Origin of the sequence: Clostridium autoethanogenum DSM 10061 (assembly GCF_001484725.1) — a bacterium.
In the GTDB taxonomy this organism is placed as follows: domain Bacteria; phylum Bacillota; class Clostridia; order Clostridiales; family Clostridiaceae; genus Clostridium_B; species Clostridium_B ljungdahlii.
The window spans coordinates 2,883,572-2,998,914 of the sequence record NZ_CP012395.1; the positions used below are offsets into that span (position 1 = coordinate 2,883,572).

A 115,343-nucleotide genomic window follows, 5' to 3' on the forward strand; every position below is an offset into this window, starting at 1 on the left:
CAAGGAACTTTCCGCGCTTGAGAGACATAATGTAAAGGTGATATTGATAGCAGAAGGCCGTGGAAAATATGTATCACCTGGATATGATGCAGATTATTATCAATGAATCTTACTTAGTGGGAGTTTTGTTTCTCCCACTAAGTTTAGATGAATTATCTAGGGGCGTAGCTACTGTTAGCTCCCACTTTGATAGAAGCGGGAGTGTTACAGTAGGTAGCCATCAGATAAAAAATAGGCTAGCACATTGGCTGCTATTTCTTTGAAAATGCATAGGGTATAAAAAGTAGAATTTGATATAAAATAGGAGAAATGATATACTTATTCTATAATTTAATATTGAATTTTAGGTACTTGATTTTTAAGTTTAAAAGGGAAATAAGTGAAGAGCTTATGCGGTCCCGCCACTGTAATGAGGAGTATATTTATGAAATTGCCACTTGGAAACAGGGAAGGTGTAAATATGCAATGAATCAGAGCCAGGAGACCTGCCTAAAATTTACGGATAGCTTACGTGGATAGGCTTTAGAGTAAATTAATTTACTTAAAAACTGTTATCTATGGGTAATAGTTTTTTTAGTTTATTGAATTAATTGGAGGGAGTAACTAATGTTTAAGAGTAGCAAAAAATTTGTTTTACTAATTATGATTACGATTACGGTATTTTTGGCGGGATGTGGAGCATCTAATACAAGCAATTCTACTACAGACAGCAGCAGCAAAAGTGAATCTACTAAAAATACCGCTTATCCTTTAAAATTAAAAGATTCAACTAATACGGAAATTACAATTCAAAGTGAGCCTAAAAAGGTGGTATCCTTATCACCTAATGTTACAGAAACAATTTATGCATTAAACAAACAAAATATTTTGGTAGGTAGAACTGATTTTTGCACGTACCCTACACAAGCTTCTAAAATACCATCTGTGGGTACTATAACTGACCCAAGTGCTGAAAAAATTGTTGAACTTAAACCTGATGTTGTAATAGCGTCTAATTTAACTAAACCGGACATTTTAAAAAAGCTGCAGCAGCTTAATATAAAGGTTTTAACTATTTCAAAAAATGAAAGCTTTGAAAATACTTATAATAATATAGAAAATATAGGAAAAATAGTGAATGCTAATAAAAAGGCATATAGTATAGTTTCAAATATGAAAGAAAAAGTTAAAGTTGTACAGGAAAAGGTAAAAGGAAAGAGCACCCCTACAGTATATTATGTAGTAAGCTATGGTACAAGCGGCGATTTTACTGCGGGAAAAGACACTTTTGTAGGCAAGATGATTGAAATGGCAGGAGGCAAAAATGCTGCTTCTGATGTTACAGGTTGGAATTACAGTCTCGAAAAACTTGTTGAAAAAAATCCTGATATACTTATATGTTCCAATAAATTTAATAGCAAAAATGGCATTAAGTCTACAAAGGGTTATAAAGATTTGGATGCTGTAAAGAAAAATAAACTTTTCGAAATTGATGAAGATATTATAAGCAGACAGGGACCTAGACTTGCAGATGGGTTAGAAGCTCTGGCAAAGATAATTCATCCTGAAGCATTTTAAGTATATATAAGAGAGGAATATGCTTATGAAATTTTCCCGAAAAAAACATTTTAAGTTGTTTTTTTGCATTTGCATAGTAATATTATTTTTTTCGGCAGTAATATCAGCTATGCTGGGTTCTGCAGATATATCCTTCAAGGAAACACTATATGTGATACTAAGTAAAATACCTATTGTGGGAGGTTTAGTTTCTACAGCAAGTATGTCACAAAATCACATGCTCATAATATTACAGATACGTTTACCAAGGATAATAACTTCAGCATTAGTTGGAATGGGATTATCAGTAGTAGGTGCATCCTTTCAGGCAATATTTAAAAATCCAATGGCAGATCCTTACGTACTTGGAGTATCTTCAGGAGCTGCTCTTGGAGCTGCAATTGGATTTATGTTGCAGCTGGATACTTTGCTTTTAGGATCTACAGCTATTACTATGATGGCTTTTGTAGGATCTATTGCAACTACTGTTTTGGTTTATAACATAGCCAGGGTAAAAAACAAGATACCACCAACTACACTGCTTCTGGCAGGTGTTTCTGTGAGCTTTCTTCTATCTTCAATAATATCTATAATAATGGTATTCAACAGGCAGCAGGTTGAAAAAATTGTTTTTTGGACAATGGGAAGTGTTTCTGCAGCAACCTATAATCAAATATTGATGCTGATGCCTTTCATATTCTTGGGTGTAATTATAATACTTTTATTTTCAAGAGATCTAAATATAATGCTTACAGGGGATGATACTGCTAAAAGTTTAGGCATAGAAGTTGAAAATGTAAAAAAAATAGTACTTGCTGTTTCCTCGATAATTGTTGCAGCTTGTGTGTCTATAAGTGGTGTAATAGGGTTTGTAGGACTAATAATTCCCCATGCAGTACGTATGGTATTTGGACCTGACCATAGGGTGCTATTGCCTTTCTCATTGATAATTGGAGCTGTGTTTATGATTATTTGCGATACAGTGGCAAGAACTGTAGCTGCTCCTTCTGAAATACCTGTGGGTGCTGTAACTGCTTTATTTGGATCTCCATACTTTATTTATCTTTTAATAAAATCTAAAAAGAGAGTGATATAATGAATAATTCAAATTTGTGTGCAATTGAAGTTAAAAATTTAAATTACAGTTTTGATGAAGTTAATATACTTCATGATATAAACATAGATTTTAAAAAAAATAAATTTTATTCGATTATAGGGCCTAATGGTTCTGGTAAAACTACTTTACTAAAAAATATTGCTAAAACCTTGAAGCCTTATAAGAGCACAGTTTTTATAAAAGATAAGGATATACTGGATTTAAAAAGTAAGGCACTGGCAAGAAAACTTGCGGTAGTTCCCCAAAATAGCAACTTGGATATGGATTTTTCCGTACAGGATATAGTTTTGATGGGAAGGGCGCCTTATTTTTCGAAACTTCAAAGTGAATCAGAAAGTGATTATAATATTGCTAAACAGGCTATGGAGGTTACTAATACCTGGAGATTCCGTGACAAATTTATAAATCAGTTAAGCGGTGGTGAAAAACAAAGAGTTCTTATAGCACGGGCACTTACCCAAGATACGGATATAATACTACTGGATGAACCCATATCTAATCTTGACATATACCATCAGATTGAAATTTTGGATAATGTTAAATCACTTAGCAAAAAGATAACAGTTATAATGGTACTTCACGATTTAAATTTTGCAGCACAGTACAGTGACCATGTGATACTTGTAAATAGTGGAAGAGTTGTAATGCAGGGAACTCCTCGGGAAGTACTCACAGAAAAAAACATAAAAAAGGTGTATAAAATAAATGTATGCATAATAAAAAATCCAGTTACCGGCAAGCCATATATAATACCTATAGGACAGGAAAGGGACTGCCCCAATATGAAAAACGGAAATTTAGATGATTAGTTCATAGATACCTAAAATTATAATACTAATGCCAGATACAAAAGGAGCATATTTACCGAAAAATTTAGACAAACAGCTGCTGCCTATAACACATCCTGCAACTAGGCCTGTTGTACTGAGAATGAAGGTAAATATAGTGGCAAGTAATATATTGATACCAGTTATACTTGCGCCTATACCTACTCCAACATTATTTATTGTGAGAGCGAAGGCTAGAAATATAGATTCTTTAACATCTATATAGCCTGAATTATCAGCGTCGGCTATTTCTGGATTGTCCAAAAGATTTTTATAGGGTAAAAGATTATTTTCAGCATTACACAGTTTTTTATTTTCATTACAGTGATTTTTTATAACAGCGTCAATTATAAACCATATGCCCATTAATATCAAAAAACCGCTTCCAATGATATTGGCTATATTTTCAGACATAAACTTAATTAGAAATTTACCTAGAACCATAGATAGAAATGTTCCTGCAGTAGCAATTAAAGCTATTAGAATAGTACTTAATGGACTAATTTTCATTTTTTTAATACCATAGGATATTCCTACAGTGAAACTGTCTATATTTGCGGATAAGGCAAATAAAAATGAAGGCAATAAGTGCATTATGTTCCTCCTATAGTATGGTTACTTCTATAGTATATTCATAATAAGATACAATGCTACCACTATTTACTTTTGCTTTGAAGATGTATCTAATTATGTATTTGTAAAGATAATATGGAACAGATGGAATAATGTACATCGCCCACCTATTGTTGATTTTGGGGAGATAATATGGTAATATACTGGTATATTAAAAGTCAATAGAAATTTGCAAAAAATAGAAAATATTTTTTAGCTTATATGAAGGGAGAGAAAAAATTGATTAAAAATTTAAAGAATCTTTTAATGTTTGCATCAATTGTTGTAATGTATCAGCTAAATCCGTGTAATATTGTATTAGCGAGTGATGTTTCTACTAATACAACCAAACCCCAGACTCAAGTAGTATCAACTCAAGACAATTCAAAGTCCCAAACATTACAAGACACATCCAAAATTTTAGCATCACAAGAGGAATCTAAATACATATCGGAAAGTAATTCTAGTTCTTCAGTAAGTGAAAGCAGTGGTAATCTCTTGCCAGCAAATGCAGATAATGTGGACAACGTTCCTGTGGATAAAAGCTGGATAATTCACTTTAACCAACCTATAGATTTGTCTTCAGCTAAAGAAAATGTAAAAATTATAAACAAAAAAACTAATGCAGAAGTGCCGATAAATATATCTTTAAGTAATTACGATAGCTATATGACTGTATCTACAGTTTCAGCTTATGATCCTGAAAGTTATTATATATTGAAAATTGATAATAACCTAATGGGTAGATATAATAAAGTTTTAAAAACTGCTCTTACCATGAATTTTAAAACTGGGGCAAAAATAGAGAATATAGATGATATCAGTGTGTCAATAAACCAAGGTGATAGTTATAAGCTGCCTGATGAGGTAACAGCAGTTATGTCTGATGGAGGAAAAGTGCAGGTAGGAGTTGAATGGAATGAGAAAGTAAATACTTTAGCTTCACCAGGAAAGTATGTTTATCAAGGACAGGTAAAAGGATATAGTAAGGAAGTTGATTTGTCCTTAACTATAAACCCTTCCACTAAAGATGTGGATAGTATAGCTTCTACTTCCATGTGGATATGGGAACTTCAAAATCAAGTGGATGCTTATGGAGGCATAGATAATTTAATAGCAAAATTAAAATCTATGGGGATAAACAATGTGTGTATTAAATACAACGAAGGTTCCAGTCCTTCAGGTGGAGGCACCAATTTTAGAGATGATTTTTTAAAGTATGTTGGATATTTCAAAGAGGCAGGATTTAAAGTAGGAACATGGGGTTACAATCATTTTGATGATGTTCAAGGTGAGGGTAATTTAATTATAGAAGCATTAAATAACAGTGATTACTATGTATTTGATGCAGAAGATGCTGTAGAAAATAAAGCTGAGCAGACAGAGGAGATATGTGAGCTTATAAGAAGCCAGTGCCCTAATGCAATAATTGGGTATACATCTTTTCCAATAGCCAGTTATCACCAGGATATAGCTTATTCAGTTTTTAACAAATACTGTGACTTTTCAGCACCTCAATGTTATTGGGGAGAAATGCAGTGGTCCGTAAATAGATGTTTGGATCAAATGGCTGCAGATTATAAAGCATATGGATTGGACAAGCCAATATATCCTATAATACAAACTTACAGTATAAATTATGAAGATTATACTGCATATAGTAAATATGGCTATAAAGCTACAGGTCTTTGGTCTTTGGATGATATAGGACAAACCTTTGTCCAATATATAAATGATATGGGAAGCAAGTTTAATAATTAACTTATAGAGTTTCTAAGTAGAAAGTTTACTTATACCAGCCATATACTAACAAAATTCATCACACTAAAAACTTTTTATAAATCTAAAGCTTGGTATTTTGAAAATCTAAAGAAGCTTATATAAACAGAGTTCTAAGCGTCAGATGGAGTTTTGACTCCATCTGACGCTTAGAAATCGTTATCCAGGGACGTAGCTGCTCTAATACTCCCACTTGGAGAAAAGCAGATATCCCAAATCTTTGATTTGGTGATAGTCGCTTTCACAGAGTGCGTGGGAGTATTAGAGCAGGTAGTCATCGGATAAACTCGTACCTCAGACATATATAAGTTTCTAAGATCTTCTAAAATACCTCGCTAAGACTTATGAAAAAAGTTTTTAAGTGTAATTTCAATTTTGTTAGTATATTTTATGTATAAGTCTTAGTAAAAAATTTTTAGAAAATCTAGAACTTTTGAATTGTTTGAGGTACGAGTTTTCAAAAGTTCTCAGTATTTTTTAAAATTTTTTGCTTAGCCTTATCAAAATATTTAACGAACTGAAGGTTGTAAAAAATATCCGGAGTATAAGTTGATTTTTCGATTAGAAACCCAATAAAGCCAGAAAGTGAAATTATGCTTTCTGGTTTTATTTTGGTAAAAATATAGAAAATTGAAAAAATAAGAATTATAATATAATTAGGTTAACTAAAACTAAGAAGGTGAAAATATGCTTGTTACTTGTGATAAATTATTGAAGGAGTATGATAATAAAAAAGCAAAAAAAATAGCCAAGAGAGTTAAATTTATAGGAATATTTAACAAGGATGTTTATAATATAACAGCTCCTTTTTTAAGCAATGGTAGAACAGTAATAGCTGGTAGAGTTGAATCAAAGAGAAGTAACGATTCCATGGTTCTTTTTTTTGAAAAATATGAAGATGCATGGTGTCATATAATAGAATCACCTATTATGAATTTGGAAGACCCATTTTTCACAAAGATAGGTAATGAAATGGTAGTAGGCGGAGTTGAAGTGTTTAATGATATAAATGATCCTAATAATCTTATATGGAGAACTATGATATATAAAGGTAAGGACATTTTTCATCTTAAGCTTTTTTTTGTAGGACCTGAGGGAATGAAGGATTTACGCATAACTGAGCTAAAAGATGGTACCATAGGTGTATTAACCCGTCCTCAAGGAGCTAAAGGTGGAAGAGGAAAGATAGGATTTGCAAAGATTAAAAGATTAAATGATTTGAGCATGGGAGTTATTGAAGATGCTCCTATTTTAAATGATTTTTTTAATGATGATGAATGGGGAGGAATCAACAGCATATATCCTATTGATCAAAATAATATAGGACTTTTAGGGCATATAGCAAAAGTAGACGAGAAGGGAATGAAGCACTATTATTCCATGACTTTTGTACTTGATATAAATTCTATGGCATATAAAGACGTACAGATAATTGCAAGCAGAAATGATTTCTTGCCGGGACCTAGTAAAAATGAAACGCTTTATGATGTAGTCTTTAGTGGAGGACTCACATTTAAGGGTAAGAAAGCCATTTTGTATGCAGGAATAAGTGACATTGAAGCACAAACACTCGAAATAGATAATCCATTTTATGATTATATGAATAAAAATCCAGAATTATACTTCGATAATTTATAGGAGGAAAAATGGATATAAGAAGATATAAAGGTAATCCAATTATAACATGCAGTGATATAACTCCCTCTAGTAAAGACTTTCAGGTTATAGGGGTGTTTAATCCAGGGGCAGCAGAGTGTAATGGAGAAGTGGTTTTAGCTTTGAGAATAGCTGAAAGAGTTGAGCAGGAAACGGAAGATTATATGAGAGTCTCCCTTTTAGATGAAAATAATAAGCTTAAATTTGTGACAATAAATAAAAAAGATGAAAACTATGATTTTAGTGATTCAAGAGTTATAAAAAAGGTAGGTAGCAATGTTGATTTTGACTATCTTACTTCTATGTCACATATAAGAATTGCAAGAAGCTGCGATGGTGTAAACTTTAAAATAGACGAGGTTCCTTTTATTTTCCCGGAAAATAAATATGAAAGTTTTGGAGTTGAAGATCCAAGAATAACTAAAATAGACGATAATTATTATATGACTTATAGCGCAGTATCCAAGTATGGTATTGTAGTGGAGTTAGCTGTAACTAATGATTTTAAAAGCTATAAAAAATTAGGTAATATTTTTAATACTGAAAATAAAGACGCAGTGATTTTTCCAGAAAAAATAGGTGAAAAGTATTTTGCACTAAATAGGCCGGTATCAAAGAGTACCGGCAATCCTGTAATATGGATATCTGAATCGGATAACTTGATCAACTGGGGGAATCATAAAATATTGGCATGTACTAGAGAAAGCTCCTGGGACTCTTCTAAAGTAGGGGCAGGTATACCTCCTATAAAAACAGATGAAGGATGGCTTGAATTATACCATGGGGTAGATGATATGGAACATTATTCTATGGGAGCACTTTTACTTGATACAAATTGCCCGGAAAAAGTTATTGGACGAAGTAAAGAGCCCATTCTTAGACCTGAAGAAAATTATGAAAAATCGGGGTTCTTTTCAGATGTTATTTTCCCTTGTGGATCTGTTTTGCGGGAAGATGAATTATATATATATTATGGAATATGTGATAATTCTATTGGACTTGCGATAGTAAAAATAAAGGATATTTTGAATACACTGGATTAAAAATATTTTTACAGAAGAGAAACTTATCTGGGGGAAAGTTATGATCCATAAAATTTCTAAAAAAAGCTTAAAATTAATTTACAATGTTTTTATAGGAATACTGTCTTTAAGCATTATAATTATACTTATATTTGAAGATGCAGGGAATCTTACAGCTAGAGACCTGGATACAGTTCACAAAATAGATAATATAATATGGATGATTTTTGTAGTCGACTATTTTACACGACTTATAATTTCAGACAATAAAAAGACTTTCATAAAGAAAAATATTATAGACTTAATTGCCATAATACCATTTAATATGATATTTCAAAGTTTAAGGATAGTTGAAAGTACAAAATTATTTAAAACTTTAAAATTAATAAATTTTTTAAGATCTTTACGGGCTCTGGCATTCTTCTTTAAGTTTCAAAAATGTTTAAATGAATTTATAAAAACTAATAAATTTAATTATATACTTCAACTTACCATAGTCACTATACTTATGGGAGGAGTGGGGATGCATTTTGCAGAAGGCAGGACACTTGGAGATTCAATTTGGCTGAGTTTTGTAACTACAACTACAGTGGGATACGGTGATATTTCTCCCTCAACCACAGCAGGAAGGATAATAGCATCCATTTTAATGCTTACGGGTATAGGATTTATAGGAACGCTTACAAGTACCATTTCTGCATACTTTATAGATAGGAAGGCTAAAAAGGTACGTAAAAATTTTAAATACAAGGTTTTGGATACCATTAAGGAAGAGTTAGATGACTTTGATAGTTTGTCTAATGAAGATATAAACAACATCTGCAAAACATTGATAGGCTTGAAAAATAAATAGCATAATATAAAGAAGGTTATACATGATTAATGCAATATGTATAACCTTTTGCATATGCAATTAATGTAGATATTATACATAAAATTGATAAAATCTATATAAAAAATACGCCAAAAGGAGTATATGCAAAAAAAAATTACCTGCTACAATCGGAGTTGTATGGAGAATTTCTTCATAGTTTTGTAAAATATTTGGATTAAAAATGAAATGAAAGGAGGAACATCAGGTGAGCAGTATAGTAAATGTGATTCTAAATAATGATTACACACTTCTCATAGAATTGGAACACGGCAATAAAATTCTGTTTAATATGCAGAGGATAATAAAAACAATGCTTTACTCAAGTCTAAAAGATATTGAACGCTTTAAAAATATAAAAGTGGAGGACAAAATAATTTTATGCCAGCCTGTATATTAATTATCACGCAGCCTATAATGATTTTTGCTACAGTTTCTCCATCGGAAAATTTCTAAACAAACTCAATAAAGGGGAGGAAAAATGAATAAAATAAAGAATTTGATTTTTGGTATGCTATGTATTTTAGTTATAATGTGGATAAGAAGTTCATCACTAGTTTATGCAGCTGATGTAAGTGTAACTTTACGATTTAATAGTGATGGTATTTTAACACAACCTCAACAAGTAATGATTTCAAACAGTGGAGATTTTTTTAACAATGAAACAGGCATTCAGAATAGGGGAAATAGCAATGATGGAAAGTGGATAAATTATACATTAGTATCAGGACATAACTATATGGAAGTTGATAATTGGAAGTTAGCTGATGGCAATTGGATAAGTGATAATAACTGGGATCATAGTAGTAATCTAAGACGTGTATATATTAAATTTAAAGATTCGTCAGGAAAGGAATCTGGCGGTGTTTCCCAGACAATAGATAGTACTGGTACAGAAATTATTGACTATACAAAGATAAATGGGGGAGATATGTATACCAATAGTCAAAATGTAACAGTTAATTTTAAAGGAGATAGCATGTATGGATATAATATCGATGGAATAGAAAATGTTAAATGTGGACCTGTTAGTCTTTCTACTGATGGCGGACAAACATGGGGTCAGCAAGAAAATTACAGTGCATCAGACTGGAGTACTCCATGTACTTTACCCATAGGTGATGGAATCAAATATATAAATATATATGGATCTATCTCTACTGTTAGTGCAGGAGATCTAATAATAGCTACAACAATATCCATAATATTGGACAAAACTCCCCCGAGTATTAAAAATGTAAGTGTTACGCCGCAAGCATGGACTAATCAGGCTATAGTAACAGCTAATTTCTCAGATGCAACTAGCGGTGTAGCAAAAAAGCTTTATGCCCCGGGAATGAAGGATATAAGCTATTTTAAAACTGCAGGAGCTGCAGTGCAAACTATTAATGGAAATAGTTTTTCTGTGAATGCAAATGGAGAATATTCAATTTATGCTGAGGATGGAGCAGGAAATGGAACGGTTCAGGTTGTTGATGTAAATGGTATAGGTATGGCTATGGTGAAGTTTTTAGGGGGAAATGGAAGCGAAAATGTAAATGTTAATAATTTAGTTATAAACTCATATGGGTCAAGTGGATACGAGTTTAAACTTCCCAATACAGTAAAAGACAATATAGTAAAAGCAGTAAATGATACAAAAGCTAGTGAGGCAGTCATAAGTGTAGAAAGTAAAAGCATTGATGTAACATTTCCTGAAATCTCAAGTATAACTGATGCAGATCTGGAAAATGGGATAACAGTTTTAGTCACTGTGGGAGCAAATAACAATATCAGCCCAGGACAATATATAGCAATTTTAAAAATGACACCAGGCAGTACAGACAGTAATTTTGATTTAACCTTTTCAAACATAAATCCAACAGTTGCAAGTTTTGACAAATATACTAGTTCATCAAATTACAAGGACATTCCAGTAACCATGACACTAAATGGAGGTACATTGAGCAGTATATATAATGGGTTAGCAAAGCTTACTTCAGGGACAGACTATACAGTAAGCGGGGATACAGTAACCATAAGCAAAGCTTATCTTGCAAAACAAACAGCAGGAACAACAGTATTAACCTTTAACTTCAGTGCAGGAAATTCACAGACGCTGTCCATAACAGTGGAAGATACGACTCCGGTAGAAACAAAGGGGACAGGTACTGTAGTAGATGAAACAGGGAAAGCAGTTAAGACGATAGATACTGAAATAACTACTGAAGCTGATAAAACCAGGATGCTTTCTGTGAAAGCACAGGATATTTTACTTGTAAAGGAACCTGATGGAACAGAAAGTCCGATAAGTGATTTATCAAAGATTGGCTTTTCTTCTGAAGGAAATGCAAGGGTTTCAATTTCTCAAGATGGAACCATTAAAATAACAAATTTGAAAGACAGCACGGATTCAAAAATTGATGTAACCTTTGACATGGGCAATGGCCAGAAAATAATAATTGGAACCATTGATATTAAGGTTTCTCAAAATGGAGATGTAAGTCTTGCAAGCAGTCTTATTGATCCTTATGGAATTATAACAGATGTTTCTACGGGAAAAGTTATTTCAGGTGCAAATGTAACTTTGTATTATGCTGACACTGCAAGAAACAAGGCTTCTGGAAAAACTCCTGGTACTGCAGTAAAACTTCCAGTTATAGCTGGATTTAAGCCTGCAGATAACAGCAATCCACAGACAAGTGATTCAAATGGTGCCTATGGATTTATGGTGTATCCTGATACAGATTACTATATAGAAGCAGACAAAAGTGGATATGACAAATATACAAGTACTACCATATCTGTAGATAAGACAATTGTAAAATACAGCTTTAGAATGAATGCAGCTTCATCCAGCTCAAGCGGCGGCTCTGGAGGCAGTGGCGGTGGAACACCATCCCCTGCAAAGGAAGACATAGAAAGGCTGTGGGGACAGAGCAGAATAGATACTTCTCTTGCAATTGCAAAGGCAGCCTACAAGGATAAAGTATCAAAAGTTATAATAGCATCAGGAGACAACTATCCAGATGCACTTTCAGGAAGTATACTTTCTTATAAATTCAAGGGTCCAGTAGTCCTTGTCAGAAATAATGAAGACGATGAAGATAAAGTACTTCAGTACATGAAGTCAAATATGAATCAAGATGGAACTGTATATATTCTCGGGGGAAGTTCTTCTGTAGAGGATGGCATGGAAGAAAAGATAGTTAATGCAGGTTTTAAAAATATAAACAGGCTAAAGGGCAGTGACAGATATGAAACAGCAGCAAAAATAGTAGATGAAGCTGGAGTAAAAGAAGGAACTCCGGTAATCATAGCATCAGGTGAAAATTATGCAGATGCACTTTCTATAAGCAGTGCAGCAGCAATTAAGCAGTATCCTGTACTTATGGTAAAGAAAGATGAAATACCGGATGCTATAAAGAATGAAATCTCAACAATAAAACCTACTAAGGTATTTATAATGGGAATGGAAGGAGCTGTAAGTGAAAAAGTTCAGGATGATATTTCAAAGCTAGCTAAAATAGACAGCAAAGATATTGTACGAATAGGCGGGCAGAATAGATTTGATACATCCCTTAAAGCAGCACAGTATTTTAACTCCCAGGGAAACAAGGTATGTATAGCATCGGGAAATGACTTTGCAGATGCACTTTCAGGAAGCAGTTATGCAGCAAATATGGGCGAACCTATAATACTTGTAAATAACAGTTTAACAGATGATGAAAAATCATTTTTACAGGGTATGAAACTAAATGGTGCCTCTATTTTAGGAGGAACAGGTGCTGTAAGCAGTGAAATTGAAGATGAAGTTTCCAAACTTATAAGTAAATAAAGAAAAGAGAAATTCTCCATATGTTGCATGGAGAATTTCTTGGTTTATTTGGAAATGTATATAGATTTATTCCATAATTCTTAATCTACTATAGTACCTGGATTTAAAATTCCATTAGGATCAAATGCTTTCTTAATGCCTTCCATAATTTGAATTTCTCTTTTGGTAAATTGAAGAGGCATATATTCTTTTCTGGTTTTTCCAGTTCCATGTTCTGCAGTTATTGTTCCACCATATTTCAATGCAATTTTGTACATTTCCTGTTTAAATTCTTCATAGTAAGAAGGCAATTTACCATTGTCACTTAGTATGAAATTATGAATATTCCCATCGCCTATATGGCCAACTGCTGGGATTTCAGTATGGTATTTTTCAGATAAAGCAGATATATCGTCAAAGAAATCAGGCACTGCGGATGGTGGAACTGCCATGTCAAGTCCATCAGCTACATGGTCTTTAAAAGGAGTGTAGGCATTGCTCCTTATGGCTAAGATTTCCTTCTGATCCTTTGAAGTTTCAGCTATAATGCTGTCTACTGCATTATGTTCCTCACATATTCCTACGATTTGTTCACTAGTATCATAAAGTTCATCTTCAGTTTTAGCGTCCAGCATGAGCATTAAATCCACAGAGCCTTTGGTTGCAGGCCATTTAGTACCAAGGTGCTCTGCAGCTTTTTCTGAAATAGGTCTGTCCATGTATTCAATAGCTAAAGGTGTAATTCCTTCTTGAAGTATTTTAGGAACGCAGTCGCAGGCATCCCTTCTTGAATCAAAGGAAACTATGAGTGTACCTGTGTATTTATTTTTTGCATACAATTTTAAAGTTACTTTTGTAATCACACCAAGAGTCCCTTCGCTCCCAATCATCATCTGAAGCAAATCATAACCCATGTTGTTTTTTATTAATTTTCCACCTAAAGTGGCTATTTCTCCTGTAGGAAGAACTACTTCTAAAGCTTTAACATGATTTCGCATAATTCCATGTTTTACAGCCTTTGTACCTCCTGCATTTACAGCTACCATTCCTCCAATTTGTGCCCCTTCATCGCCGGGATGTATTGGGAAGAATAACTTATCCTGTTTATTTAATTCTTCAAGTAAATTTGCTAAAGTTACGCCAGACTCCACTGTAATCATTAGATTCTTTTTATCAAATTCCACGATCTTATTTAATCTTTCCAGAGATAAGATTATACTTGGTTTTATGGGAACTGCTGCACCACATACACCTGTACCACCGCCCCTAGCAATTACAGGTATCATGATTTCATTTGCATATGTTAGTATTTTGGATATTTCTTCTGGTGAACTGGGTTTAACTACTACACAATCTTTTGAGGATTCAACGCGAATTAAAGCTTCTGTTTCATCCTGCAAGTAACTTTGCATCTGAGATAGATCATCCGTAACCCAGTCTGCTCCGGTAATTTTTTTTAGATTTTCAACTATTTGTGAATTCAAAAATATTGCCCCCTTTTTAATAATTTACAATTATACTACTTTAGTTACATAGTCACTAGCTTTTATGCTAAAGTAGTCACATATGTCGTATATTTCTTTAAGAGTAGTGTCGTTTACTGGAATTCCATTTTTCATTTTATCCTTATAGGATTCTACTTCTTTCTCACCATGAGTATATATTCTTGTGGCGCCTTTTGCTTTCTTTGAATTTCTAAGTTCATTTAGGTAGCTGGAAAAGTTCTCTTCAATGGATTGTTTATCCCCAAATATACCATAATCCACTGCAAAGAAATAATGACATGTTCCAGATCCATTTTCCCTATCTAAGCTAACTTTATTTGCAGTAAATCCTCCAGATAAAATTGCTGTAAACATTTCAACTGCAAGTGCAAATCCATAACCTTTATGTCCTCCAGTTGATTCTTTTGATCCTCCAAGAGGAAGCAGTCCTCCTCCAGAATTTTTTCGTACATTAAGAAGTACATCTAAGGGATCTGTAGTATCTTCACCATCACTATTTAAAGCTAGACCAAGGGGAAGAGGTTCATGCCTTTTGTTATAAACTTCAATTTTTCCCCTAGTAACTACGCTAGTAGCCATATCCATTAAAAATGGGTAGGGTTTAGCTGGAAAAGATATGGCAATAGGATTTGTGCCAAGCATAGCATCTTTTCCAAAGGTTGGTACCATTACAGCTGGAGAGTTGGTCATTGAAATTCCAAGAAGTCCTTCCTCCTCAGCCATTTTGGCATAGTAGCCTGCAATACCATAGTGATTTGAATTTCTAACCACTACCATACTCATTCCTGAAGTTTTAGCTTTTTTAATTGCCAGATTCATAGCTTTTTTACCAATTAGCTGTCCCATACCGCCCATGCCATCTATTGTTGCAGATACAGGTGTTTCCTTTACTATTTTTATTTTAGAATTGATATTTATAAGACCACTTTTTATTTCACTGTAGTACTTTACCAGCCTTTGAATACCATGGGATTCAATTCCATATAGATCTGATAAAAGCAAAACGCTAGTTATGGTTTCACTATCTTCCCGGTTGAATCCAAATTTCTCAAAGACCAAATTACACAGCTTTTTTATATCTTCATATTTAACTTTGGTGTATGACATATTATTCCTCCATTTAGCAAATTTACTTTAATACATAATAGTGTTACTATAGCAAATTATACCTCATTTAAATATAAAATAGAAGGTGCTTGTTACCTAAATTTGAGGTATAATAATTGCATTAAAACAAAGAAGGTGACAAGTATTAAAAAGATAATTTTGATTATTTTATGTATTCTTTGGATGGGATTTATATTTTATAACTCATCAAATAATGGTGATATCTCTAACCAAAGAAGTTATAACATATTAGACAATTTAAGAAAAGAGTACAGACAAATCAAGGAAAACAAAATTGTAAGTAAGGATGTAAATGGCAATGTTCAAATTAAAATTCAAAAAGGGCAAGTTAAAAGTACATATGTGAATCCTACAGGAAATAGAGAAGAGAAACTGAATTTAATTATAAGGAAAAATGCTCATGCATTTGAGTACTTTATACTTGCTATTTTAGTCAGTGGAGTGTTATTTGAATTTAATGTAAAAGGGGCAAAAGCTTTAATATACATAATGTTTGTATGTCTTTTTTATGCTGTTACGGATGAATTTCACCAAGCGTTTGTGCCTGGTAGAAGTTCTCTTGTAAGTGATGTACTCATAGATTTTTTGGGAAGCTTGATTGGAATTTTTATTTTTTACACAATTTATTACTTGGTTCATAAAATAAAATCAAGACAAAAAGGAAGCCTAATTTCATTTAAGTAGGTATTTTTTTGATTTTTCAAGGAAAATGTTATAGGTTTTTTCGTCGAAATTGCACATTACAACTTTATTTAAACTCGTATCTTTATTTGTGAAAAACTTTATGGTAGTTTCAAGAAGTATTTCTGCACATTTATCTTTTGGAAAGCCGAATATACCGGAACTTATGGCGGGCATGGATATAGAATGTAAATTATAGCACTCTGCCAGATTGAGCACACTTGTTACAGCTTTTTTAAGCTTCTCATTTTCATTGCCTTCACCCATTACAGGGCCTACAGTGTGTATAACAAATTTAGCAGGTAACTTATGTCCATATGTTATGACTGCTTTTCCAGTAGGAACACTTCCAATTATTGACATAAGTTTATTGCTATCATTTTGTATTTCAAATCCACCAGCAGAGACTATGGCTAGAGCTGCCCCGCCTCCATGTTGTAATTTGCTGTTTGCAGGATTTACAATGGCATCACTGTGTTCTTTTGTTATATCTCCTTTTTTGATTTCAATTGTGTTATTACCTATTTTAATCATATACTAATCCCCTTTCAGAAATTTTTTGAGTAGTATATATGAAATTGTATAGTTCTGTTGATACAATTATATACCTTACTCTACAATTAGCAATTTAACGAGCTGAAGGTTGTAAAAACATTCGAAGTATAAGTTGATTTTTTACTTAGAAACCCTCATATAAATAAAGTTGAAGATTTTCTGGATATTGGAGGAAATGCTTACTAAATTTATTTTAAAGTTTTAGACTAAAGTCCTTTATTTTAAACAACATTAAGCTTATAATAAAAATGTTAAAAAGTTATTTTACAGTGCCTACATAAGAGGAGGATGGAAATGAAAAAAATTATTTTAGTTTGTTTAGTAGTTATGGGAGTGTTTTTAGGTGGCTGTAGTTATAATAAAAATTCAGCTCCTACCAAGACGATTACAAATTCCAATGAGCAGAATGATAAAGGTTCATTTATAATGGGAGGAAAGATTGCAACAAATGAAGATACTCAAATAACTTCAAACATTTCAGCAAGGGTTTCAGAAGTATCTGTAGACATAGGGACAAAAGTAACAGATGGACAAGTTGTTATAAAATTGGATACCCAAGATCTTCAGAATCAAGTTGATCAAGCACAAAATGCATTAAATGCTGCAAATTCAAATTTAACTAGTGCACAAAGTAGTACGTATAATAGTACAAGCTTAACAGGTAGTTCTACATCGTCCAATATAAGTACTTATCAAAGTCAGGTAAATCAGGCACAGGCTGCATTAAAATCTGCTCAAAATTCGCTTAATAATGCTACTATTACATCGCCTATTGCAGGAACAGTTAGTGCTAAAAATGTAAATGTTGGAGATATGGCTTATCCAGGTAAACCGCTTATCTCAATAGTTAATTCTGATAAATTATATGTAAATGCATATGCACCATCTTACATTTTAAATAAGATTAACGTTGGTCAAAATGTAATTATTAGAGTACCTGACCTTCCAGATCAGGATTTTCAAGGAAAAGTAACTGTCATAAATTCTAAGGTAGAGCCGCAAAGTTCAGATATTTTAGTACAGGTTAGTATAAATGGTAAAAATCCATCTTTGAAACCAGGTATGTTTGCGGAAATAGGATTAGAGTAGTGAAAAGGGGGGATACAGCGTGGTTAATAAAATAGTTAGTATAATCAAGAAATATAAAATAGCAGCTATTGGAATATTAGTAGGAATTGCAGTAATATTGTGCGGTATAATATCTTATTTCTGGTATGAAAACACTTATTATATTTCAACAAATGATGCAGTAGTGGGTGCAGATGTAGTTAATGTAAATACTCAAATTCAAGGTAAATTACTAGAGTTTGATATAAATGAGGGCGATGAAGTTAATAAAGATGAGATATTGGCCAGACAGGAAGTTACAAATACCCCGGATTCAAGTATAGATTCATCTTTAGTGAGAGCTCCTATAAGTGGTATAGTTGTGAAAAAGCAGAGTACTCAGGGAGAATTTAAATTAGCTGGTCAAACTATAGCTACTGTAGCAGATGAAGATAATGTTTATGTAACTGCAAATATAGATGAAAAAGAAATTCAAAATGTGAAAGTTGGTCAAGCTGTTACTGTTAAGTTGGATGAATTTAATGGTAAAAAGTTTAATGGAAAAGTAAAATCCATTGGATTAGTATCACAAAATGGTTTAAATCAATCTTCTAAAGATAAAAATGGTGAGTTTAAAAAAGTAAATCAAAAAGTGCCAGTTAAAATTCAGTTCAATAAGACTAAGGGATTGGTTTTAGGAACTAATGCAAGTGTCAAGATTCGTGTAAAATAAAAAAGTTTGTGAGAATTTTAAACGAAAAATAAACTTATGCTCCGAATATTTCTACGCATAAGTTTATTTTTTAGTTAGAAATTCTATTTAGAAATTATATAATGCACAATTCACAATTAAGGATGATTTTCTGATGTCACAGAAAATCTAAAAGTTTAACTACTTATTTATCATAATCATGTTAAATTGGGTATTATAGCTGCAATTAAAACCTGCTTTAGATAAAGCATCTAAACTCACATTTTTACTAGGAGAAAGATCTTTGGCATTGAAACTATAGGTTTGCTTATCTATAGTCAATTTCATTGAAGCTGAATCATAGCTTCCACCTAAGTACATAGTTATATAATTTGGATTTACATAAGCTTTACCTTTTATGATTTCAGCTTGATTACTTCCAAATGCAATTGGTGTTCCATATATAACTAACCTTGGATCAGCACCTATGGCTGCTAATTCATCATTATTTGAAGATTCTTCATCTTCCTGGCTATCTAACATAACGAAATGAACATTTCCGTAATCGTAAGAATATACTTGCCCTTTGAAACCATCAGGACCGTTCATCGGAACTTTAAATTGATTTGTAAAATATTTAGGTTTAGTTGAATCCCAGCCAACTGCATTGTAGGTTTCGTGATTGCCTTGAACTGGCATTTCAGGTAAATTGTCAATAACTCCTTTAGCAGCATTAAACCAGTTGTTCCAATGCCTATAATCTTGGCCCTTTTCAACTAAATCACCAACATTTATCATGAAATCTGCATCTTTATTTTTAGAATAGGCATTTTGAACAGTCTTATTCCAAGGAGCATAATTTGGAACATCAGCATTTCCACTTTGAGAATCCCCAAAAACAATAAATTTATACATCCAGTATTTATATCAGTGCTTGATGTAGAAAAATCTTGTTTAGTAGCATTAAAAGTTTTTGTTTCTCCAGTAGTCAAGTTTTTATATTGAACTAATCCTTTAGTTACATTTGTACTAGTTCTCCAGGTGATTGTTTGTGTAGTTTTAGGGTCTTTAGTCCAGGTTAAAGTAATGTGATCAGGTTTTACAGTAGAATTTAAATTAGTATTAATAGTTGTATTATCGTAAGCTGCATGAACTGAGTATATTGGAGCTATTGTTGATGTGGCAGCAATAAGTGCAGCTATTATCATGGATAAGTATTTTTTCTTCATAATATCCCCGACTAACTTAATTTTCCATTTGACAATCTTATTATATATTTTCCAAATTAAATGGATATTATATAAAGTTAACTGTATGTTAATTTATATTATGCTATAATAAATGTTAATTATAATTTTTGTAATATTGAAGGAGAGTATGATAAATGGAACATAAGGGAGTTTTAAAGAATATAGGCGGATATGTATTTTATATTATATTAGCAGTTGTGTTTGCATTGACATTTAGGACCTATGTTTTTGCAAGAACAACTGTGATAGGACCTTCTATGCAGCCTACATTTCATGATAAGGATTCTGTATTTTTAGAAAAAGTAAGTACTGAAACCGGTCATATAAGTAGAGGAGAAATTGTTACTTTTTATTCTAAAGACGAAAATAATGATGATTACATAAAAAGAGTTATAGGAATAGCTGGAGATAAGGTTGAAATAAAAGATGGAAAGGTATATTTAAATGGACAACTTCTTTCAGAAGATTATCTTCCTAAGGGAACAATTACTGAACCTAATTCTCTTATTACACAATATGTAATCCCTAAAGGATATGTTTTTGTACTTGGAGACAATAGGGGAAATAGTACTGACAGCAGAATACTTGGACCAATAAATTTGAAAGACATAAGAGGACATGTTATCTTGAGAGTATACCCTTTTAATAATATCAGGGCATTTTAAAACTGGTAATATGCATAAATTTAAGTGTAAATAGGTAAATATATAACTTAATTTTTGCAGTTTAAGAAAATTTGCTAAGCAACATTTTTAATTCTTAACTTGTGAAGGTTGAGTATGTAAAGTTAAATTATTTGTGGGGAGTAAAAAATGAACATTAGAGAAAAATATTTAAAGGATGCTAAAAAAGTTGTAGTTAAGGTAGGCACTTCTACTCTTATAACCGAAGATGGATCTTTGGATTTGTATAGAATAGAGGAAATAGTAAGGCAAATTTGTTATTTGCAAAATCAAGGTAAAAGTGTAGTTTTAGTAACTTCTGGAGCTATTGGTGTTGGATTTTTGAAATTGGGACTTAAAACAAAGCCAAAAGACATATGTGAAAAGCAAGCTGCTGCGGCTATTGGCCAGGGAATACTTTTGAATATATATGAAAAGATGTTTTCAGAACATGGCAAAATAGTTGCTCAAATTTTACTTACAAAAAATGATCTGGATATTGTGGACAATTATACTCATGCCCAAAATACCTTCACAGCACTTTTAAAACGTGGAGTAATACCCATAGTTAATGAAAATGATGCAGTTGCAGTAGAGGAAATAAAATTTGGTGATAACGATACTCTTTCAGCTTTGATTGCAAAGACCATTCATGCAGATCTTCTCATACTGCTCTCAGATATTGATGGACTTTATAGTTCTGATCCTCAATCAGATAAAGATGCCAAATTAATAAGCTGTGTTCCTAAAATAACTAAGGAAATTGAAGATTGCAGTAAGGGATCTCACAGCAATGTTGGAACAGGTGGTATGTATACTAAAATTAAGGCGGCAAAAATAGCAGTATCATCGGGGATATCTATGATAATAGCAAATGGATCCCAAGATTCTGTTATAGAAGATATAGTTTCAAATAAAGAAATTGGAACTTTATTTGAAGCAGAAAAATAAAAGGAGGCTTATAGAGATGGATGTAGGTAGTTATGTTGTAGAAAAAGCTAAAACTGCAAGTAGGGCTGCAAGAATATTATCTAATATGGGTCCGAATTTAAAAAATAGAGCTTTAGATGATATGGCAGAGGCACTTCAAAACAACAAAGAACTTATTTTACAAGCTAATAAGTTAGATCTGGATAATGCTAAAAAATCAGGTAAAGGTAAAGCTTTTATCGACAGACTTGAACTAAACCAAAAGAGAATAGATTCTATGGCAGGTGGACTTATTAAAGTTGCATCACTTCCAGATCCTATTGGTGAAGTGTCTAAAATGTGGAAAAGGCCTAATGGACTGCGTATTGGAAAAGTGAGAGTACCTCTTGGAACAATAGGAATAATATATGAAGCTAGGCCAAATGTAACTGTGGATGCTGCTGCACTTTGCCTTAAAAGTGGAAATTCAGTTATTTTAAGAGGAGGGAAGGAGGCAATAAACTCCAATGTAGCTATATACAATACAATAAATAAAGCTGCTGTTAGTGCCGGACTTCCAGAAGGGGCTATTGAATTTATAGATATAACTGAAAGAGAAGCAGTGGAAACTTTGATGAAACTTAACGAATATGTAGATGTACTGATACCAAGAGGGGGCAGGGGACTTATCAATTCCATAGTAAAGAATTCTACAGTGCCTGTAATCCAAACTGGTATAGGAAATTGTCACGTTTATGTGGATGAAAGTGCAGATTTAAGCATGGCAGAAAATATAGTGTTAAATGCAAAAACTCAAAGACCAGCAGTTTGCAATGCTATGGAGACATTGCTTGTACACAAAAACGCTGCTGAAAATTTCCTGCCTCATTTGGGAAAAACCTTAAAAAGTTTGGGAGTTGAAATAAGAGGATGTAGTGAAACGAAAAAATTGATTCCCTATGCAAAATTGGCAACGGAAGAGGACTATGATACAGAATTTCTAGATTTGATATTGGCTGTAAAAGTAGTGAATTCGCTGGATGAAGCAATGGATCATATTTATAAATATGGAACAAAACATTCTGAAGCTATAATAACAAATGATTATAACGCATCTCAAAGATTTTTAAATGAAGTTGATGCTGCGGCAGTTTATGTAAATGCTTCTACTAGATTTACTGATGGTGAGCAGTTTGGATTTGGTGCCGAAATAGGTATAAGTACCCAGAAGCTTCATGCGAGAGGGCCTATGGGATTAAACGAACTTACTACTTCAAAGTATGTAGTCTATGGAGAAGGACAGATACGAAAATAGGGATTTCTATCTGAACTTAGTTGGAGAAACAAATTCCCACTAAGTAAGATTCATTGATTGAATTTAAATTAAACTTCTGAGGATTTGACACTCAGAAGTTTAATTTTTTATTGAAATTCTTAAATAGATGGTATTCTGTAATTATGGTATAATATAGAAAATAAATTTTTGATTTTGAGAGGTGTATAAAATGGCAGGTATAAAATATGAAATAAAAGAAAATAAAGGAGTATTATCAGAATCCCCTAAAGGATGGAAGAAAGAATTAAATTTAGTTAGCTGGAATGATAGAACTGCTAAATATGATATAAGAGATTGGTCACAAGAACATGATAAAATGGGAAAGGGAGTTACCCTAACTGTAGATGAACTGAGGGAGTTAAAAAACATATTAAATAATATGGATTTGTCTTAGAGGTATGATTTTATGAAATGTAAATTTTTATGGTGTATTTTCATAGCATTATCTATATTTACAGTCACTGCGTGCAGCAGCAAAAGTAATATGGTAAAAAATAGCTTAAATGGTTACATAGATGCATGGACAAAATGCAACTATGATTTAATGTACAATAAGATGGATAAAGATAGTAAATCTAGGATTGCTAAAAAAGATTTTGTGAGTCGTTACAATAATATTTACAGTGGAATAGAAGCAAAGAATATAAATGTAAAGATTGACAGCAGCAGTGACATAAAATATGAAGATGGAGCTGCAAAAGTTCCAATAAAGGTAAGTATGGATACTGCAGCAGGTAAATTAGATTTTTCAAACAGTATAAGTTTAAAAAAAGAAAAGGATAATGACAAAACAGATTGGAAAGTAGTGTGGAGTCCTTCTAATATATTTCCGGATTTAAAAGAAGGGGATAAAATAAGAATAGATACTGTACAGGGAAAAAGGGGTACGATTTATGATAGAAATGGCAATCCTATAGCAGAGGATGGTAGGGCAGCACAAATTGGGATTGTACCTGAAACTTTAGAACAAAATGGTGAAAAATCTAAGGAAAATATAGCTGCCCTATTAAACATTTCAAAAGAAGATATAAATAAGAAACTCTCTGCATCTTATGTAAAAAAGGATATGTTTGTACCTATAAAGATAATACAGGAAGACGACAGTAATCTAGCTGTACTTCAAAGAATTTCTGGAGTAAAAGTGCAGTATATAAAGGAAAGAGTGTATCCGTTAAAAAATGCAGCTGCGCATTTAACAGGGTATGTACATAAAGTTACTGCAGAAGAATTAAAAACAAATAAAAATTATGGACCTGATGATATAATAGGTAAATCAGGATTAGAACAAATATATGAAAGTACTTTAAGAGCTCAAAACGGATATGAAATTTATATTGTAGATAAAAATAATAAGAAAAAAAAGACTCTCATAAAGAGAAAAGTACATAATGGAAAAGATATAAAACTTACTATAGATTCTAAAATTCAAAGTTTACTATATAATGAATTGCAGCAAGATGCTGGCATGGGTGTTAGCATGAATCCTAAAACGGGGGAGGTTCTAGCCCTTGTAAGTACTCCTTCTTTTGATCCTAATGATTTTGTAATGGGTATGTCAAGTGATACTTGGAAAACTTTAAATGAAGATAAGAGAAGACCTTTATACAATAGATTTCAGAGCAATGTAGTTCCCGGATCTGTTTTCAAGCCTATTACAGCAGCAATAGGTTTAAAGGATGGTAAATTAAATCCACAAGTGTCTAAAAATATTTCTGGACTTAAATGGCAAAAAGACAGTAGTTGGGGAAAGTATTATGTTACACGAGTAGAGGATTATGGCGAGCCTAGCAATCTTTTGAATGCTCTTGTTTATTCAGATAATATATATTTTGCAAAAACTGCACTGGATATTGGAAAAGACACTATGGAGACAGAACTTAAAAATTGGGGGCTAGGTGAGGGAATGCCTTTTGAGTATGGACTCTCTAGATCACAATTAGCTTCAAAAGGAAATATAAAAACAGAGGTGCAGCTGGCAGACAGCGGATATGGCCAGGGAGAAATTCTATTAAACCCAGTTCACTTAATGGCAATGTATGATTCTTTTGTGAATGAAGGGAATATTATAAAACCATACCTTATATATAAAGATAATGCCAAGGCACAGATATGGAAAAAAGATGTATATCCTAAAGAAGATGCAAATATTATTTTAAATGACCTAGAACAGGTAGTTTCAAACCCTAAAGGGACAGGACATGAAGCATATATACCTGGAATGGCTTTGGCAGGAAAGACAGGTACTGCAGAGATAAAGGCTTCACAGGAGGATACTAGTGGAACGGAAGTTGGATGGTTTGCTGCAGTTAATGTAGATAATCCAAAGCTTTTAGTAATAGCCATGGTGGAAAATGCTAAAGAAAAGGGAGGAAGCCATTATGTGGTCCCTATAGTCAAAAGTGTTTTTGAGCAAGTAAGATAGGGCTATATCTTGTTTGATGATTACCTACTATAACATTTCTATGAATTTTGTGAAAGCTACTAAATAATATTCACTGATAAGTTTAATTGCAATGTAGAATATAATTTAAATTTTTGATATAATAGTATATAAAGGAAATGAATAAATTTTTAATTTATTTAAGATTAAAGAAATTAAAAACAGGACAAAAAGTCGGAAGCAGTGCTCTGACTTTTTTTAAATAAATTATATAAACGTTTTCATCAATGAATCTTACTTAGTGGAAAAAGTAGATATCCCCAATCTTTGATTTGATGACAGTCGCTTTCTCTTTAGAGTTTTGCTTCTCCCACTAAGTTTAGATGAATTATCTAGGGCGTAGCTATGGTTAGCTCCCACTTTGATAAAAGTGGGAGTGTTACAGTAGGTAGCCATCAGATAAAGTTATATTATATTTTCAGGGGGAGTGTAAATGAAAAATCTAAAAGTTAGGGGTAAAATAAATCTTTTAATAGTATGTATCATTTTGATTTTAAGTGCTTCAGTTCTTATATTAGTACATCATAATTTGAGTAATATAACAGATGAAAGCTATTCCAATCAATTGAAATCAAATTCTGGTATGGCTTTAAAGTTATTAGATGAAAAATATAGTGGAGCATGGAAAGAAAAGGGTGGCAAATTATACAAGGGGAGTAAACTCATAAGTGGAGATACTAAATTTGTAGACTCTATAAAAGCGGAGACAGGTGAAGAAGTTACTATATTCTTAAAAGATACAAGGATTTCTACGACGGTAATGAACAAAGGAAATAGAGCTGTAAATACAAAAGCTTTATCTGAGGTTTCAAATAAAGTGTTGAAATCTGGAGAAGACTTTAGGGGAGAAACAAAAATATTGAATGTACCCTATGAGGTAATATATAAACCAATCAGGGATAATGAAGGAAATGTACTGGGAATGTTTTTTATAGGTATTAGTAAAAGTGTAATAAATAATCAGATATTTCAAGTTTTTAAAAGCATAGGTATTATTGTGTTACTAATAGCTATATTGTCTGTTATAGCAGCAAATATTTTTGTATCTAAGATAACTAAAGTATTACTTTATTCTGCAGAGTATATGAATACTTTATCAAAAGGAGATTTTACTAAAGAAGTTCCTAGAGAATACTTGAATTATAAAGATGAAGGAGGAGTTTTAGCCAAAGGTATAGAAGGTATGAGAAAATCTGTGAATAATTTGTTGTATACTATTAGAAATGATTTTAAAACTATAGTTGATGAATCAAATAGCTTGGTTCTGATTTCTAAAGAATTATCTGGATCTTCAAGTGATGTATCCCAGACTATAAATCAGGTGGCAGGAGCAAATACAAATCAGGCACAAGAATTAGTTGCTGTAAATGGGGTTATAGATTCCTTTAGCAATGAATTGTCTAAGATAGTAGAGGATATAAATGAAATAGATAGGAGCTCTAATGAGATAGACAGTATGGCAAAAGAAAATAGTGAAAAACTGCCTAATATAGAAAGGTCTATCGCAAAGGTAAATGATTCTTTTAAAATGTTTAAGGGAGATATAACGGAGTTTAGCAGTAATGTGCTGAAAATAAATGACATAACTAATATTATAAACAGTGTTTCAGATCAAACTAACCTGCTAGCTTTAAATGCAGCTATAGAAGCAGCTAGGGCTGGAGAAGCTGGAAAAGGTTTTGCAGTTGTGGCAGAGGAAGTAAGAAAATTAGCTTCACAAACTAAGGAGTCTTCTACAAGTATAGATAGCTTAATTAAATTGCTTTCTAATAAAATAGGAGCCATAGTAAAGGAAACTTCAGAGATGGACAATGAAATTGTAAATCAAACTAAGTCTATAAATGAATCTATAGAAGCTTTTACTAATATAACTTATGCAGTTAATAATATAATACCTAAAATTCAAAAAGTGAATGTATCTGTAGACAACCTTGAAAAAAGCAAAGATAAAATAGTGAGTAGTGTAGAAGAAACCTCAGCTACTGCAGAAGAGATGGCTGCATCTACTGAGGAAATAGCTGCTTCCAGTGCTGAAATGAGTAAGTCTGCAAATAAAGTATACGAAGTTGCAGAAAACCTTGAAAGTATGACAGAAAATCTTAAGGGCAATATAACTAAATTTAGGATAAATAATTAATATGCCAACTTTGCACATATAAAATTTTGACTTAATGTAAAAAAATTAAATAGTTATTGTATAGGCAAAATAAAAAATGGCGGAACTTTAAGATTCTGCCATTTTATTTTAAGTTGATGAAATGATATAGGTTATTATAGATACTGCTAATATTAATGCTATAAAAAAAATTGTAGTAGCAGTTTTTATATGCCTTTTATGTAATTCTATTGGAGAGAGTTGTTCTTTCATGTTATAGCTCCTTTTATTATGTAATTATAATAATAAATTTAATATCATTTATTATGCAATTTAATTATATAATAAATAAATTGATATTTCAATATTATGAATTGTTGTAAGATAATATATTACTACATAGTGTGGAATTATATGTGATTAAATATCAATAATTAAGTTTGCCGTAACTATATCCTCCTAAGCTATAGTAAGCAAAAAAGATAAATTTCAATGGAAGTAAATGTTCAATAATGATATAATTAGTTCATTAATTATAGAGTTTCTAGATTGAAAGTTGAATTATTCTCCGGATATTTTTACTAAGACTTATGTATGAAATATTTAAATGTACTTCATTATTGTAAAAATGTATCTGCGAATAAGTTCAAATTTCAATTACAACCTATAATAATTTTGGGAGGATTACTATATGAAAAGTAACTCAATGAGAAAATTAGATATGAGATTATATGCAAAAAAATTATTTGTAGTATTTTGGACTATGTTTTTTTTACTTGGCTTTTCATTTACAGCATCGGCAGCAGACTCGTCACAAGTACTGAATCAAGTGAAAAACGATATTAAAACCTATTATGTAGGCAATATACCAGACGGGGTATTAAATGCATCTAGTATAGATGAAGCATTGAAAAAACTTAATGATCCATATACTGAGTATTTTTCTAAAGAGGAAGAAACAAATTTTTTAAATTCTATAAATAATAAAATTTACGGAATAGGCATATATATGTCTCAGGTTCCTTCAGGAATAAAAGTAGATTCTGTAGTTGCGAATTCTCCAGCAGAAAATGTAGGACTTAAGGAAGGGGATATTATAATTTCGGCTAATTCCCATTCACTTGCCAATATAACACTTGATCAAGCTTCTTCATATATTAAAGGAGACGAAAATACAAATGTTAATCTTGTAATTCAAAGGCAGGACAAGGTATTAAGCTTTTCTGTAAAAAGGGGAGAGGTAAGTATTCCAATAGTAGATGGAAAAATGTTGGATAGTAATACTGCATATATTCATATAGCATCTTTTGGAGAAGACACATCACAAAAGTTTAATGAAAAGTTAAAAGAGCTTCAAGCAAATAAACCTGCAAGGTACATAATAGACCTGAGAGATAATGGTGGAGGATATATGGATTCTGCCCTAAATGTAGCAGGAAATTTTATAGGACAAAATTTAGCACTTATAGTTGAAGATAAAAATGGTAAAAAAACAGGTTACCTGGCAGGAGAAGAACAAAATATAATAGACAAGCCTACTATATTTTTGGTAGATAAATATACTGCCAGTGCTTCTGAAATATTGTCTGCAGCAGTGAAGGATTATAAAAAAGCCTTTTTTATAGGAAATACTACTTATGGAAAAGGTGTGGCACAGCAGATGTTTGATCTTTCAGATGGAGGAGCATTGAAATTAACTGTAGAAAAGTTTTATTCCCCTGCAGGTAATATAATACAAAAAGTAGGAATAAAACCTGATTTTGATACAGGTAATGAGAATTCTTTGGCAGTAGCGCAATTATTGTCGGGACAGTGTAAAGATGGAACAGATGAAAGAGGATTTTTAAAGGTTACAATAAATAATGAAAAATTTTATATAGATTTAAGTATTGCTAAAAATGAGGAATATTGGTCTGCTTTTAAGTATATAGTGAATAATATAGATAGATCACAAATTTGTATAGGCACTAAAGATGGATGGGCAAAAGTTCCAGAAGAATACTTTAGCAATGTATATAAGTTTTTTTATCCAGAAGATAAGGTTTTAGATACAATGCAGCAGGTGCCGCAGGATAAAGCATTTACTGTAATTTTTAACAAAAAAATAAGTTCTGATATGAAAAATAAAATAAATATGGAAATTATAAATGGTACTACTGGTAAAAGGGTTGCTTTTAAAATAGGCAGCGTAGAAGACAACAAGGTGGTTATTGTGCCACAAGAAAAGTTAGAAAAAGGTAAGACTTACTATATAAAGGTTAACGACACTATAAAGCCAGTTACTGTTAAAAATTAGTGAAAGGTGAAAAATGGAAACAACTCATAGACTTTCTTCATTTGAATATAAGGTAATAAAGAAGGATATAAAAAACATAACTATTAAAATTAATGGAAAAGGTGAAGTATATGTAATAGCACCTCTTAATGTTAGTTATCCATCCATAGAGAAAATAGTTGAGAATAAAATGGAATGGATACAGGAAAACGTGGAAGTTACAAAGAATAGAATTTATAACATGAAGTCTATGGGGCTGTTAGATGGAAAAAAGCTTTTATGGATAGGGAATTTTTTAAAAATAGAAATGCAGCAGGCAGACATAAAAAAATGTTATGTAGAAATTGCAGAAGATAAAATTATAGTTTATGGCAAAGCTGTTTTATTAAAAAATGAAGAAAATATTAAAAAGAGCATATGCGAATTTTATAAACAAAGGGCTAAGGTGATTTTTAGAGAACGAGTGGATATTTATCACAAAAATCTAAATGTTTATCCAAAAAAAATAACAATTAGGTGTCAGAAGACTAGATGGGGAAGCTGTTCCTCTAACGGTAATATTAGTTTCAATTACAAAATATTAATGGCACCTATGGAAGTTATAGATTATGTAGTTGTGCATGAACTTTGCCACCTGGTATATATGGATCATTCTAGAGATTACTGGAGATTAGTAGAATCTATAATTCCACAATACAAAAACAGAAGGAAATGGCTTAAATGTAATGGATATATGCTTAATTTTCCAGAAAAATACATATGAATAGTAAGTAAACTTATAGACATTAGAAAAATAATAAAGTAAAATTAAGTAAGTAATTTTAATTGTGAAAGGAAAATAATATGAAATTTTATTTTTTACTTTTGATTGCAGTGGCACTTTCTTTAGATGCCTTTGGTGTCTCACTGTGTGTGGGATTGAATGGCGCAGTGGAGAAAAGAAATAAGTTTCAACTTTCTTTTTCATGTGGATTTTTTCAGTTTTTTTTTGCTATATGCGGTGCTTATGCAGGCTTTTTATTTAATACATATATTGCATCTGTTCCCCAGGTAATTGGAGGAGCATTAGTATCTATAGTAGGCATCTTTATGGTTAAAGAAGGTTTGGGGAGTAAAGGAGAATGCATACTCATTAAACCAGGAATGATTCTAGTGCTTGGAGTTTCAGTAAGTATTGATGCAATGGTAATAGGATTTACAACTTTAAATAATATAGCAAATAGGATAGATCTACTTATTAGCACTGTGTTTATAGGATTAATTACCTTCATTATGTGTTTATTTGCTTTTTTTATTTCGAAGTACCTCCAGAAAATACATATTGTAAGTAAATATGCAGATTATATAGGGGGAGTAATACTTATTATATTTGGTATTAAAATGATGTTTTTTAAGTGAAAATTTGGGGTGAATTTATGGATGTAGAAAAGTACTTGAGAAAACGTAGAATAAAAGTTACAAAAGCAAGATTAAATATTTTAGATATATTATCTAAGAGTGAGAATGCTATAACTGTTGATAATTTATTTGAAAAGTGTAGAGAAAGAAACATAAATGTAGATTTATCCACTATTTATAGATCCTTAGAATTGTTTGAAAATAAGAAAATTGTTAGAAAATTTGATTTGGGTGAAAATAAATATAGTTACGCTATAATGAGAAAAAAGCATAAACATATATTGGAGTGTAAAATATGTCATAAGGAAGTAGAAATAGACTGTCCTATGCAGCAAATAGAGGAAATTATAAAAAGCAAAACAGGCTTTGTATTTGAGGATGAAGAACTGGATTTTAAATTAAATGGAATATGTGCAGATTGTAGAAAGAGAAAAAGTAGTAAAAACTAAAGAGTTTTATTTTAAAGTTATCTGTGCAGGATATACTTTTTTTATTTTCCACACTCCTCGTGCGTTTTTTTGTATAAATACGGTATATTCTAGTTTTTCATGAGGCATTTTAGTAGACATACCAGAAACTTTAATAAATGCAACTGTTCCATTGGAAAAATACATATTTATATCACCCATGTTGCACAGCTTATATTTATTAAAGATGCCAGTAGTAAAATAGTTTTTAACTGCGTAGTTGATATCTCTGCACTTATAGGACACATATACTTTTTCCACTATTGTAACAGTGAGTAAAATACTTATAAATATAATAATAAATTTTTTCATAATTCTCCTCCATATAATGGAAATAATGCTTTCATTATTATAATATACAAATTTACAAAATAAGTAAATACATATTTTTATTTATCTAGAAAAATATTTTGTAGAGTTATGATTTATTTGAAGGCTAAGGCATTTTTAATTTTAAATTATTTAAATTTTTACGGTTGTATGGTATTATTTTATTAACAAACATTACAATGTAAAACTTTATTGGGGTGAAATTATGAGACTGGAATTTATAGATAGGGTTATGGAAGAAGATGTGCTTGGAAAGAGTATATTAACCTGTGAAGGACAAGTTTTATTACGAGCAGGAGTAAAGTTGAATAGTAACTATATAGATAAATTAAAAAAATTAGGTGTATTTTATGTATACGTCGAAGATGAAAGATTAGAAGATGTATATGTCGAAGATGAAAAATTGTCGCAACTTAAACAGTCCACTATGAAAAGTATGTCAAAAGTAATGGTAAATCTAAATAATTATGATGAAAAAGGATTAAGACATTCTTTAAAAACAGTAGAAGAAATGATTAATTACATAGTTGATGTTGGAGATGTTAATAAAAGCCTTTATGACATACAGACGTATGATAACTATACTTTTGTACACTCAATAGATACTTGTGTTATGGCTTCTTTTTTAGGAATTTCCGCAGGATACAATGAATTTGATATAAAGGAACTTGGTGTGGGAGCTATCCTACATGATGTAGGAAAGACAAAGGTGCCTATAGAGATATTGAATAAAAAAGGTAAGTTGACGGATGAAGAATTTGCTGAAATAAAAAAACATCCTGTATACGGTTCAAAAATCTTAAAAAAAACGGTTGGTACATACAGTCCTATAATTAAAATAGTTGAACAGCATCATGAGAGGGTTGATGGTAGAGGGTATCCTTATGGACTTACAAACAAACAGATAACAAATTTTGCAAAGATGGTTTGCATATGTGATGTATATGATGCTGTTAGTAACGATAGATGTTATAGAAAAAAGTTTCGCCCTAATGATGCTTATGAACTTATACTTTCAGGAAGTGGAAGTAGTTTTGACCAGGAAATAGTATCCTATTTCAAAAATACATTTGCTGTTTATCCACTTGGATGCTGCGTTAAGTTATCAAATGGAGTTAAGGGGTATGTTGTAAGGCAAAACAGAGGATTTCCGGATAGACCGGTGATAAGGGTATTACAAGATCCTGAAACTGGAGATAACATATCAGGTTATGAAGTCGATTTACTTAAAAATCTAAGTATAATCGTAGAAGAAATAGTATAAATGGAATTAAGTTGAGAAAAATAAGTTACACAGTGTGTTATAGATATCAAAATATTTATGATAATATACTGTGTATTCGTTTTTTTGAGGAGAAAAATATGAGTTCATATATTGATAATTTAATAGACAAGTTATGCAAAAACTATAATTTTAATATTATAGAGCTAGAAGGTATAAATGGAACATGCAGTAAATGGGCGTTATGCAGAGAGCAAAATTCTATTATGCAGGTAGTTTTCTTTTCTAGGGTGGAAAGTTATAGAAATATAAATGCTGAAGATATAAAGTTACGTTTAAAGAAACTGTTTGACAGTAAAAGTGTAAGACTTGTACAAATAGTGTTAGATAGGGAAGTACATGTCACAGTGGATGAAAATAATAATCCACAATGTGGATTAATTTTTTTAAATCCTTATTTTAATCAAATAACTTTGTATACTCCTGATTTAGAGCAATTAGCTAAAGAAATATATAATTGTATGATTTATGTAAAACAAAGTACTTTAGCAAATAAGCAGTCAAAAAATATATATAAAATGAAAGACCTAATTGTAACGTGGATCATAATAGCTTTAAATGTTGCTGTATATGCGGTAACTGCATACCTTTCTGGAAATATATTTGACAGTAATATAAATGTACTTGTATTTATGGGAGCTAAGGTTAACTCACTTATAGCTTCAGGTGAGTATTATAGACTTTTTACTTGTATGTTTTTACATGCTGGAATAGTTCATTTAGGAGTAAATATGTATTCACTTTATATAATGGGTTCTTTTGTTGAGAAAGTGTATGGTAAAGTTAAATACATAGTGATGTACCTTATATCAGGTTTAGTTTCCTCGGTATTTAGTTTTATGTTTTCGTCATCTATTTCAGTAGGAGCGTCAGGAGCAATATTTGGACTTTTAGGTGCGGCATTGGTATTTGCTATAAAAATGAAACATAAAATTGGTAAGGAATTTTTAATGAATGTAATATCTATAATTGTGGTAAACCTTATAATAGGATTTTCTATAGCAAATGTAGATAATTTTGGACACTTAGGAGGGCTTGTAGGAGGAGTAGTCATAACATATTTTATTGGGCAATGTAAAAACATTGCCCAATAAATAAATTGCTAGTTAAATAAGTTTTTTAAATCATTTGAAAATAAGGTCTCCTTTTCCATAAGTAACTGAACTGTGGCTTTAAGACAGTGCCTATTTTCAATAAGAATATTTTTTACATCATTATATATTGAATCTGTAAGACACTTACACTCTTTGATAATCTCGTTTTGATTTATATTTAAATCTGATAGCTCCCTCATATTTAAAAGACCTAAAGTGTTTCCCATTCCATACTGAGTTACCATTTTAAAGGCTATGTTTGTACTATGCTGAAGATCATTATAGGCACCTGTGGTTACGTAATCTGCTCCAAAGATAACTTCTTCAGCAGCTCTTCCACCTAAAAGTACCATTATTCTTTTACGTAGGTAATCTTTATTTTGATAGAGCTTGTCCTCAGGTATACTTAATGTATAACCTCCAGCTCCCTTAGTACTTGGAATGATTGTTATTTTAGAAATCTTTTCATTTGGAAGTACTTTTGAGGATACTAGAGCATGGCCTACTTCATGGTAAGCAGTTATTCTTTTATCTATATCTTTTATATAATCCCTATCTTTTTTCTCATACCCTGTTAGTACTATGGAAAAAGCTTTATCAATGTGCTTGTTTTCTATATAAGTACTATCTTCTTTACAGGCGAGTATTGCAGCTTCATTTATTAAGCTCTCAATTTTTGCACCTGAAAAGTAAGAAGTTTTTTGAGCCCACTCATGTACATCTATATTGTCTACAGGTTTGTTTTTTAAGTGGAGAGATATAATTTTTTCCCTTGAAGAAACGTCAGGAAGAGTTACTTCTATATGTCTATCAAATCTTCCAGGTCTTAAAAGGGCAGGATCTAGCATATCTAACCTATTGGTGGCAGCTATTATTACAATTCCCTCTTTTTCATTAAATCCAGACATTTCTGTAAGCAGAGCATTTAAAGTTTGATCTCTTTCATCAGAGCCTCCGGTACTTCCTGAGCCATCTCTTTTTTTACCTATAGCGTCTATTTCATCTATAAAGATAACCGCTTTTCCAGATTTATTGCTTTTAGCTTTTTTAAATAGCTGCCTTATACGGCTGGCACCTACACCTACATATACTTGTACAAAATCAGAGCCTGAAACAGCATAAAATGGGACTTCTGCTTCACCTGCAATGGCTCTTGCAAGGAGAGTTTTTCCGGTTCCTGGCTCACCGAATAATAAAATCCCTTTTGGCATTCTTGCACCATAAGACGCATATTTTTTAGGGTTCTTTAAGAAATCAACTATATCCTGGACACTCTCTTTAGCTTCCTCATTTCCCGCTACACTTTTAAAATTACAATTAGAATCTTCTATGGCAGAAGCATCTAAGGAATCGAGAGATACTATTTTTTTAGAAGATTTGTTAGAAAACTTAAGTGCCATAAAAACAGCTGCCATAATGGAAATTATAAGTATAGCAGTAGGATAAGCTTGCCTGTTATTTACAGTATATTGCTCAGATACACTTATTCCATCGTTTAAAAGTACTTCTTTAGCATTAGGGGTTCTAGGATTATCCGTATCATATATGCTTCCGTTTTTTAATTTTACTCTTATTTGGGAGGAATCTGTCATATACACTGTTGAAACTATTTTCTTTGATACATCTTTTTGAAACGAAATATATGACTTATAGGGTACAGAGCTGTTACTATAATTCATAAATAGTAACATGCAAAGAGATAAAATAGAGGTTAAAATAGGAATTATTATAAACTTATTTTTTATCTTTTTCATTTAAGTTCTCCTTTCTTGAGATAGATTATTTACAGTGATTTATATGAATTAACTTAAAATTATAAGTTCTATAGTCGAATTTTGTAAAAACAAACGAAACTTTATAAAATCATATAATGATATTATAATATTTTTATAAATTAGTCTAATTAAAATCATAAATTTTGCTAAAGTAATTTATGGAACTAGTATGGGAATTTTAGAATTGTTTATTGCAGAAAATTTAATTTACTGTATACTTTATAATAAGAAGTTTGTAAATTTAGGGAGGAGATTTATATATGAAAGTGTCCTTTGGAAAAGCAATTTTGACAGAACAAGACATACTTGGTATAGTTCATGAGTATGTGAATATAGAAGGACTTAATATAGAAAAGATAAGTATAAATGAAATAATAACAATAGAGGGGACATATAAGAGCAAAATATCTGCTAATTTTCAAGTTAAGATGGGAATAGGAAATATAAATAACAATATAATAAATTTAAAAATATTTGATGTACATGTGTATAAGTTTAGGGTATTTAAGAATGTAAAAAATATTGTCCTTAAGAAATTATTAGATAACTTTTCTCCTTATGGGGTAGAGGTGGACAGAGATACAGTAAGAGTGGATTTAAATCTGGCAGTAAAGCTGATACCTTACTTTAATCTTAAATTAAAAAAAGTAGAAATACTTCCTAGAGCACTAGAGGTAGAAGCAGAAGATATAAGATATGAGGAAAAAAAGAAATTTCCAAACATAGAGAAAAAGAAAAGAAGTATACTTATTCTAGATAAGTATCATAAGTTTAGAAAAAAAGTTGTAAGTAAGGTGCCGCAAAAATATGAAAAAATCGTAGAGTATGGGATGCTTGTACCGGATATTATAATGTTATTTATAAGATTATTTAAGGACAAAAGGGTTAAAATAAAGGTTAAGATTATGCTGTCAGGCGTAATAGCTTACCTTGCAAGTCCTATAGATATAATACCTGATTTTATACCTTTTGTTGGGAAAATAGATGATGTTGCTCTGGCGTTTTTTGCACTTAATACTATAATAGATGAAATACCAGAAGAAATCATAATTGAAAATTGGCAGGGTAAGGAAAATATAATTCTGGTTACAAGAGAAGCAGTACAATATATTACAAAAATAATTGGAAGTGCAAATGTTTCTAAGGTTTTAAATCAGCTAAGCAATGTATTCAAATCATCTGAAAGAAAAGAAAAAGAGGGGAGAAGTGTTACATAAGGGATTGATATAACACGTAAATTGATATGGTTAAAAAAGTATATGCTATAAAAGAAGGATATGATTTTGAAAAAAATGAAAAGGTTCAAAATATTATAGTAAACACCTGGGGAGAATGTCTAAAACGTGTAAAAGGTGTTAAAGGTGCTACATATAAGAGTTTTAAAGATACAAATTCAGCTTTGGAATATTTAAAAGGAGAGGATAAGATTTTAAAAAAGTCTGAGGGCAACTATCCTAAAGATTGTTTACATGTATATGTGGATGGAAGTTATAACATTTCAACGGAGATGTATTCTTATGCATTGGTGGCAGTTAAAGGTAATGTAGTTTATTATATAGAAAGCGATTCACATTCTTGTGAAGAAGGTAAGAATATAAGGCAAATATCTGGAGAATTAAAAGCAGCTGTTAGAGGAGTACAATATGCTTTGTCTAAGGGAGAGAAAAAAGTCGTTTTGTTCCACGACTATGAAGGAACCTGCAAGCACGCCCTTGGGCTATGGGAGAGAAAAGAAGCCTCATCTATAAAATATTACGAAGAAATGAGCGAGCTTATGAAAAACATTGAGGTTATATTTGTTAAAGTAGATAGTCATACTGGGGATTTGTTTAATGAATTGGCAGATGAAAAGTGCAAGGAAAAGTTACAAATAGAATCAAAAAAAAGTGTTCAAAAATGGTTAATGAATAATGAGATAAAGACAGCTAATGATGAGGTAAAGAATGAGATATTAAAAATTGCACCTAAAGGTGAAAAAAATATAAAGGTTATTGATATATGAAAATGTAAAAATTAAGCTGTTTAAAGAAAATAAATTTGCATAATCTATCTAAAGAACATAAAAAATCATAGTTCTGTAAAAGAAAAAGCATTTTTTAAAGAGAGGAGTGTAATAAAATGCGTGGAAAGTTTGTAGCAGGTGCAGTAATTGGTGCAGCAGTAGGAATGATGGTAGTACCAGAATTAGATAGATCTAAAAAGAGAATGATAAGAAAAACTTCTAGATACTTAAGAAATACTGCAGGAAATATGTACGGTGGAGTTATGAATTGGATGAGATAGTATAGAATCCTAATAAGTACAATGTAAAATGTACGCTTTTAATAATAAAGATGTGCATTTTACATTGTTTTTTTATTAATTTAGACTATATTGTTTAGGTTTGTGGCAATATGCTTTTATTTTTTAAAGTTTTCATATTATAATTAAAAATATGTTATAATGATACTAATATAGGATAATATTTTAATATGGTTTAAAAATTATCCTAAACAAAAATCTTCACATTACATATAACTTTAATTATATGTAATATTTAGATATTGTTATCCCAAGGTGTAGCTTTTATTTTTTATATATTGAAAAAAATGTAACATATTGGAACAAGTAGACATGAAACAAAAATTGTGATTAATAAAGGAAGAGTGAATGATGGAAATACTTTCTTTAGGAGAAAAAATAAAGAGAAGAAGAAAAGAACTCAATATGACTTTAAAAGATTTGGCAGGGGATAGAATTACACCTGGACAAATAAGTTTGGTGGAATCAGGAAAGTCAAATCCTAGTATGGATTTGTTGGAATACTTAGCAGGTGAATTGAATACTTCCATTGAGTATTTAATGGAGTCAGAAGAAACTCAAGCACAAAAAATATGTACTTATTTTGAAAATATAGCCGAATCTTATATAATAAGTGGAAATTTGAATCAATCGGAAAAGTATATAGAAGAGGCTATATATTATTCAGAAAAGTATTCCTTACAATATGAAAAAGCAAAGAATTTATATTTAAAGGGGACAATCTATACAGCGAGAAAAGAATATCCTATTGCTCAACAGCTTTTATTGTCTGCTAATGTTGTTTTTATAAAAAATAATAAATATGAAGAAATTATAAAAACTTTTATAAGTTTGGGGAAGATTACAATAAGCATGAAATCATATCATGCTTCCAGCAGTTATTTGCAGCAGGCGGAGAATGTATATAAGGAAAATAATATAGGAAATGATTTCTTGCTTGGACAAATATATTATTATACAGCTTGTATAAATTTTAAATTAGAAAATATGGAGGAAGCGATAAACTATTCTTATCTGGCAAATGAGAAGTTTAGGCAGATAGATAATAAGGAAGAATATGCTAAAAGCTTATTTTTACTTGCAGAAGAGTATAATAAAAAGGGAGATATAAATAATGCAATAAAGTATTCTAAAAAAACATTAAATGTATACAGAAAATTAGAAGATGTAATAAATACTGCAAGAATTGAAAATAATCTAGGTAAACTTTTTGGAGAGTTTAATAATATTGAAGAATCATTTATACATTTAAATAAAGCAAAAGAGTTGCGAATGAAATGTAAAGATGGCAAAATTGTGGACACACTTATAAATATATGTGAAAATTATATAAAATTAAAGGATATTATAAATTCAAAGAAAGTTCTAGAAGAAATAAGGGACAAGATAGACGAAAAAAATAATAAATCATTAGTATATTATTACATGATGAAATTTAGAATAAATATGATTGAGTGTAATAAAAAAGAAGCAGAAAATACATTAATTGATGCATTGAATTTTGCGATAAAAATGAATTATACTAAAGAAGCTGCAGATATATCAATAAAACTTGGAAAATTCTATGAAGATAGCAAGATGGATAAGGAAGCAGCTAAGTATTTAAGTGAAGGTGTTGAAATTTTTAAAAGAATTGGAATATTAAAAGAGTATTAAATAAAATAGGTGATAATTATGGAGATACTTTCTACTGGAGAAAAAGTTAAAAGAGCACGCATATATAAGGGATATACTTTGAAGGAACTGTGTAATAGTAAGATATCAATTTCTAAAATGAGCTGCATTGAAAATGATAAAATAAAACCAGAAGATTGGATTTTAGAATTTTTATCAGACAAACTTGAAATTAGTTTTGAGTATCTGAAATTAGATATAAAAAATCAAATAATAAAAAATATAGATGATATTGAGAAAAAACAAGATAAAAAAAATTATGAAAAAAATTTAGTATATAATTTTAAATTTGCTGAACGGTATAACTATGATAATATATGTTTTAGGATAATACATCTCTTATTTAACTATTATCTAGAAAAAAGTGAATTAGAAAAGTTGTATAATATAATTATAAAGTATTATGAATATTTGCAAAAAAATTTTTCTAAAGAAAAAGCAATCCTGTATTATATGGATGTTGGCAAATATTTTTTTAAAACAAAAGAATTTTCACAGGCTATAAATTATTATGATAATGTGTTAGACATTGCAGCAGAAACTGGTAGTAATGAATTACTAGGAAAAATTACATATAATAAAATAATTTGTTTTATTGCTCTTAATGATTATGAAAAGGCTTATGAATTGTCTGATACGATTATAAAATTTATAAACATGATAGATGGAGACATAAAAAAAGCAAAAGTTTATCATATTTTAGCAATACTTTCTTTAAAAAATGATACTGAAAAATTCAAAGTATATGAAAAAAAGGCAAATGAATTTTATAAAGATAATTTGAAAGATAAATCCACATCTATGGTTGAATATGCTGAAGTTATGTTTACTTTAAATATGAGTGAGAAGGCAGTATTTTATATAAATGAAGCATTGAAAATACATCCTAAAGAGCATGCAGAGGAATTTGCTAATTTTGTAATCAAAATAGTAGGTATTTTGATAAAAAATCAAATTTGGGATATAGTTGAAAGTATATGTAATATAGCTTTAGATTGTTCTATAAAGTTAAATGATATAGTTCTTATAGAAAGAGCATACTATTATAAAGCGTTGATATTTATAAAAAAAGGTCAGTTAGCTGAAGGGGAAATGTATATGAATCTTTCGCTGGATGCTCTATCGAAATTTCAAACAAATATCTGCATGTATGAAAGATATATGGAAATAGGATGTATGTATTATGATATGAAAAAGGTTCAGGAGGCTCTTAAATATTTTAATATTGCCATTGATTTAAAACAAAAATATAATTTTTTATAGGTTTACTTATAAAACTGAAAAAATTATATTTACTTGTTTAATAAACAGAGTTCTAAGCATCAGGTGGAGTTTTAACTACCTGATGCTTAGAACTCATTATCCAGGGACATAGCTGCTCTAATACTCACACTTCTCCAAGTGTCAGTATTAGAACGGGTAGTTATCATATAAATTAAATTAATCTAAAGAGGTTTAGAAAGGAGGAGCTGCGTTAAAACTTGTTTTAAGTTTTGCGTGACGTATTTTTATTATGAACATAGATAAACTTACAATAAAAGTTCAAAATGCAATGAATGAAGCACAACTTACAGCAGTGAGATATAATCATCAACAGGTAGATGTGATTCATATGTTTTCAGCTTTAGTGTTTGAGCAAGATGGACTTATTCCAAATATATTTGGAAAGATGTCTGTAAATTTAAAATCTCTGGTAAAGGAAACTAAAGATGTATTAGACAAGATGCCTAAAGTGCTGGGAGAAGGAGCACAAAGTTCCTCCGTCTATGCAACTAGAAGATTTGAAGATGTTTTTTTGCAAGCAGAAAAGATAGCTCAAAAATTCAAAGATTCATATATAAGTGTAGAGCACGTAATGCTTGGTATCATGGAAGTTCACTCTTCTGACGTAGACGGTATACTTAAGAAATTTGATATTACAAAGGATGCATTTTTAGAAGCCTTGTCTCAAGTAAGGGGAAATCAAAGAGTTGAAACTCAGGATCCAGAGGGAACTTATGAGGCACTTGCAAAGTATGGGAGAAATCTTGTGGAAGAGGCAAAAAAACATAAACTTGATCCGGTTATAGGTAGAGATGAAGAAATAAGAAGAGTTGTTAGAATACTTTCAAGAAGAACTAAAAACAATCCTGTACTAATAGGTGATCCAGGGGTAGGAAAAACTGCTATAATTGAAGGTTTGGCAGAGAGAATTGTAAGAGGAGATATACCAGAAGGCTTAAAAAATAAGATAATATTTTCACTAGATATGGGAGCATTAATTGCTGGTGCCAAATTTAGAGGAGAATTTGAAGAAAGATTAAAGGCCGTATTAAAAGAAGTACAGAAAAGCGAAGGAAAAATAGTGCTTTTTATAGATGAAATTCACACCATAGTTGGAGCTGGAAAAACAGAAGGTTCTATGGATGCTGGAAATTTAATAAAACCAATGCTAGCAAGAGGTGAATTGCACTGCATAGGGGCAACTACTTTTGATGAATATAGAAAATATATAGAAAAAGATAAGGCTTTAGAGAGAAGATTTCAACCGGTGGTTATAGATGAACCTACTGTAGAGGATTCTATCTCTATACTTAGGGGGCTTAAGGAAAAGTTTGAAATATATCATGGTATAAGAATTCATGATTCTGCTATTGTGGCTGCCGCAAAGCTGTCAGATAGATATATAACAGATAGATACCTTCCAGATAAGGCTATAGATTTAATTGATGAAGCTTGTGCTATGATAAGAACTGAAATTGACAGCATGCCAACTGAAATGGATAATGTTAAAAGAAAAATATTTCAGCTTGAGATTGAAAAAGAGGCGCTTTCCAAAGAAAAAGACACTGCTTCAATGGAAAGACTTAAAGCAGTAGAAAAGGAACTTAGCAATCTTAAAGATAGAGATAATGAGATGACTGCTAAGTATGAAAAGGAAAAGGCAAATATAACTGAGGTTAGAAATTTAAAGAAACAGCTGGATGAGGCAAGAGGACAAATTGAAAAAGCAGAGAGAGAATATGATTTAAATAAAATTGCAGAATTAAAATATGGTGTTATTCCAAAACTGGAAAGTACTATAGATGAAAAAGAGCAATCTATTAAAGAAAACAATGAAGCTGCAATGTTAAAAGAAGAAGTTACAGAACAAGAAATTTCTCAGATAGTATCTAAATGGACTGGAATACCTGTTTCAAAATTAGTAGAAGGGGAAAGACAGAAATTAGTAAAATTAGAAGATGAACTTGCAAAGAGAGTTATAGGTCAGAAGGAAGCAGTTACAGCAGTTTCAAATGCGGTACTTAGAGCAAGAGCGGGTATGAAAGATCCTAAAAGGCCAATAGGTTCTTTTATATTTTTAGGACCTACGGGTGTAGGTAAAACTGAACTTGCAAAAACTTTAGCAAGGACACTGTTTGATAGTGAAGAAAATATAATAAGAATAGATATGTCAGAGTATATGGAAAAGTATTCTGTTTCGAGACTTATAGGAGCTCCTCCAGGATATGTAGGATATGACGAAGGAGGTCAGCTTACGGAGGCAGTGAGAAGAAAACCATATAGTGTAATATTATTTGATGAAATAGAAAAGGCTCATGAAGATGTGTTTAATATATTCCTTCAAATATTAGATGATGGAAGGCTTACTGACAATCAGGGTAAGGTAGTTGATTTTAAAAATTCTATTATAATTATGACTTCTAACATAGGAAGCAGTTATTTATTACAGAACAAAAGCAGTAATGGAATAGATAAAGATGTAAGAGACAAAGTAATGAGTGACATGAAATTTAAGTTTAAACCTGAATTTTTAAATAGACTAGATGATATAATAATGTTTAAGCCCCTAAACACAGAAGAAATTAAATTCATAATAGATATATTCCTAAAGGATATAGAAAATAGGCTTAAGGAGAAAAATATATCCATACAAATAACCCCAAAAGCAAAAGAAGTTATGGCAGAAGAAGGTTATGATCCTGTTTATGGAGCAAGGCCTTTAAAAAGATATATAGAAAACATTCTGGAAACATCTATTGCAAAGAAGATAATTAATGGAGATATATATACAGGCTGCAAGGTAAGAGTAGATTATGAAAATGATAAGTTTAAAATAGAAAAACTATAATTATTTATTAAAATAAAGGTTACCATATATGATAGAACGTTAAAAAAGAGGGTGTTTTTTATGAAAAAACCTGTCTATTCAATCATATATGGTATTTTTATCTATTTATTTGTAATTGCTTGTATAAGCTTAATATGTAAATGGGATTGTGTAAAATATAATTTTGCGGAAGAGAGAAAGAATATTGTTTTAGCTAAAGATAATGCACCAACGTATTCTAAAGAAGTATTCTTAACTTTTGATGATGGTCCTTCTGTAAATAACACTACAAAGATATTAAATATATTACAACAAAATGGAGTAAAAGCTACTTTTTTTATAGTAGGTGAAAAGGCAAAAGAAAATCCTTCTATATTAAAGCAGCTAAGTGACAGCGGTATGAGTATAGGAGTACATACATATTCTCATAATTATAAAGAGATGTACAGCAGTTTGGATGCATACTTAGAGGATTTTCGAGTTTGTAAAAATATAATAAAGAATATAACGGGAAAAGATTCTATAGTATTTGTGAGGCTTCCAGGTGGGTCAGATAACTTAGTAGCAAGTGTAAGCAATTTAAATATTATAAAGAAGACTTTAAAGGGAAACGGAATGAAGTATGTAGATTGGAACGTGGTTTCAGGGGATGCAGATAAACGTTTTGTGTCCAAAGATATTATAAAACAAAATGTAATAGATGGATGCAAGAATAAAAAAATTGCAGTAGTTTTAATGCATGATTCTTACTATAAAACTTCTACAGTAGAAGCACTGCCAGACATTATAAGTTATTTAAAAAAAGAAGGCTTTGCTTTTAGAACTTTTGATGGTATAACTTTAGAAGAGGAGTTTAGAATGACAGATAAAGGAATCATTAATAGATGACTAAAATTATAGAGAGTTTTTAAACGAAAAATAAAACTTATACTCCGAATATTTTTACAACCACAAACACGGTTAAATATTTTGATAAGTCTAAGAAGAAAATTTATAAAAACTAAGGCCTTTTGAAAACTCGTACCTCGAACAATTCAAAAGACCTAAGTTTTTTGAAAAATTTTCTACTAAGACTTATATACAAAATATTTAAATGTGTTTGTTTATTGTAAAATATTTCTGCATATAAGTTTTATTTTTAAGTTAGAAAACTCGTATATAGATCGTAAAGTTTAAATCTAAATCTATAATTACTCAAAATTGCTAATTATCAATGAATCTTACTTAGTGGGAGTTTGGTTTCTCCCACTAAGTTTAGATGAATTATCTAGGGGCGTAGCTATTGTTATGCACAGCATAAGAATTCTAAATCGCTGAAGCTCAAGAGTTCTAATATATCCAACTTTGGTAGAAGTGGAAGTGTTACAGTAGGTAGCCATCAGATAAATCTTAGTTGAATTTATAATTTTATCGTTTAAATTAAGTTGGCAATTTGGGTAGGTTTAATTGTAACGTTAAATACCTATATATGAATGATTCTAATTGAAATCTTAACTTATACATAAAATATACTAACAAAATTGAAATCACACTTAAAAACTTTTTTTATAAGTCTTAGTGAGGTATTTTAGAAAATCTTAGAAGCTTATATATGTTTGAGGTACGAGTTTATATAAGCTTCTTTAGATTTTCAAAATGCCGAGCTTTAGACTTATAAAAAGTTTTTAGTGTGATGAAATTTGTTAGTATATGGCTGGTATAAGTAAACTTTCAACCTAGAAATTCTACATAAAGATGTAAATTAATTAGATTTAGTTTTGGTTTCTCTTTCTATTATAAATTTTTTAGCATTTAATTCTAAGGTATCATCTAGAGGGTCAAGTTTTGTATCACCATATTTTTTAGAAATAGCTGTAGATATAAATCTATCTGCTAATTCAGGATTTTTAGAAAGGAGAGAACCGTGAAAATAAGTACAAAAGCAATTTTTGTATATGCAGCCTTCGTATCCATCTTCTCCATTATTACCATAACCTACAATTACTTTTCCAAGAGGTTCTAAATCTCCTATGTAAGTTCTACCAGAATGATTTTCAAAGCCCACATAAGTTTCTTTAAACTTTTCGTTATATATAACTGTATTTCCTATAAATCTATTGCTGCCGCCCTCTGTATATATATTAAGTACATCAAGACCTGGCAGTTTTTGGCCATCAGGTGTAGAATAGTACTTTCCAAGAAGTTGATAGCCTCCACAAATTGATAAAAATACTTTACCATCTTCAATGTAACTTACGATACCTTCTCTTTTATTTTTGACAAGGTCCTCTGATACTATAGACTGCTCATAGTCCTGGCCACCACCAAAAAGAGTTATGTCATATTTAGAGCTGTCAAAGGGATCTCCAAGAGATATGTTAAATACATTTATATCTATACCCCGCTGCTGTGCCCTATATTTTAATATGAGTATATTTCCTAAATCTCCATATACATTTAATAAATCAGGATATAAGTGACATATGTTTAATTCCATTTTAGATACACTCCCTATTTCTCTAATATTTTACCACAGCTTTTTGATATATCCCTTGAAATTGAGAAATTTCCTGAAAGTTATCATAGCAGTATAAGTGGCTAATACATATACTGTATTTGACTTACAACTTTTTACTTCATCAATTAGATTTTCATAGTGCTTACAAATTATAAAGTTGTCTTGGGGTAATCCTGCTACTTTTAATCTTACGGCCATGTCATAAAGTCTTATACCTGAAATCATTATTTTATCTATATCCAGTGAAGACAGCTTTTCAAAATTCACGTCCCATATCCAAGATACATCTCTTCCATCTGCATAATTGTCATTTAGAAGTACAGCTAGGTTAAAGGTCCTGTTGTCAAGGCTTAAAGTATTTATAGCTTGATCATAACCAGCAGGATTTTTTACTAAGATTATTTTAACTTCTTTACCTTCTATATTTATGACTTCCTGTCTTCCAAAACTGCTCTTTTGTTTTTTTAGAGAATCATATATACAGGAAGTAGATATTCCACAAACCATTGCTATAGAATAAGCACATAGGGCATTATACATATTATATGTACCTGGTTGATTTATATAATATTCCTTTTCATTAATTATTACTAATGATCCATCTGGAGTCTGCTCTTTTATTTCATCTAAAGTATAATCCAATTCAGGTCTTTTATAACCACATTTTTCACAGTAGTAATCGCCCAAATGATTATATGTAAGAAAATTATATTTGTAAGGATTTTTGCATTTTTTGCAGAACTTAGCGTCTGCATTAGTATCTACTTTTTTTATATTTGTTGGAGAACAATTAAATCCATAATAAATAGTTCTGTTTGGTAAATTTAGATCTCCAAGAAGAGATTCGTCTCCGTTAAGTATTAAATTTGAAAGAGGTACTTTTTTGATACCTTTTAGAATTTTGTTTAATGTAGTGTAAACTTCTCCATATCTGTCAAGTTGATCTCTAAATAAGTTTGTTACAGTTATAATTTCTGGAGTTATATAATCTGTAAATAAAGGAACATTTGCTTCATCACATTCTATAACTGCATAGTTTGTCTCACTACATTTTTTAAACGAATAATTTTCTATAAAACATGAAACTATACCTGTCAGCATATTTGCACCTGTATTGTTTGTAATTACACGTTTTTTCCCATCCTTTAGCATGTTGTAGACCATACTTGTAGTTGTAGTTTTACCATTTGTACCTGTTATAAGTATAATTTTATAATCCTTACATATGGTTTTAAGAATATTCTTATCTAATTTTAAAGCAACTTTTCCAGGAAAATTACTTCCTCCTTTAAATAAAAATTTTGATAATTTTATTACGATCTTGGAAATAATAATACTAAAAAAAGATTTTATGTTAATTTTTAACACCACCTTCAACTTAAGTAAAGCATTTGTTTATTTACTTTACATATTGTTTGTCATAAGTCTATAGGCCCTAAATTTAAGATTGAAGTCTATTATAGTACACAACAAATACACGAGCAAGTAAATAACTCTTAATATTATAATACAATATTATAATTTTTACATTAAAAAGTTGTAAATTTACTGTATTTCTTAAGCTGAATAATAGAATTTGGAAATAAACATCCACAGTAATGTATGATTTATAAATGTATATATATAAGACTGTTAAAATTATAATATAAGGGCATAGTTAAATAAGTTATAATATGGAAGTAATTTATCAAGTAGTTTTGCAAGTTTAAATAAGATAAAATTCATTATAGACCTAACTTATAAATAAAAAGTATAGCTCATATTCAAAAATACATAGAATTAATGTAGTACATATAAAAATACACAAAGTATATAGTGTAGTATTACAGGTATAAATATATAAAATACTTTATAATTAAATTTAAAATAATTTTTTTATTGCATTTTTCTATAAATGGTGTAATATATAAATATAAACTAATTTAGGGGGAAACATCATGAATATTGACTTATCATATTTAAATATTAATAAATATAGAAATATGTATAAAAATTTATCACCATCAGAATTAACGGAATTTTCAATTAAAAGAGGAGAAGGATTTTTATCAAATAAGGGAGCTCTTATGATTAATACTGGAAAGTACACAGGAAGATCTCCTAAAGATAGATTTATAGTTAATCAAGAAAGCATTAGGAACAAAATAAACTGGGGAAATGTAAATCTTTCTATAGAAGAAGATATTTTTAATAAAATGTATGATAAGATTTTAAATTATATAAGTGATAAAGATATTTTTGTGTTTGATGGATTTGTTGGAGCTTTAAAAAAATATACCCTTCCTATAAGAGTAATATGCGAAAGGGCATCCCAGGCGTTGTTTGCAAATCAATTGTTTAGAAGACCAACGGAGGAGGATTTAAAGTGTTTTACTCCTGAATTTAATATTATATCGGCACCTGGATTTAAGGCTAAGGGCAAAGAAGACGGTTTAAATTCAGATGCCTTTATTTTAGTAAATTTCGATAAAAAAATTATATTAATAGGTGGAACCAGTTACTCGGGAGAAATAAAAAAATCAGTATTTTCAGTAATGAACTTCTTGCTTCCACAAAAAGGAGTCATGCCTATGCACTGTTCTGCTAATATAGGACAAGATAATAAAACTTGCTTATTTTTTGGATTGTCAGGAACAGGAAAAACTACTTTATCAGCAGATGGTGAAAGAAGACTGATTGGTGATGACGAACATGGATGGTCTAATGAAGGTGTATTTAATTTTGAGGGTGGATGTTATGCTAAAACTATAAGACTTGATAAGGAAAAGGAAAGTCAGATATACAATGCCATAAAATTTGGAACTGTAGTTGAAAATGTAGTGGCAGATGGGAATAGAGTACCTGATTATAATGATGCTAGATATACTGAAAATACAAGGGCAGCATATCCTATAAATTATATAGATAATATAGAAGAAAGTGGTGTAGGAGGAAATCCAGAGACTATAATATTTTTAACCGCAGATGCTTTTGGTGTAATGCCACCTATATCAAGGCTTTCTAAAGAAGCAGCAATGTATCACTTTATGTCTGGATATACTAGCAAGATAGCTGGAACTGAAAGAGGAATAATTGAACCTCAAGCTACTTTTTCCTCTTGCTTTGGTGAACCGTTTATGTTAATGAATCCTGCTGTCTATGCAAAATTGTTAGGCGAAAGAATAGACAAGTATAACACTCAGGTATATTTAGTGAATACTGGATGGCTATCTGGAGGATATGGAAATGGAGATAGAATAAAACTTTCCTATACAAGGGCTATGATTAGAGAAGCTTTGAAAGGGAAGTTCAAGGATGTTGAATTTGTGGAACATCCTGTATTTAAAGTAATGATGCCTAAAAGATGTCCAGGTGTACCTGATGAAATATTAAATCCTAGAAATATATGGGAAGATAAAGAAGCATATGATGAGACAGCGAGAAAGCTGGCGCTGAAGTTTAGTAAAAACTTTGAGAAGTTTAAAGATGTTTCCGAAGATATAGCAAAAGCTGGACCTGAAGCTTAAACTATTTATTATAGATAATCTAAGTGAAATTTATATGGAAAAATAGGATTTAGTGATGAGTTGATTTTATTTTCATCACTAAATCCTTTATTCATATATGAAATAAAAGATAATTTTACTTATGTAACAAATTATTAATAATATATATGCTGTGAAAAAGCTTACAGTAATAGTATAATAATACTTGTTTATAAATTTAATAGGGAGTGAAGTTAATGGAATTATTATTTATTATTAAAGCTGCTGCTATTGGAGTAGTCGAGGGAATAACAGAGTTCTTGCCAATATCTTCAACAGGTCATATGATAATAGTAGGAAATCTGATAAACTTCAAAGCACCAACATATAATGGTGCTTATATAGATATGTTTGAAGTAGTAATTCAGCTAGGTGCCATACTTGCTATAGTAGTACTTTATTGGGATAAGATTTTTAATTCGCTTAAAAATCTTAAACCGGGCAAATGGGGATTTAAACTTTGGCTTACTATTTTAGTTGCTTTTATACCTGCTGCTGTTTTAGGATTGCGTTTTAATGATTTAATTAAGAGTAAATTATTTAATCCAGTTACTGTTGCCTGTGCACTAGTATTTGGTGGTTTCCTTATGATATATATGGAGAACAAGTACAGGAAAGGAAATAGTACAAATACAATTGAAAATGTAAACCTCGTACAAGCATTTAAGATAGGATGTTTTCAATGCCTTTCACTTTGGCCAGGAATGTCTAGATCTGCGTCCACAATAATGGGTGGATGGGTAAGCGGACTTACAAATGTAGCTGCAGCAGAGTTTTCCTTTTTCCTTGCTATACCTACTATGATAGCAGCATCAGGATGGTCACTTATAAAAGTAAATGTATCTATGAATATTTCTCAAATTATTGCTCTGGCAGTTGGATTTATAGTTTCATTTATAGTAGCGTTAGTTGTAGTAGAAAAGTTTATAAATTTTTTAAAGAGAAAACCAATGAGAGTTTTTGCTGTATATAGAATATTTATAGGAGCAATAATACTTATATTGTATTTCGCTAAAGTTATAAATATTTAATGCTATGTAAGAAGATGTAAGGCTTGACTCAATCCATACATATAAATGAGTCACTATTTATAATTTATAATGGACAATCAATAAAGATTTTTCTGTGTTATCAGAAAAATCTTTATTGATTGTCCATTATTGCTAATTGTCAGATACTAATTATAGTTAGAATATATTTTTTAAATTATGAATTTATATTTTAAAATAGTATTGACAGAGTTAGAAATACATGATAAACTAAAAAAGTCGTCGAGATGAGGCGTCAAAATGATCCTTGAAAATTAAACAGAGGAAGATATAAGTACAACTTATTTAGAATAAACCAGCAATTCTTTTGAGCTGCGAAAGCAGCTAAAAAAGTAATTTCGTAATTTGGTGTATTACATTTAGTAATATACTAAAATTGATAGTAACGAGTACAGCGAGGAAAATGCTGAACGAGGAGCGGAACTTACTAACGTAATTGAGCACCGGAGTGAAGTATTTGACGAAGCTGGGCGAAGTTAATATCAATTTTCTATAGAGCCATATAAACTTTTAAATTAAGAGTTTGATCCTGGCTCAGGACGAACGCTGGCGGCGTGCTTAACACATGCAAGTCGAGCGATGAAGCTCCTTCGGGAGTGGATTAGCGGCGGACGGGTGAGTAACACGTGGGTAACCTACCTCAAAGAGGGGGATAGCCTCCCGAAAGGGAGATTAATACCGCATAATAATCAGTTTTCACATGGAGATTGATTTAAAGGAGTAATCCGCTTTGAGATGGACCCGCGGCGCATTAGCTAGTTGGTAGGGTAACGGCCTACCAAGGCGACGATGCGTAGCCGACCTGAGAGGGTGATCGGCCACATTGGAACTGAGAGACGGTCCAGACTCCTACGGGAGGCAGCAGTGGGGAATATTGCACAATGGGCGGAAGCCTGATGCAGCAACGCCGCGTGAGTGAAGAAGGTTTTCGGATTGTAAAGCTCTGTCTTTGGGGACGATAATGACGGTACCCAAGGAGGAAGCCACGGCTAACTACGTGCCAGCAGCCGCGGTAATACGTAGGTGGCGAGCGTTGTCCGGAATTACTGGGCGTAAAGAGTGCGTAGGCGGATATTTAAGTGAGATGTGAAATACCCGGGCTTAACCCGGGCACTGCATTTCAAACTGGATATCTAGAGTGCGGGAGAGGAGAATGGAATTCCTAGTGTAGCGGTGAAATGCGTAGAGATTAGGAAGAACACCAGTGGCGAAGGCGATTCTCTGGACCGTAACTGACGCTGAGGCACGAAAGCGTGGGTAGCAAACAGGATTAGATACCCTGGTAGTCCACGCCGTAAACGATGAGTACTAGGTGTAGGAGGTATCGACCCCTTCTGTGCCGCAGTAAACACAATAAGTACTCCGCCTGGGAAGTACGATCGCAAGATTAAAACTCAAAGGAATTGACGGGGGCCCGCACAAGCAGCGGAGCATGTGGTTTAATTCGAAGCAACGCGAAGAACCTTACCTGGACTTGACATACCCTGAATATCTTAGAGATAAGAGAAGCCCTTCGGGGCAGGGATACAGGTGGTGCATGGTTGTCGTCAGCTCGTGTCGTGAGATGTTAGGTTAAGTCCTGCAACGAGCGCAACCCCTGTTGTTAGTTGCTAACATTTAGTTGAGCACTCTAGCAAGACTGCCGCGGTTAACGCGGAGGAAGGTGGGGATGACGTCAAATCATCATGCCCCTTATGTCCAGGGCAACACACGTGCTACAATGGGCAGTACAGAGAGAAGCAAGACCGCAAGGTGGAGCAAACCTCAAAAACTGCCCCCAGTTCGGATTGCAGGCTGAAACTCGCCTACATGAAGTTGGAGTTGCTAGTAATCGCGAATCAGAATGTCGCGGTGAATACGTTCCCGGGCCTTGTACACACCGCCCGTCACACCATGAGAGCTGGCAACACCCGAAGTCCGTAGTCTAACTTAGGAGGACGCGGCCGAAGGTGGGGTTAGTAATTGGGGTGAAGTCGTAACAAGGTAGCCGTAGGAGAACCTGCGGCTGGATCACCTCCTTTCTAGGGAGTCGAAAGATAGAGTATAATCTATCTTATAAATTGATGGTTTAAGTAAGTTAGAAAATCTACTCTGTTTAATTTTGAAGGATCAGATAGATTCTTCACAGTATCACTTTTGAATTTAAGTGGTATGATGATGATAAAAATTGATAGTAACGAGCAAGACAAGGAAAAACTTGAATGAGGAGCGGAGTTTACTAGTGTAAATGAGCACCGGAATGAAAGTTTTGACGAAGTATTGTGAAGTTAATAGCAATTTTTTAAAAATAGAATAAAAGTATTTTGGGGGTATAGCTCAGCTGGGAGAGCATCTGCCTTGCACGCAGAGGGTCAAGAGTTCGAATCTCTTTATCTCCACCATTTAGGGCTTATAGCTCAGCTGGTTAGAGCGCACGCCTGATAAGCGTGAGGTCGATGGTTCGAGTCCATTTAAGCCCACCAAAGGTTTTCATTAGAAAACCATTTTCAATTTATAATGTAAATTGAAAAATTGTCCTTTGAAAATTGCACAGTAAATAAGAAATAAAGTAAAGCTAAGGTTATAATATAACCTTTGTAGTAGATGTATTTCATTGTTGAAATACAATTTATGTATCATTTTAAACATTTAAGATGATGCAAAGAAAATTGATAGTAACGAGCAAGACAAGGAAAAACTTGAATGAGGAGCGGAGTTTACTAGTGTAAATGAGCACCGGAATGAAAGTTTTGACGAAGTATTGCGAAGTTAATAGCAATTTTCGATAATGAAAGGTCAAGCTACAAAGGGCGCATGGAGGATGCCTTGGCACCAGGAGCCTAAGAAGGACGCGATAAGCTGCGAAAAGCTCTGGGTAGGCGCAAATAGCCAGAGAACCAGAGATATCCGAATGGGGAAACCCACCTAGACAACGCTAGGTACTGCAAACTGAATACATAGGTTTGTAGAGGCAAACCCGGGGAACTGAAACATCTAAGTACCCGGAGGAAGAGAAAGAAACATCGATTTCCTAAGTAGCGGCGAGCGAAAGGGAAAGAGCCCAAACCAGGAACTTGTTCCTGGGGTTGCGGATAGATCATAAAAACTGTGAAGTGTTAATTGAAGAGAGCTGGAAGGCTCCGCCGTAGAAGGTAAAAGCCCTGTAAATGAAAACAAAGAGCAGTCAGATCTAATCCAGAGTACCACGAGACACGAGAAACCTTGTGGGAAACAGGGAGGACCACCTCCCAAGGCTAAATACTACCTGGTGACCGATAGAGAAGGAGTACCGTGAGGGAAAGGTGAAAAGAACCCCGGGAGGGGAGTGAAATAGAACCTGAAACCGTGTGTCCACAAACAGTCGAAGTACGTAAAGTACGACGGCGTGCTTTTTGTAGAACGAGCCAGCGAGTTACGATATGCAGCAAGGTTAAGTACTTAAGGTACGGAGCCGGAGGGAAACCGAGTCTGAAAAGGGCGAAAAGTTGTATGTTGTAGACCCGAAACCGAGTGACCTATCCATGGCCAGGTTGAAGCGGAAGTAAAATTCCGTGGAGGACCGAACCACGTTGGTGTTGAAAAACCATGGGATGAGCTGTGGATAGCGGAGAAATTCCAATCGAACTCGGAGATAGCTGGTTCTCCTCGAAATAGCTTTAGGGCTAGCGTCGGAAATGAGTAATGGAGGTAGAGCACTGAATGGGGTAGGGGCTGACAACAGTTACTGAACCTTATCAAACTCCGAATGCCATATACTTGAATTCCGGCAGTCAGACTGCGAATGATAAGATCCGTGGTCAAAAGGGAAACAGCCCAGACCACCAGCTAAGGTCCCAAAGTGTAAGTTAAGTGGGAAAGGATGTGTGATTTCTAAGACAACTAGGATGTTGGCTCAGAAGCAGCCACTCATTTAAAGAGTGCGTAATAGCTCACTAGTCAAGAGATCATGCGCCGAAAATGTCCGGGGCTAAAACTTACCACCGAAGCTGTGGACTCGAAAGAGTGGTAGAGGAGCATCCTGTATGAGTAGAAGTCGTACCGGAAGGAACGGTGGATTGTACAGGAGAGAGAATGCTGGCATAAGTAGCGAGAAATAAGTGAGAATCTTATTGGTCGAAAACCTAAGGTTTCCTGGGGAAGGTTCGTCCGCCCAGGGTAAGTCGGGACCTAAGCCGAGGCCGAAAGGCGTAGGTGATGGACAATCGGTTGAAATTCCGATACCGCATAAAAGCGTTTGACAAAAGGGATGACGCAGGAGGATAAGGTGTGCATACAAATGGATGTATGTCTAAGCATCGAGTCAGGTATACCAGGAAAATCCGGTATATCAATGATGAGGTGTTATGGGGAACCCGCAAGGGGAAGTACCTGATTTCACGCTGCCGAGAAAAGTCTCTATGGAGTTTTTATGTGCCCGTACCGCAAACCGACACAGGTAGGTGAGGAGAGGATCCTAAGACCATCGGAAGAATTGTTGTTAAGGAACTAGGCAAATTAACCCCGTAACTTAGGGAGAAGGGGAGCCACGCAAGTGGCCGCAGAGAAAAGGCTCAAGCAACTGTTTATCAAAAACACAGGTTTCTGCTAAAGCGAAAGCTGAAGTATAGGAGCTGACGCCTGCCCGGTGCTGGAAGGTTAAGGGGAAGACTTAGCGCAAGCGAAGGTCAGAACTTAAGCCCCAGTAAACGGCGGCCGTAACTATAACGGTCCTAAGGTAGCGAAATTCCTTGTCGGGTAAGTTCCGACCCGCACGAATGGCGTAATGATTTGAGCACTGTCTCGACAACAAATCCGGCGAAATTGAAGTGCAAGTGAAGATGCTTGCTACCCGCGATTGGACGGAAAGACCCCGTAGAGCTTTACTGCAGTTTAGCACTGAATTTCGGTATTGTCTGTACAGGATAGGTGGGAGACTAGGAAGTAGTGGCGCCAGCCATTACCGAGTCGATGTTGGGATACCACCCTGATAGTACTGGAATTCTAACCGGGCTCCATGAAACTGGAGACGGGACAATGTTAGGCGGGCAGTTTGACTGGGGCGGTCGCCTCCTAAAAAGTAACGGAGGCGTACAAAGGTTCCCTCAGAAGGGTTAGAAATTCTTCGAAGAGTGCAAAGGCAGAAGGGAGCTTGACTGCGACACAAACAGGTGGAGCAGGGACGAAAGTCGGGCTTAGTGATCCGGTGGTACCTCGTGGGAGGGCCATCGCTCAACGGATAAAAGCTACCTCGGGGATAACAGGCTGATCTCCCCCAAGAGTTCACATCGACGGGGAGGTTTGGCACCTCGATGTCGGCTCGTCGCATCCTGGGGCTGAAGTAGGTCCCAAGGGTTGGGCTGTTCGCCCATTAAAGCGGCACGCGAGCTGGGTTCAGAACGTCGTGAGACAGTTCGGTCCCTATCCGTCGCGGGCGCAGGAAATTTGAGAGGAGCTGTCCTTAGTACGAGAGGACCGGGATGGACCGACCGCTGGTGAACCAGTTGTTCCGCCAGGAGCATAGCTGGGTAGCCAAGTTGGGAAGGGATAAACGCTGAAAGCATCTAAGTGTGAAGCCCACCTCAAGATAAGATTTCCCATAGCGTAAGCTAGTAAGACCCCTCGAAGAACACGAGGAGATAGGTCAGAGGTGTAAGCAGGGCAACCTGTTAAGCTGACTGATACTAATAGGTCGAGGGCTTGACCAAATAAAAACGAAAGAAAAAAAGTTTACTGTGCAATTTTGAGAGGACAGAGTAATTTCAACTCTTAAAAGTTAATATATATGAAAATTGATAGTAACAATTTTCGTCAGTTAAATGATGGCTATGAAGAGAGAAGTAAGTTAATTAAATCATTAAAGAGAGTCCTGTATGGTGAGAGAGGATATGAAAGATTTTCTGAACGTGCACTTGGAGCTTAAAGGCCGATATGTAGGTTTTTACGTTATCATACGTTATAGTGACAGGGTATTATCAGCAATTGTTTGTTGAAGTACTTTATGAGGTATAAGTCGTGAGGCTTATATGAATTTGGGTGGTAATCACGGATTTTTCGTCCCTTTAGTGGGGTGTTGAATCCGTTTTTTTATTACAAGATAGAAGTCTATTTAAAAGATAGAAAGGAGCCTCTACATGACACAACAAAATGTAAAATTTTTGGAAAATTCAGAAGATACTGAATTTAATAAAAAGATGAAAGATATTTTTGAATATTTCCATCAGAGACCAGAGTTATCTTACGAGGAATATGATACAACTAAAGAATTAGCAAAACTTCTAAGAGAAGGTGATATAGATATATTGGATCTACCAATGAAGACAGGTCTCGTAGCTGAAATCAAAGGAAAGAAAGGTGGACCTACCATTGCAATAAGAACGGATATAGATGCTTTACCAATTACGGAAGAAACAAACCTTACATACAAATCGAAAAATAAAGGTAAAATGCATGCTTGTGGTCATGACTTTCATATGACAACTATACTTGGTGCGGCTTACTTGCTAAAAAGAGATCAAAAAAAGCTTAAAGGAAATGTTAGAATTTTATTTCAACCTGCAGAAGAATCTAGTCATGGTGCTGAAGAAGTTATAAAAACTAGTGCACTGGATGGTGTACAAGCCATATTTGGATTACATTGCAATTCTGATTGGGATGTTGGAACGCTTGGCATAAATGTAGGTCCTGTGACTGCTGCTGTTGATAGATTTGAAGTTGAAGTTACAGGAAAGGGTACACATGCAGCACACCCTGAGCTTGGAACAGATCCAATAGTTGCTGCTTCTAATATAATAACAGCACTTCAGACCATTGTAAGTAGAAATATGCATCCTTTAAATCCTGCAATAGTAAGTGTAACTCATATGGAAAGTGGACATACTTGGAATGTAATACCTGAAAAAGCATATTTTGAAGGTACTGTAAGAACACTTAATGAGAAAGACAGGGAGCTCATACCTGAGAAAATAAAGATGATTTCGGAAAATATCGCTGAGGCTTACGGGGCAAAAGCTAATTTCAACTGGTATGAAGGACCACCAGCAACTAACAATGATAAAGATTGGACAGAAGTGGCAATTAGTGTTGCTAAAAAAGATGGTTATCAGGTTAAAATTATATCTCCTAAAATGGGAGGAGAAGATTTTGCTTATTATCAAAAAATTCTTTCAGGTACTTTTGTGAATATAGGAGTTGGAAAAGGAGAATCTCTTCATAGTCCCAAATTTAAAATAGATGAATTAGCTCTTGAAAAAAGTACAAAATATTTTAAAAATCTTGCAGAACAAGCTTTAATAGTATTAAATAGCAAAAGGGATTAAATACTTTATAGGAGGAATCCGTGAGATGATTGACTTAAAAAATGTGTATAAAACCTTTAATAGGGACGGTATGAAAATTGAGGCTTTGAAAGGAATTAGCATAAAAGTAGATAAAGGAGATATATATGGAGTTATAGGTTTTAGTGGAGCAGGAAAAAGTACGCTTTTAAGAATGGTTAATTTTCTTGAAAAACCTACATCTGGAAGTGTACTTGTTAATGGGCAAGATATTAGTAAACTCAATAAAAAGCAGCTTATAAGTACTAGAAGAAAAATAGGAATGGTTTTTCAACATTTTAATCTTTTAAATTCAAAAACTGTTTTTGCAAATGTAGCTCTTCCTTTAATTCTTGATCATGTTCCTAAAAATGAAATATCAAATAGGGTAAATGATCTTCTTAAATTTGTAGGCCTGGATAATAGAGCAAAAAATTATCCAGATGAACTATCAGGCGGACAAAAGCAGAGAGTTGGGATCGCCAGGGCACTTGCTACAAATCCACAAATACTATTATGTGATGAAGCTACATCTGCTTTAGATCCACAAACTACGGAATCAATACTCGAACTTTTAAAAAGAGTAAATAAGGAATATGATATTACTATTTTGCTAATAACCCATCAAATGAATGTAATACAGAAAATTTGTAACAAAGTTGCTGTAATGGAGAAAGGAAAGATAGTAGAGAAGGGAAGAGTAATAGATGTTTTTGGAAATCCAAAAGAAAAAGTTACAAAAGATTTTGTACATAGTGTAACTAATGACGATATTCCAATAAGCATATTAAATCTTATTAAAAACAACAGACAGAATAGTCAAAATAGAAAATTCTTTAGGCTTAAATTTATGGGAAATTCAACACTTACACCTATGATATCTATGGCAACGAAAAAATTTAATGCTGAAATAAACGTGCTTAATGCAAGTGTTACAGAACTTCAGGACACACCTATGGTAAATATGGTAATAGAACTCGAATGTGATTCTACTTTAGCTGAAGAAATTGTTAAATATATTGAAAGTAAAAATATTTTAGTAGAGGAGGTGGCATAAAATGCAGACTATAACTATATCGCAGATTTATACTGCAATATTACAAACACTGTACATGATTTTCATACCACTTTTAATAGGATCTGTAGTAGGAACTCTTTTGGGAGTATTAATGGTAGTAACAAGGCCTAATGGAATACTGGAAAATAAATATATTTATAATGTTTTAAATCCTATTGTAAATATATTTCGTTCTTTGCCATTTATAATTTTGATGGTTGCAATAGTACCTTTTACTAAACTTATAGTAGGTTCATCTATAGGTACGAGTGCTGCACTAGTTCCTCTTACTATTTTTATTACTCCTTATATTGCAAGACTTGTGGAAAATTCTATTTTGGAAGTAGATAGTGGAACTATAGAAGCTGCAGAGGCAATGGGTGCTACGTCTTTTCAGATAATATGGCATTTCCTTCTTCCTGAAGCAATGGGATCACTTGTGCTTTCACTTACTACTGCTACGATAGGTCTTATAGGGGCTACTGCAATGGCAGGAACTGTAGGCGGTGGAGGAATAGGAGATGTAGCTATATCCTATGGATATGAAAGATTTGATACAGAAGTAATGGTTATTACGGTAATTTTACTTATAATATTTGTACAATTTATACAGACAATAGGTAATGTAATAGCTAGAAAAGTAAGAAGAAATTAAAAATTTTAAGGGGGAGAACATAATGATAAGAAAATTTTTAAAAACTACTATAGCATCACTGCTTATAATTACATCGGCAATAGGATTGTCAGCATGTGGATCAAAAAATAGCAGTGATTCAAGCGAAAAGAAAGAGATAAAGCTGGGAGTTTCTCCTGGACCTTACAACGATCTTTTTAACGCAGGCGTAAAACCTATTCTTGAAAAAGAAGGTTATAAGGTTAATTTGGTAAATTTCTCGGAACTTCTTTCATCTGAGGTTGCCCTGACAGAAGGAAGTGTTGATTTTAACGTTGCACAACATAATGCTTATGTTAAAGCGTATAATAAGGAGAAAAAGGCAAATCTTGTTTCTATAATAAAAATACCAACAGTGAGGGCAGGAATTTTTTCGAACAAGCATAAATCAATGAGTGAAGTTAAGCAGGGGGATAAAGTATTTATTCCTAAAGACCCATCAAATGCAGCTAGAGCTTATGCATTACTTGAAAAAGCAGGATGGATTAAGATAAAATCAGGTGTAGTAAAGACACTTGCAACTCAAAAAGATATAGTTGAGAATAAAAATAACATAAAAATAATTGAAATGGATTCTTCACAAATACCACGTTCTATGAATGAAGCAGATTATGCCGTACTTCCAGGGGCTATTGAATATATGGCAAAAATAGATGCATCGAAAGCACTTATTTCAGAAACACTTTCAGATGATCTTTATATAACTGTTGCAGTGGATGGAAAAAATAAAAATGCTAAATGGGCACAGGATATAATAAAAGCTTATAAATCACAAGATTTTAAGAATTACATAAAGACACATAATTCTAAAGGATATTGGGTTCTTCCTGATGATCTTAAGTAAGTTAATATTTAATATGTAGGTTATCAAAGAACAAATAGCAAATAAAAAATAACAGATGATGAGGAATTTCTTATTTAAACTTTGATATTTGTTCTTTGAACTTTTTAAAAGTTTGCTATTAAGTATTGACAGCTAGCTAAAAATACAGTATAATACTAAATTGTAGCGAAGAAAAAAACAATATATAAGGAAATTAGTAGAAATAGCAATTTTTGATAATAAATCTGGTGGTAATGACGTGAAGGTAACACCCCTTTCCATACCGAACAGGAAGGTTAAGCTTCACAGTGCCAATGGTACTGCAGGGGAGGCCCTGTGGGAGAATAGGTCGCTGCCAGGTAATTTTTTTGGCCAGATAGCTCAGTCGGTAGAGCAGAGGACTGAAAATCCTCGTGTCCCTGGTTCGATTCCTGGTCTGGCCACCAAAAGTTTATATTAAAAAAGCTTCAAGTTATATGTGAGGCTTTTTTTTCGTATAAAAGAAAACTTATTGATGTGACGATTTTTTTTAAGGGGATGTGAAATATGAATAAAGGTGTTTTAAAATCTAGCATGTTGCTTTTAATAACCTCTGCTATATGGGGATTTGCATTTGTAGCACAAAGAGTGGGTATGAATTATGTAGGTGCGTTTACTTTTAATGGAGTAAGATTTGGACTAGGTGCTTTTTCTTTACTTCCACTTATAATATTTTATAAAGAAAAGGATAAAAATAAAGAAAAAAATAAAAGTTTTAAAAGCGTATTTTTATCTGGACTTTTTACAGGATTAATAGTGTTTTTAGCTTCTTCTTTCCAACAAGTAGGCCTTATAGGAACTACAGCAGGAAAAGCTGCTTTTATAACTGGATTGTACATTGTATTTGTTCCAATTATGGGTATGTTCTTAAAACGACATATAGGGCTGAATTCATGGATTGGAGCTTTAATTGCTGTGGTAGGATTATACTTTTTATGCGTTACAAGTAGTTTTTTTATATCACACAGTGATTTACTTGAACTTGGAAGTGCCTTTTTCTTTGCGGTTCAAATAATTTTAATAGATATTTTTTCTAAAAAGTTTGATACACTCAAACTGGCATTTTTTCAATTTATAACTTGTTCGGTTTTAAGTTTAATAACAGCTATTTTATTTGAAAGTATAACAATAAGTGGAGTTTTACAGGCTGCAATACCTATTCTATATGGTGGTATATTTTCAGTGGGAATTGCATATACATTGCAAATTGTCGCACAAAAAAATGCTGAACCAACACATGCAGCTATTATAATGAGTATGGAATCAGTTTTTGCAGCTATTGGAGGTTTTTTAGTTTTGAATGAATATTTAAGTTTAAGGGCAATGTTTGGATGTGGCCTTATGCTTGCAGGTATGATTATATGTCAGGTGAAACCTAGGGAAATTTGCCATGCAAAAGTTGAAGCTTGTAAAAAGAGGTAATACATAAGGAAAGTGTCATATTTAAAGTCAATTAAATAGTCATCTATTATGTATGTTTTTAGTAAAATATGTTATAATGTTGGAGACGATTTCAATAAAAGTTTTGAATTTAATGATAAGAGGGGATATCATGGATAAAGTAATTACAATAGGCAAAAAAGATTTTCAAATAGGAAAAAGGACTTACATTATGGGTATACTTAATGTTACACCAGATTCTTTCTCTGATGGCGGAAAATTTAACAATATAGAGCTGGCTATAAAACATGCTAAACAGATGGAGGAAGAAGGGGCAGATATAATAGATGTAGGTGGAGAATCTACAAGACCAAGCTATGATCCTGTATCTGAGCAGGAAGAACTAGAAAGAGTTATTCCAATAATAGGCAAATTAAGTAGGTGTGTAGACATTCCTATTTCTATAGATACATATAAGGGAAAAGTTGCAGAAGAATCTATAAAAGCAGGAGCATCCTTAATAAATGATGTTTGGGGATTTAAAAGAGACCCTTATATGGCAGAAGTAGCTGCACATTATAGAGTTCCTTGCTGTTTGATGCACAACAGAGATAATAGAAATTATACAAATTTGATGAATGACGTATTAAATGATTTACAGGAAAGCATAGATATAGCGTTAAAAGCTGGAGTTGACCCCAAAAATATAATAACAGATCCAGGTATAGGTTTTGCTAAAGATTATGAACAAAATTTAGCTGTTATGAATCAGTTAGAAAGGCTTTCAGAACTAGGATATCCAGTACTCTTAGGAACTTCTAGAAAATCAATGGTAGGAAAGGCATTAGATCTCCCGGTAAATGAAAGAATAGAAGGAACTGTAGCTACTACAGTAATAGGAATAATGAAAAAGTGTGATTTTGTAAGGGTTCATGATGTAAAGGAAAACAAAAGAGCTGCAGTAATGGCAGATGCAATAATAAGAAGGTAGCTCTGCTAAGTGAATTAAATCACTTGTGCAATGCCAGCTTAAATGATATAATCTTGATATTTAATTAACTAAGTATGTTTCAGGGGAAGGAGAAATATTGGGTAAGCTTTTTTAAACTCAATATACATTTATCATGGATGAAAAAAAGATTAGAGAAGCAGTAAAAATGATGCTTGAAGCTATAGGAGAAGATCCTGAAAGAGAAGGATTGGTTGAGACGCCTGATAGAATTGCTAGAATGTATAAAGAGATATTTGAAGGATTGGATGAAAGTCCTGAAAAGCATTTGAGAAAAGTATTTACTGTAGATAGTGATGATATTGTACTTGAAAAAGATATAACATTTTACTCCATGTGTGAGCACCATCTTCTGCCATTTTACGGAAAAGCACATATAGCGTATATACCTGATGGCAAAGTTGTAGGATTAAGTAAACTGGCTAGAACTGTTGAAGTTTTTGCAAAAAGACTTCAACTTCAAGAGAGAATGTCTGCTCAAATTGCTGATGCAATGATGAAATATGTAAAAGTTAAGGGAGTTATGGTTGTAGTTGAAGCGGAGCATATGTGTATGACTATGAGGGGAATAAAAAAACCTGGAAGTAAGACTGTTACAGCAGTTGCTAGGGGACTTTTTAAAAGTGAACCTAGACTTAGGGATGAAGTTTATAGAATGATAAATATGGAATAGAGCGTGGTGCTGAATTTGGAAAAAGTTAATGCTATTTTAAAAAACCGTAAGTTTTGTACCTATTTATCTAAAATTAATAAGCTTGAAGAAAGTAGAAAGTATTGTAAACACAATATTCAACATTTACTGGATGTGGCTAGAATTACTTATATAAAAGTGTTGGAAGAAAATATTCATGTAAAAAAAGAAATTATATATGCAGCTGCTCTGCTGCATGATATAGGAAGATGGCAGCAATATGAAGAGGGTATACCTCATGAATTAGCTAGTATTAAGTTAGGAAAAGATATTTTGGATGAGTGCGGCTTTGACAATGAAGAAGAAAAAGAAATATTTGATTTGATAAGTAATCACAGAAAAAAAGATTCTGATAGTTTACTTCAAAGTATATTTTATGATAGTGACAAAGCATGTAGAAATTGTTTTATGTGTAAAGCTGTTTCAGAGTGTAATTGGCCAGATGAAAAGAAAAACTATAGTATTGAATATTAATTGGTTTTAGTTAGGGGATGTTTTGTATGGATGTCATATATGTAGAGGATTTAGAAGTATATGCCTATCATGGCGTAAATCAAGCTGAAAAAGATATGGGGCAGAGATTTCTTATATCACTACAAATATTTTTAAATTTAAGTGAAGCAGGAAAAAGTGATGACCTGAGTAAAACTATTAATTACGCTAAATTATGCTGTGAAGTAGAGGAAGAATTTAAAAGAGAAAAATATGATCTTATTGAAAAGTCTGCAGAGTCACTAGCTAATTTTATATTGAAAAAATATATAGCAGTAGAAAAAGTGACAGTTAAAATAAAAAAGCCCTGGGCGCCTATAGGAAAGCCATTAAAGTGGGTAGCGGTAGAAATAAATAGGCGCTGGCATACAGCTTATATTTCAATTGGTTCTAATTTAGGTGATAAAGAAAAAAATATAAAAGATGCCGTAGATATAATAGATTCTTCACCTTATAATAATGTAACAAAAGTATCTAAATTATATGAAACTAAACCTGTGGGATATTTAGATCAGGATAATTTTTTAAATGGTGCTCTAGAGGTTAAAACCTTAATGGAGCCCGAAGATTTAATGGATTTTTTGTTAGAGGTAGAGAAAAAATTAAAAAGGGAGAGAATAATAAAATGGGGACCTAGAACTATAGACTTGGATGTAATATTATATGATAATTTAGTTACATCAGAAGAAAAGATTATACTTCCCCATCCAAGAATGCATGAGAGATTATTTGTTTTAAAGCCATTGTCAGATATTGCACCTTATGTTATTCACCCTGTTTTAAATGATAGAATCATAAATTTGACTCATGAATTAGAAAAAACACAAGAATTATAAAGTTTTAAGTTAAAAATAATTTTGCATATAGTTTATATGCAAAATTATTTTTTTATACTATATTTTGTTGTGCAGTTTTAAGTCACAGTAATAAATATACGATATATAACCATAATGTAAATTTAGCAAAGAATGGGAGTGGTTTCATGACAGAAAAGATATTAAAACCTCCAGTAGAGGTTTTGTATAAAGAAGAAATTGCAGCTTTAAAGAAAAATGATGATGGAATAAAACCAGAAAATTGGATACTGTCACCAAAAGCTGTGAGAAAATTTATACTCGGAAGTTTAGAACCTTTAACATATAGAAATAAAAAAATATACATAAATAAAAAGTTTTTTGGAAATGATTCTCTGGTTGAAAGATGTATTATAACCCTTGCAGGAAATAGAGGACTTATGCTTGTTGGAGAACCAGGTACTGCAAAAACAATGTTATCTGAGTTATTATCTGCGGCGATATGTGGCTGCAGCACCAACACTGTTCAAGGTACAGCTGGAACTACTGAAGATATGATTAAGTATTCATGGAATTATGCAATGCTTTTAGCAAAAGGACCAACATCTGAAGCTTTAGTTAAAGCACCACTTTTTGTTGGAATGGAGAAGGGAATTATCACGAGATTTGAAGAGATAACAAGGTGTCCATCAGAAATTCAAGATAGTTTAATAAGTATATTAAGTGATAAGGTACTTAATATACCAGAACTTGGTGAAAGTGAAGGATTACTATTTGCAAAACCTGGATTTAATGTAATAGGTACTGCAAATACACGTGATAAAGGTGTTAATGAAATGAGTAGTGCTTTAAAAAGAAGATTTAATTTTGAAACCATATTTCCTATAAAAGATGTTTCACTGGAAGCAAAAATAATAGTAAATGAAGTTGAAAAACTTAAAAACCAAAACAACATAAAAATGGAAGTGGATGAGGATGTTGTAGAACTTTTGGCCTCAACTTTCCATGAACTCAGAGAAGGAATATCTTCAAATGGTATAAGGATAGATAAGCCTTCTTCAGTTATGAGTACAGCAGAAGCCGTATCTGTTTATTACCAGACAATGATGACAGCTTATTACTATGGAGATTCGAAGATTAACCTCAATTCTATGGCCCAAAATATAATGGGTGCTGCTTTAAAGGAAAGTAGAGATGATCTTGAAAAGATTAAAAGTTATTTTAATGTTGTAGTTAAATCAAAAGCTGCAGAAGGTGGGGAGTTATGGAAAAGTTATTACGAAGCAAGGAAATGGATAAAATAAATAAACTATTTAATGCCGCCTTTGATTTAAGGTCAAACCTTGTATTTTTTCCTGTAAGACATCATAGTCCAGCATGTTCATACCATTTAAGAAATACAATTGAAGAATATTTACCGGAAATTATACTAATTGAAGGACCTATAGATGGAAATAACATAAAGGATTCACTGTCACATGAAGATAGTAATCCTCCTTTTGCTATTTACTATTCTTATTCAGATTCAAAAGGACTTATAGATGATACAAAGGGAAAATATAGATGTTATTATCCCTTTTTAGATTATTCACCAGAACTTATTGGAATTAGAGAAGGCAAAAAGAAAAACGTTGAAACTAGGTTTATTGATTTATCTTATGCTGACATACTTATAAACAGTGAGAAAGGTAAGGGACTTTTAAAGAAAGAAGATAAGTTAAGTTACAATGATGATTATTTTCTTGAAGAAAACAAATTTATAGAAGAACTGTGTAAAAGGGAAGGCTGCAGAAGTTTTAATGAATTTTGGGAAAAGCTATTTGAAATTCAGGGACTTTATATAAGTAAAGAAGATTTTGTGAAAAATATGCTTTCTTATTGTTATCTTTCAAGAATGTGCAGCACAAAAGAAGATCTTATAAGTGAAGGCTGTGTTGCCAGGGAAACTTTTATGGCATCTAAAATTCAAGAAGCATGCAGCGTATATAACAAAGTTTTAGTAATCACCGGTGGATTTCATACATATGGAATAATAGATTTATTGAATAAAAAAGTTGAATTTAGAATTAAGAAAATTGATGAAAAGGATAAAGGAGTATACGTTATGCCATACTCTATGGAAGCACTTGATCAGTTAAATGGATATTCAAGTGGAATGCCCTTTCCCAATTTTTATGAAGGTGTGTGGAAAAGATTAAATGAAAGTTATGAAACTGCATATAAGAATTCTGTACTTTCAAATATTATTCAAAATGGTAAAAAGGTTAGAAAAAATGATGGATGTCTTTCTACTTTTGATGAAATATGTGCGTTTGATATGGCCCAGGGACTTTCAAATCTTAGGGGGAAGCGGCAGCCTGGAGTGTATGAACTCATAGACAGTATAACTTCATCTTTTATAAAAGGAGACTTAAATATATCTACAGAAGATCCACTTAAAATTTTATATAAAGATTTAACTGGAAATAAAATTGGCAAGCTTTGCAGGGAGGCAGATGTGCCGCCTCTTGTACATGATTTTAAAGACACTTGTGCTAAATACAAGCTCAAGATAAATACTACTATAAAACAGGAAATTTCACTTGATATATTTTCATCAAAAAGACACAGAGAAATAAGTTGTTTAATGCATAGGATGGCATTTTTAAATACTAATTTTTCTAGGCTAATAAAAGGACCAAATATTTTTTTAAAGAGAGATGTAAATTTAATAAGGGAAACCTGGTACTATAAATGGAACACACAAGTTGATGCAGCTTTAATCGAAAATTCAGTTTATGGAGGAACCTTAAAAGAAGCATCTACGTCTCTTATAAAAAAGAATATGAATGAATGTGGTAGAAGTGCAGAAAATATTTCAAGATTATTAGTTTTATCATTTAACATGGGGCTTGATGAAATTTTTAATTCTACAATAAATGCACTAAAAGATATTATTGCGGAAGATAGCAGCATCTATTCATTAATAAATTGCCTTTATTATTTAAATTACATTTACACAATGAGAGAATTATATTTCATGAATTCTATGAATGAAGTAAAAAATATAATTTTTTACGTGTACAGCAAAATATGCATATTGATTCCAGATATGGCTTCAATTAATGAAGAAGAAGCTTTAAAAGGAGTTAATTCTCTGAAAGAAGTATTTAACATTGTAGTGAAAAGAGAATTAGATTTAGATGACACACTTTTAAAAGAAGCTTTATTTTCGCTTCTAAGATTTGATTCTGTAAATGCAGGAATTGAAGGAGCAGCATCTGGAATACTATATGGATTAAATGAACTTAAATCAGAAGAAGCAGCAAAGTCTGTGGAAGGATATATATTTGGTACTAAGGAAAAAGCACTAAAAGCACCGTCTTTTTTAAATGGATTGTTTTCAACTGCAAGAGATTTAGTTTTTGTGGAAGGTTCTATTTTAAAGTCAATTGATAAGTTTATAAATGAAGTTGAAGATGAAGACTTTATAAGAATTATACCACAGTTAAGGCTTGCATTTAGCTATTTTATACCTAGAGAAGTAGATGAAATAGGAGAAAAAGTAGCAAAAAATTATAAGGTGAGTAAAGTTCATTTTGATGGACTTAAAGTTATTTCACCTGAAATTTTAAAGCTTGGATCGGAAATTGATAAATATGCAGCTGAGAAAATGGAGCAAAGTGGCATAATATGAATGCAGTTATTTTATTTTGGACTTAAGTATGCATATAAAGAAAGGAAGATTAATATGGAGATTAAAATTAGACAGGTATCTATAGATGATTTAAATTCGGTAGCAGAAGTGGAAAGCATTTGCTTCCCAAAAGCAGAAGCAGCTACAAAAGAGTCTTTTAAGCAGCGTATAGAAACATTTCCAGAAAGCTTTTTTGTGGCAGAAGTAAATGATAGAATAGTTGGATTTATTAATGGATGCATTATAAATGAGACTGTTATATGTGATGAACTTTTTGAAGATTCTACACTTCATGTTCCAAATGGACACTATCAAACCATTTTTGGATTGGATGTTATACCAGAGTATCGTAATCAGGGAATTGCAGCAAAGTTAATGAAGCATATGATAGAAACAGCAAGATCATCAGGCCGAAAGGGAGTTATTTTAACTTGTAAAGAAAGACTTATCCATTATTATATGAAATTTGGCTACAAAAATAAAGGTGTATCCATGTCAGTACATGGTGGTGCTAAGTGGTATGATATGATTTTAGAATTTTAAGTATATAAGTGAAGTTTATTAAGGAAAATTATAATGGAGGAATATAATGAAAAATTTTAATATAGAATTACCTGAGAGTTTACAAAAATTTAAAGACAAAATAGAAAAAACTATAAAACCATATGTAAAAATAAAATTAAAAGAACAAAAAACCAAGCCTTGGGAAATGGGTTAGGGCAAGCTTTGAGGAAAGTAATTTAAATGAATGGAAAGCTAACAAAGAATATTCTTTGATACAGATAAATGAGGCTTGTGATAGCTGCAGTACCTATTTAAAGGATAAAAATGAGGAGCTTTTCTTAACTATACAAAGATATGAGGATGGAACAGAAAATAAAATTGTATATGCATCTTCAGTAAAATTAATTAAAAAATTATTTAGAGATAAATTGAAAACAGCAGTTGGATATCCTAAATATGAAATATATAGATTTTAGAAAGTTTTAAGGGCTTATCTTCTACAAATAAGGATTACTGCTTATTGAATAAGATATAAAGTTTAAGGTAACTTTGGGACAATATGCAGTGGAGCATTTAAAAAAATGGCAGAAGAGGAGGGATAACCTATGAAGGAAAGTTTAGTCAGCTTAAATAGATGGAGATTGATACTTGGAAAATATGCAGATGGTAAAATTCCATTTGAAGATAGCAATTCAGGTATCAACTACATGGAAATGGATGACTTACTGGATTTTTTATATTCAAGAGAATACAGCGAAAAAGATGGAGTTAAGAGAGGTAAAAGCAGTGGGAGCACGTCACCATCAAATTTGACTGTACCTAAATGGATAACTAAAATAAGAGAACTTTTTCCAAAGGAGACTGTTGAAGTACTTGAAAAGCATGCAATTGAAAAATATAATCTCACAGAACTTTTAACGGATAAAGAAGTTTTGGAAAAATTAGAACCTAATAAAGAGCTTTTAAAAAATATACTACAGATGAAACACCTTATGAAAGGTGATGTACTTGATACTGCCAAGTCCATTGTAAAAAAGGTAGCAGAGGATATAACAAAGAAACTTGAAAATGATGTTAAAAGATCAATTACGGGTAGGGTAAATAAAAATAAATCCACAACTTTAAAGTCTTCTAAAAATATAGATTTTAAAAGGACTATAAAGAAAAATTTAAAAAACTATGATTGTGATAAAAAGAGACTCGTAGTGGACAAGATATATTTTAATGAGAATGTTAGAAAATTCAACCCATGGAATATAATAATTGCAGTAGATGAGAGTGGGTCTATGCTGGATTCTGTGATTCATAGTGCAATTATGGCTGGTATATTTTCAAAACTTCCTATGCTTAAAACAAATCTCATTATATTTGATACGGAAGTAGTTGATTTAAGTGGATATATTGATGATCCTGTTACAACACTTATGAGTGTACAGCTTGGTGGTGGAACTAATATAACTAAAGCTATGACTTATTGTGAAAAGTTAATTGAAAATCCTCATAGGACAATGGTTGTTCTAGTTACGGATTTATATGAGGGATATGGTTATGGAAATATGTATGCAAAGGCAAAGTCCATTGTTGAAAGTGGAGCAAAGCTCATTATTTTAACAGCTCTTGATGTAGAGGCATCGCCTTCATATGATAAAAATGCTGCTTTAAAAATGGCTTCACTTGGAGCAGAAGTTGCAGCTATGACACCGGGGGGGTTATCAGATTGGATAGCAAAGATAATTTCTTAAAAGAACTTGGAAAATTTATTTACAGCATGGATGCAGATTATCTTGCTGGAATCAGCAATAAAGGTATTACAAAGAGAGCAGATAAGGATTTGTCCAAAGTTTCAAATATAGAATATGAAGTAAAGAATAATAGCATTGAATTTAAATTTGATGATATAACCTGCAGTATAAATGAAAATATAAAAGGTTATAAATGCAGTTGTCCGTCAAGGAGCATATGTAAGCATGTCATAATGTGTTATTTGTATTTGATGAAAAATAAGGAAAAGTTATTTGATATACAGGGTTGTGGAAGTCAATCTGAAGAAGAGGAAAAGTTTTTAGCTTTAAAAGAAATTTCCATAGATACAATAAAGAAAAAGACAGGAGATAAAAATCTGAATGACATAATTAAAAGAATAGAATTTGGAGTGAATTTTGAAATAAAAGAAGGTTCTATTATAGAAGTCAATTTTATAGACGAAAATACTTTGGTGAAGTTCTTGGGTAACATTGAAAATTCAACATGCACTTGCAAATCCAAGGAATTATGTGTACATAAAGCTGAAGCGTTGATTTTATACAAATTGAAAAAAGGCTATTTGAATTTAAAAGAGCTTAAAGTTTTTGCAAAAACATCAGAAGGTTTTGATGAACAAAAATTAAAAGAGGCTTCATTTAAGATAAAATTTGCAGTTGAAGATATGCTTATAGCTGGTCTTTCTAGAATGCCAGTTACTATCATGGATAGTTTGAATAATTTAGCTGTTATATGTCATAATTATGAACTCCCTAATTTTGAAAAAAGTGTAAGAGATATTAGAGAGGAATTTTCTCTCTATTTTAATAAAAATGCTTCCTTTGTTAAAGAAAATCTAGTAAATAAAATAACATCTCTTTATACAAGGGCAATTTCACTTGAAAATGTAAAAGACTTAGATAAATTGAGTTTGCTTGTTGGTGAATTTAAAAGTTCATATTACGAGATTCCACCTGTAGAATTTCATGGTTTTGCAGCTGAAAAGTGGAAAAGCAATTCTGGTTATGAAGGAATTACATATTATTTTTTAGAAAGTAAAAATGGACAAATTTATACATATACAAATGCATTACCTACATATTATGATGATGTTAATTATAGGAAATCTTTTAATGAACCTGCTCCATGGAACTTAAATTGTAGTATTTGTGAATTAAGTAATATAAGTTTCAAATTAATTCACGGCAAAATTAATTCACAAAATAGGATATCTTCAAGCAGTGAATCAAATGGGACAATAATAGGTAAAAGTAATATTTTTAAATTAAATACTGAAAAGTATGATTATGATAACTGGAATGAAATTTTAGACAGGATATTTTTAGACAAGAGGGAAAAAGATCAAGAGTATAATTTAATATTTTTACAAATAGATAAATTTGGAGAAGTGGATTTTAATGATGTAACTCAAGAATTTTCTGTACCAATTTATGATAAGTTTAATAACTGCAGTAAAATTATTATTAAATTCTCCTTGGATACAAAATATATGATAAGAAGAATTGAAAGAGTTATAAAATATAACAGATCACATTATATTTTTGGAAGAATTTATATAGATGGTGAGGAGCTCGTATTTTATCCTATAACTTATTATGATGATACTGGACAAGTAGAAAATTTAACACTATAAATGGTAAATTGGTGGTGAGTATATGAACGAATGTAAACAGATACTTAATGTAATAGATGAAGTCCAAAAAAGCATTCAAGAATTATTTTTTAGTGGATTTAATACACCTAGTGATTTTGTAATAGATGAATTTTTGAGGCTTGGACTTGTTTTAGAAAGTTGTGGGATGAGTTATGGTTCTCAAAAATTAAATAGTATACATGATAAGTTGAAATCAAAAAGACATTCATTTGATTTCAACTATAGTGAATGTGTTAAAGAATATTGTGAACTAAATGAGTACTGTATAATTTGTAAAAAGAGATTGAATATATTAAATTTGAAGACAAAAATAAGCAGCTAGGAGTGGATAGTGTGAATATAAAGGAACATTTACTTAATAAAATTGAGGATGTACTTGAGGAACTAAATGTATCACAGGATGCATTGGGGTCTCTAGAAGATTATTTAGAAGATGAAGTTCAAGAAGATGAATTTTTAAATATGCTTCCTGAGGTTGATTTTAACTCGATTTCAAAGGATATATTGAGTAAGGCTGCAAAAGCATATACTTCTATAAGAAGATACAAGTCAAATGAATATATAAGAAAATACATAAATATCTTGTTTAAAATGGGAAAAGCAAGCGTGACCTATGTAATACTTAAATCTAGTTACTGGATTTCTGAATATACGGTTAATGAACTTATAAAAGCTGGAGTTGAAAAATATATAGTTCTTATAGTTTATGTAAACCGTTTGGCATATGACTATAGCAGATTAGACAATAAAAATTTTAAAACAATATATGATATGTGCAGGGAAAGTCCGGAGGATGTAATAAAGGCTTGTGAGTACTTGGATGTAAATCAAAAGATGGTAGTCTGTTCAATATATTGTAAATATAAAGGTATAGAAAAAAATGACAAGTATTATGAATTTTTAAAGGACATAGAAGATGATTTTACAAATTCTATAGACAACCTTTATGATAATAAAATGCCTGATGATTTGGTAAAAAAAATTCAAATGTTCATTGAAAAAAATGACTACGCACTTCTTGAAAATATTATTGATGAAGTTAAAGGATATAAATATAGTGATTACCTATTTAAATTTTTAGTTGGATTTTCAGCATTAAATGCAGATAAATCTGCAACTTTAAAGAAGATGTTTCAGTTTTTTGTAAGAGTAAATTTTAGAGATGCTTTAAATTCAGCATATAGTATTTTACCTGTTACAAGTTGTTATTCTGACACTGTAAATAATATGGATATGTTATTTGAAATACCTTCAAAATACCATGTTGCCTGGTATGCAGAAAAGTTTGCAGGTAATGAAACGGCATCAGAAATACTCAAGAAAAAATTAAAAGAGAACAAGAAGTCCTTTGAAGAAGCAATAAGCTTATCAGAAGGCGCCAGTAAGAATTATTTAATGTCATTTATGCTTGATGGTGATGAAAAATCAAATTATATAAAAACTCTTGATGAAAATTGTATAAATGTGTTTTCAAAAGTTCTTAGGGAAGATAAAGTAAATGAAGGGGATATAAGTGTAGTAGAATCATTTTTACGAGATGATGTTTCCTTTGAAAATGTGAAAAACACACTATATTCAATAGAACCACAAAATACAAGTTATTGGAGAATGAATAATGAATTAATAGAAGTACTGAATATTTTATGCAAAAATTTAGGCGGAGGTATTAATTTATATGAAAGAGTAGTTTCAGTAATGGCAGCAGTTGGTTATAAGAATTATATTGTAAAACTTTCATCAGATTATAAGAGAAACACTGGAACAGAGTACAGCAGTGAAAAGTTTCATAAAATATTTGATATACTTAGAAAGTACAGTGTACCTGTCCTGGCAAAGATGAAACTTATAGATAATATTATAAATGATTATGATTATATGGGTAGGAAAGCAGCAGCACTTCATACTGTTTTAAAAGATATTGTGGTAAAAGATAAAGATGAAGTTGTTAAAAATATAGATAATATTTCAGCAGATGGAAGATGTGTATTTTTAGAGTATATATTTAAAGTGAAAAAGGAAGAAAATATAAAAGTAGTTTTAGATAAGTTTGGAGATGGCTCAAAAAAGGTTAAGGAAAAGATAGTAGAGTTGTTTACAAATAGTTCAAGCAATCTTAAATATATGGAAGGTGTGCTTGATAAGCTTAAGGCCAAGAAACAGGGAGAAAGAGAAGTTGCTATAAGAATTTTATCAAAATGGTTAAATGAGGAAGGCATTGAAGAAGAAAGAAGTAAGCTCATTAAAGAATGTTTAAATTATACTCTGGAGGCTGAAAAGAGTCAGAAAATAAGAGCCTTACTTATGGAGGTTTTGGGAATTGAACAAAAAGGCATGGACAAAGAAAAATTAAAAGGTGAGGAATTTATAAAAGATTTACTTAAAGGCAATAAAAAGAATTCACTTTCATGGCTTGAATTTGATTCATTACCTAAAGTTAAATTAGAAGAGAGTAATAATTACTGTGAAGAGGACTATTTAAGGGCCGTTTTACTTTGCTATTCAGCATCAAATACTATAGGCAAGAGTGTCGATGGAGACAGGCTTGTTCAAAAGTTAAATAGAGATAGCTTGAAATTATTTGCAAATGAAGTTTTTGATAGGTGGTTTGAAAAAGGTGCAGAAGCTAAAAAGAGATGGGTGCTTGGGTTTTCATCAATTTATGGCGGAGAAGAAATTGTAATGAAGCTGCAAAAGTGTATCAATGATTGGGCAAAGAATTCAAGAGGTGCCATAGCAAGTCAGGCAGTTAAGGCTCTAGCTTTAAATGGGGGTTCTTCTGCACTTTTAATAGTTGATGGTATCTCAAGAAAATTCAAGTTCAAGCAGGTTAAAAAAGCAGCGGCAGAAGCACTTGATTTTGCTGCAGAGCAAATGGGAGTAGATAGAGAAGAACTTTCTGATAAAGTTGTTCCGAACTTAGGATTTAATACAAGTGGAGAGAGAATATTTGACTATGGAAGTAGAAAGTTTATTGTAAGACTTGCTGCGGATTTAAGTGTAGAAGTATATGATCAAAATGAAAAGAAACTTAAAAACTTGCCTTCACCAGGCAAAAAAGATGATGAATCAAAAGCAAAGGAAGCACGTAGTGAATTTAGAGCATTTAAAAAGCAATTGAAAAATACAATTTCAGTTCAAACTACTAGAATGGATTTGGCACTCTCAAATGAAAGAAAGTGGACAAAAGAAGCATGGATAAAACTATTTGTTGAAAACCCTATTATGCATAAATTTTCAATAGGACTTATATGGGGAATCTATGAAAATTCAAAATTAGTAGATACATTTAGATATATGGAAGATGGAACTTTTAATACTGAAGATGAAGATGAATTTGAAGTACCTGAAAAATCAAGCATAGGACTTGTGCATCCTCTTGAACTTTCTAGAGAGGATTTAAATCTTTGGAAGGAACAGCTTGAAGACTATGAAATTGTACAGCCTATTAAACAATTGGATAGAGAAGTATTTACTATGACTGAAGAAGAAAAGAAAATGAAATATGTAGATAGATTTGGAGGGAAAATCGTAAATGGTCTATCGCTTGTAGGTAAGATAATGAACTATGGCTGGTATAGAGGTTCTATTCAGGATGCAGGAGGATACTATGAATTTTACAAGGAAGATAACAGCTTGGGCATAGGAGTTGAATTGAAGTTTGAAGGATTGTCTGTTGGCTATGAAAATGAAGATACGACAATTTATATATTGAGATTTTATAATGCAGGTACAGTAAAAAGAGGAAGTTACATATATGATGAGATAAAGGAACAGCATTTACTTTCCTTAAGCCAAGTTCCAGAAAAATATTTTAGTGAAATACTATATCAAGTTAGCAGTGCACTATCATCAAGCAGTACAGTAAATGAAAATTGGAGAAATGGTTCTGGAATTAAGTTTTAAAAATGTTGTTAAACAATGGACATAGAAAGGGAAAATGGGTATAGATTTGTGTAAAAACTAAATCTATACCCATTCCCTTAAAATTTTAAGATGTAATTCAAGACAGGATCAGTTTTATTCATGTAATCTTTTATAGACAATTCAATTATCTTATCAGGTGCAAAAGTGGTGCTGTTGTTATTGGAACTTTTATTAAACTGTGTGGAATAACTTATTTCCATCTTTGAATTTGGAAGTTCAAATTCCTTTACAGCACCATAGTGATTTGGTTTACCACTAGTAGTTTCCCCTACAAAAGTTGCGTTAGTATCCTTTTTTAATAGGCTAGTATCAACTATTGCGGATGAAAAGGTATTCCTTCCAACTATCACAAATAGGTGATTTTTATTATTTAACTTTTTATTTTTAAGCCAGTCTATAATTGGTTTTATATATTTATCACTTCCACCGGAATTATCTCTCATATCAATTACAAATTTATCTACAGTATGTGTATTCATAAAGCTTAACATTTGAGCTATAAAATCTTCTATTGATTTATCTGAGTCCTCGTCACTTTGGCACTTATTATATTTAAAATAAACTGTCTTCTCATCACTTAAATATTTATACCAGTAATTTAAATTTTTCTTTTGCATATAAAGTGGATATGAACTATTGTATGTTTCATTTACGATAAACTTTTCACTAATTTTGTGTTTATCCATAGAACTTACATTTAAATTAAAAATTTTTCCATTACTGTCTTGAAAAGTAAAGACTGCTTTATTTGTATCAGATACAACTTTTATGCCATGGAGAATTTCAGGATTTGACAAATACTTGGGCACACTCTTTTTAACCATTCCTTCGTTGTCATTTACTATTAAAGGTAAAATCGCTTCTTGGATATTTTTTATGTCTTTACCATTTATCTTTATGAGTTTGGCATAAAGAGCTTTTTTGTACTCACTTGTAGTATTTACAACATATACACCTTCTTTAAAATAGTAAAATTCCATTGGATATGCATTTAAGGTTTCCTTATATGCAGATGTATGTGAATCTCCTATGGATGCAGTTATTTTATAGATACCAGCAGCTATTTCATCGTCATTTAAATTATCTACTGAATTTTTTAGTGTATTTATTTCATCATTAAACTTTTCTTCATTTATTTTAAAAAATAAATTTACATGTTTTTTAGGAAGAGCTTTTTGCATATAACTTAAGTCTTTTTTCCACTTTGTATTTCTATCTCCACCTAGATACTCAGATTCACATCCTGCAGCAGCTATAGCAAAAGAAAATAGTATAAAACCAAAAACTAATTTTACAAATTTATTCATCGTTAACTCCTTTTAATTTATCCGATCGCTACCATTGCTAACACCCCCATCGCACTCTGTGAAAGCGACTATCACCCAATCAAAGATTTGGAATATCTGCTTTTCTTCAAAGTAGGGGATAAGCACTGCTACGCGCCTGGATAAGTTCTTCTAAGGATCAGATGGAGAAAAGTATTCCTTATAAGCAAATTCCACCTGAACCTAAGAATCACTTGATATCCTTTTTGTTAAATTCGTATATAGAAATACTTATAAAAAATATAAAACACAAAACACTTGAAATTATAATATAATTCAAATCAACACGATAATCCAAATCAACATGTGCATTTGAATAAAAATAATCTACTGAAAGCCATGGTGATAGTAGCGGAATATATTTTGCACAATATGAAAAAGACTGAGTTCTAAGTAGACATGACAAAATAAACCCTAATATACCATAAGTCATTGGCATTATAATATTCCTGCTCAAGTTTGCAATTAATACAGGAATTGGAACTAATAAAAATTGAAATAACATAGATAATATATTTGCTTTTAAATCCTTTATTATAACATTTATCTCGGGTAAATTTCCATTTAAAAAGTAATAGCTTAATGGTATTGATATGATTTCGATAACATATGTTAAAAAAATCAATATATATATTACAACCAATTTTGACATGAAAATTTTTGATTTGCTTGCTGGATAAGCGTATAATACATTAGCTGTCTTATCTGTAAATTCCCTTGAAAATACATATGCCGATATTATTGAAAATAAAACTATAAACAGCATTATAAAATTTGTCTGTTCTATATTGTAAGCATATTTTTCAAAAGACATGTTAACTTCAGTTATATGTCTTGCAGCAAACATAAGTATTGTCATAATTGTTCCGCCAATCAAAACAAGAGGTGCAATGCAAGTCTTTTTCAATTTAAAAAATTCTGAGCATATCATATTTAACATTTTAGAATTCCTCCATTAAAATTAGTTTATATCTCCATTAATATAGTGATATAAACATAGAAATATAGATACACCAAAAGTTAAAACTGCACTTGAAATTACAAGTACATAATCAATTGGATCACCTTTATAAAAGTAGTATATGGGTAATGCGGGAAGCATGAGTGGGTCCACCTGCATATATATGCCCATAAGCATCATAAATGCAGAAGATACAGCTCCAAGTATGCCATATATTACAGGAAAGATAATGTTCTTTGTTAAGTTTCCAATTAATATTGGAATCGGTATTAGCAAAAACTGAAATAGCATGGAATATAAGTTGACTTCTATATCTTTAACAATAAGATAAGATGGAAGTAAATTTCTCCATGATATATAAAGTGTCAAATATGTGGATATAGATTGAATGAAATATGCAAATGCAATTATTATATACACTGTAATTAATTTTCCAATGAAAATTTTTATTCTAGAAGATGGATAAATAAATAAAGTATTTGCAGTTTTATCTGTAAATTCTCTTGAGAAAACATAACTTGCTATTAATGAGAAAAAAACTATATATAAAAACTGAAAACAAATCACTTCTATGTTTACCCTATAATTCATAAATAAAGTATTTCTTAGTGTTTCTGAACTACCTCTATAGTTGTTTGAAAGTGCTTGTATACATTCAAGTATTGGAACAAAAATAGCAGCAATTAAAGTTATAATTACTAGATATGACTTTTTAAGCTTTAAAAATTCAGAGTATACTATATTAAACATTTAATTGCCTCCTGTAAGCTTTATAAAATAATCTTCCAGGCTGTCCACTTTTAAACATATTTCATCTACAAGTAAATCATTTGAAACTAAAGCTTTATTTATATTTGAAATTTCCTGAAGCTTTTCATAAACCCTAAAATTATTTTTTCCCCATATGACATAATCTTTTATTCCAAGTTTTTCTTCAAGGATGAAAGAAGCTTTTTTATCATTATTCACTTTGATATTTATATAATGTCTGTTTCTTCTTTGAAGTTCGTCATAGGATATTTCTTCTAGGAGCTCTCCTTTATGAATTATGCCTATCTTATTTGCCATCTGTTGAACTTCGCTTAATATATGACTTGATATTAAAAACGTAATACCTTGTTTTTTACATAAGTCTATAATAAGTTCTCTTATTTCTTTAATTCCTATAGGATCAAGCCCATTAGTTGGTTCGTCCAATATTAAAAATTCAGGATGATGTAAAAGTGCCCTTGCAATTCCAAGCCTTTGTTTCATACCAAGTGAAAATTCTTTTACTTTTTTATTTTTAACATCACTTATACCTACTACTTTTAAGGTTTCATCTATGCAATTCTTGCCCTGGACTCCCATCATCCGCCTGTGTATTTCCAAGTTTTCACCTGCTGTAAGATTTGGATAAAATCCTGGATATTCTATCATTGAACCTATTCTCTCCAGCACTTTTCTATTTGAAGTTTTCTCAGAAAAAAGTTCGATTTCTCCAGAAGTCGGTTTTATAAGTCCCATAATCATTCTTATGGTTGTAGTTTTTCCAGCACCATTTTGTCCAAGAAATCCATATATATCACCTTTTTTTATGTGTATATTCAAATTTTTAACTGCACAAAAGTGTTTAAATTCTTTTGTTAAATTGTAAGTTTTAAGAATGTCGTCCATCACGATACCTCCATTAACATTTAATAAAAAAGGACTATGTCTATAATATACAACATAATCCTTACATGCTATTTAATAAGTTCTTACAATTTTCTTAAATTCTGCTTCAGCGTAAATTTAAATTCTGTTCTTTCAAAAGGAGTGCTGGATACAAAAATGTTTCCACCTAATGATTCAACCAACTTTTTTACTATTGTAAGTCCCAATCCACTGCTTTTTAAATTTAACTTTCTGGATTTTTCTACGGTATACAATCTATCAAATACATAAGGCAAATCTTCTTTAGGTATTCCAGGTCCATTGTCCCATACGGAAATAAAAACATTATCATTGTCACAGCTTAAATCAATACCTATTTTAGTGGCATGTGAGCCGTACTTTAATGCATTATTTATGAGATTTGCTAAAATTCTGTTTAGTGATTTTTCATCTGCCACAGCATAAACATCATCTTTTTCAAACTTTAATTCAGGTTCAATATTTATCTTTTTAAATTCACTAAAGAAAAGTAATATGTTTTGTCTTACAATTTCACATATATTTATTTCTTTTACATCAAGTTTGAAGTCATTTGAGTCCATCTTTGAAATTTCAAAAAATTCTTCTATCAAATTGTAGAGGTAAATTCCCTTACTGTAAGCTATTTTCATATAACGTTCTTTTTCAGCTAGTGTTAAGGTGGTATCATTTAACAGTAGTTCTATATACCCAAGGATTGATGTGAGTGGTGTTCTTAAATCATGTGATATATTTGATATCATCCTTTTACGAGATTCTTCACTTGTATTACTTTTGTCCTGTACTTTTTGAAGCCTGTTTATCAACCTATTTATATTTATAATCAGTTTACTTAAAGTTCTTACATGAGTTTGTGTTCTTATCCTTTGATTCAAATTTCCATTTAATATTTGATCAATGACTATTGAAATATAATTTGCTTTTTTATAAAAGCTCATTAGTATAAGTATTAGAAAAATTATTATGAATATTAAAACGCAATTTAATATACTCATATTATTCACCAAGTTTATATCCTATTCCCCATACAGTAACTATGTATTTAGGGTTGTTTGGATTATCTTCAATTTTGTTCCTAAGCCTCTTAATATGTACCATTACAGTATTATCATCGTGCAAATAGTCATTTTCCCAAACTCCATTAAATATTTGTGCTTTTGTAAAAACTCTATCAGGATTTTTAAGAAAAAACTTTAGAAGCTCAAATTCCTTTGGAGTCAAGTTTAGTTCTTTGTCTTCTTTAAAGAACTTATGATTCGAAGTATCTAATTTTAAAGATTTATATGTTAAAGTTGGATTTTTATCATGAACATTATTGTAGTATATATATCTTCTAAGCTGAGCTTTGACTCTAGCTGCAAGTTCTCTTGTGGAAAATGGTTTTATCATATAATCATCAGCACCCATGCTGAGCCCTATAACTCTATCGGTTTCTTCATTTTTAGCGGAAAGAATAATAACGGGTACAGTACTATTTTCTCGTATTTTTCTCAAAACTTCTATACCATCTATATAAGGAAGCATTAAATCTAGAATAATCAATTGAAAAGTATTGTCGTATTTCTCAAGTGCATCTTTTCCGTCAAAAGCTTGTACTATATTATAATTTTCATTTTTTAAAGTATTATAAATTAAGTTGTTTATTTCTTCATCATCCTCTATAACAAGTATTTTAGATATATTCATTTGGATACCCTCGTTTCATTAATTTTGTCTGATGGCTAGCTACTGTAACACTCCCACGCACACAGCGAAAGCGACTATACCAAATCAAAGATTTGGAATATCTGCTTGCACACAGCGAAAGCGACTATCACCAAATCAGAGATTTGGGATATCTGCTTTTCCCACTAAGTAATATTCATTGATAATCCTACAATTATTATATAAAAAGAGGAATATGTTTTTCAATGATGTAGCGATTCAAAACAAAAATAAGTTTATCTAATGATTATTAACAGGCTTCTCGGTATCTTTGATCTGATGATAGTTGCTTTTACAGAGTGCATGAGAGTATTAGAGAGGATAGTTAGCGGATAAACACTGTAATTAGGTTAAAATCAGTATAATCTCTACCGGGTGTATCTATGTGCGAAATATTAAGTATAAGAGGGAAATATTGATTATTTACAATATAATTTGTAGTATTTGAATATAAGACATCAGTGGTGTTATAAGAAATATGATAAGATTACATACGTTGCTTGAGTAGTTGATAAATGTTGCTTGAGAGCCGCGTAAATTTATATTTTGTTAGTAGAAAAAAAGATGTTGACAAAATAAAAAAGACGTGATAAACTATAAAAGCTGTCGAAGTGAGACAGCAAAATGATCCTTGAAAATTAAACAGAGGAAGATATAAGTACAACTTATTTAGAATAAACCAGCAATTCTTTTGAGCTGCGAGAGCAGCTAAAAAAGTAATTTCGTAATTTGGTGTATTATGATCAGTGATAACTGAAAGTAATATACTAAAATTGATAGTAACGAGTACAGCGAGGAAAATGCTGAACGAGGAGCGGAACTTACTAACGTAATTGAGCACCGGAGTGAAGTATTTGACGAAGCTGGGCGAAGTTAATATCAATTTTCTATAGAGCCATATAAACTTTTAAATTAAGAGTTTGATCCTGGCTCAGGACGAACGCTGGCGGCGTGCTTAACACATGCAAGTCGAGCGATGAAGCTCCTTCGGGAGTGGATTAGCGGCGGACGGGTGAGTAACACGTGGGTAACCTACCTCAAAGAGGGGGATAGCCTCCCGAAAGGGAGATTAATACCGCATAATAATCAGTTTTCACATGGAGACTGATTTAAAGGAGTAATCCGCTTTGAGATGGACCCGCGGCGCATTAGCTAGTTGGTAGGGTAACGGCCTACCAAGGCGACGATGCGTAGCCGACCTGAGAGGGTGATCGGCCACATTGGAACTGAGAGACGGTCCAGACTCCTACGGGAGGCAGCAGTGGGGAATATTGCACAATGGGCGAAAGCCTGATGCAGCAACGCCGCGTGAGTGAAGAAGGTTTTCGGATTGTAAAGCTCTGTCTTTGGGGACGATAATGACGGTACCCAAGGAGGAAGCCACGGCTAACTACGTGCCAGCAGCCGCGGTAATACGTAGGTGGCGAGCGTTGTCCGGAATTACTGGGCGTAAAGAGTGCGTAGGCGGATATTTAAGTGAGATGTGAAATACCCGGGCTTAACCCGGGCACTGCATTTCAAACTGGATATCTAGAGTGCGGGAGAGGAGAATGGAATTCCTAGTGTAGCGGTGAAATGCGTAGAGATTAGGAAGAACACCAGTGGCGAAGGCGATTCTCTGGACCGTAACTGACGCTGAGGCACGAAAGCGTGGGTAGCAAACAGGATTAGATACCCTGGTAGTCCACGCCGTAAACGATGAGTACTAGGTGTAGGAGGTATCGACCCCTTCTGTGCCGCAGTAAACACAATAAGTACTCCGCCTGGGAAGTACGATCGCAAGATTAAAACTCAAAGGAATTGACGGGGGCCCGCACAAGCAGCGGAGCATGTGGTTTAATTCGAAGCAACGCGAAGAACCTTACCTGGACTTGACATACCCTGAATATCTTAGAGATAAGAGAAGCCCTTCGGGGCAGGGATACAGGTGGTGCATGGTTGTCGTCAGCTCGTGTCGTGAGATGTTAGGTTAAGTCCTGCAACGAGCGCAACCCCTGTTGTTAGTTGCTAACATTTAGTTGAGCACTCTAGCAAGACTGCCGCGGTTAACGCGGAGGAAGGTGGGGATGACGTCAAATCATCATGCCCCTTATGTCCAGGGCAACACACGTGCTACAATGGGCAGTACAGAGAGAAGCAAGACCGCAAGGTGGAGCAAACCTCAAAAACTGCCCCCAGTTCGGATTGCAGGCTGAAACTCGCCTACATGAAGTTGGAGTTGCTAGTAATCGCGAATCAGAATGTCGCGGTGAATACGTTCCCGGGCCTTGTACACACCGCCCGTCACACCATGAGAGCTGGCAACACCCGAAGTCCGTAGTCTAACTTAGGAGGACGCGGCCGAAGGTGGGGTTAGTAATTGGGGTGAAGTCGTAACAAGGTAGCCGTAGGAGAACCTGCGGCTGGATCACCTCCTTTCTAGGGAGTCGAAAGATAGAGTATAATCTATCTTATAAATTGATGGTTTAAGTAAGTTAGAAAGTCTACTCTGTTTAATTTTGAAGGATCAGATAGATTCTTCACAGTATCACTTTTGAATTTAAGTGGTATGATGATGATAAAAATTGATAGTAACGAGCAAGACAAGGAAAAACTTGAATGAGGAGCGGAGTTTACTAGTGTAAATGAGCACCGGAATGAAAGTTTTGACGAAGTATTGTGAAGTTAATAGCAATTTTTTAAAAATAGAATAAAAGTATTTTGGGGGTATAGCTCAGCTGGGAGAGCATCTGCCTTGCACGCAGAGGGTCAAGAGTTCGAATCTCTTTATCTCCACCATTTAGGGCTTATAGCTCAGCTGGTTAGAGCGCACGCCTGATAAGCGTGAGGTCGATGGTTCGAGTCCATTTAAGCCCACCAAAGGTTTTCATTAGAAAACCATTTTCAATTTATAATGTAAATTGAAAAATTGTCCTTTGAAAATTGCACAGTAAATAAGAAATAAAGTAAAGCTAAGGTTATAATATAACCTTTGTAGTAAAGTATCATTTTCAAAATGATATGATGATAATAAGAAAATTGATAGTAACGAGCAAGACAAGGAAAAACTTGAATGAGGAGCGGAGTTTACTAGTGTAAATGAGCACTAGAATGAAAGTTTTGACGCAGTATTGCGAAGTTAATAGCAATTTTCGATAATGAAAGGTCAAGCTACAAAGGGCGCATGGAGGATGCCTTGGCACCAGGAGCCTAAGAAGGACGCGATAAGCTGCGAAAAGCTCTGGGTAGGCGCAAATAGCCAGAGAACCAGAGATATCCGAATGGGGAAACCCACCTAGACAACGCTAGGTACTGCAAACTGAATACATAGGTTTGTAGAGGCAAACCCGGGGAACTGAAACATCTAAGTACCCGGAGGAAGAGAAAGAAACATCGATTTCCTAAGTAGCGGCGAGCGAAAGGGAAAGAGCCCAAACCAGGAACTTGTTCCTGGGGTTGCGGATAGATCATAAAAACTGTGAAGTGTTAATTGAAGAGAGCTGGAAGGCTCCGCCGTAGAAGGTAAAAGCCCTGTAAATGAAAACAAAGAGCAGTCAGATCTAATCCAGAGTACCACGAGACACGAGAAACCTTGTGGGAAACAGGGAGGACCACCTCCCAAGGCTAAATACTACCTGGTGACCGATAGAGAAGGAGTACCGTGAGGGAAAGGTGAAAAGAACCCCGGGAGGGGAGTGAAATAGAACCTGAAACCGTGTGTCCACAAACAGTCGAAGTACGTAAAGTACGACGGCGTGCTTTTTGTAGAACGAGCCAGCGAGTTATGATATGCAGCAAGGTTAAGTACTTAAGGTACGGAGCCGGAGGGAAACCGAGTCTGAAAAGGGCGAAAAGTTGTATGTTGTAGACCCGAAACCGAGTGACCTATCCATGGCCAGGTTGAAGCGGAAGTAAAATTCCGTGGAGGACCGAACCACGTTGGTGTTGAAAAACCATGGGATGAGCTGTGGATAGCGGAGAAATTCCAATCGAACTCGGAGATAGCTGGTTCTCCTCGAAATAGCTTTAGGGCTAGCGTCGGAAATGAGTAATGGAGGTAGAGCACTGAATGGGGTAGGGGCTGACAACAGTTACTGAACCTTATCAAACTCCGAATGCCATATACTTGAATTCCGGCAGTCAGACTGCGAATGATAAGATCCGTGGTCAAAAGGGAAACAGCCCAGACCACCAGCTAAGGTCCCAAAGTGTAAGTTAAGTGGGAAAGGATGTGTGATTTCTAAGACAACTAGGATGTTGGCTCAGAAGCAGCCACTCATTTAAAGAGTGCGTAATAGCTCACTAGTCAAGAGATCATGCGCCGAAAATGTCCGGGGCTAAAACTTACCACCGAAGCTGTGGACTCGAAAGAGTGGTAGAGGAGCATCCTGTATGAGTAGAAGTCGTACCGGAAGGAACGGTGGATTGTACAGGAGAGAGAATGCTGGCATAAGTAGCGAGAAATAAGTGAGAATCTTATTGGTCGAAAACCTAAGGTTTCCTGGGGAAGGTTCGTCCGCCCAGGGTAAGTCGGGACCTAAGCCGAGGCCGAAAGGCGTAGGTGATGGACAATCGGTTGAAATTCCGATACCGCATAAAAGCGTTTGACAAAAGGGATGACGCAGGAGGATAAGGTGTGCATACAAATGGATGTATGTCTAAGCATCGAGTCAGGTATACCAGGAAAATCCGGTATATCAATGATGAGGTGTTATGGGGAACCCGCAAGGGGAAGTACCTGATTTCACGCTGCCGAGAAAAGTCTCTATGGAGTTTTTATGTGCCCGTACCGCAAACCGACACAGGTAGGTGAGGAGAGAATCCTAAGACCATCGGAAGAATTGTTGTTAAGGAACTAGGCAAATTAACCCCGTAACTTAGGGAGAAGGGGAGCCACGCAAGTGGCCGCAGAGAAAAGGCTCAAGCAACTGTTTATCAAAAACACAGGTTTCTGCTAAAGCGAAAGCTGAAGTATAGGAGCTGACGCCTGCCCGGTGCTGGAAGGTTAAGGGGAAGACTTAGCGCAAGCGAAGGTCAGAACTTAAGCCCCAGTAAACGGCGGCCGTAACTATAACGGTCCTAAGGTAGCGAAATTCCTTGTCGGGTAAGTTCCGACCCGCACGAATGGCGTAATGATTTGAGCACTGTCTCGACAACAAATCCGGCGAAATTGAAGTGCAAGTGAAGATGCTTGCTACCCGCGATTGGACGGAAAGACCCCGTAGAGCTTTACTGCAGTTTAGCACTGAATTTCGGTATTGTCTGTACAGGATAGGTGGGAGACTAGGAAGTAGTGGCGCCAGCCATTACCGAGTCGATGTTGGGATACCACCCTGATAGTACTGGAATTCTAACCGGGCTCCATGAAACTGGAGACGGGACAATGTTAGGCGGGCAGTTTGACTGGGGCGGTCGCCTCCTAAAAAGTAACGGAGGCGTACAAAGGTTCCCTCAGAAGGGTTAGAAATTCTTCGAAGAGTGCAAAGGCAGAAGGGAGCTTGACTGCGACACAAACAGGTGGAGCAGGGACGAAAGTCGGGCTTAGTGATCCGGTGGTACCTCGTGGGAGGGCCATCGCTCAACGGATAAAAGCTACCTCGGGGATAACAGGCTGATCTCCCCCAAGAGTTCACATCGACGGGGAGGTTTGGCACCTCGATGTCGGCTCGTCGCATCCTGGGGCTGAAGTAGGTCCCAAGGGTTGGGCTGTTCGCCCATTAAAGCGGCACGCGAGCTGGGTTCAGAACGTCGTGAGACAGTTCGGTCCCTATCCGTCGCGGGCGCAGGAAATTTGAGAGGAGCTGTCCTTAGTACGAGAGGACCGGGATGGACCGACCGCTGGTGAACCAGTTGTTCCGCCAGGAGCATAGCTGGGTAGCCAAGTTGGGAAGGGATAAACGCTGAAAGCATCTAAGTGTGAAGCCCACCTCAAGATAAGATTTCCCATAGCGTAAGCTAGTAAGACCCCTCGAAGAACACGAGGAGATAGGTCAGAGGTGTAAGCAGGGCAACCTGTTAAGCTGACTGATACTAATAGGTCGAGGGCTTGACCAAATAAAAACGAAAGAAAAAAAGTTTACTGTGCAATTTTGAGAGGACAGAGTAATTTGAACTCTTAAAAGTTAATATATATGAAAATTGATAGAAATAGTAATTTTTGATAATTTAATGAGACTCAATCAGCTAAAGCTGATGAGTACCGATTTATACCAAAATCAAAGATTTTGACAAATCGGTATCTGGTGGTAATGACGTGAAGGTAACACCCCTTTCCATACCGAACAGGAAGGTTAAGCTTCAGGGTGCCGATGGTACTGCAGGGGAGGCCCTGTGGGAGAATAGGTCGCTGCCAGGTGAAAAAATTATTGTTCCGTGGTAGCTCAATGGTTGAGCATTCGGCTGTTAACCGAAGGGTTGGAGGTTCGAGCCCTCTCCACGGAGCCATTTTTTATTTTATAGATTAAAAACTAATAAATTTGAATATATGTGAAAGCAGATTAATAAAATTAATCTGCTTTATTTATGCTTTTGACATGGGTATAATCTTATTACTGAAAGTCTGATACGGGAGATGTGTGGGCTATGCATACAAGAAAGGCTATTGGAGAATATCCAATAGCCTTATATTATCTAAGTCGTTAACTAACAAGTATCTTAAAGAAATAGATTTAGTTTCTGTATCTGAAGTATATTTATTAGTATACTAATTTCTTTTGAACCACTATGTACTGAACTGTGTGGGAAATCTGCTAAATAAAATAATTATTCAACTCCTACTTGATTAGTGTATCCTATTATTATGACTTTTTATTGTAAGATAAGATTAAAACTGTACTTAAAATAAGTATACTTCCTATAATATCAAATATACCAAAAGGAGTGTGAAGCCATAGTATTGACACTGTAGTTGCAGACATAGGTTCTAAACAAGAAAGTAAACTTGTTTCTGAAGCTTTAATGTACCTTGTACTATCCAAATACCAATAGAAGGAAACAAGGGTTCCAAAAACAACTACAAAAGTAATTGCTAAAATTGAATCAGTAGAGTATTCTCCTTGTATTCTCCAAAAAGGATGAACGAAGCTAAAGAATATTCCACCTAAAAGCATTCCCCAACCAATTACAATATCACACCCCCATCTTTTAATAATATATGCAGGTTGAACTACATAAAATGCAGCAGCAAATGCTGATAAAACTCCCCAGAATAAAGCTAAGTTGGAGATGGCTAGGCTATGTATATTACCTCTAGTAATGAGTAAGAACGTACCTAATAAAGCCAGCAGGATTGATAATGTTTCCCTTAAGGTAGGAAGTTCTTTAGATTTAAAGGACACATAACATACAATTATTACTGGACTCAGATATTGAAGTATTGTAGCTGTAGCAGCATTCCCATATTTAATCGATGCAAAATAACCATATTGTACGCCTATTAATCCTATGATACTAAAGAAAATTATGTTTCTCCTACCGTATTTAGATTTCCATATATTAAAGATTTTTTTACCATTCTTTAAGTATAGAAATATAAGTAGGAGTGATCCTGACAGTAAAAGACGAATATCTACAAGCCATTCTGGACTAATATCTTTTTTTTGAAAAAGATATTGAGCTACAGGTCCTGAAACACCCCAAAGCATAGAAGCGGATACTACTAGTAGTATCCCTTTCATCCTTGAATTGTTTTTTAATGTAATTTGAGTATCCATTGCAATTCCTTTCTGTGATTGTTAGTCTTGTTTACTTATCTTAGTGCCATTACTAGTGAGAATGATTGTTCCACTTATATCGGTTCTATATATTTGTATATTTTTCTTTTTAAGTTTATTTATTGTCTTTTTATGTGGATGTCCATATTTATTATTTTTTCCGCAACTTATTACTGCTATTTTAGGATTAACTTTATCCAGAAATTGTTGTGAAGTGGAGCTTGAACTACCATGATGGCCAACTTTTAGTACATCAGCTGATAGATCATAATTTTTATCTATCATTTCCATTTCACTTGTTTTTTCTGCATCCCCTGTAAAAAGAAATTTGGTATTTCCATAAGTTAGTTTTAATACTACTGAATAATTATTTGTATCTGGATAACTCTTACTATTAGGTGCAAGTATTTCTGCAGTTGTATTTTTACCTAAGTCTAACTGTAATCCAGGAGTTGGAGCATCTATTTTCATATTTTTATTTTTTAATTGTTGAATCATATACTCAAAAGTTTTTGTATTAACTATTTTTTTAGGAGTATAAAACTTATTAACAGTGTATTTTTTTATTACATTTCCCATGCCACCTATGTGATCTTCATCAGGATGGGTTGCAATTACATAGTCAAGTTTTTTAATATTTTGTTTATTTAAATAAGACATCAATTTGTCTCTACTTTCATTTGGGCCAGCATCTATCAAAAGGTTTTTTCCATTTACTTGTATTAATTCACTATCTCCTTGTCCTACATCTATATAATGAACTTTAAGTCCACTGTAGTTGGAATTAGTATTTGAATTAGTATTATTTGTACATCCTGACATTAGAAATATGAAAATAAATACGATTGATAGTATATTAAAGTATTTTTTTATAAATTTCATTCAGTGTCCTCCTTTATGAATCCTATATTAATTTTCTAAATAAATATGTTTACTTATTTCTGATTTTATGTTATCTGCTAAAGATTCTCTCTCTTCTCTCGAAAGAGAATCTGTATAAATTGGCTTACATATAGTTATATTTACATTTGCAGATTTTATCATAGAATGAGCATTTCCCTCTCTTAGTTTATAACTTCCATCTATAGCAATTGGAACTATAGGTACTTTAGATTTTAAAGCCAGTTTTAAACTTCCCTTTTTAAATTCTCCTATTCTAGGGCCTTTACTTCTGGTGCCTTCAGGAAATATTACCATACTATGTCCATTATTTAATAGTTCACTACCTTTATTTATAGATTTTATTGATTCTCTTATATCATTTCTATTTATAAAAATACAATTAATTTGTTTCATCCAGTAAGAAACTAATTTGAACTTCGTTAGTTCTTTTTTAGCTATAAATCCTACAGTCCTGTCTAAAGAAGATAGTATTATAGGTATATCTAAAAAACCTTGATGGTTTGAAACAAAAAGGCAGGGAACCTGTGGAATGTTTTCTGTACCGGTTACTTTTACAGATGCATTTATAAGCTTTAATATAAAATTAGACCATTTTTTCACAGCTATATATATATAATTTTCAGCTTCTTTTTCAGAACCACTTTTTCTAATTCTGTCTAACTTCAATTTTTTAACTAATGAATAGACCATGTACAAGAAAAAAACTACATAAAATAAAAAAGTTTTTAACATAAAATTATTCCTCCTTGAAAATTCTAATTATGAGTTCATGATAATACAACATTTATTATAACATATACAGTACTTCAAATTAGTATAGAGCCAATATTTGATTAAAAAATCCTATTATGTATTATAAAAGACCCATAATGAATACGTTACATAAAATTGCGTCAAAAATAACAAATAAATATTTGCTTATCAATAATAAAAGTGATACAATATAAGCATATTTATTATAGAAATGGTACTAATAAGCCATGAATATGCTTACAAATATTCAAAAACAGTACATAAATATAGATTACAAAAAATAAACGCAAAATTCATATATGAAATATAATGTATAAAATAATTCAAAAAGACATTTTAAAAGATAGGTCCAATATTAATCCGAGGAGATGAATTAAATGAAAAAAAGTTCCTATGAATATAAATTAAATAATGTAGATAGTCCCAATTTTTATAAAAATATATTTCCCTATGATGAAATTCCAAAAATAAATTTTAATGGAGTACAAATACCTAAAGACTTACCTGAAAATATATATATTACGGATACTACATTTAGAGATGGCCAGCAGTCAATGCCTCCGTATACTACAGAACAGATAATTAGAATTTTTGATTATCTTCATAATTTGGATAATAATTCGGGAATAATAAAACAGACGGAATTTTTTTTATACACAGAGAAGGATAGGAAAGCTGCTCAAGTATGTATGGAAAGAGGATATGAATTCCCGGAGGTTACTTCATGGATAAGGGCTAATAAAGAAGATTTTAAATTGGTAAAACAAATGGGAATTAAAGAAACGGGAATGCTTATGTCTTGTTCAGATTATCATATATTTAAAAAGTTGAGAAAGACTAGAAAAGAAACTATGGATATGTATTTAGGTATAGTTAAAGAAGCTTTGGATAATGGAATTCGTCCAAGATGTCATCTAGAAGATATAACCAGGGCTGATTTTTATGGATTTGTAGTTCCACTTGTAAATAAGTTAATGGAATTATCGAAACAATCAGGTATTCCTATAAAAATAAGAGCCTGTGATACCCTTGGACTAGGAGTATCTTATAGTGGAGTGGAATTACCAAGAAGCGTACAGGCTATTATGTATGGTCTTAGGAACAATTGTGGTGTTCCTTCAGAATGTATAGAATGGCATGGACACAATGATTTTTATGCAGTAGTAAATAATTCTACAACAGCTTGGCTATATGGTGCATCAGCTGTAAATACTTCATTTTTAGGAATTGGAGAGAGAACAGGAAACTGCCCACTAGAAGCTATGATATTTGAATATGGACAGATAAAAGGAAATACTAAAAATATGAAACTTGAGGTTATAACGGAATTATCAGAGTATTTTAAAAAAGAAATGGAATATGCAGTTCCACCTAGAACCCCTTTTGTGGGAAAAGAATTTAATGTAACTAGAGCTGGAATACATGCAGATGGAATATTAAAAGATGAAGAAATCTATAATATATTTGATACGGATAAAATTTTAGGAAGGCCAGTTGTAGTAGCTGTAAATCAATATTCCGGTCACGCTGGAATTGCAGCCTGGATTAATACCTATTATAGATTAAAAGATGAAGAAAAAATTGATAAATGGGATACTAGAATTGCTAAAATTAAAGAATGGGTGGATGAACAATATAAAGCAGGAAGAACTAGCATAATAGGAAATGATGAACTAGAATTATTAGTTGATAAGATGCTGCCAGATATTTCACAAAAAAAAGAAGAAAGAGCTAGCTAGAGTAGATACAAGATTTATATAATAAATTCAATGGATTATAAGTTGAAAGTTTATCTACAACTATATAATGGAGGATAACAATGGGATTAAATGCATCACAAAAAATTATAAAAAATCATTTGGTTAAAGGTAAAATGATAGTAGGAGAGGAAATAGCTATAAAAATAGATAGAACACTTACCCAGGATTCAACTGGAACTATGGCTTATCTTCAATTTGAAGCACTTGGAATAAATAGAGTGAAAACTAAAAAATCTGTAGCTTATATAGATCACAATATACTTCAATCAGGTCCAGAAAATGCAGATGATCATCTTTACATTCAGACTGTGGCAAAAAAACATGGCATATATTTTTCAAGACCTGGAAATGGAATATGCCATCAAGTTAATCTTGAAAGATTTGGAGTGCCTGGGGATACCCTTTTGGGTTCAGACAGTCATACACCTACAGGCGGAGGTATAGGAATGCTTGCCATTGGTGCTGGTGGATTAGATGTAGCAGTAGCTATGGGCGGTGGAGAATATTATATAAATATGCCTAAGATAGTAAAAGTTAACTTGAGGGGTAAGTTAAGTCCCTGGGTTACAGCAAAAGACATTATTTTAGAAATGCTTAGAAGATGCACAGTTAAAGGTGGAGTAGGGAAGATATTTGAGTATGTGGGAGAAGGAGTGAAAACTTTATCTGTACCCGAAAGAGCGACAATAACAAATATGGGAGCAGAACTTGGAGCTACTACTTCCATATTCCCAAGTGATGATACAGTACGCGATTTCTTAAAAGCCCAGGGAAGGGAAAAGGATTTTTCGTATGTTCAGCCGGATGCAGATGCAGTTTATGATGAAGAAATGGAAATAAATTTATCTACTCTTGGGCCTATGGTAGCCTGTCCGCATAGTCCAGATAAAGTTGTACCAGTATCCCAGCTTAAAGATGTTAAAGTAAATCAGGTATGTATAGGAAGTTGTACTAATTCTTCTTTTGTAGATATGATGAAGGTTGCACATATATTAAAGGGAAAAACAGTTAATGAAAATGTATCACTTACTATATCACCGGGTTCAAAGCAGGTTTTAAACATGATTGCTCAAAATGGAGGACTTGCATCTATGGTAGGGTCAGGGGCTAGAATACTTGAAAGTGCCTGTGGACCTTGTATAGGTATGGGACAGTCACCATCTACAGATGCAGTATCACTTAGAACGTTTAATAGAAATTTTGAAGGAAGATCTGGAACAAGATCAGCTAAAATTTATCTTGTAAGTCCTGAAATTGCAGCTGCATCTGCAATAAAAGGCTATATTGCAGATCCAAGAGAACTGGGAGAACCTATTTATATTGAGATGCCAGATGAATTTCTTGTAGAAGATAATATGATTGCTCCTCCTGATAAAACAGGAGATAACATTAAGGTAGTTAGAGGCCCTAATATAAAGCCTTTTCCAAAGGCAAAGTCTTGTGAGAATATAACTTGTGGCAAAGTACTTACAAAAGTTGGAGATAATATAACTACGGACCATATAATGCCGTCAAATGCAAAATTGCTTCCTTATAGGTCAAACATACCTCATTTAGCTGAATACTGCTTGACTCCTTGTGATGAAGATTTTCCTAAAAAAGCAAAGGAAAATGGAGGAGGAATTATTGTAGCTGGAAGTAACTATGGTCAGGGTTCCAGTAGGGAACATGCTGCACTTGCTCCTCTTTATCTTGGAGTAAAGGCAGTTCTTGCTAAATCTTTTGCTAGAATTCATAGGGCAAATTTAATAAATAATGGAATAATACCTTTAGTTTTTGAAAATGAAGATGATTATGACAAGATAGATGTTATGGATGAACTGGTTATAGAAGATACTTTAAAACAAATTAAGAATGATGTAGTGACTGTGAAAAATAAGAATAGAAATGAAGAATACAAAATGGTATTTAATGTTACGGACAGACAGAGAGATATGATAAAGTTTGGTGGACTTTTAAATATGATGAAAGAAAATAACAAGTGATTATTGGAGGATTAAAAATGACGCATAAAGTTACTCTTATTAAAGGTGATGGTATAGGACCAGAAATTTGTGAAGCTGTAAAAAAAGTTATAGATAAGAGTGGGGCAGATATTGACTGGGAAATACTTGAGGCTGGAGCTTCAATTTTGGATAAATATGGTACACCAATACCAGATAATATTATAGAAAGTATAAAGAAAAATAAAGTAGCACTTAAAGCACCAGTTACTACCCCTGTTGGAAAAGGATTTAAAAGTGTCAATGTAACTCTTAGAAAAAAATTAAATCTATATGCAAACATAAGGCCTATAAAAACTTATGCTGGAGTAAAATGTAGATATGATAATGTGGATCTTGTAATATTTAGAGAAAATACAGAAGATTTGTATGCAGGGATTGAGCATATGATAAATGATGAAATAGCAGAAAGCGTTAAAATAATATCTAAAAAGGCAAGTGAAAGAATAGTAGAGGCAGCTTTTCAGTATGCAATTAAAAATGGAAGAAAGAAAGTTACGGCAGTTCACAAGGCTAATATAATGAAACTTTCAGATGGACTTTTTTTAAAAACAGCTGAAAAAGTAGCGGAAAAATATAAAGGTATTCAATTTGAAAGTGTAATAGTAGATGCTATGAGTATGAAACTTGTACTCAATCCAGAGGACTATGATGTACTTGTTATGCCTAATTTATATGGAGATATTTTATCAGATATGGCATCAGGACTTATAGGCGGGCTTGGATTAGTACCAGGGGCTAATATAGGAGAAGATGCAGCAGTGTTTGAAGCTGCCCATGGTTCGGCTCCGGATATTGCAGGACAGAATAAAGTAAATCCAACGGCTATAATACTTTCGGGAGTTATGATGCTTAACTATTTAGGTGAAACAGAAGCGGCAAATAAAATTGAGATAGCTGTAGAATCTGTACTTAGAGAAGGTAAATATTTAACAGAGGATTTAGGAGGAAATGCTACTACTACTGTATTTACTAAAGCTATTATAGAGAAAATTGAAAATTGTAATTAAGTATACTTAATTTTTTTAGTTGAAAGTTGATAGTGGATAATTGTCAACTTTCAACTATTTAAAATCATACATAGGGCTGACATACTAATTAATTAGTAGTCAGCCCATTATTTATGGGTTAAAATAATATAAAAATTATGGGAGCCAAATTAAATTAATTTATCAAGCTTTTGCAAGAGCCTGATCCAAATCGTATATAATGTCATCAATATTTTCCACACCTATTGAAAGCCTTATAAGGTCTGGAGTAACTCCAGCAGCTTTTTGTTGTTCTTCATTTAACTCTGCATGAGTTGTACTTGCAGGGTGAATTACTAATGATTTTGCATCTGCTACATTTGCAAGTAAGGAGAACAATTTAACGCTGTTTATAAATTTCTTTCCTGCTTCAGATCCACCTTTTATTCCAAAGGTAAATATTGAACCTGCCCCTTTTGGAAGGTATTTCTTAGCTAATTCTTTGTATGGACTTCCATCAAGTTCAGGATAGTTTACCCATGCAACTTTTGGATGTTTACTTAAAAATTCAACTACTTTTCGTGTATTTTCTACATGTCTCTCTACTCTAAGAGAAAGTGATTCAAGTCCAAGTAAGAAATAAAAAGCACTTTGTGGACTTAGTGTTGCGCCTGTGTTTCTTAAAAGTTGTACTCTGGCTTTTGTAGCAAAAGCTGTAGGTCCAAGATCTGCATATACAAGCCCATTATAGCTTTCATCAGGTGTTGTAAAGTCAGGAAATTTTCCGCTTGCTGCCCAGTCAAATTTTCCACCATCTACTATAATTCCGCCTAAAGTAGTCCCGTGACCACCTATAAATTTAGTTGCAGAATGAACAACTACGTCTGCACCATATTCTATAGGTCTTACTAGATAAGGAGTTCCAAAAGTATTATCTATAATAAGAGGAATTTTGTTTTCATGGGCTATGTTTGCTACAGCTTCTATATCCAAAACATTGATTCTAGGGTTACCTATTGTTTCTGCATAAACTGCTTTAGTTTTATCTGTAATAGCTTTTCTGATGTTTTCAGGATCATCGGGATCTACAAAAGTTACATCAATTCCTAACTTTTTCAAGGTTACTGAAAACAATTCATAAGTTCCACCATAAAGTGTGCTAGCTGCAACTATATTGTCTCCTGCACTTGCTACATTTAATACAGCGTAAAGTATTGCTGCAAGTCCGGAAGATGTAGCAAGGCCTGCGCTGCCGCCTTCAAGGGCTGCTACTCTTTGTTCAAATACGTCTTCTGTTGGGTTCATTATTCTGGCATAAACATTTCCTGGTTTTTTAAGCTGGAAAAAGTCTGCGGCTTCATCGGCATCTTTAAATACAAAGGATGTAGTCTGGTAAATTGGAACTGCTCTTGCACCTGTAGTTGGGTCAGGCACCTGGCCTGCATGTACTTGTAATGTTTCAAATCCTAATTTTCTTTCTTCACTCATTTTTTCGTCCTCCTAATACCTTTTAATATTTTGAGCGAAACTTCTATAACCTGGCAGAATAAAAAAATCTTCTTGTAAGATAAGTTACAAGAAGATTCTATCTTCATGCTTCTCATCTTTCAGGTTAACACCTGCTGGAATTAGCACCGTTGAATGAAAATGATCATTCAGGTTGCCGGGCATCATAGGGCCAGTCCCTCTGCCACTCTGGATAAGAAGTTCCGTATTCGATTGAGAAAATCATACCAGACATAGATAAGGTTTGTCAATAGAAAAATAAAAAAATATTTAGAAAATTTTATCTGATGGCTACCTACTGTAATACTCCTACGCGCTCTGTGAAAGCGACTATCATCAAATCAAAGATTTGAGATATCTGCTTTTCTATCAAAGTGGGAGCTAACAGTAGCTGCACCCCTAGATAATTCATCTAGACTTAGTGGAAAAAATAAAGTTTTAAAGAGAGTGACTATCATTAAAGCAAAGATTTGGAATATCTGCTTGCACACAGCGAAAGCGACTATACCAAATCAGAAATTTGGTATATCTGCTTTTCCCACTAAGTAAGATTCATTGATATTACGAATTATAGTAAAATAGTGATGTAAATAGTATTGACAATTGATAGTTAAAGTATTAATATTAAAGCACTTTTATCACGAGAGGTGGAGGGACTGGCCCAGTGAAACCCAACAACCGGCACTAAAGTGCATCGGTGCTAATTCCTGCAGAATAAAACGAATTCTGAAAGATAAGGAAAGTTGATTTTGTCAAATTTAAAGCTGCTTTTCTGATTGAAGGGCAGCTTTTTTAGTTAATAGTTAAAAATGAAAAATTAATAGTTAGTGAGCGAAAGCTGAGTAAATAAATATTAATTTTAAATAATATTAATGTATATTTATACAATTATACAATATTAAATAATTTAGATGTATTGTATAAAATTTGTTTAAAGTTTAAAATTTTATACAAGAAGTAATGGATTAAATAATTTAAACATGAAACTTGTATTTGAAAAAGGAGTGCAGCAAATGTTATTTAAAGATTTATTAAATAAGTTTAGTAACAAATTTGTTTTTTTTGATGGAGCTATGGGAACCATGCTTCAAAGAGCAGGACTTAAAGTAGGTGAACTTCCAGAAACATTAAATATAACAAATTCAGAGATTATAAGAAAAGTACATAGGGAATATTTAAACGCAGGATCAGATATCATAATAACAAATACTTTTGGTGCTAATGAACTTAAGTATAGTTCTTCTGATTATACAATAAAAGATGTAATTACAGCTGGAGTAAAAATTGCAAAGGAAGAGGCAAAGGATAAATTAGTAGCACTTGATATAGGACCTACAGGACAAGTTATGGAGCCTACAGGAAGTTTAAGTTTTGAATCTGCATATGAATTATTTAAAAGTCAAGTAATTATAGGGGAAAAAGCGGGAGCAGATATAATTCTAATAGAAACTATGTCTGATTTGTACGAAGCAAAGGCAGCTATTCTTGCGGCAAAAGAAAATAGTTCTCTTCCAATATTTTGTACAATGACTTTCCAGCAGGATGGAAGAACTCTAATGGGAACAGATCCAAAAACTATGGTATTTGTGCTTGAATCGTTGGGGGTGGATGCTCTTGGAGTGAATTGTTCCTTGGGACCGGGAGAATTGCAAGATATTGTAGATGAAATCTTAAAGTATTCTTCTATACCCGTTATAGTTCAGCCTAATGCAGGACTCCCAAAGTATGATGGCGAAAATACGATTTATGATATAACTTCAGATGAATTTGCAGAAAATGTAGTGATTATGGCAAAAAAAGGAGTTAGGTTTTTTGGAGGATGTTGTGGAACAAGTCCTGAATTTATAAAAACTATGGTAAAAAGTTTGAAAAATATAGTACCTTTAGATATAAAAGAAAAAAATTATACCACAGTGTGTTCAGCCAGGGATACTGTGTTCCTAGGTAATAGGATAAAATTTATAGGGGAGAGAATTAATCCTACAGGTAGAGATATTTATAAGAAAGAGCTTAAGGAAGGAAAGGTAAATTTTATACAGAAAGAAGCAGTGAAGCAAAAAGAAGAAGGAGCACATATACTTGGGCTTAATGTAGGACTACCTGAGATTAATGAAGTTCAAACTATGAAAGAAGCAGTAAAAGCAATACAAAAAGTAGTACAATTACCTATAGATATAGACAGTCCAAATCCTAAAGTGTTAGAGGCTGGAGTTAGAGTTTATAACGGTAAACCTATAATAAATTCAGTAAATGGTAGAAAAAAGTGCATGGAAGAAGTATTTCCAATAGTAAAGAAGTATGGAGGCTGTGTTATAGCCTTAACTATAGACGAAAATGGAATACCTGATACTGCAGAGGGTAGGGTAAAGATTGCAGAAAAGATAATCAAAACTGCCGAAAACTATGGAATCAAGAGAAAGGATATAATAGTTGATTGTCTTACGCTAACTGCATCTGCTCAACAAAAGGAAGTGCTTGAGACAATAAAGGCCATAAAGATTCTAAAGGAACAATTTGGAGTAAAGACTACTCTTGGTGTAAGTAATATATCCTATGGACTACCTAGAAGATGTATATTAAATAGAACTTTTCTTGCACTTGCTCTTCAGGCAGGACTTGACTTGCCAATAATAAATACATCAGACAAAGGCGTGAAAGATATTATTTCAGCTTTTGAGGTTTTAACAAACATAGATAAAGAAGGAAAGGAATATGTAAAAAAATATAGCGGTAAATCTGAAGGTGAAAAAGCAAAATGGGGAAGCGATATTCCTAATTCAGGTGAAAATGATAAAAATCTAAAACAGACCATTATTGATGGAATGGAAGAGGAAGCAGTAGAGTTAACTTGTAAGCTTTTGAAAAGTAAGAAGGCAGTAGATATAGTAAATTCTTATATAATTCCAGCGTTAGATGAGGTAGGCGTACAATATGAGAACAAGGATATATTTTTACCACAGTTAATACAATCAGCTGAAACTGTAAAACAAGCTTTTGAAATAATAAAGAAAGATATGCTTAAAAGTGGCGAAAATAAGATATCCAGGGGAAAAATAATACTTGCTACTGTTAAAGGAGATATACATGATATAGGAAAAAATATAGTTAAAGTGCTTTTGGAGAATTATGGATTTGAAGTTATAGATTTGGGAAGAGATGTAGATATTAGTGAAGTAGTAGATGCTATAATAAAAAATAACGTAAAGTTAGTAGGACTCAGTGCACTTATGACAACCACTGTAAGTAATATGAAAAAGACTATAGATGCTATAAGAGATAAGGGGCTTCAATGTAAAGTTGTAGTAGGTGGAGCAGTATTAAATCAAAATTATGCAGATATGATAGGTGCAGATTATTATGCTAAGGATGCTAGAGAAACTGTAAAGATAGCAGAAGAATTATTTTCAGTTTAGGATAAACAGAGTTCTTGGCATCAGATGGAGTTTTGACTCCACCTAATGCTTAGAAATCGTTATCCAGGGACATAGCTGCTCTTTACTCCCACTTGGAGAAGTGGAAGTATTAGAGCAGGTAGTCATCGGATAAAAATAATTTTTATGGAATATTTAATGTGTTTAATATACAATAATATGTAAGAGAGACAATATCAAAATAGATTTTGGGAGATATAAAAATGGGTGAGAAGATTAATAAAAAAGATGTTAAATATGTACCAGAGATAAGAGGAGTACTTAGAGGGCATATGATAAATTTCCCTGGTGTAATAAGGGAGGCCAGCGGCATAATAGTTTTTGGAAAAAGAATAAAATCTTTTGCATTTACTACGGATATAGCAGTTATAAAAAATATAGATGCAGATGCAATTTTAGCAGTTTATCCTTTTACACCCCAATCAGTTATAACAGAGTCATTAGTTACAGCTTCTGATGTACCCATATTTTGCGGTGTAGGGGGTGGACTTACCACAGGAAAAAGGGTTGTAAACTTAGCATTAAATGCTGAATTTACTGGAGCTATGGGGGTAGTGTTAAATAGTCCTACATCTAATGAAATTGTAAGAGCTGTTAGAGAGGCTATTGACATTCCTATTATAGTTACAGTAGTATCTGAAAGAGATGATATTCAAAAGAGAATGGAATCGGGAACTTCCATATTAAATGTATCTGCGGGTAAGAATAGTGCTTCTCTTGTGAGAAAAATAAGAGAAAAATATAAGGATATTCCGATTATAGCTACAGGGGGAAGGACTAAGGAAAGTATAGAGGAAACGATAGAAGCAGGTGCAAACGCTATTTCATATAGTCCTCCTTCTACGGCAGAATTGTTTAAGGGGACTATGGAAAAGTACAGGAATATGTAATAAACAGGGGCTCTGTTCAAAGCAATGTAAGAAGTTGCTATTGAAGCAGCCTCTTTTATTTTTGAATAAACAGAGAAATATGTATAAGTACAGAATAAAAATAGTATGGAAAAAACAAAAAAGGTATTGAATAATTATAATATTAAATGTATAATTATTTATATATTTAACCTAAGGAGTTAAAAATAATAATTATAGAAAAGGGGAAAAAAAATGAAGAAGTTAAAAAAGACAATAATTGTAATGTTGACAATTGTTTTTGCAGCTGCTTTATTTGCAGGATGTGGGAGCAGTAACAGTAATAGCGGAGATGAACAAAAAGGACAGAATGCTTTAGAGAGGGTAAAAAAAGCAGGAGTTCTAAAGGTAGGACTTGAAGATTCTTTTCCACCAATGGAATTTAGAGATAACCAAAACGTACTTAAAGGTTTTGATATAGATATGGCAAACGCTATAGGCAAAAAGCTGGGAGTAAAGACTCAATTTGTAGGTACTGAATTTAATGGAATAATTTTAGCACTTAACTCTGGAAAATTTGATGTTATAATATCAGGACTTAGTATTGATGAAAAGAGAAAAAAGCAAATAGATTTTTCACAGCCTTATATACAAAATGCACAAATTATAGTTACTAAAAGCGGAAATGAAGCAATTAAGACTTCAAAAGATTTAGCTGGAAAGAAAGTAGGAGTAGGACTTGGTACAACTAGTGAAAAAGTTGTTCAAACGTTACAAGGTATAAAAGAAGTTAAAAAATATGATAAGACTACAGAAGAACTTCAGGATTTATTAATAGGAAGAATTGATGCGGTTATAGTAGATGAACCAGTTGGAAAATATTATATATCTAGTCCTGACAAGAAAGGAAAATATACAGTACTTAATGAAAAACTTACTAATGAACCTATGGGAGTAGGATTTAAAAAGGGAGACAAGGAACTTGAGACAGCAGTACAAAAAGCATTAGATGAGTTAAAAAAGGATGGAACAATGTCTAAAATCTCTACTAAATGGTTTGGAGAAGATATATATAAATAGTATATGCAAAAAGAAAGTGGGTAAAGTAAGTGAATATAGAGTTTATTAAAAATATATTACCTATTTTATTAAAGGGTAGCGTAATGACAATTGAACTTACAGTAATCACCTTGATATTAGGAACTATGCTTGGAGTATTTTTGGCACTCCTGAAATTGTCTAAAAATATCGTATTAAAATTAGTATCAAGTTTCTATACATGGATATTTAGAGGAACTCCTTTACTGCTGCAGCTATTTTTCTTCTACTATGGATTACCTTTTATTGGAATAGAACTTACTCCTTTTACCGCAGCTATATTAGGACTTGGCTTAAACTGTGGTGCATATATGGCTGAGATAATAAGAGGTGGAATACAGTCTATAAACAAAGGACAATTTGAAGCAGCAAAAGCTCTTGGATTTAGTTATGTAGAGACTATGAGGAAAATTATTTTACCACAAACCTGGAAGATAATAATACCACCAGTAGGAAATGAATTTATATCTATATTGAAGGATACTTCATTGGTATCTACTATAGCTATGGTTGAACTTATGAGGTCAGCTCAGCAGATATATGCAAGCAGCTTTGATCCAATATCTGTATTTTTAACTGCAGCAATATTGTATCTTATAATGACAACTGTATTTACAACTGTATTTGGAATATTCGAAAGAAGATTGGCTATTTACAGTTAGAAATTAGAGTAATTTTAAGTGGAGGTTTGATTTATGGAAAATGCTATTTTAAATAATGGCGAAAATTTAGATAAAAATGAATATATGATAGAAGCGTCTAATTTAACTAAGAGTTTTAATAATCTTTTAGTTTTTAAAGATTTAAATGTGAAAGTAAAGAGAGGTGAGGTCCTCGTAGTTATAGGGGCCTCGGGATCAGGAAAAAGTACACTTTTAAGATGTCTAAACCATCTGGAGGAATTAGATAGTGGAACTATAGTTATAGAAGGGGATAAGCTAAACCCTAAGGACAAAAAAATGCTTCGAAAAATAACTACGAAGATGGGAATGGTTTTTCAAAATTTTAATTTATTTCCACATATGACAGCTGTTCAAAATGTTATGGAAGCTCCACTAGTTGTAAAAAAAGAAAAAAAGTCAGAGGTTTTACAAAGAGCTAAGCAACTTTTAAGTAAGGTGGGACTTGCAGATAAGATGGAATATTATCCATCTAAACTCTCAGGTGGACAGCAGCAGAGGGTTGCTATTGCAAGGGCTCTTGCAATGAATCCGGATATAATGTTGTTTGATGAACCAACATCAGCCTTAGACCCTGAACTTGTGGGGGAAGTTTTGAATGTAATGAAGGATCTGGCTAAGGAAGGTATGACAATGGTAGTAGTAACTCACGAAATGGGGTTTGCCAGAGAAGTAGCTGATAGGGTTATATTTATGGATGGAGGAAAGATAGTTGAGCAGGGGACTCCAGAGGAAGTATTTTCACATCCAAAAGAAGATAGAACTAAGGAATTTTTAAATAAAGTTTTAAAATAAAAAGTCAGTATTTTAAATACTTTTATTTGTCTAAGCTATTTATTAAAATTTAAATATATATGGAGGGCGAATTCATGAAAGATAAAGTTGTGTTAGCATATTCAGGAGGATTAGATACATCAATTATTATTCCTTGGTTAAAGGAAAATTACGACTTAGAGGTTATTGCAGCTTGTATAAATGTAGGACAAGATGATGACATGGAAGAAGTAGAAAAGAAAGCCATTAAAACAGGGGCCTCTAAAGTATATATTGAGGATTTAAAGGAAGAATTTGTGAAAGATTATTTATTTAAGGCAGTAAAGGCCAATATATTGTATGAGGACGCGTATTTTTTAGGTACATCTCTTGCAAGACCACTTATGGCCAAGAGATTAGTTGAAATAGCTCATGCAGAAGGAGCAAAATATATAGCTCACGGATGTACAGGAAAGGGAAACGATCAGGTACGTTTTGAGGTTGGGGTAGCAAGTTTTGATCCTACAATAAAGATAATAGCACCTTGGAGAATATGGGACATAAAGTCCAGAGAAGATGCTATAGATTACGCAAATTCAAAGGGAGTAGATGTTCCTGTAACTAAGGAAAAAATATATTCAAATGATAAAAACATCTGGCATGTAAGTCATGAAGGTGGGGATTTGGAAGATCCAAGAAATGAGCATAAAACAAGTATGTACTTTATGACTACTACACCGGAAAAAGCGAAAGATGAAGACACATATATAGAGCTTTATTTTGAAAAAGGGGAACCTAAAAGATTAAATGGAAAAGAATTAAGCCCTTTAGATATGATGGAACAGCTAAACAAAATAGGTGGAGAAAATGGAATTGGAATAGTTGATATGGTGGAGAACAGACTGGTTGGCATGAAATCCAGAGGTGTATATGAAACTCCTGGTGGAGCAATATTATATGCTGCACATACTGCTCTTGAAAGATTAACTATAGACAAGGATACTTTTCACTATAAACAATTAGTATCTCAAAGATATGGTGAACTCGTATATGATGGACTTTGGTTTGGAAGCCTTAGAGAGGCACTGGATGCTTTTGTTGAGTCTACTCAGGAAAATGTAACAGGAACAGTAAAATTAAAGTTATATAAAGGAAATATAATGCCAGCAAGTATAGATGCTATACATCCTCTATTTAATGAAAGTATATCTTCTTTTGGTGCAAGTGATTTATATGACCATAAAGATGCAGATGGATTTATTAAAATCTTCAGCTTACCTTCTAAAATAAGAGCTGCAGTAAAAAAGGAAAAGGAAAATTAATATGAAACTCTGGGGAGGAAGATTTAAAAAATCTGAAAGCAAGCTTATGGAGGATTTTAATAGTTCTCTTAGCTTTGATAAGCTTCTTTATAGTGAAGATATAGAGGGAAGTATGGCCCATGTAAAAATGCTTTCCAAATGCAATATACTATCTAAAGAAGAAGGAGAATCCATATTAAAAGGACTGCAATCTATTTTAAGTGACATTGAAGATGGAAAACTTAAAATAGAAGGAGATTATGAGGATATACACACTTTTGTAGAGGTAAATTTAATAGAGAGAGTAGGACAGGTAGGAAAGAAACTTCATACTGCTAGAAGTAGAAATGACCAAGTAGCAGTAGATTTTAGATTATACTGTAAAAAAAGTGCATTAGAAGTTATAAAGAACATAGAGAAACTTCAAGATGTAATTAAAAATCTTGGAGAAAATAACAATATAATGATGCCTGGGTATACACACCTTCAAAGGGCACAAGTTGTAACTTTTAAGCATCACATAATGGCGTATTACAATATGTTAAAAAGAGATAAGGCAAGAATATCAAATGCAGTTGAAATTATGGATGAAAATCCACTTGGATGCTGCGCTCTTGCTGGAACAACTTATAATATAGATAGAAGTTTTACTGCAAAAGAATTAGGTTTTAAAAAGCCTGTAGATAACTTTTTAGACGGTGTAAGTGATAGGGATTATGTCCTTGAGCTATTATCGAATTTTTCTATAATAATGATGCACTTAAGCCGTTTAAGTGAAGAACTTATATTATGGAGCAGTAAAGAATTTGATTTTGTACAAATAGATGATGAATTTTCTACAGGAAGCAGCATAATGCCCCAGAAAAAGAATCCCGATGCTGCAGAACTCATAAGGGGCAAAACAGGGAGAGTATACGGTTCGCTCATGTCACTGCTTACCACAATGAAAGGCATTCCTCTTGCCTACAATAAGGATATGCAGGAAGATAAAGAACAGTTTTTTAACTCCTTAGATACTGTATTAAGCTGTCTTAAAGTTATGAGTGGTATGCTCTCCACATTAAAAATCAAAAAAGACAATACATTTAAAGCTGTTAAAAGAGGATTTTTAAATGCTACAGAAGCGGCTGATTACTTGGTTAATAAAGGAATGGCTTTTAGAGATGCCCATAAAGTAATTGGTGAAATTGTATTGTATTGTGAAGAAAGAGATAAGGCTATAGAAGATGTTTCTGTAGACGAATTGAAAAAGTTTAGCTCTCTTTTTTCAGATGATGTATATGAATTTATAAATTATGAAAATACATTAAATAGAGGAATTAAGAAAAATCTCAGATAGTATGTAAAATTAAGGCGTAAGTAGAAGACTTTTATAATTGTTTTCCACTTACGCTTATAATTATTTGACTTCTTTTGTATCCCCAGTGCTTCTTTCATTTCCGAAAAACGAAAGTGCATACAACCCTCCTAGTCCTACAAGTGCGTATATTACTCTAGTAGCTGTTGACATTGTTCCAAATAGTGATGCTACGAGATCAAATCTAAAAAAGCCAATTAGTCCCCAATTTAACGCACCTATTACAACCAATGTTAGTGCAATTATATCTAATGTTCTCATAATTACATCTCCTTTTTATTTTTATACAAAAGTATTATTTGCATATTTTATAAAATTTATGAGTTTAAATAAAAAGAAAATGAAAATGAAAAAAGAAGGTAAATAACAAGTTATTCATCTAAAACATCGATATCAATGCTTCTATCTACAGGTTGAAATAAAGATATTATTGTATCAGTTCTTTGAACTCCATCTACGGATTGAATTTTATTCATAAGTAGATTTTGTAAATCAGTAATATTTTTACATAGAACCTTTACAAATATAGAATAATCTCCTGTTGTATAATGGATTTCCACGATTTCTTTTATTTGTTTTAATTCATCTAGTGAATTATTAAAAGACTTAGCTTTATCTAAATAAATGCCTATAAAGCCACATACGTCAAATCCAATTTTTGAATTGTCGATTATAAGCTTAGTACCTTTTATTATGTCCATGTCCTCCATTTTTTTAACTCTAACATGTATGGTTCCACCGCTTACGTGGCATTGTCTAGCTATTTCTAGAAAAGGAGTCCTTGAATCCTTCAAAAGAATTTCAAGAATTTGAAGGTCTAAGTCATCTAAACCATTAATTTTTAAGCTCAATTTATATTCCTCCTTTTAAAGTTATCCGTATTTTTTCTGAAAACTTTAAATTAGTATGTGTACAATAACATTATAACAGAAATTTTGATAAATTAATAATTGTAAACCTTATCATTAATTAATAATTTATGAATTTTTAATTTTAGGTATATTAAAATGATAAATTTACAAAAAAACATAATATTAATTAATGATATTGCAAAATACGTAAAAAAGTATTATTATATTGGTAATGAAACTAGAGAAAAGATATTCATTGAGAATTTATATAAATTGTTTAGGGAGGCCACATATATGAAAACATATGTATTGAAAGATGAAAAGGAATTAAAACTTTTAGATGAAACTATGGAAAAAATTAGAAGAGAAAAATTGCCTACTATACTTGGTATACAACAAGCTATATTGAGGGCAGTAGATGATTATATGTATAAAAATGGAGTAGTTAGACTTTTACCTAACATGCTGGCACCTATAACAGATCCACTTTGCCATAGCGTAGAAGAGTGTGCAATTACTTATCAAGGACAAGAATTTAACTTAACAAAGTCCATGATATTTCATAAACAAATAGCTCTTTCAAGTCCAAACTTACAGAAAATTTATATTGTATCTCCAAATGTAAGATTAGAGTTACCAGAAAGAGGAGATAAGAGGCATTTATTTGAGTTTACTCAAGTTGATTTTGAATTTAAAGATGGTACAATGAATACAGTATTTGAATTTATGGAAAGTCTCGTAAAATATGTATTTGACTATATAAAAGAAGAATGTAAAGACAAGTTTGAAAAATTAGGAATAGGAACATCTCACTTAAATATAACAGGTCCTTTTGAGAGACATACAACTCAAGAGTTAAAAGCAAAATATGGAGATGATTTTGAAGCTATAGCCTCACAAAAAGCAACACAACCATTCTGGTTAATAAACCATAAGAGGGAATTCTATGATGCTGAAGATTTGGATAACAGAGGTACTTATAGAAACTATGATTTAATATGGCCTATGGGTTATGTAGAAGGATTAAGTGGCGGAGAAAGAGAATATAAATATGATAGAATAATTACAAGAATGAGAGAAGCTAAAATGGATGAAAGTTTACTTAGAAACTACATTGAGCTTGCAAAAAGAGGAGAACTCCCTAAAACAGCAGGAGCTGGTTTTGGAGTTGAAAGAATGACTAGATTTGTATGTCAACAAAAAGAAATTGATGATGTGACTGTATTTAGTAGAAAACCAGGAAAAGAAAAATATATATTCTAAAAGAAGGCTGTCTAAAATGGACAGCCTTCTTAGTTATTTGCTTAGAAATTTTACTGTCATACAGGTTTTCAGACAAATAAATAGAAAAGGTATTGATATAAGTTAGAAAGTATATAATAATATATATAGACAAACTAAGGGGGGAGAACAAATGCCTTTATGGTTACAAGTACTATTACAGGTAGCATTTATTGCGATAATATTTTTATTTGTATATAATCAATTAAAAATACGTATTTTATACAAGTTTCATCCAAACAGATGGATAATTCTTTTATTGTCTATAGCAGCTTTTTTCTTGCCTACAATAATAGCGGCCTATTTTAGATATAACTTAAATGGGAGTGTATGGCAATACATATCTTCTGCTGTATTTTTAGTTTTATTTTTATGGTTTGTGGATTTAAGAAGCGGTGCCATATATGATGTAAAGGGTTCACAAAAAGAAAAGAACATAAAGATAAAGCCTAAAGCTAAGCCAAATAGAGCAAAACATAATAAAAACAAAAAGTAAGTTTTTTATACAAATTAAAAGTCTACTTATAGGTAGACTTTTAATTTGTATAAAAAAAATCCACATGGGGGAGCATGTGGATAAATAGGGGATATTTATTAACCTTTTAATACATATTCATGATATCATATATTTTTACATAAATCAATATTTTTTATTTATAAATGCTATTTTTCGACACTAATTATGAAACAGTACATATGAATTAAGGAACGTACATTTTACTTAAATATATTATCGGAAGTAGTAGGAATTGTAATAAAAACGTTGACAAAACACAAATAACTGATATATAATGAAAACATGAGGTATACATATGCTAACATGTATATACAGGTTATTGCCTTATTAAAAAATATATAGTTTATATCTGTAATTTTTTTAGTAAATAAATTACAGCTTATATTTACCAGATTATTATTTAGTTTTAAACTTCCATTTCTGAGACCCCCATCTCTAGATAATAAAGTGATTACTTGAGCTATCACTTGGGAAGAAGAGGCAAATATGCATCTGGATCATAGAGTCTTAAGTGTACTTGAAATTAAATTTTATGTATGCTCAGGACTCTGTTTATTAATGACTTAATTTTTGAAAGCCTATAATATTGACAATGACGTTTTATAATTCTAATATTATAATTATGTTAAAATTGTTTTATATGGATTAGATGAAATTTAATAAGGAGTAGTAAATAATGAAAAACTCTATATATTGTAAAATAGCTGATGATATACGTGATAAAATTATTAGTGGCGAACTTAAAACAGGGGATGATTTGCCTTCTGAAACAGCTTTATGCAGTGAATATAGTACAAGCAGGATGACGGTTAGAAAGGGACTTACTATTTTATCCAATGACGGATACATATATTCTATACCAGGAAAAGGATATTTTGTACAAAAGCCTAATTACAACAAATATACTATTTTTTATAGTGAGAGAAACAATTTGATAAATGATGTGGATCGCATAAAACTTCTATCTGTAGATGTTGTTTTGCCTGATGATAAACTTGCAACTAATCTTCGTATAAGTAAAAATAGAAAGATAATAAGAATTAGAAGATTGTTTTATACACAAGGGGATCCTATGGCTTATGATTTAAAATATCTAGTATACCAAAAGGGAGTTCCAATTATAGAAAATGAAATCGAAAATGCTACTTTCCCAGAAATGATGTCCAATAGGGCTTCTCTTTATAGTTTAAATAAGGAAATTGTAATGTATGCTAAAATGCCTGGAGAAGAGATTAAAGAACTTTTAAAAATGTATGATGAGGTTGCGCTATTTGTTGTAGAACAAAAATTAAATGATGTTAAAGACAAGCCAATTGGGTTTGGAATAACTTACTTTAGAGGAGATTATATTAAATTACACGGGGTTAGTCAATAAAAGTAGGTTTTAATTACTAAAAAGTTTTTAAAATGAAATAAATATTAAAAAAACAATCTATAAGTAACATATAGATTGTTTTTTCTCGTATGGGCGATTTTTACATTGAAAGTTATAAAAATATGGAAGGTAAACTAACTTCAGAGCTATAGAGTCTAAAATGATTTAAGTTGAATAATTACAAATTTTGTTATAAAATTTAAGAGTAAACGTTTCAAAACGCTAATTTATCTTATATTTAAGGAATATGGAGGTATGTAAATGGAAAAGATATACAAAGAAGTGGTAAAACTTTTACAGAAAGAAGAAAGTTTTGTAATAGCGACTATATTTGATAAAACTGGTTCGGCACCACGTACTGCTGGTGCTAAGATGGTAGTTAGAAATGACGGTTCAATTATTGGAACCATAGGTGGAGGACGTTTAGAAGCTGATGCTATAGGTCTTGCTAAAAAGTCACTGTCTTTAAAACAAACTGTAATGCAGTCTTTTGATTTAACTCACAATGATGTAGCTTCTATGGATATGATTTGTGGCGGTAAAGGTGAGATTTTAATAGATTTTATAGATGCTCAGGATGAAAATAATCGAATAATTTATGAAACAGTAGTAAAAATTCAGGAAAAGAGGGAAAAGGCATGGTTTATTACAGTACTAGATAATGTCTCTGGTACTTCTAATTTGAGATGCCAACAATGCATAGTAAAACCAGATAAAACTCTTATTGGTAAAATTGATTGTGATCCAAATATATTAGAGAAACTGATAGCTGGACCAGCAAAAATATCAATACATGCTGAAGTAATAGATAATCAGCGTTTTTTGGTAGAACCTTTACGTCCTGAAGGAACAGTTTATATTTTTGGGGCAGGGCATGTATCTCAAAGAATTGCACCTTTAAGTGAAACAGTTGGTTTTAGAACAGTAGTATTAGATGATCGTGAAGAGTATGCTAATCGCAGCAGATTTTCAGAACCTACAGAACTTATGGTCATTGATTCATTTAACAAATTACCAAATTTACATATTGATGAAGATAGTTATTTAGTGATTGTGACTAGGGGACATCTTTATGATAGAGTTGTTCTAGAGCAGGTACTTCGCAGTAATGCCAAATATATTGGCATGATAGGAAGTAAGAGTAAGAGAGATAAGATTTTTACTCAATTACTTAATCAGGGATATGCAAAAGAAGAAATTAGAAGTGTTTACTCACCAATAGGTACAAGTATAGGAGCAGAAACACCACAAGAAATTGCAGTAAGTATTGTAGGAGAACTGATTAAAGTAAGATCAGAAGGTGAAAAGACAAATTCTAAGAAAAGTGGTAATACTTCTGATATATACTGTAATATAAATGATCCAGATTAAAAATAGAATATTATAGTGATTCAAACAAAAAATAAAACTTCTAGTGTACTAAGTATACTGGAAGTTTTTTGTTATAAAAAGAATTGTAAAACAAAAGTATGTAAATAATACAGGTTTTGCCTTGACAATTTCGGTTTACAAATGTAGACTGAAGTTGTAGATCTACACTTGTAAACTGAAAATGGAGGAGTAAGTATGAAGAAAATGCCAAAGATCTCAGCAGCTGAGTGGGAAGTAATGAAGCTTCTCTGGAAACAAAATCCTTTAACATCTGAAAAAATAATTAATTCTTTAACAATTAAAATGAATTGGTCGGCACAAACAGTAAAAACATTTATAACAAGGCTTTCAAAAAAAGAAGCAATAGGATTTAAAAAAGTAGGCAGAATATATAATTATTATCCATTAATATCTGAAGATGAATGTGTAAGGGCTGAAAATCAATCTTTTCTTGAAAAGGTATACGATGGGGCTGTAAGTATGCTATTTACCAAGTTTTTAGAGGAAGAATCTCTATCAGAAAAAGAGATTCAAGAGTTAGAACAGATTCTTAAAAATAAAAAACAAGGAAAGTAGGGTTTAAGTCTTTGAGACTAAAAATAGGGGGATACTAAATATGGATATTTTAATTAGAAGCTTTTTATGTTTTTTTCGTGATTCCATAACAGCAAGCATTGCAGGATTATTAATAATTTTAATTTTAAAGTTATTTGATAAACACATTTCAGTAAGACTTCAACATGCTTTATGGATCATAGTTGTTATAAGATTAATAATACCAGTGGAGTTTCAAAGTAATTTAAGCTTACTTAATTTGTTACATGAAAATCATCAAAATAGTTCAAATATTGAAAATAAAAGTACAATAAAAAGTATGACTTACGCTGCATCTGATTTTTTAAGAGAAGGAAAAATCCAATATAGTTATACTTCTAAGAATCAAATATCCAAGGTAAACCAATCTCCATCAAAAATAGTTTATAGTAGAGAAAATATAATAAAAGAATATATAACTTCCCGTATTTTAGGTATAGCTTCTTTTATATGGATAGTAGGAGTTTTTAGTATAGCTGCATTTTTATCAGCATTTAGACTGCAATTCAAAAGGAAAATTCTAAATTTAGAAGAAGTAAGAGATTTGGAAAGTATAAAATTACTGAATGAATGTAAAAACAAAGTAAATATAACTAGGGATATACCTGTTTATATTTGTGATAATTTTAAAAGTCCATGCACATTAGGAATAATAAAACCTAAAGTTTATATTCCTAAGTGTGTATGTACTAAAAATAATTTAAAACAATTATACTATATATTTTTACACGAATTAATTCACTATAAAAGAATGGATTTGGTCTATAATTTTCTTGCTGTTCTTGCTGTTATACTGCATTGGTTTAATCCTATTGTGTGGTTTTGTATGAAGAGAATGAAACTTCAAAGGGAATGTGCTTGTGATACTTATGTGCTTGAAATTATTGGGGAAGAGAAGGCTGAAGACTATGGAATGACGTTAATTAATTTTTCAAAATTAGTGTCAAGCAATAAAGTCCCACGATTAGCAGTTTTTTTTGAAACGAAAAATCAAATTAAAAGGAGAATAGAAATGATAAAAAATTTTAAGAAAGGTTCCTATAAAATGTCAGCAGCTGCAGTAATATGCTGTGTATTAGCTTCAGGGGCTATACTTACAACTGCTGTAAATGCTAAAAGTATGAAAGCATATAAAACTGCTGCAGTGGTTAGCAGCAATAACTCATCAGTAAAAAATCAAAATAGTAAATTCCTTATTGATGCACCAATTAAATATTATGATAACTTAAAAAGGGCAGAAGAAGTTACAGGTTTTAAAGTTAAAGTACCCGATTATATTCCAACAAAATACGTATTAGCAAGTATTCATGTTATAAAAGTTTCTGATACAGACAATTCTTTAGAAGTGTCTTTTTCAAAAAAGGATGGTGTTTTTAATTTTCAAGCTTCCAAAGTTGACATGGAACAATGTTTAAAACAGATTGCAGAAGATCAAAGCAAAGGAAAAGTTGAAGTTAATAAAGAAGCAATGAATTTGGAAGGAATAAATGGATATAATATTACAATAAAAAGGACATTGCCTATGGGTTATAATTATAAAATAATAGATAAATGTTTTATATGGCAAAATGAAGGCGTGTGGTATAGTATAGGATACAGCATAGAAACTCAACGTAAAG

Annotated in this window: 90 protein-coding genes, 6 tRNA genes, 6 rRNA genes, 1 pseudogene, 3 riboswitches and 1 other annotated feature (2 of these 107 running past the window's edge); of the genes and pseudogenes, 80 read left to right on the plus strand and 23 right to left on the minus strand. The window is 32.4% G+C overall.

Translation table 11 applies throughout. The features are described 5' to 3' along the window. From CLAU_RS13070 to CLAU_RS13085, 4 genes are all read left to right on the plus strand, one after another. On the plus strand, window positions 1-106 hold the 3' portion of the coding sequence (locus CLAU_RS13070) for a YARHG domain-containing protein (protein ID WP_023162786.1). 674 nt of this gene lie to the left of the window's left edge; the window shows 106 of its 780 coding nt (coding positions 675-780); its start codon lies off the left edge, out of view; its stop codon occupies window positions 104-106. Between the two features lie 222 nt (window positions 107-328). Further along, a riboswitch (cobalamin riboswitch) is annotated at window positions 329-507 on the plus strand. A gap of 99 nt (window positions 508-606) precedes the next feature. Beyond that, window positions 607-1,557: an ABC transporter substrate-binding protein gene (locus tag CLAU_RS13075; RefSeq protein WP_023162788.1), complete on the plus strand. Its 951-nt coding sequence runs from the start codon at window positions 607-609 to the stop codon at window positions 1,555-1,557. Between the two features lie 25 nt (window positions 1,558-1,582). Beyond that, window positions 1,583-2,632, plus strand: coding sequence for a FecCD family ABC transporter permease (locus tag CLAU_RS13080; RefSeq protein WP_013237265.1), 1,050 nt, complete (start codon window positions 1,583-1,585; stop codon window positions 2,630-2,632). Then, window positions 2,632-3,462, plus strand: coding sequence for a heme ABC transporter ATP-binding protein (locus tag CLAU_RS13085; protein WP_013237266.1), 831 nt, complete (start codon window positions 2,632-2,634; stop codon window positions 3,460-3,462). The genes CLAU_RS13080 and CLAU_RS13085 overlap by 1 nt, the downstream gene beginning before the upstream one ends. On the opposite strand, the gene ytaF is transcribed toward CLAU_RS13085, so the two are convergent. Beyond that, window positions 3,451-4,074 (minus strand): sporulation membrane protein YtaF, encoded by a 624-nt coding sequence (gene ytaF, locus CLAU_RS13090; RefSeq protein WP_013237267.1) that lies wholly within the window; start codon window positions 4,072-4,074, stop codon window positions 3,451-3,453. The two genes, CLAU_RS13085 and ytaF, sit on opposite strands and share 12 nt — an antisense overlap. A gap of 258 nt (window positions 4,075-4,332) precedes the next feature. Between ytaF and CLAU_RS13095 the strand changes: the two genes are divergently transcribed. The 6 genes from CLAU_RS13095 (at window position 4,333) to CLAU_RS13120 (ending at window position 13,237) form a co-directional block, all read left to right on the plus strand. Next, window positions 4,333-5,853: an Ig-like domain-containing protein gene (locus tag CLAU_RS13095; protein WP_013237268.1), complete on the plus strand. Its 1,521-nt coding sequence runs from the start codon at window positions 4,333-4,335 to the stop codon at window positions 5,851-5,853. Window positions 5,854-6,558: 705 nt separating this feature from the next. Next, complete coding sequence (locus tag CLAU_RS13100) at window positions 6,559-7,509, plus strand: MTP-1 family protein (RefSeq protein ID WP_013237269.1); 951 nt, start codon at window positions 6,559-6,561, stop codon at window positions 7,507-7,509. A gap of 8 nt (window positions 7,510-7,517) precedes the next feature. After that, complete coding sequence (locus CLAU_RS13105) at window positions 7,518-8,570, plus strand: glycoside hydrolase family 130 protein (protein WP_023162789.1); 1,053 nt, start codon at window positions 7,518-7,520, stop codon at window positions 8,568-8,570. A 40-nt stretch (window positions 8,571-8,610) separates the two neighbouring features. Further along, entirely contained in the window at window positions 8,611-9,402 is a 792-nt protein-coding gene (locus CLAU_RS13110) for a potassium channel family protein (RefSeq protein WP_013237271.1), read from the plus strand. Window positions 9,403-9,628: 226 nt separating this feature from the next. Further along, complete coding sequence (locus CLAU_RS13115) at window positions 9,629-9,820, plus strand: DUF2442 domain-containing protein (RefSeq protein WP_023162790.1); 192 nt, start codon at window positions 9,629-9,631, stop codon at window positions 9,818-9,820. Between the two features lie 81 nt (window positions 9,821-9,901). Continuing rightward, entirely contained in the window at window positions 9,902-13,237 is a 3,336-nt protein-coding gene (locus CLAU_RS13120; protein ID WP_029170081.1) for a cell wall-binding repeat-containing protein, read from the plus strand. 80 nt (window positions 13,238-13,317) lie between these two features. Here the strand turns inward: CLAU_RS13120 and CLAU_RS13125 are convergent, their stop codons facing one another. Both CLAU_RS13125 and CLAU_RS13130 read right to left on the minus strand, forming a co-directional pair. Further along, the gene (locus CLAU_RS13125; protein ID WP_023162793.1) at window positions 13,318-14,700 is read right to left on the minus strand and encodes an FAD-binding oxidoreductase; all 1,383 of its coding nucleotides are present in this window, start codon (window positions 14,698-14,700) and stop codon (window positions 13,318-13,320) included. 30 nt (window positions 14,701-14,730) lie between these two features. Beyond that, window positions 14,731-15,828, minus strand: coding sequence for an Ldh family oxidoreductase (locus tag CLAU_RS13130; RefSeq protein WP_023162794.1), 1,098 nt, complete (start codon window positions 15,826-15,828; stop codon window positions 14,731-14,733). Between the two features lie 144 nt (window positions 15,829-15,972). On the opposite strand from CLAU_RS13130, the gene CLAU_RS13135 reads away from it, so the two are divergent. Next, the gene (locus CLAU_RS13135; protein ID WP_029170080.1) at window positions 15,973-16,533 is read left to right on the plus strand and encodes a VanZ family protein; all 561 of its coding nucleotides are present in this window, start codon (window positions 15,973-15,975) and stop codon (window positions 16,531-16,533) included. On the opposite strand, the gene CLAU_RS13140 is transcribed toward CLAU_RS13135, so the two are convergent. Beyond that, complete coding sequence (locus CLAU_RS13140) at window positions 16,522-17,064, minus strand: macro domain-containing protein (protein WP_023162796.1); 543 nt, start codon at window positions 17,062-17,064, stop codon at window positions 16,522-16,524. The genes CLAU_RS13135 and CLAU_RS13140 overlap by 12 nt on opposite strands. Window positions 17,065-17,379: 315 nt before the next feature. Here CLAU_RS13140 and CLAU_RS13145 point away from each other — a divergent pair, with 315 nt between their 5' ends. Both CLAU_RS13145 and CLAU_RS13150 read left to right on the plus strand, forming a co-directional pair. Continuing rightward, window positions 17,380-18,174: an efflux RND transporter periplasmic adaptor subunit gene (locus tag CLAU_RS13145; protein ID WP_013237277.1), complete on the plus strand. Its 795-nt coding sequence runs from the start codon at window positions 17,380-17,382 to the stop codon at window positions 18,172-18,174. Between the two features lie 19 nt (window positions 18,175-18,193). After that, window positions 18,194-18,865 (plus strand): HlyD family secretion protein, encoded by a 672-nt coding sequence (locus CLAU_RS13150; RefSeq protein ID WP_023162797.1) that lies wholly within the window; start codon window positions 18,194-18,196, stop codon window positions 18,863-18,865. Between the two features lie 159 nt (window positions 18,866-19,024). Here CLAU_RS13150 and CLAU_RS13155 read toward each other — a convergent pair whose 3' ends face one another. Both CLAU_RS13155 and CLAU_RS21185 read right to left on the minus strand, forming a co-directional pair. After that, window positions 19,025-19,726, minus strand: coding sequence for a metallophosphoesterase family protein (locus CLAU_RS13155; RefSeq protein ID WP_242832275.1), 702 nt, complete (start codon window positions 19,724-19,726; stop codon window positions 19,025-19,027). Further along, window positions 19,618-20,052 (minus strand): fibronectin type III domain-containing protein, encoded by a 435-nt coding sequence (locus CLAU_RS21185; RefSeq protein WP_023162799.1) that lies wholly within the window; start codon window positions 20,050-20,052, stop codon window positions 19,618-19,620. The genes CLAU_RS13155 and CLAU_RS21185 overlap by 109 nt, the downstream gene beginning before the upstream one ends. 155 nt (window positions 20,053-20,207) lie before the next feature. Between CLAU_RS21185 and lepB the strand changes: the two genes are divergently transcribed. From lepB to CLAU_RS13185, 6 genes are all read left to right on the plus strand, one after another. Beyond that, window positions 20,208-20,738, plus strand: coding sequence for a signal peptidase I (lepB, locus tag CLAU_RS13160; RefSeq protein ID WP_013237280.1), 531 nt, complete (start codon window positions 20,208-20,210; stop codon window positions 20,736-20,738). Between the two features lie 147 nt (window positions 20,739-20,885). Then, the gene (gene proB, locus CLAU_RS13165; RefSeq protein ID WP_013237281.1) at window positions 20,886-21,686 is read left to right on the plus strand and encodes a glutamate 5-kinase; all 801 of its coding nucleotides are present in this window, start codon (window positions 20,886-20,888) and stop codon (window positions 21,684-21,686) included. A 16-nt stretch (window positions 21,687-21,702) separates the two neighbouring features. After that, window positions 21,703-22,959, plus strand: a complete 1,257-nt coding sequence (locus tag CLAU_RS13170; RefSeq protein ID WP_023162800.1) for a glutamate-5-semialdehyde dehydrogenase — start codon at window positions 21,703-21,705, stop codon at window positions 22,957-22,959. A 190-nt stretch (window positions 22,960-23,149) separates the two neighbouring features. After that, on the plus strand, window positions 23,150-23,374 hold the full coding sequence (locus CLAU_RS13175; protein WP_013237283.1) for a YdbC family protein: 225 nt from the start codon (window positions 23,150-23,152) through the stop codon (window positions 23,372-23,374). Window positions 23,375-23,386: 12 nt separating this feature from the next. Beyond that, complete coding sequence (locus CLAU_RS13180; RefSeq protein ID WP_023162801.1) at window positions 23,387-25,402, plus strand: penicillin-binding transpeptidase domain-containing protein; 2,016 nt, start codon at window positions 23,387-23,389, stop codon at window positions 25,400-25,402. Between the two features lie 451 nt (window positions 25,403-25,853). Further along, complete coding sequence (locus CLAU_RS13185; RefSeq protein WP_013237285.1) at window positions 25,854-27,557, plus strand: methyl-accepting chemotaxis protein; 1,704 nt, start codon at window positions 25,854-25,856, stop codon at window positions 27,555-27,557. Window positions 27,558-27,665: 108 nt separating this feature from the next. Here the strand turns inward: CLAU_RS13185 and CLAU_RS21380 are convergent, their stop codons facing one another. Continuing rightward, the gene (locus tag CLAU_RS21380) at window positions 27,666-27,788 is read right to left on the minus strand and encodes a hypothetical protein (RefSeq protein WP_023162802.1); all 123 of its coding nucleotides are present in this window, start codon (window positions 27,786-27,788) and stop codon (window positions 27,666-27,668) included. A 418-nt stretch (window positions 27,789-28,206) separates the two neighbouring features. On the opposite strand from CLAU_RS21380, the gene CLAU_RS13190 reads away from it, so the two are divergent. The 4 genes from CLAU_RS13190 to CLAU_RS13205 all read left to right on the plus strand — a co-directional run bounded on the left by CLAU_RS13190 (window position 28,207) and on the right by CLAU_RS13205 (window position 31,637). After that, window positions 28,207-29,811, plus strand: a complete 1,605-nt coding sequence (locus CLAU_RS13190; RefSeq protein WP_013237286.1) for a S41 family peptidase — start codon at window positions 28,207-28,209, stop codon at window positions 29,809-29,811. A gap of 13 nt (window positions 29,812-29,824) precedes the next feature. Beyond that, complete coding sequence (locus tag CLAU_RS13195; protein WP_013237287.1) at window positions 29,825-30,553, plus strand: M48 family metallopeptidase; 729 nt, start codon at window positions 29,825-29,827, stop codon at window positions 30,551-30,553. Window positions 30,554-30,633: 80 nt separating this feature from the next. Further along, window positions 30,634-31,188, plus strand: a complete 555-nt coding sequence (locus tag CLAU_RS13200) for a manganese efflux pump MntP (RefSeq protein ID WP_013237288.1) — start codon at window positions 30,634-30,636, stop codon at window positions 31,186-31,188. A gap of 17 nt (window positions 31,189-31,205) precedes the next feature. After that, a complete protein-coding gene (locus CLAU_RS13205; RefSeq protein WP_013237289.1) occupies window positions 31,206-31,637 on the plus strand; it encodes a Fur family transcriptional regulator in 432 nt (143 codons plus the stop codon). A gap of 6 nt (window positions 31,638-31,643) precedes the next feature. Here the strand turns inward: CLAU_RS13205 and CLAU_RS13210 are convergent, their stop codons facing one another. Then, window positions 31,644-31,967 (minus strand): hypothetical protein, encoded by a 324-nt coding sequence (locus CLAU_RS13210; RefSeq protein WP_013237290.1) that lies wholly within the window; start codon window positions 31,965-31,967, stop codon window positions 31,644-31,646. Window positions 31,968-32,190: 223 nt separating this feature from the next. On the opposite strand from CLAU_RS13210, the gene CLAU_RS13215 reads away from it, so the two are divergent. Together CLAU_RS13215 and CLAU_RS13220 are read left to right on the plus strand one after the other, a co-directional pair. Further along, entirely contained in the window at window positions 32,191-33,249 is a 1,059-nt protein-coding gene (locus tag CLAU_RS13215) for an HD-GYP domain-containing protein (RefSeq protein WP_013237291.1), read from the plus strand. 98 nt (window positions 33,250-33,347) lie between these two features. Continuing rightward, window positions 33,348-34,361: a rhomboid family intramembrane serine protease gene (locus tag CLAU_RS13220; protein ID WP_023162804.1), complete on the plus strand. Its 1,014-nt coding sequence runs from the start codon at window positions 33,348-33,350 to the stop codon at window positions 34,359-34,361. 8 nt (window positions 34,362-34,369) lie between these two features. On the opposite strand, the gene CLAU_RS13225 is transcribed toward CLAU_RS13220, so the two are convergent. Continuing rightward, window positions 34,370-36,115: an ATP-dependent metallopeptidase FtsH/Yme1/Tma family protein gene (locus CLAU_RS13225; protein ID WP_023162805.1), complete on the minus strand. Its 1,746-nt coding sequence runs from the start codon at window positions 36,113-36,115 to the stop codon at window positions 34,370-34,372. Window positions 36,116-36,396: 281 nt separating this feature from the next. On the opposite strand from CLAU_RS13225, the gene CLAU_RS13230 reads away from it, so the two are divergent. The 7 genes from CLAU_RS13230 to CLAU_RS13255 all read left to right on the plus strand — a co-directional run bounded on the left by CLAU_RS13230 (window position 36,397) and on the right by CLAU_RS13255 (window position 45,089). Beyond that, window positions 36,397-37,353 carry a YkvA family protein gene (locus CLAU_RS13230; RefSeq protein ID WP_023162806.1) on the plus strand — a complete coding sequence of 319 codons (957 nt, stop codon included), beginning with the start codon at window positions 36,397-36,399 and terminating at the stop codon, window positions 37,351-37,353. 26 nt (window positions 37,354-37,379) lie between these two features. Beyond that, a complete protein-coding gene (locus CLAU_RS13235; protein WP_013237295.1) occupies window positions 37,380-38,138 on the plus strand; it encodes a ribonuclease H family protein in 759 nt (252 codons plus the stop codon). 116 nt (window positions 38,139-38,254) lie between these two features. After that, window positions 38,255-38,419, plus strand: coding sequence for a YtxH domain-containing protein (locus CLAU_RS20545; RefSeq protein ID WP_013237296.1), 165 nt, complete (start codon window positions 38,255-38,257; stop codon window positions 38,417-38,419). A 369-nt stretch (window positions 38,420-38,788) separates the two neighbouring features. Continuing rightward, complete coding sequence (locus tag CLAU_RS13240) at window positions 38,789-40,093, plus strand: helix-turn-helix transcriptional regulator (RefSeq protein WP_029170078.1); 1,305 nt, start codon at window positions 38,789-38,791, stop codon at window positions 40,091-40,093. 18 nt (window positions 40,094-40,111) lie between these two features. Continuing rightward, a complete protein-coding gene (locus CLAU_RS13245) occupies window positions 40,112-41,374 on the plus strand; it encodes a helix-turn-helix domain-containing protein (protein WP_029170077.1) in 1,263 nt (420 codons plus the stop codon). A gap of 250 nt (window positions 41,375-41,624) precedes the next feature. Next, window positions 41,625-44,222 (plus strand): ATP-dependent chaperone ClpB, encoded by a 2,598-nt coding sequence (gene clpB, locus CLAU_RS13250; protein ID WP_013237299.1) that lies wholly within the window; start codon window positions 41,625-41,627, stop codon window positions 44,220-44,222. 60 nt (window positions 44,223-44,282) lie between these two features. Further along, window positions 44,283-45,089: a polysaccharide deacetylase family protein gene (locus CLAU_RS13255; protein ID WP_013237300.1), complete on the plus strand. Its 807-nt coding sequence runs from the start codon at window positions 44,283-44,285 to the stop codon at window positions 45,087-45,089. Between the two features lie 853 nt (window positions 45,090-45,942). On the opposite strand, the gene CLAU_RS13260 is transcribed toward CLAU_RS13255, so the two are convergent. Together CLAU_RS13260 and CLAU_RS13265 are read right to left on the minus strand one after the other, a co-directional pair. Continuing rightward, window positions 45,943-46,677, minus strand: a complete 735-nt coding sequence (locus CLAU_RS13260) for a type 1 glutamine amidotransferase (RefSeq protein WP_023162810.1) — start codon at window positions 46,675-46,677, stop codon at window positions 45,943-45,945. Window positions 46,678-46,707: 30 nt separating this feature from the next. Further along, the gene (locus CLAU_RS13265) at window positions 46,708-48,066 is read right to left on the minus strand and encodes a Mur ligase family protein (RefSeq protein WP_023162811.1); all 1,359 of its coding nucleotides are present in this window, start codon (window positions 48,064-48,066) and stop codon (window positions 46,708-46,710) included. A gap of 569 nt (window positions 48,067-48,635) precedes the next feature. Between CLAU_RS13265 and pckA the strand changes: the two genes are divergently transcribed. The 26 genes and pseudogenes from pckA (at window position 48,636) to CLAU_RS13390 (ending at window position 76,998) form a co-directional block, all read left to right on the plus strand. Continuing rightward, window positions 48,636-50,204, plus strand: a complete 1,569-nt coding sequence (pckA, locus tag CLAU_RS13270; protein WP_023162812.1) for a phosphoenolpyruvate carboxykinase (ATP) — start codon at window positions 48,636-48,638, stop codon at window positions 50,202-50,204. A gap of 215 nt (window positions 50,205-50,419) precedes the next feature. Then, on the plus strand, window positions 50,420-51,253 hold the full coding sequence (locus CLAU_RS13275; protein ID WP_013237304.1) for an undecaprenyl-diphosphate phosphatase: 834 nt from the start codon (window positions 50,420-50,422) through the stop codon (window positions 51,251-51,253). 529 nt (window positions 51,254-51,782) lie between these two features. Further along, a 16S ribosomal RNA gene (locus tag CLAU_RS13280) occupies window positions 51,783-53,292 on the plus strand. A gap of 284 nt (window positions 53,293-53,576) precedes the next feature. Beyond that, window positions 53,577-53,652 (plus strand) — tRNA-Ala (locus CLAU_RS13285). A gap of 4 nt (window positions 53,653-53,656) precedes the next feature. Further along, window positions 53,657-53,733 (plus strand) — tRNA-Ile (locus tag CLAU_RS13290). A gap of 311 nt (window positions 53,734-54,044) precedes the next feature. After that, window positions 54,045-56,934: ribosomal RNA gene (locus CLAU_RS13295) — 23S ribosomal RNA — on the plus strand. Together the 16S and 23S rRNA genes with 2 tRNA genes alongside form the textbook arrangement of a ribosomal RNA operon. 111 nt (window positions 56,935-57,045) lie before the next feature. Further along, window positions 57,046-57,291 (plus strand) — a binding site (T-box leader). 69 nt (window positions 57,292-57,360) lie between these two features. Continuing rightward, window positions 57,361-58,545 (plus strand): amidohydrolase, encoded by a 1,185-nt coding sequence (locus CLAU_RS13300; RefSeq protein ID WP_023162813.1) that lies wholly within the window; start codon window positions 57,361-57,363, stop codon window positions 58,543-58,545. Between the two features lie 25 nt (window positions 58,546-58,570). Next, a complete protein-coding gene (locus CLAU_RS13305) occupies window positions 58,571-59,599 on the plus strand; it encodes a methionine ABC transporter ATP-binding protein (RefSeq protein ID WP_023162814.1) in 1,029 nt (342 codons plus the stop codon). Window position 59,600: 1 nt separating this feature from the next. Then, window positions 59,601-60,254 (plus strand): methionine ABC transporter permease, encoded by a 654-nt coding sequence (locus CLAU_RS13310; protein WP_013237307.1) that lies wholly within the window; start codon window positions 59,601-59,603, stop codon window positions 60,252-60,254. A 22-nt stretch (window positions 60,255-60,276) separates the two neighbouring features. Next, complete coding sequence (locus tag CLAU_RS13315) at window positions 60,277-61,116, plus strand: MetQ/NlpA family ABC transporter substrate-binding protein (protein ID WP_013237308.1); 840 nt, start codon at window positions 60,277-60,279, stop codon at window positions 61,114-61,116. Window positions 61,117-61,339: 223 nt separating this feature from the next. After that, window positions 61,340-61,456, plus strand: a 5S ribosomal RNA gene (gene rrf, locus CLAU_RS13320). 9 nt (window positions 61,457-61,465) lie between these two features. Then, window positions 61,466-61,541: transfer RNA gene (locus CLAU_RS13325), tRNA-Phe, on the plus strand. Window positions 61,542-61,641: 100 nt separating this feature from the next. Further along, on the plus strand, window positions 61,642-62,556 hold the full coding sequence (locus CLAU_RS13330) for a DMT family transporter (RefSeq protein ID WP_013237309.1): 915 nt from the start codon (window positions 61,642-61,644) through the stop codon (window positions 62,554-62,556). A gap of 130 nt (window positions 62,557-62,686) precedes the next feature. Then, complete coding sequence (gene folP / locus CLAU_RS13335) at window positions 62,687-63,505, plus strand: dihydropteroate synthase (RefSeq protein ID WP_013237310.1); 819 nt, start codon at window positions 62,687-62,689, stop codon at window positions 63,503-63,505. A gap of 133 nt (window positions 63,506-63,638) precedes the next feature. Then, window positions 63,639-64,196 carry a GTP cyclohydrolase I FolE gene (gene folE, locus CLAU_RS13340; RefSeq protein ID WP_013237311.1) on the plus strand — a complete coding sequence of 186 codons (558 nt, stop codon included), beginning with the start codon at window positions 63,639-63,641 and terminating at the stop codon, window positions 64,194-64,196. Window positions 64,197-64,211: 15 nt separating this feature from the next. Beyond that, window positions 64,212-64,688, plus strand: a complete 477-nt coding sequence (locus CLAU_RS13345; protein ID WP_013237312.1) for an HD domain-containing protein — start codon at window positions 64,212-64,214, stop codon at window positions 64,686-64,688. Window positions 64,689-64,714: 26 nt separating this feature from the next. Next, a complete protein-coding gene (folK, locus tag CLAU_RS13350; RefSeq protein ID WP_023162818.1) occupies window positions 64,715-65,542 on the plus strand; it encodes a 2-amino-4-hydroxy-6-hydroxymethyldihydropteridine diphosphokinase in 828 nt (275 codons plus the stop codon). Window positions 65,543-65,688: 146 nt separating this feature from the next. After that, window positions 65,689-66,804: an ATP-binding protein gene (locus CLAU_RS13355; RefSeq protein ID WP_023162819.1), complete on the plus strand. Its 1,116-nt coding sequence runs from the start codon at window positions 65,689-65,691 to the stop codon at window positions 66,802-66,804. Beyond that, window positions 66,765-69,176 carry a DUF5682 family protein gene (locus tag CLAU_RS13360; RefSeq protein WP_023162820.1) on the plus strand — a complete coding sequence of 804 codons (2,412 nt, stop codon included), beginning with the start codon at window positions 66,765-66,767 and terminating at the stop codon, window positions 69,174-69,176. Before CLAU_RS13355 ends, CLAU_RS13360 begins: the two co-directional genes overlap by 40 nt. 54 nt (window positions 69,177-69,230) lie before the next feature. After that, window positions 69,231-69,719, plus strand: a complete 489-nt coding sequence (locus CLAU_RS13365; RefSeq protein WP_023162821.1) for a GNAT family N-acetyltransferase — start codon at window positions 69,231-69,233, stop codon at window positions 69,717-69,719. 46 nt (window positions 69,720-69,765) lie between these two features. After that, a pseudogene (locus tag CLAU_RS21385) lies at window positions 69,766-69,885 on the plus strand (YwqG family protein); the annotation flags it as partial. Window positions 69,886-69,949: 64 nt separating this feature from the next. Further along, window positions 69,950-70,156: a hypothetical protein gene (locus CLAU_RS13370; RefSeq protein WP_023162823.1), complete on the plus strand. Its 207-nt coding sequence runs from the start codon at window positions 69,950-69,952 to the stop codon at window positions 70,154-70,156. 129 nt (window positions 70,157-70,285) lie between these two features. Then, window positions 70,286-71,422: a VWA domain-containing protein gene (locus tag CLAU_RS13375; protein ID WP_013237318.1), complete on the plus strand. Its 1,137-nt coding sequence runs from the start codon at window positions 70,286-70,288 to the stop codon at window positions 71,420-71,422. Then, window positions 71,398-73,074: an SWIM zinc finger family protein gene (locus tag CLAU_RS13380; protein WP_023162824.1), complete on the plus strand. Its 1,677-nt coding sequence runs from the start codon at window positions 71,398-71,400 to the stop codon at window positions 73,072-73,074. The genes CLAU_RS13375 and CLAU_RS13380 overlap by 25 nt, the downstream gene beginning before the upstream one ends. A 22-nt stretch (window positions 73,075-73,096) precedes the next feature. After that, window positions 73,097-73,417: a hypothetical protein gene (locus CLAU_RS13385; protein WP_013237320.1), complete on the plus strand. Its 321-nt coding sequence runs from the start codon at window positions 73,097-73,099 to the stop codon at window positions 73,415-73,417. A gap of 11 nt (window positions 73,418-73,428) precedes the next feature. After that, window positions 73,429-76,998 carry a DUF4132 domain-containing protein gene (locus CLAU_RS13390; protein ID WP_023162825.1) on the plus strand — a complete coding sequence of 1,190 codons (3,570 nt, stop codon included), beginning with the start codon at window positions 73,429-73,431 and terminating at the stop codon, window positions 76,996-76,998. Between the two features lie 77 nt (window positions 76,999-77,075). On the opposite strand, the gene CLAU_RS13395 is transcribed toward CLAU_RS13390, so the two are convergent. The 6 genes from CLAU_RS13395 to CLAU_RS13420 form a co-directional block, all read right to left on the minus strand. Next, window positions 77,076-78,326 (minus strand): S41 family peptidase, encoded by a 1,251-nt coding sequence (locus CLAU_RS13395; RefSeq protein WP_023162826.1) that lies wholly within the window; start codon window positions 78,324-78,326, stop codon window positions 77,076-77,078. A gap of 208 nt (window positions 78,327-78,534) precedes the next feature. Continuing rightward, window positions 78,535-79,284 carry an ABC transporter permease gene (locus CLAU_RS13400; RefSeq protein ID WP_023162827.1) on the minus strand — a complete coding sequence of 250 codons (750 nt, stop codon included), beginning with the start codon at window positions 79,282-79,284 and terminating at the stop codon, window positions 78,535-78,537. Between the two features lie 21 nt (window positions 79,285-79,305). Continuing rightward, a complete protein-coding gene (locus CLAU_RS13405; protein ID WP_023162828.1) occupies window positions 79,306-80,055 on the minus strand; it encodes an ABC transporter permease in 750 nt (249 codons plus the stop codon). Further along, a complete protein-coding gene (locus CLAU_RS13410) occupies window positions 80,056-80,961 on the minus strand; it encodes an ABC transporter ATP-binding protein (protein WP_013237325.1) in 906 nt (301 codons plus the stop codon). 83 nt (window positions 80,962-81,044) lie between these two features. Beyond that, on the minus strand, window positions 81,045-81,974 hold the full coding sequence (locus tag CLAU_RS13415) for a sensor histidine kinase (protein ID WP_013237326.1): 930 nt from the start codon (window positions 81,972-81,974) through the stop codon (window positions 81,045-81,047). A 1-nt stretch (window position 81,975) separates the two neighbouring features. Continuing rightward, window positions 81,976-82,665 carry a response regulator transcription factor gene (locus CLAU_RS13420; protein ID WP_013237327.1) on the minus strand — a complete coding sequence of 230 codons (690 nt, stop codon included), beginning with the start codon at window positions 82,663-82,665 and terminating at the stop codon, window positions 81,976-81,978. A gap of 926 nt (window positions 82,666-83,591) precedes the next feature. Between CLAU_RS13420 and CLAU_RS13425 the strand changes: the two genes are divergently transcribed. The 6 genes from CLAU_RS13425 to CLAU_RS13450 all read left to right on the plus strand — a co-directional run bounded on the left by CLAU_RS13425 (window position 83,592) and on the right by CLAU_RS13450 (window position 89,106). Further along, window positions 83,592-85,101: ribosomal RNA gene (locus CLAU_RS13425) — 16S ribosomal RNA — on the plus strand. Between the two features lie 284 nt (window positions 85,102-85,385). Further along, window positions 85,386-85,461: transfer RNA gene (locus CLAU_RS13430), tRNA-Ala, on the plus strand. Between the two features lie 4 nt (window positions 85,462-85,465). Next, window positions 85,466-85,542 (plus strand) — tRNA-Ile (locus CLAU_RS13435). A gap of 284 nt (window positions 85,543-85,826) precedes the next feature. After that, a 23S ribosomal RNA gene (locus CLAU_RS13440) occupies window positions 85,827-88,716 on the plus strand. A 184-nt stretch (window positions 88,717-88,900) separates the two neighbouring features. Then, a 5S ribosomal RNA gene (rrf, locus tag CLAU_RS13445) occupies window positions 88,901-89,017 on the plus strand. A gap of 14 nt (window positions 89,018-89,031) precedes the next feature. Further along, a tRNA-Asn gene (locus CLAU_RS13450) sits at window positions 89,032-89,106 on the plus strand. A gap of 353 nt (window positions 89,107-89,459) precedes the next feature. Here the strand turns inward: CLAU_RS13450 and CLAU_RS13455 are convergent. Genes CLAU_RS13455 through CLAU_RS13465 form a run of 3 tightly spaced genes read right to left on the minus strand, consistent with a single transcriptional unit; the run spans window position 89,460 to window position 92,009 of the window. Further along, window positions 89,460-90,374, minus strand: a complete 915-nt coding sequence (locus tag CLAU_RS13455) for a DMT family transporter (protein ID WP_023162830.1) — start codon at window positions 90,372-90,374, stop codon at window positions 89,460-89,462. A 21-nt stretch (window positions 90,375-90,395) separates the two neighbouring features. Then, on the minus strand, window positions 90,396-91,256 hold the full coding sequence (locus CLAU_RS13460; RefSeq protein WP_013237329.1) for a ComEC/Rec2 family competence protein: 861 nt from the start codon (window positions 91,254-91,256) through the stop codon (window positions 90,396-90,398). Window positions 91,257-91,283: 27 nt separating this feature from the next. After that, entirely contained in the window at window positions 91,284-92,009 is a 726-nt protein-coding gene (locus tag CLAU_RS13465; RefSeq protein WP_013237330.1) for a lysophospholipid acyltransferase family protein, read from the minus strand. Between the two features lie 398 nt (window positions 92,010-92,407). Here CLAU_RS13465 and CLAU_RS13470 point away from each other — a divergent pair, with 398 nt between their 5' ends. From CLAU_RS13470 to CLAU_RS13480, 3 genes are all read left to right on the plus strand, one after another. Next, a complete protein-coding gene (locus CLAU_RS13470) occupies window positions 92,408-93,769 on the plus strand; it encodes a beta/alpha barrel domain-containing protein (RefSeq protein WP_013237331.1) in 1,362 nt (453 codons plus the stop codon). Window positions 93,770-93,849: 80 nt separating this feature from the next. Beyond that, window positions 93,850-95,775 carry an aconitate hydratase gene (locus tag CLAU_RS13475; protein WP_023162832.1) on the plus strand — a complete coding sequence of 642 codons (1,926 nt, stop codon included), beginning with the start codon at window positions 93,850-93,852 and terminating at the stop codon, window positions 95,773-95,775. 17 nt (window positions 95,776-95,792) lie between these two features. After that, window positions 95,793-96,803: an isocitrate/isopropylmalate dehydrogenase family protein gene (locus tag CLAU_RS13480; protein WP_023162833.1), complete on the plus strand. Its 1,011-nt coding sequence runs from the start codon at window positions 95,793-95,795 to the stop codon at window positions 96,801-96,803. A 162-nt stretch (window positions 96,804-96,965) separates the two neighbouring features. On the opposite strand, the gene CLAU_RS13485 is transcribed toward CLAU_RS13480, so the two are convergent. Next, window positions 96,966-98,249, minus strand: coding sequence for an O-acetylhomoserine aminocarboxypropyltransferase/cysteine synthase family protein (locus tag CLAU_RS13485; RefSeq protein ID WP_013237334.1), 1,284 nt, complete (start codon window positions 98,247-98,249; stop codon window positions 96,966-96,968). A 109-nt stretch (window positions 98,250-98,358) separates the two neighbouring features. Continuing rightward, window positions 98,359-98,467: riboswitch (SAM riboswitch) on the minus strand. A gap of 432 nt (window positions 98,468-98,899) precedes the next feature. Next, window positions 98,900-99,007: riboswitch (SAM riboswitch) on the plus strand. A 273-nt stretch (window positions 99,008-99,280) separates the two neighbouring features. Here CLAU_RS13485 and CLAU_RS13490 point away from each other — a divergent pair. The 7 genes from CLAU_RS13490 to argH all read left to right on the plus strand — a co-directional run bounded on the left by CLAU_RS13490 (window position 99,281) and on the right by argH (window position 107,717). After that, a complete protein-coding gene (locus tag CLAU_RS13490; protein WP_023162834.1) occupies window positions 99,281-101,680 on the plus strand; it encodes a homocysteine S-methyltransferase family protein in 2,400 nt (799 codons plus the stop codon). Between the two features lie 221 nt (window positions 101,681-101,901). Next, window positions 101,902-102,588, plus strand: a complete 687-nt coding sequence (locus CLAU_RS13495) for a beta/alpha barrel domain-containing protein (protein ID WP_013237336.1) — start codon at window positions 101,902-101,904, stop codon at window positions 102,586-102,588. 213 nt (window positions 102,589-102,801) lie between these two features. After that, the gene (locus tag CLAU_RS13500; protein WP_013237337.1) at window positions 102,802-103,626 is read left to right on the plus strand and encodes an ABC transporter substrate-binding protein; all 825 of its coding nucleotides are present in this window, start codon (window positions 102,802-102,804) and stop codon (window positions 103,624-103,626) included. A 29-nt stretch (window positions 103,627-103,655) separates the two neighbouring features. Next, entirely contained in the window at window positions 103,656-104,306 is a 651-nt protein-coding gene (gene ehuC, locus CLAU_RS13505; RefSeq protein ID WP_023162835.1) for an ectoine/hydroxyectoine ABC transporter permease subunit EhuC, read from the plus strand. 33 nt (window positions 104,307-104,339) lie between these two features. Beyond that, entirely contained in the window at window positions 104,340-105,119 is a 780-nt protein-coding gene (locus CLAU_RS13510; protein WP_013237339.1) for an amino acid ABC transporter ATP-binding protein, read from the plus strand. Between the two features lie 74 nt (window positions 105,120-105,193). Continuing rightward, on the plus strand, window positions 105,194-106,399 hold the full coding sequence (locus tag CLAU_RS13515; protein ID WP_013237340.1) for an argininosuccinate synthase: 1,206 nt from the start codon (window positions 105,194-105,196) through the stop codon (window positions 106,397-106,399). Between the two features lies 1 nt (window position 106,400). Beyond that, the gene (gene argH / locus CLAU_RS13520) at window positions 106,401-107,717 is read left to right on the plus strand and encodes an argininosuccinate lyase (RefSeq protein WP_013237341.1); all 1,317 of its coding nucleotides are present in this window, start codon (window positions 106,401-106,403) and stop codon (window positions 107,715-107,717) included. Window positions 107,718-107,777: 60 nt separating this feature from the next. Here the strand turns inward: argH and CLAU_RS13525 are convergent, their stop codons facing one another. Beyond that, window positions 107,778-107,996 carry a DUF378 domain-containing protein gene (locus CLAU_RS13525; protein ID WP_013237342.1) on the minus strand — a complete coding sequence of 73 codons (219 nt, stop codon included), beginning with the start codon at window positions 107,994-107,996 and terminating at the stop codon, window positions 107,778-107,780. 110 nt (window positions 107,997-108,106) lie between these two features. Then, window positions 108,107-108,586 carry an Lrp/AsnC ligand binding domain-containing protein gene (locus CLAU_RS13530; RefSeq protein ID WP_013237343.1) on the minus strand — a complete coding sequence of 160 codons (480 nt, stop codon included), beginning with the start codon at window positions 108,584-108,586 and terminating at the stop codon, window positions 108,107-108,109. 294 nt (window positions 108,587-108,880) lie between these two features. On the opposite strand from CLAU_RS13530, the gene CLAU_RS13535 reads away from it, so the two are divergent. The 6 genes from CLAU_RS13535 to CLAU_RS13560 all read left to right on the plus strand — a co-directional run. Next, window positions 108,881-109,849 (plus strand): asparagine synthetase A, encoded by a 969-nt coding sequence (locus CLAU_RS13535; protein ID WP_029170211.1) that lies wholly within the window; start codon window positions 108,881-108,883, stop codon window positions 109,847-109,849. Window positions 109,850-110,000: 151 nt separating this feature from the next. Next, a complete protein-coding gene (locus CLAU_RS13540) occupies window positions 110,001-110,363 on the plus strand; it encodes a hypothetical protein (protein WP_013237345.1) in 363 nt (120 codons plus the stop codon). Window positions 110,364-111,060: 697 nt separating this feature from the next. Next, window positions 111,061-111,759: a GntR family transcriptional regulator gene (locus CLAU_RS13545; protein WP_013237346.1), complete on the plus strand. Its 699-nt coding sequence runs from the start codon at window positions 111,061-111,063 to the stop codon at window positions 111,757-111,759. A gap of 261 nt (window positions 111,760-112,020) precedes the next feature. Continuing rightward, entirely contained in the window at window positions 112,021-113,130 is a 1,110-nt protein-coding gene (locus CLAU_RS13550) for an XdhC family aldehyde oxidoreductase maturation factor (RefSeq protein ID WP_023162839.1), read from the plus strand. A 195-nt stretch (window positions 113,131-113,325) separates the two neighbouring features. Further along, on the plus strand, window positions 113,326-113,706 hold the full coding sequence (locus tag CLAU_RS13555) for a BlaI/MecI/CopY family transcriptional regulator (RefSeq protein ID WP_023162840.1): 381 nt from the start codon (window positions 113,326-113,328) through the stop codon (window positions 113,704-113,706). A gap of 40 nt (window positions 113,707-113,746) precedes the next feature. Next, on the plus strand, window positions 113,747-115,343 hold the 5' portion of the coding sequence (locus tag CLAU_RS13560) for a M56 family metallopeptidase (RefSeq protein ID WP_023162841.1). Its footprint extends 575 nt past the window's final position; only the first 1,597 of its 2,172 coding nucleotides appear in the window; its start codon is at window positions 113,747-113,749; its stop codon lies off the right edge, out of view.

Coding starts and splice junctions, on each gene's coding strand:
- CLAU_RS13075 (WP_023162788.1), top strand. CDS start 607: ATGTTTAAGAGTAGCAAAAAATTTGTTTTACTAATTATGATTACGATT.
- CLAU_RS13080 (WP_013237265.1), top strand. CDS start 1,583: ATGAAATTTTCCCGAAAAAAACATTTTAAGTTGTTTTTTTGCATTTGC.
- CLAU_RS13085 (WP_013237266.1), top strand. CDS start 2,632: ATGAATAATTCAAATTTGTGTGCAATTGAAGTTAAAAATTTAAATTAC.
- ytaF (WP_013237267.1), bottom strand. CDS start 4,074: ATGCACTTATTGCCTTCATTTTTATTTGCCTTATCCGCAAATATAGAC.
- CLAU_RS13100 (WP_013237269.1), top strand. CDS start 6,559: ATGCTTGTTACTTGTGATAAATTATTGAAGGAGTATGATAATAAAAAA.
- CLAU_RS13105 (WP_023162789.1), top strand. CDS start 7,518: ATGGATATAAGAAGATATAAAGGTAATCCAATTATAACATGCAGTGAT.
- CLAU_RS13110 (WP_013237271.1), top strand. CDS start 8,611: ATGATCCATAAAATTTCTAAAAAAAGCTTAAAATTAATTTACAATGTT.
- CLAU_RS13120 (WP_029170081.1), top strand. CDS start 9,902: ATGAATAAAATAAAGAATTTGATTTTTGGTATGCTATGTATTTTAGTT.
- CLAU_RS13130 (WP_023162794.1), bottom strand. CDS start 15,828: ATGTCATACACCAAAGTTAAATATGAAGATATAAAAAAGCTGTGTAAT.
- CLAU_RS13140 (WP_023162796.1), bottom strand. CDS start 17,064: ATGATTAAAATAGGTAATAACACAATTGAAATCAAAAAAGGAGATATA.
- CLAU_RS13145 (WP_013237277.1), top strand. CDS start 17,380: ATGAAAAAAATTATTTTAGTTTGTTTAGTAGTTATGGGAGTGTTTTTA.
- CLAU_RS21185 (WP_023162799.1), bottom strand. CDS start 20,052: ATGAAGAAAAAATACTTATCCATGATAATAGCTGCACTTATTGCTGCC.
- lepB (WP_013237280.1), top strand. CDS start 20,208: ATGGAACATAAGGGAGTTTTAAAGAATATAGGCGGATATGTATTTTAT.
- proB (WP_013237281.1), top strand. CDS start 20,886: ATGAACATTAGAGAAAAATATTTAAAGGATGCTAAAAAAGTTGTAGTT.
- CLAU_RS13170 (WP_023162800.1), top strand. CDS start 21,703: ATGGATGTAGGTAGTTATGTTGTAGAAAAAGCTAAAACTGCAAGTAGG.
- CLAU_RS13175 (WP_013237283.1), top strand. CDS start 23,150: ATGGCAGGTATAAAATATGAAATAAAAGAAAATAAAGGAGTATTATCA.
- CLAU_RS13180 (WP_023162801.1), top strand. CDS start 23,387: ATGAAATGTAAATTTTTATGGTGTATTTTCATAGCATTATCTATATTT.
- CLAU_RS13185 (WP_013237285.1), top strand. CDS start 25,854: ATGAAAAATCTAAAAGTTAGGGGTAAAATAAATCTTTTAATAGTATGT.
- CLAU_RS21380 (WP_023162802.1), bottom strand. CDS start 27,788: ATGAAAGAACAACTCTCTCCAATAGAATTACATAAAAGGCATATAAAA.
- CLAU_RS13190 (WP_013237286.1), top strand. CDS start 28,207: ATGAAAAGTAACTCAATGAGAAAATTAGATATGAGATTATATGCAAAA.
- CLAU_RS13195 (WP_013237287.1), top strand. CDS start 29,825: ATGGAAACAACTCATAGACTTTCTTCATTTGAATATAAGGTAATAAAG.
- CLAU_RS13200 (WP_013237288.1), top strand. CDS start 30,634: ATGAAATTTTATTTTTTACTTTTGATTGCAGTGGCACTTTCTTTAGAT.
- CLAU_RS13205 (WP_013237289.1), top strand. CDS start 31,206: ATGGATGTAGAAAAGTACTTGAGAAAACGTAGAATAAAAGTTACAAAA.
- CLAU_RS13210 (WP_013237290.1), bottom strand. CDS start 31,967: ATGAAAAAATTTATTATTATATTTATAAGTATTTTACTCACTGTTACA.
- CLAU_RS13215 (WP_013237291.1), top strand. CDS start 32,191: ATGAGACTGGAATTTATAGATAGGGTTATGGAAGAAGATGTGCTTGGA.
- CLAU_RS13220 (WP_023162804.1), top strand. CDS start 33,348: ATGAGTTCATATATTGATAATTTAATAGACAAGTTATGCAAAAACTAT.
- CLAU_RS13225 (WP_023162805.1), bottom strand. CDS start 36,115: ATGAAAAAGATAAAAAATAAGTTTATAATAATTCCTATTTTAACCTCT.
- CLAU_RS13230 (WP_023162806.1), top strand. CDS start 36,397: ATGAAAGTGTCCTTTGGAAAAGCAATTTTGACAGAACAAGACATACTT.
- CLAU_RS13235 (WP_013237295.1), top strand. CDS start 37,380: ATGGTTAAAAAAGTATATGCTATAAAAGAAGGATATGATTTTGAAAAA.
- CLAU_RS20545 (WP_013237296.1), top strand. CDS start 38,255: ATGCGTGGAAAGTTTGTAGCAGGTGCAGTAATTGGTGCAGCAGTAGGA.
- CLAU_RS13240 (WP_029170078.1), top strand. CDS start 38,789: ATGGAAATACTTTCTTTAGGAGAAAAAATAAAGAGAAGAAGAAAAGAA.
- CLAU_RS13245 (WP_029170077.1), top strand. CDS start 40,112: ATGGAGATACTTTCTACTGGAGAAAAAGTTAAAAGAGCACGCATATAT.
- clpB (WP_013237299.1), top strand. CDS start 41,625: ATGAACATAGATAAACTTACAATAAAAGTTCAAAATGCAATGAATGAA.
- CLAU_RS13255 (WP_013237300.1), top strand. CDS start 44,283: ATGAAAAAACCTGTCTATTCAATCATATATGGTATTTTTATCTATTTA.
- CLAU_RS13260 (WP_023162810.1), bottom strand. CDS start 46,677: ATGGAATTAAACATATGTCACTTATATCCTGATTTATTAAATGTATAT.
- pckA (WP_023162812.1), top strand. CDS start 48,636: ATGAATATTGACTTATCATATTTAAATATTAATAAATATAGAAATATG.
- CLAU_RS13275 (WP_013237304.1), top strand. CDS start 50,420: ATGGAATTATTATTTATTATTAAAGCTGCTGCTATTGGAGTAGTCGAG.
- CLAU_RS13300 (WP_023162813.1), top strand. CDS start 57,361: ATGACACAACAAAATGTAAAATTTTTGGAAAATTCAGAAGATACTGAA.
- CLAU_RS13305 (WP_023162814.1), top strand. CDS start 58,571: ATGATTGACTTAAAAAATGTGTATAAAACCTTTAATAGGGACGGTATG.
- CLAU_RS13310 (WP_013237307.1), top strand. CDS start 59,601: ATGCAGACTATAACTATATCGCAGATTTATACTGCAATATTACAAACA.
- CLAU_RS13315 (WP_013237308.1), top strand. CDS start 60,277: ATGATAAGAAAATTTTTAAAAACTACTATAGCATCACTGCTTATAATT.
- CLAU_RS13330 (WP_013237309.1), top strand. CDS start 61,642: ATGAATAAAGGTGTTTTAAAATCTAGCATGTTGCTTTTAATAACCTCT.
- folP (WP_013237310.1), top strand. CDS start 62,687: ATGGATAAAGTAATTACAATAGGCAAAAAAGATTTTCAAATAGGAAAA.
- folE (WP_013237311.1), top strand. CDS start 63,639: ATGGATGAAAAAAAGATTAGAGAAGCAGTAAAAATGATGCTTGAAGCT.
- folK (WP_023162818.1), top strand. CDS start 64,715: ATGGATGTCATATATGTAGAGGATTTAGAAGTATATGCCTATCATGGC.
- CLAU_RS13355 (WP_023162819.1), top strand. CDS start 65,689: ATGACAGAAAAGATATTAAAACCTCCAGTAGAGGTTTTGTATAAAGAA.
- CLAU_RS13360 (WP_023162820.1), top strand. CDS start 66,765: ATGGAAAAGTTATTACGAAGCAAGGAAATGGATAAAATAAATAAACTA.
- CLAU_RS13365 (WP_023162821.1), top strand. CDS start 69,231: ATGGAGATTAAAATTAGACAGGTATCTATAGATGATTTAAATTCGGTA.
- CLAU_RS13375 (WP_013237318.1), top strand. CDS start 70,286: ATGAAGGAAAGTTTAGTCAGCTTAAATAGATGGAGATTGATACTTGGA.
- CLAU_RS13385 (WP_013237320.1), top strand. CDS start 73,097: ATGAACGAATGTAAACAGATACTTAATGTAATAGATGAAGTCCAAAAA.
- CLAU_RS13395 (WP_023162826.1), bottom strand. CDS start 78,326: ATGAATAAATTTGTAAAATTAGTTTTTGGTTTTATACTATTTTCTTTT.
- CLAU_RS13400 (WP_023162827.1), bottom strand. CDS start 79,284: ATGTTAAATATGATATGCTCAGAATTTTTTAAATTGAAAAAGACTTGC.
- CLAU_RS13405 (WP_023162828.1), bottom strand. CDS start 80,055: ATGTTTAATATAGTATACTCTGAATTTTTAAAGCTTAAAAAGTCATAT.
- CLAU_RS13410 (WP_013237325.1), bottom strand. CDS start 80,961: ATGGACGACATTCTTAAAACTTACAATTTAACAAAAGAATTTAAACAC.
- CLAU_RS13415 (WP_013237326.1), bottom strand. CDS start 81,974: ATGAGTATATTAAATTGCGTTTTAATATTCATAATAATTTTTCTAATA.
- CLAU_RS13420 (WP_013237327.1), bottom strand. CDS start 82,665: ATGAATATATCTAAAATACTTGTTATAGAGGATGATGAAGAAATAAAC.
- CLAU_RS13455 (WP_023162830.1), bottom strand. CDS start 90,374: ATGGATACTCAAATTACATTAAAAAACAATTCAAGGATGAAAGGGATA.
- CLAU_RS13460 (WP_013237329.1), bottom strand. CDS start 91,256: ATGAAATTTATAAAAAAATACTTTAATATACTATCAATCGTATTTATT.
- CLAU_RS13465 (WP_013237330.1), bottom strand. CDS start 92,009: ATGTTAAAAACTTTTTTATTTTATGTAGTTTTTTTCTTGTACATGGTC.
- CLAU_RS13470 (WP_013237331.1), top strand. CDS start 92,408: ATGAAAAAAAGTTCCTATGAATATAAATTAAATAATGTAGATAGTCCC.
- CLAU_RS13475 (WP_023162832.1), top strand. CDS start 93,850: ATGGGATTAAATGCATCACAAAAAATTATAAAAAATCATTTGGTTAAA.
- CLAU_RS13480 (WP_023162833.1), top strand. CDS start 95,793: ATGACGCATAAAGTTACTCTTATTAAAGGTGATGGTATAGGACCAGAA.
- CLAU_RS13485 (WP_013237334.1), bottom strand. CDS start 98,249: ATGAGTGAAGAAAGAAAATTAGGATTTGAAACATTACAAGTACATGCA.
- CLAU_RS13490 (WP_023162834.1), top strand. CDS start 99,281: ATGTTATTTAAAGATTTATTAAATAAGTTTAGTAACAAATTTGTTTTT.
- CLAU_RS13495 (WP_013237336.1), top strand. CDS start 101,902: ATGGGTGAGAAGATTAATAAAAAAGATGTTAAATATGTACCAGAGATA.
- CLAU_RS13500 (WP_013237337.1), top strand. CDS start 102,802: ATGAAGAAGTTAAAAAAGACAATAATTGTAATGTTGACAATTGTTTTT.
- CLAU_RS13510 (WP_013237339.1), top strand. CDS start 104,340: ATGGAAAATGCTATTTTAAATAATGGCGAAAATTTAGATAAAAATGAA.
- CLAU_RS13515 (WP_013237340.1), top strand. CDS start 105,194: ATGAAAGATAAAGTTGTGTTAGCATATTCAGGAGGATTAGATACATCA.
- argH (WP_013237341.1), top strand. CDS start 106,401: ATGAAACTCTGGGGAGGAAGATTTAAAAAATCTGAAAGCAAGCTTATG.
- CLAU_RS13525 (WP_013237342.1), bottom strand. CDS start 107,996: ATGAGAACATTAGATATAATTGCACTAACATTGGTTGTAATAGGTGCG.
- CLAU_RS13535 (WP_029170211.1), top strand. CDS start 108,881: ATGAAAACATATGTATTGAAAGATGAAAAGGAATTAAAACTTTTAGAT.
- CLAU_RS13540 (WP_013237345.1), top strand. CDS start 110,001: ATGCCTTTATGGTTACAAGTACTATTACAGGTAGCATTTATTGCGATA.
- CLAU_RS13545 (WP_013237346.1), top strand. CDS start 111,061: ATGAAAAACTCTATATATTGTAAAATAGCTGATGATATACGTGATAAA.
- CLAU_RS13550 (WP_023162839.1), top strand. CDS start 112,021: ATGGAAAAGATATACAAAGAAGTGGTAAAACTTTTACAGAAAGAAGAA.
- CLAU_RS13555 (WP_023162840.1), top strand. CDS start 113,326: ATGAAGAAAATGCCAAAGATCTCAGCAGCTGAGTGGGAAGTAATGAAG.